Source organism: Draconibacterium mangrovi, assembly GCF_010586825.1.
Lineage (GTDB): Bacteria > Bacteroidota > Bacteroidia > Bacteroidales > Prolixibacteraceae > Draconibacterium > Draconibacterium mangrovi.
Window position 1 is genome coordinate 403,701 of the sequence record NZ_JAAAGB010000003.1, and the last position, 115,343, is coordinate 519,043.

At 38.9% G+C, this 115,343-nt stretch carries 81 protein-coding genes (2 of these 81 cut by a window edge); 10 read left to right on the forward strand and 71 right to left on the reverse strand.

Annotated features, from left to right (window positions below; translation table 11 throughout):
• The 3 genes from G4420_RS11135 to G4420_RS11145 all read left to right on the forward strand — a co-directional run.
• Window positions 1–402 carry the 3' portion of a phage integrase SAM-like domain-containing protein gene (locus tag G4420_RS11135; RefSeq protein ID WP_163323716.1) on the forward strand. It extends 246 nt beyond the left edge of the window, so only the last 402 of its 648 coding nucleotides appear in the window; the start codon falls outside the window, past its left edge; the stop codon is at window positions 400–402.
• A gap of 111 nt (window positions 403–513) precedes the next feature.
• Window positions 514–1,032 carry a Crp/Fnr family transcriptional regulator gene (locus tag G4420_RS11140; RefSeq protein ID WP_163323717.1) on the forward strand — a complete coding sequence of 173 codons (519 nt, stop codon included), beginning with the start codon at window positions 514–516 and terminating at the stop codon, window positions 1,030–1,032.
• A 90-nt stretch (window positions 1,033–1,122) separates the two neighbouring features.
• Window positions 1,123–1,926 (forward strand): alpha/beta hydrolase family protein, encoded by an 804-nt coding sequence (locus tag G4420_RS11145; protein ID WP_163323718.1) that lies wholly within the window; start codon window positions 1,123–1,125, stop codon window positions 1,924–1,926.
• 87 nt (window positions 1,927–2,013) lie between these two features.
• Here G4420_RS11145 and G4420_RS23440 read toward each other — a convergent pair whose 3' ends face one another.
• From G4420_RS23440 to G4420_RS11330, 39 genes are all read right to left on the reverse strand, one after another.
• Entirely contained in the window at window positions 2,014–2,319 is a 306-nt protein-coding gene (locus G4420_RS23440; RefSeq protein WP_204273657.1) for a DJ-1/PfpI family protein, read from the reverse strand.
• A gap of 2 nt (window positions 2,320–2,321) precedes the next feature.
• Window positions 2,322–2,597 carry a DJ-1/PfpI family protein gene (locus tag G4420_RS23445; RefSeq protein ID WP_204273658.1) on the reverse strand — a complete coding sequence of 92 codons (276 nt, stop codon included), beginning with the start codon at window positions 2,595–2,597 and terminating at the stop codon, window positions 2,322–2,324.
• Window positions 2,598–2,794: 197 nt separating this feature from the next.
• The gene (locus G4420_RS11155; protein ID WP_163323719.1) at window positions 2,795–3,724 is read right to left on the reverse strand and encodes a PhzF family phenazine biosynthesis protein; all 930 of its coding nucleotides are present in this window, start codon (window positions 3,722–3,724) and stop codon (window positions 2,795–2,797) included.
• 167 nt (window positions 3,725–3,891) lie between these two features.
• Window positions 3,892–4,707, reverse strand: a complete 816-nt coding sequence (locus G4420_RS11160; RefSeq protein ID WP_163323720.1) for a hypothetical protein — start codon at window positions 4,705–4,707, stop codon at window positions 3,892–3,894.
• Window positions 4,708–4,769: 62 nt separating this feature from the next.
• Entirely contained in the window at window positions 4,770–5,447 is a 678-nt protein-coding gene (locus G4420_RS11165; protein ID WP_163323721.1) for a DUF4332 domain-containing protein, read from the reverse strand.
• 31 nt (window positions 5,448–5,478) lie between these two features.
• Window positions 5,479–5,799, reverse strand: coding sequence for a hypothetical protein (locus tag G4420_RS11170; RefSeq protein ID WP_163323722.1), 321 nt, complete (start codon window positions 5,797–5,799; stop codon window positions 5,479–5,481).
• Entirely contained in the window at window positions 5,787–6,230 is a 444-nt protein-coding gene (locus G4420_RS11175; RefSeq protein WP_163323723.1) for an alpha/beta fold hydrolase, read from the reverse strand. The genes G4420_RS11170 and G4420_RS11175 overlap by 13 nt, the downstream gene beginning before the upstream one ends.
• Before the next feature lie 121 nt (window positions 6,231–6,351).
• Window positions 6,352–7,746, reverse strand: coding sequence for an alpha/beta hydrolase family protein (locus G4420_RS11180; RefSeq protein WP_163323724.1), 1,395 nt, complete (start codon window positions 7,744–7,746; stop codon window positions 6,352–6,354).
• A 272-nt stretch (window positions 7,747–8,018) separates the two neighbouring features.
• Entirely contained in the window at window positions 8,019–8,789 is a 771-nt protein-coding gene (locus tag G4420_RS11185; RefSeq protein ID WP_163323725.1) for a class I SAM-dependent methyltransferase, read from the reverse strand.
• A gap of 35 nt (window positions 8,790–8,824) precedes the next feature.
• Window positions 8,825–9,706: an alpha/beta fold hydrolase gene (locus G4420_RS11190; RefSeq protein WP_163323726.1), complete on the reverse strand. Its 882-nt coding sequence runs from the start codon at window positions 9,704–9,706 to the stop codon at window positions 8,825–8,827.
• A gap of 23 nt (window positions 9,707–9,729) precedes the next feature.
• Window positions 9,730–10,614 (reverse strand): leucine-rich repeat domain-containing protein, encoded by an 885-nt coding sequence (locus G4420_RS11195; RefSeq protein WP_163323727.1) that lies wholly within the window; start codon window positions 10,612–10,614, stop codon window positions 9,730–9,732.
• Window positions 10,611–11,168, reverse strand: a complete 558-nt coding sequence (locus G4420_RS11200) for a GNAT family N-acetyltransferase (protein WP_163323728.1) — start codon at window positions 11,166–11,168, stop codon at window positions 10,611–10,613. The genes G4420_RS11195 and G4420_RS11200 overlap by 4 nt, the downstream gene beginning before the upstream one ends.
• A gap of 80 nt (window positions 11,169–11,248) precedes the next feature.
• Window positions 11,249–12,175 (reverse strand): alpha/beta hydrolase, encoded by a 927-nt coding sequence (locus G4420_RS11205; RefSeq protein ID WP_163323729.1) that lies wholly within the window; start codon window positions 12,173–12,175, stop codon window positions 11,249–11,251.
• A 60-nt stretch (window positions 12,176–12,235) separates the two neighbouring features.
• A complete protein-coding gene (locus G4420_RS11210) occupies window positions 12,236–12,826 on the reverse strand; it encodes a Crp/Fnr family transcriptional regulator (protein WP_163323730.1) in 591 nt (196 codons plus the stop codon).
• Between the two features lie 23 nt (window positions 12,827–12,849).
• Window positions 12,850–13,407 carry a Crp/Fnr family transcriptional regulator gene (locus tag G4420_RS11215; protein ID WP_163323731.1) on the reverse strand — a complete coding sequence of 186 codons (558 nt, stop codon included), beginning with the start codon at window positions 13,405–13,407 and terminating at the stop codon, window positions 12,850–12,852.
• Window positions 13,408–13,808: 401 nt separating this feature from the next.
• Window positions 13,809–14,126: a hypothetical protein gene (locus G4420_RS11220; RefSeq protein WP_163323732.1), complete on the reverse strand. Its 318-nt coding sequence runs from the start codon at window positions 14,124–14,126 to the stop codon at window positions 13,809–13,811.
• 251 nt (window positions 14,127–14,377) lie between these two features.
• Window positions 14,378–15,220, reverse strand: coding sequence for an alpha/beta fold hydrolase (locus G4420_RS11225; protein ID WP_163323733.1), 843 nt, complete (start codon window positions 15,218–15,220; stop codon window positions 14,378–14,380).
• 68 nt (window positions 15,221–15,288) lie between these two features.
• Window positions 15,289–15,846, reverse strand: coding sequence for a Crp/Fnr family transcriptional regulator (locus G4420_RS11230; protein WP_163323734.1), 558 nt, complete (start codon window positions 15,844–15,846; stop codon window positions 15,289–15,291).
• 4 nt (window positions 15,847–15,850) lie between these two features.
• On the reverse strand, window positions 15,851–16,354 hold the full coding sequence (locus tag G4420_RS11235; protein WP_163323735.1) for a GNAT family N-acetyltransferase: 504 nt from the start codon (window positions 16,352–16,354) through the stop codon (window positions 15,851–15,853).
• Window positions 16,355–16,771: 417 nt separating this feature from the next.
• Complete coding sequence (locus tag G4420_RS11240; protein WP_163323736.1) at window positions 16,772–18,406, reverse strand: RagB/SusD family nutrient uptake outer membrane protein; 1,635 nt, start codon at window positions 18,404–18,406, stop codon at window positions 16,772–16,774.
• 16 nt (window positions 18,407–18,422) lie between these two features.
• Window positions 18,423–20,696, reverse strand: coding sequence for a SusC/RagA family TonB-linked outer membrane protein (locus G4420_RS11245; RefSeq protein WP_394351198.1), 2,274 nt, complete (start codon window positions 20,694–20,696; stop codon window positions 18,423–18,425).
• Complete coding sequence (locus G4420_RS23260; protein WP_204273660.1) at window positions 20,697–21,506, reverse strand: TonB-dependent receptor plug domain-containing protein; 810 nt, start codon at window positions 21,504–21,506, stop codon at window positions 20,697–20,699.
• A 264-nt stretch (window positions 21,507–21,770) separates the two neighbouring features.
• Complete coding sequence (locus G4420_RS11250) at window positions 21,771–23,801, reverse strand: glycoside hydrolase family 2 protein (RefSeq protein WP_163323737.1); 2,031 nt, start codon at window positions 23,799–23,801, stop codon at window positions 21,771–21,773.
• A gap of 83 nt (window positions 23,802–23,884) precedes the next feature.
• Window positions 23,885–25,942, reverse strand: coding sequence for a glycoside hydrolase family 3 protein (locus G4420_RS11255; RefSeq protein ID WP_163323738.1), 2,058 nt, complete (start codon window positions 25,940–25,942; stop codon window positions 23,885–23,887).
• 161 nt (window positions 25,943–26,103) lie between these two features.
• Window positions 26,104–27,222 (reverse strand): helix-turn-helix domain-containing protein, encoded by a 1,119-nt coding sequence (locus G4420_RS11260; protein WP_204273661.1) that lies wholly within the window; start codon window positions 27,220–27,222, stop codon window positions 26,104–26,106.
• A gap of 385 nt (window positions 27,223–27,607) precedes the next feature.
• Complete coding sequence (locus tag G4420_RS11265) at window positions 27,608–27,874, reverse strand: HU family DNA-binding protein (protein ID WP_163323739.1); 267 nt, start codon at window positions 27,872–27,874, stop codon at window positions 27,608–27,610.
• 137 nt (window positions 27,875–28,011) lie between these two features.
• Window positions 28,012–28,821, reverse strand: coding sequence for a carboxylesterase family protein (locus tag G4420_RS11270; RefSeq protein WP_163323740.1), 810 nt, complete (start codon window positions 28,819–28,821; stop codon window positions 28,012–28,014).
• A 30-nt stretch (window positions 28,822–28,851) separates the two neighbouring features.
• A complete protein-coding gene (locus G4420_RS11275) occupies window positions 28,852–29,853 on the reverse strand; it encodes an aldose epimerase family protein (protein ID WP_163323741.1) in 1,002 nt (333 codons plus the stop codon).
• A gap of 31 nt (window positions 29,854–29,884) precedes the next feature.
• The gene (locus G4420_RS11280) at window positions 29,885–30,589 is read right to left on the reverse strand and encodes a hypothetical protein (RefSeq protein ID WP_163323742.1); all 705 of its coding nucleotides are present in this window, start codon (window positions 30,587–30,589) and stop codon (window positions 29,885–29,887) included.
• Window positions 30,590–30,638: 49 nt separating this feature from the next.
• Window positions 30,639–32,015 (reverse strand): sugar porter family MFS transporter, encoded by a 1,377-nt coding sequence (locus tag G4420_RS11285; protein WP_163323743.1) that lies wholly within the window; start codon window positions 32,013–32,015, stop codon window positions 30,639–30,641.
• Between the two features lie 18 nt (window positions 32,016–32,033).
• A complete protein-coding gene (locus tag G4420_RS11290; RefSeq protein ID WP_163323744.1) occupies window positions 32,034–33,617 on the reverse strand; it encodes a glycoside hydrolase family 53 protein in 1,584 nt (527 codons plus the stop codon).
• Window positions 33,618–33,786: 169 nt separating this feature from the next.
• A complete protein-coding gene (gene galE / locus G4420_RS11295; protein ID WP_163323745.1) occupies window positions 33,787–34,821 on the reverse strand; it encodes a UDP-glucose 4-epimerase GalE in 1,035 nt (344 codons plus the stop codon).
• Window positions 34,822–35,025: 204 nt separating this feature from the next.
• Window positions 35,026–37,623, reverse strand: a complete 2,598-nt coding sequence (locus G4420_RS11300; RefSeq protein WP_163323746.1) for a glycoside hydrolase 5 family protein — start codon at window positions 37,621–37,623, stop codon at window positions 35,026–35,028.
• A 21-nt stretch (window positions 37,624–37,644) separates the two neighbouring features.
• Window positions 37,645–40,044, reverse strand: coding sequence for a beta-galactosidase (locus G4420_RS11305; protein WP_204273662.1), 2,400 nt, complete (start codon window positions 40,042–40,044; stop codon window positions 37,645–37,647).
• 49 nt (window positions 40,045–40,093) lie between these two features.
• Window positions 40,094–40,789 (reverse strand): SGNH/GDSL hydrolase family protein, encoded by a 696-nt coding sequence (locus tag G4420_RS11310; protein ID WP_204273663.1) that lies wholly within the window; start codon window positions 40,787–40,789, stop codon window positions 40,094–40,096.
• Window positions 40,790–40,822: 33 nt separating this feature from the next.
• Complete coding sequence (locus tag G4420_RS11315) at window positions 40,823–43,654, reverse strand: sugar-binding domain-containing protein (protein ID WP_163323747.1); 2,832 nt, start codon at window positions 43,652–43,654, stop codon at window positions 40,823–40,825.
• A gap of 340 nt (window positions 43,655–43,994) precedes the next feature.
• Entirely contained in the window at window positions 43,995–45,470 is a 1,476-nt protein-coding gene (locus G4420_RS11320) for a RagB/SusD family nutrient uptake outer membrane protein (RefSeq protein WP_163323748.1), read from the reverse strand.
• Window positions 45,471–45,482: 12 nt separating this feature from the next.
• Window positions 45,483–48,629 carry a SusC/RagA family TonB-linked outer membrane protein gene (locus G4420_RS11325; protein ID WP_163323749.1) on the reverse strand — a complete coding sequence of 1,049 codons (3,147 nt, stop codon included), beginning with the start codon at window positions 48,627–48,629 and terminating at the stop codon, window positions 45,483–45,485.
• A gap of 280 nt (window positions 48,630–48,909) precedes the next feature.
• Window positions 48,910–49,806, reverse strand: coding sequence for an AraC family transcriptional regulator (locus G4420_RS11330; protein ID WP_163323750.1), 897 nt, complete (start codon window positions 49,804–49,806; stop codon window positions 48,910–48,912).
• 100 nt (window positions 49,807–49,906) lie between these two features.
• On the opposite strand from G4420_RS11330, the gene G4420_RS11335 reads away from it, so the two are divergent.
• From G4420_RS11335 to G4420_RS11360, 6 genes are all read left to right on the forward strand, one after another.
• Window positions 49,907–53,236 carry a DUF5107 domain-containing protein gene (locus G4420_RS11335; protein WP_163323751.1) on the forward strand — a complete coding sequence of 1,110 codons (3,330 nt, stop codon included), beginning with the start codon at window positions 49,907–49,909 and terminating at the stop codon, window positions 53,234–53,236.
• A gap of 215 nt (window positions 53,237–53,451) precedes the next feature.
• A complete protein-coding gene (locus tag G4420_RS23565) occupies window positions 53,452–53,769 on the forward strand; it encodes an AraC family ligand binding domain-containing protein (protein ID WP_163323752.1) in 318 nt (105 codons plus the stop codon).
• A 186-nt stretch (window positions 53,770–53,955) separates the two neighbouring features.
• Entirely contained in the window at window positions 53,956–55,479 is a 1,524-nt protein-coding gene (gene istA / locus G4420_RS11345; protein WP_204273664.1) for an IS21 family transposase, read from the forward strand.
• Between the two features lie 12 nt (window positions 55,480–55,491).
• Window positions 55,492–56,226: an IS21-like element helper ATPase IstB gene (istB, locus tag G4420_RS11350; protein WP_163323754.1), complete on the forward strand. Its 735-nt coding sequence runs from the start codon at window positions 55,492–55,494 to the stop codon at window positions 56,224–56,226.
• A gap of 178 nt (window positions 56,227–56,404) precedes the next feature.
• The gene (locus G4420_RS11355) at window positions 56,405–56,809 is read left to right on the forward strand and encodes a Rossmann-fold NAD(P)-binding domain-containing protein (RefSeq protein ID WP_163323755.1); all 405 of its coding nucleotides are present in this window, start codon (window positions 56,405–56,407) and stop codon (window positions 56,807–56,809) included.
• Window positions 56,810–56,925: 116 nt separating this feature from the next.
• A complete protein-coding gene (locus G4420_RS11360) occupies window positions 56,926–58,440 on the forward strand; it encodes a family 43 glycosylhydrolase (protein ID WP_163323756.1) in 1,515 nt (504 codons plus the stop codon).
• A 35-nt stretch (window positions 58,441–58,475) separates the two neighbouring features.
• Here the strand turns inward: G4420_RS11360 and G4420_RS11365 are convergent, their stop codons facing one another.
• From G4420_RS11365 to G4420_RS11480, 24 genes are all read right to left on the reverse strand, one after another.
• Complete coding sequence (locus G4420_RS11365; RefSeq protein ID WP_204273665.1) at window positions 58,476–60,122, reverse strand: DUF1593 domain-containing protein; 1,647 nt, start codon at window positions 60,120–60,122, stop codon at window positions 58,476–58,478.
• A 43-nt stretch (window positions 60,123–60,165) separates the two neighbouring features.
• Window positions 60,166–60,759 carry a cytochrome c3 family protein gene (locus G4420_RS11370; protein WP_163323757.1) on the reverse strand — a complete coding sequence of 198 codons (594 nt, stop codon included), beginning with the start codon at window positions 60,757–60,759 and terminating at the stop codon, window positions 60,166–60,168.
• Between the two features lie 37 nt (window positions 60,760–60,796).
• A complete protein-coding gene (locus G4420_RS11375) occupies window positions 60,797–62,467 on the reverse strand; it encodes an FAD-dependent oxidoreductase (protein ID WP_204273666.1) in 1,671 nt (556 codons plus the stop codon).
• A 239-nt stretch (window positions 62,468–62,706) separates the two neighbouring features.
• Window positions 62,707–65,058 carry an alpha-L-rhamnosidase-related protein gene (locus G4420_RS11380; protein ID WP_163323759.1) on the reverse strand — a complete coding sequence of 784 codons (2,352 nt, stop codon included), beginning with the start codon at window positions 65,056–65,058 and terminating at the stop codon, window positions 62,707–62,709.
• 38 nt (window positions 65,059–65,096) lie between these two features.
• Window positions 65,097–65,924, reverse strand: coding sequence for an MBL fold metallo-hydrolase (locus G4420_RS11385; protein WP_163323760.1), 828 nt, complete (start codon window positions 65,922–65,924; stop codon window positions 65,097–65,099).
• A 117-nt stretch (window positions 65,925–66,041) separates the two neighbouring features.
• Window positions 66,042–67,067: an alpha/beta hydrolase gene (locus G4420_RS11390; protein WP_163323761.1), complete on the reverse strand. Its 1,026-nt coding sequence runs from the start codon at window positions 67,065–67,067 to the stop codon at window positions 66,042–66,044.
• A gap of 170 nt (window positions 67,068–67,237) precedes the next feature.
• Entirely contained in the window at window positions 67,238–70,612 is a 3,375-nt protein-coding gene (locus G4420_RS11395) for a glycosyl hydrolase (RefSeq protein ID WP_163323762.1), read from the reverse strand.
• Window positions 70,613–70,776: 164 nt separating this feature from the next.
• A complete protein-coding gene (locus G4420_RS11400; RefSeq protein ID WP_163323763.1) occupies window positions 70,777–72,606 on the reverse strand; it encodes a RagB/SusD family nutrient uptake outer membrane protein in 1,830 nt (609 codons plus the stop codon).
• Window positions 72,607–72,619: 13 nt separating this feature from the next.
• The gene (locus G4420_RS11405) at window positions 72,620–75,958 is read right to left on the reverse strand and encodes a TonB-dependent receptor (RefSeq protein WP_163323764.1); all 3,339 of its coding nucleotides are present in this window, start codon (window positions 75,956–75,958) and stop codon (window positions 72,620–72,622) included.
• A 192-nt stretch (window positions 75,959–76,150) separates the two neighbouring features.
• Complete coding sequence (locus G4420_RS11410) at window positions 76,151–77,170, reverse strand: FecR family protein (protein WP_163323765.1); 1,020 nt, start codon at window positions 77,168–77,170, stop codon at window positions 76,151–76,153.
• A gap of 61 nt (window positions 77,171–77,231) precedes the next feature.
• Entirely contained in the window at window positions 77,232–77,804 is a 573-nt protein-coding gene (locus tag G4420_RS11415; RefSeq protein ID WP_163323766.1) for an RNA polymerase sigma-70 factor, read from the reverse strand.
• A 1,155-nt stretch (window positions 77,805–78,959) separates the two neighbouring features.
• Window positions 78,960–79,940, reverse strand: a complete 981-nt coding sequence (locus tag G4420_RS11420) for a glycoside hydrolase family 43 protein (RefSeq protein WP_246241600.1) — start codon at window positions 79,938–79,940, stop codon at window positions 78,960–78,962.
• Window positions 79,941–79,951: 11 nt separating this feature from the next.
• Entirely contained in the window at window positions 79,952–82,384 is a 2,433-nt protein-coding gene (locus G4420_RS11425) for a sugar-binding domain-containing protein (RefSeq protein WP_163323767.1), read from the reverse strand.
• A gap of 66 nt (window positions 82,385–82,450) precedes the next feature.
• Entirely contained in the window at window positions 82,451–83,464 is a 1,014-nt protein-coding gene (locus G4420_RS11430; RefSeq protein WP_163323768.1) for a glycoside hydrolase family 43 protein, read from the reverse strand.
• Between the two features lie 183 nt (window positions 83,465–83,647).
• Entirely contained in the window at window positions 83,648–86,416 is a 2,769-nt protein-coding gene (locus G4420_RS11435; protein ID WP_163323769.1) for a LamG-like jellyroll fold domain-containing protein, read from the reverse strand.
• Between the two features lie 39 nt (window positions 86,417–86,455).
• On the reverse strand, window positions 86,456–87,934 hold the full coding sequence (locus G4420_RS11440) for a glycoside hydrolase family 30 protein (RefSeq protein ID WP_204273667.1): 1,479 nt from the start codon (window positions 87,932–87,934) through the stop codon (window positions 86,456–86,458).
• Window positions 87,935–88,086: 152 nt separating this feature from the next.
• Window positions 88,087–89,157 (reverse strand): PKD domain-containing protein, encoded by a 1,071-nt coding sequence (locus tag G4420_RS11445; protein WP_163323771.1) that lies wholly within the window; start codon window positions 89,155–89,157, stop codon window positions 88,087–88,089.
• A 97-nt stretch (window positions 89,158–89,254) separates the two neighbouring features.
• Window positions 89,255–91,363, reverse strand: a complete 2,109-nt coding sequence (locus tag G4420_RS11450) for a beta-galactosidase (protein ID WP_163323772.1) — start codon at window positions 91,361–91,363, stop codon at window positions 89,255–89,257.
• Window positions 91,364–91,480: 117 nt separating this feature from the next.
• Window positions 91,481–93,268, reverse strand: a complete 1,788-nt coding sequence (locus tag G4420_RS11455; RefSeq protein ID WP_163323773.1) for a RagB/SusD family nutrient uptake outer membrane protein — start codon at window positions 93,266–93,268, stop codon at window positions 91,481–91,483.
• Window positions 93,269–93,279: 11 nt separating this feature from the next.
• Complete coding sequence (locus G4420_RS11460) at window positions 93,280–96,408, reverse strand: SusC/RagA family TonB-linked outer membrane protein (RefSeq protein WP_163323774.1); 3,129 nt, start codon at window positions 96,406–96,408, stop codon at window positions 93,280–93,282.
• A gap of 450 nt (window positions 96,409–96,858) precedes the next feature.
• Entirely contained in the window at window positions 96,859–97,398 is a 540-nt protein-coding gene (locus G4420_RS11465; RefSeq protein ID WP_163323775.1) for a hypothetical protein, read from the reverse strand.
• A gap of 43 nt (window positions 97,399–97,441) precedes the next feature.
• Window positions 97,442–98,569, reverse strand: coding sequence for a T9SS type A sorting domain-containing protein (locus tag G4420_RS11470; protein ID WP_163323776.1), 1,128 nt, complete (start codon window positions 98,567–98,569; stop codon window positions 97,442–97,444).
• The gene (locus G4420_RS11475; protein WP_204273668.1) at window positions 98,496–101,033 is read right to left on the reverse strand and encodes a glycoside hydrolase family 2 TIM barrel-domain containing protein; all 2,538 of its coding nucleotides are present in this window, start codon (window positions 101,031–101,033) and stop codon (window positions 98,496–98,498) included. The genes G4420_RS11470 and G4420_RS11475 overlap by 74 nt, the downstream gene beginning before the upstream one ends.
• Before the next feature lie 46 nt (window positions 101,034–101,079).
• Window positions 101,080–101,613 carry a sugar-binding domain-containing protein gene (locus tag G4420_RS11480; protein WP_163323777.1) on the reverse strand — a complete coding sequence of 178 codons (534 nt, stop codon included), beginning with the start codon at window positions 101,611–101,613 and terminating at the stop codon, window positions 101,080–101,082.
• A gap of 188 nt (window positions 101,614–101,801) precedes the next feature.
• Here G4420_RS11480 and G4420_RS11485 point away from each other — a divergent pair, with 188 nt between their 5' ends.
• A complete protein-coding gene (locus G4420_RS11485) occupies window positions 101,802–105,845 on the forward strand; it encodes a hybrid sensor histidine kinase/response regulator transcription factor (RefSeq protein WP_163323778.1) in 4,044 nt (1,347 codons plus the stop codon).
• Window positions 105,846–106,099: 254 nt separating this feature from the next.
• Here the strand turns inward: G4420_RS11485 and G4420_RS11490 are convergent, their stop codons facing one another.
• From G4420_RS11490 to G4420_RS11525, 8 genes are all read right to left on the reverse strand, one after another.
• Window positions 106,100–106,543 (reverse strand): TIGR04076 family protein, encoded by a 444-nt coding sequence (locus tag G4420_RS11490; RefSeq protein WP_204273669.1) that lies wholly within the window; start codon window positions 106,541–106,543, stop codon window positions 106,100–106,102.
• 160 nt (window positions 106,544–106,703) lie between these two features.
• A complete protein-coding gene (locus tag G4420_RS11495) occupies window positions 106,704–108,305 on the reverse strand; it encodes a carboxylesterase/lipase family protein (protein ID WP_163323779.1) in 1,602 nt (533 codons plus the stop codon).
• Between the two features lie 83 nt (window positions 108,306–108,388).
• The gene (locus G4420_RS11500) at window positions 108,389–109,423 is read right to left on the reverse strand and encodes an alpha/beta hydrolase (protein ID WP_163323780.1); all 1,035 of its coding nucleotides are present in this window, start codon (window positions 109,421–109,423) and stop codon (window positions 108,389–108,391) included.
• Window positions 109,424–109,623: 200 nt separating this feature from the next.
• Entirely contained in the window at window positions 109,624–110,796 is a 1,173-nt protein-coding gene (locus G4420_RS11505; protein WP_163323781.1) for an esterase, read from the reverse strand.
• Between the two features lie 35 nt (window positions 110,797–110,831).
• A complete protein-coding gene (locus G4420_RS11510; RefSeq protein ID WP_163323782.1) occupies window positions 110,832–111,686 on the reverse strand; it encodes an alpha/beta hydrolase in 855 nt (284 codons plus the stop codon).
• A gap of 87 nt (window positions 111,687–111,773) precedes the next feature.
• Window positions 111,774–112,970: an esterase gene (locus tag G4420_RS11515; protein ID WP_163323783.1), complete on the reverse strand. Its 1,197-nt coding sequence runs from the start codon at window positions 112,968–112,970 to the stop codon at window positions 111,774–111,776.
• A 79-nt stretch (window positions 112,971–113,049) separates the two neighbouring features.
• The gene (locus tag G4420_RS11520) at window positions 113,050–114,948 is read right to left on the reverse strand and encodes an autotransporter outer membrane beta-barrel domain-containing protein (RefSeq protein WP_163323784.1); all 1,899 of its coding nucleotides are present in this window, start codon (window positions 114,946–114,948) and stop codon (window positions 113,050–113,052) included.
• Window positions 114,949–115,075: 127 nt separating this feature from the next.
• Window positions 115,076–115,343, reverse strand: the end of a protein-coding gene (locus G4420_RS11525; protein ID WP_163323785.1) for an alpha/beta hydrolase. It continues 560 nt past the right edge of the window; the window shows 268 of its 828 coding nt (coding positions 561–828); its start codon lies beyond the right edge, outside the window; it ends in the stop codon at window positions 115,076–115,078.

Below are 115,343 nucleotides of genomic sequence, written 5' to 3' on the forward strand. Positions count from 1 at the left end.
TCTTCAGGAGAAGATTTCGATGTAATTACCATTAAAAATAGGATACGAAACATCGATGACAGCGAAGGTATTCTAAAAGTATTTGACTACTACTTGAAGAATATGCACGAGAAACTGGGGAAAAGCTATTCTCATGAAACCTATAAACATTATAAGTCGTCTAGAAAACGTCTGGGTGAATTCGTCAAGAAATTTAGCAAGAGAACGGATTATCCTGTCGAGAAAGTTGATTACAAATTTCTTGAAGCCTTTGATGTTTTCCTAAAGAAAGAGTACAAGGTCCATTTGACAAGAATGAAGCCTCCTTTGCCTATACATGCTTTTGGCATCAGTTTAATGAAGTCGGCAAAAAGAAAAAGCAGGAGCCTATTAGATACATTGTATTATTTGATTGATACCTGAAAATATTAAATATGAACCAAATTACTGAAAAAGCCATATTTTTTTTGACTTTAGTAAATGGATTAATTCTAATATTTGCATAATTTTTAATACGCCTATTGAAAAAGAATAATGTTAATTGAATCGTTACACAATACTGAGATAATAAAGAAAGGAGAATTCTTTCTAAAATATGCGGCTTCATGTAAACAAATCGGTCGATTAAAGAAAGGTGTTTTACGGGGTTTTGTAATCGATGCTGATGGAAATGAAATAACAACTCATTTTTACGGAGAAGACGATATGGTTATTGGCAGTTTTGTTCCAAATATGAATGCTGTAATTTCGATTCAAGCACTAACCAACTGCGAAATTTATAAGGCTGATTATTCAACGATAATGTCGTATGTGAATAAGGACAAGGAAATAACAGAGGTTATAACTTCCTCTTTTCAAAAATTAAATGCTCAATTACAATCACGCTTAGTAGCGCTTCTGAATTTGAACTCATTGGAAAGGTATAAACTATTCTTACAAGAATACCCTAACCTGATTAATCGTATTCCCCATTATTACATTGCAAACTTTTTGGGAATCACTCCAACACAACTTAGCAGGGCACGAAAGCAATTTATCAACAATTGTAAATGAAAAAGTAATCGCAGGTACTTTTCTTTGTCAATACAAAACAATGAATAATACTTTGCAATTATGGGACTACAATCAGGTTTAATACTTATGTTGATAGCAGCCGTTGGCTCTTCGTTTACCAACTGCTCTAAACACAAAAAAACAGTTTCAAACAATTATAAAATAGATGAGATTCCGGTACAGGTTTGCTACATTGACGACAACCACAAAAAAGGGCTATTGATCTTAAGCCACGGATTTAATGGGAACAAGGAGCAATGGTCTGACAGGATAGAGAATTTCGCTGAAATGGGATATTATGTGCTTGCTTTAGACAACAGGTATCACGGTGAAAGGAAAGGTATAACCATAGCTGAAAAAATACTTACAAACGATGGAATGATTGATATAGTAAAGCTTCGAAAGGCAATCGATGAAAATGCACAGGATATTTCAACGCTTATCGACTATTTTTCTGCAAACAGCTTAATTGATACTTCCAAAATCGGTATGATGGGTATATCAATGGGCGGTTTTATAACTTATTCAAGCCTTGTTCGAGATCCCCGGATTTCATTTGCTATTCCAATAATCAGTTCTCCGTATTGGGATGATATTCCTGAAGATGCAAGATTTTTAGATTCAGCCGAGACACGAAAAAATTTAGAAGCTTATGCTTTGAAGAATAGTCCAGCCAACCGTTTTGAACGATTTTATGACAGAAAGATTTTTGCCTTAATCGGAATGAACGACACCCATTTCAATCCAAACCGGGTTGTTGATTTTTACGACAAACTTAAATTAGAACATGGAACAAAATGTCCGGACATAAAATTAAATCGATACAATGTTGGCCATAATGTAACTGAGACTATGTGGCAAGATATCGAAAACTGGTTATCCGAAGAATTATAATAAACTTATTAAAGGTCTAAATAATTTAGGTCTCAAATCCTGAATACTAAACAAATACATTTTTGTAGTCTCATGAGCATATAAAATTCATTTATTATCAAACCCCATTAATTGGCGAATTTTGTCCGCATTGATTCTGGTTGTCAATTTCTCGAGCAATAATAATGCAACATTTATAGCTGTTGACGGATTCCATGATGTTATGATATTATCATCCACCACAATTGGCTGATGGATCACATTAACACCAAATCCTTTTAATTCCTCTCTTCGTATTGGACTATTGTAAACTGTCCCTTTTTTATCCTTTAAGATTCCACTCTTTCCAACTGGTAAAGCTCCAACACAAATAGACACAATTATTTTATTTTTTGAGTTAAAAGCTCTGATCAAATCTAAGAATATAGTGTCATATGCGTCTTTGTAAAATCCATAAATTTCAAATCCTCAGGAATTGCTAATGCATCAAACGAATCAACGTCAATCTCATCAATCAAGTAATCAACAATAAAACGTTGGTTAAAGGAACTCTTAATTTCCTTTTTTAATCCACACGTAAATAATTCAGTCGAGTTATCACCATATACAAGATTCCAGCCAATCACATCAATAAACACACTTGCCTCAAATGTCTCAAACCCGTCGGCTAACAGTAACAATACTTTTTTCATTTTAAATCAATTTATCAGTATAAGATTTTGTTTCTTTTATTGGTCTGTACAAGGGCAATTTTTCTCCACGTAGTTAATTGTATTTTAGAGTAACTGATTCCTTCCGACAAAATTACCATAACGCGTTTCTTCGTTTTACGAACCTTTAATTGTATTTTTCACTAAATATATTGCTATGCACAATAATGTTGTTTACTTTAGCTTTCGACAGGATAAATGTTCCAGGTACCCTTACTTAATTCAACAACATTTCCACCTACTTTTAAGGAAAATTTACCGTTGTGCAATTTGCCTTGTAATTTGATGTAAGATTTGCGATTCATTTGAAAACCTTGTTCAACAATAGCAGAAATACAATTTGAATTGTTTTTTAGAAGATAAGCTAAAAAGCAGCCATTGGCACTTCCTGTTGCGGAATCTTCAATTATATTTCCATTTTCAATACAGAACATACGTCCATTGTAGTTGTTAAATTTCTCGTAAGTATCTTCTGTAATAAAATATAATGAGGTGGATAATCCTGACCAACTATTAGTTTTATAGCACTTGTTTTTTATTAAAAACTCAATTACTTTATCTGGGTTTAGCTTAATTCCATTCATTTCTTTTAAACTAATAAGTGGAATAATTATATAAGGAATACCTGTACTTATCTCTTCTATAGGCATTTTTAAATCTATAGCTTTCATATCAATTCCTAACCCTACTGCAATATCTTCGTGCGTATATTTCTTAATAAATTGGGGTTGAGCTTGCTCCATTATAAAATCACAGAAATCCAGATTATCAACAGAGGATAAATCAACTCTGATATCTGTATGCTTTAGCTTTAATAATATACTTTTTTTAGGTTCCGGTAATAAATATTTAGAGATTATATAGGCTGTTCCTAAAGTAGGATGGCCGGCAAAAGGAACTTCATATTCTGGAGTAAAAATTCTAACATCAAATTCCTTATCCCCATAATTTTTCTTGACAAAAGTTATCTCTGAAAATTTTAACTCTTTTGCAATTTGAAGCATTAGTTCTTCTGAAACTTCATTTTCATAATCAATAAAAACAGCCAATTGATTTCCACCATATTTTGACAATGTAAAAACATCAACAATATAATATATTATCCCCATTCCGATTTATTTTTCTTTTTAATGGTAATCATTAACACAGCCAGTATCCAAAGGTCTATAATTTTTATTCATCTTAAATTCAATACACGGACTCTATTTCGTATTAAAATAGCATTCTTTATGCCATTAAGGGTGCATTTTCCTTTTCCTCATGGCTTTCTATGGTACTATTCACTTCTGATTGACAAATCATCAAATAACTTTTGCAACTCTTTATCAAGCTCTTTTGCATGATCAAATCCCATCATTACAAATACTCTATTGTTGGATTCAAGCGTCTCTTTTAATAGTTGAATCAAATAGATATTCCTATAAGCTGAAACGTGTTCATATATTTCATTAATCCTGTTTTTTGAAAAATACAGGTACTTTTTAGCATCAAAATCAGTCCAGTTATTGTTATTTAAATCTTCAATATTCGTATAAGGTTCTAAAAGATCAGAGAGCTGCGAAAGCTTTATTGATGATACTGAATACTTCAATGTTTTATTAATCCCATTAACAAAATCTACAGCATTTACTTCAAAATTAATGTTCGCATTTGGGCGTTGCCATTGCACCATTTGCCTGATTAAATACATAGCCAATATCTCATCTTTCGTACATGAATTCAATAAATATCGAAATATGCTGGAATCAGTAGGCTCCGTACTTTGTATCTGAATATGATTTGTTTGTGACAGATAGGCCACGAACGAACTCTCTCCGTGTCTAATTGCATCCAAGCTGTCATTTGGAGCAATTGCGTTTCCTTCAACCAAAACTACATCCGGGGCAAACTTTGCAAATTCTACACATATATCATAAAACATTGGATTTAAAGGATCTACTCCATGGATTCCTGAAAACCAGAACAATTCCTTATTACCCGATACTAAATACAAATGCCCGCCACCTACACGCTTATAAATTTTACTTTCTGTATTGCAAGCCAACATAGAAATAAGGCTTAAACACAACAGTATTTTATTGGTACGTATCATTGTTTTCTATTTCAGTTAAATAATTACTTACGAGATAGATTATTTATATTTTATCACTTCAATCACTCATAATCGATTTCTAATGAGACATCGTTCGCTGCCTCAACACAAAGTTTTATATCGTGTAATCCAATATGTGCATTGTAGAGATTCCTCTCTTCATTCAACTGTTTTATATCCTGATAAAGCTTTTCTGAATCACCATTTGCAACCTTTTCAACAGTATCGTAACCAGCTTCAAACAAAACAAAAGCAAAAGTGTGATTTACCCACCTTATTCTTGCAAGATCGGTTAATTTCGTAATTTTTAAAAGGTCGTTTTTATCAATTCCGGTTTGTTGGCATAGATCATTTCTCTTATGCTTAGTGGTTGCTCTATCAAATAATTGAACTGTATTTTTTATCTGGATTTCTTCCAATTTCATTAGATCATTTTCAGAAATCCCAGGAAAGTCTTTTAGTTTATTTGGCTTTGGCTGGTAGCTTTTAATTTCTCGCACTAAAACTGTTAGATATCCTTCTTCTAATCCGCTATTTAGTGCGAAATCGTTTATACTTTTCTTATTTTTTAAAGCCTTTAGTATTTCATCAACATTCTTTATTCCTTCGCGCTTTAATACCTCAAAATTTAAATCCAAATTCTCCTTTATGATCATTCTGCCAGGAAGTAAATCAACTGATCTCAGCATTTCTTTGTATTTATTTAAGCATATTTTTTCTAGATCAATATAATATCCCATATCCTACTCTTTTATTCCAATAGCCAAGATGTTAAAACTGAAAGATTTTCTGTTTAATAATTTCTAAGAAGGCATTTGTATTAGTAATCATTGCCGGATGGCCTCCCTGCTCAAATAAATACACTTCTAACATTTCATTCCTTTTGGTTAAATCACCATAAATTTTATCCAGATGATCGCAATATTCATCTTTCCTACTTCCTGTTATTAAAGTTGGCACCCTGAGCTCTGAAATAGATTTATGAAAAAACGATTTGCCTGTTTTATAAAATTCCATATTCACTTCAGTATCTGAATCAACAACTTTTTTCCAATCAGTGCCATGGCAGTACCACCATATCAGTTTTGCCAATAATTTCTTTTATCCGTTTCCCTATCTTGCTCAATAGTTTTAACATACGATTTTAACGGGAATTCGCCTTCAAAACTATCGGCTATTATATACTTTGTACATTCCTGATGTTCCAAACCTAAATTAAGAGATACTAATGCACCACCACTTGTTCCTACAACTGAAACCTTATCCAGCTTTAAGGTTTGAATAAGCGCATAAGTCACCTCTGAGTTATAATACCAAAAATCGGATTCAAACTTTTCCATTCTTTCCGACTTTCCGTGCCCTGGGAAATCGACAAGAATTACCTTAAAGTTTTTGGCATATTTTCTAGTTACAGTACTAAACATTTTTGATGACATGGTATTGCCATGTAACAACAGTAAGGGTTCTCCTTTTCCTATTATTTTATAGAATACCTTCTGTTTCTGAAATACAAAATAAGCCATACCTATTTAGTTTAATACGGAAATTTTACATGAAGAATAATTGTAATAGCACTGAGTAAAATCCGGTTGTTTGTTTATCAGATTTCACCGGCAAACTCTTGCAATAGCTTATAGACTAAATTTAATCCATTATGCTTTTTATCCACGTTTTTATATCATCGAGTACCGTTGGAGATATTGTTTCCTCAATAGAGGAATATTCGCTGGGACTACCCGTGTTGCATTCCTGAAATAAATGGTTAAGATTTGGATATTCTATAATTTTCACCTCTTTGTTTCCACTATCCTGAAATGCTTTTTCTATCACGGGTAAGTTATCTTCGGAATCAACCTGTAAGTCCTTTGCACCATTTAAGATTAATGATGGACATTGTACCTTTTCAAAATATTTTGCAGCATTATAATTTAAGGCATAAATCATCCAAATATTGGCATACTCCAATAAATAAGAGTTGACATATTCTTTTACGTCGGATTCCTTTTTTATAAGCTCCTTATTTTTTCTTGCTTCCTTTTTAAGGTATTTTGATAATTGTTTTTCGAGCACATCAACATCTTCAGCGGCGGCAATCATATTCAGGGCTTTCTCTGTGATGCTTCTGTCCATTGCTATTTTTTCTTCCGATTCTCCTTCAGCTCTTGAAATTAATTCATTTTGCTTTAATATAATTTCTTTAAGAGAAACTCCCGGAGCTGCCAATGTTACAATAAAACCGACATCACTGTTCTCTGAAGCTACCATTGGAGCTATCATTCCACCTTCGCTATGTCCAATAAGACCAATATTATCAATATCAATTTCGTTCCTGCTTTTTAAATATTCGATGGCCGCCTTTACATCACTGGCAAAATCGGCTGTTGTTGCGCATTCATGACAACCTGTTGATTCTCCGAAGCCCCTGTCATCGTAACGCAAGACAGCAATACCTTTTCGGGTTAAATAATCGGAAAGTACAAGAAAAGGCTTATGCCTGGCAAGCTCTTCATCGCGATTTTGAGGGCCGCTACCCGAAATTAAAATTACTACCGGATATTTGCCTTCCTTATCAGGTAAGCTCAATGTTCCAGCTAATGTGTCTCTGTCGCTATTATTGGCGAACTTAATGTCTTCAGTGTAATAGGGCAATGGAAGTACAGGTTCCTGAGCACGCTTAAAAACAGGTTTCTCAATTTCATTCCTTGTAAATACTAAAGGAAATTCCATTCCAAATTGTTTAAAAGTACCTTTTATAGAGTCTTCGCTTAAAATTCCGCTATAACCAAATAAACCAAGAAATGCTTTAGTTGTATAGGTTGAATCTTTTAATTTGGTCCTTTTCATCTCAAAACCTTCTGATGTTTGGTCAATACTGTATAAAGTAGTTTTATAACTTCTTTTTGTTTGCTCTACATCAAGCGTTATCCGAAGCGCTTCACCTTGAGGGGCAAGCAAACCATACCATTCCCCTGTAATATTTTGTCCGTTAAGCTGTAATGTAATTAGAAACATTAATAATAAAATGAAAACTGTTTTCATGATTGAGGTCTTCTTGAAATATTTAATATTAAAAACTTTATGAATTCAAAAATGCAGTGTTAACTAATGGTTTATTGACTTACTATCCTATAAACTTTTTTACAATACCTGCCTAATTAAACCATTAAGGTCGGGAAAAAGGCTTGGTAAAAAAGGTTACTTTATCCCACCTTTTAAAACCGAATTCAGAGACGATGATTGCGAATATGATTGCACTTAACATCCTATAACAAACGTGATTAGGAGAATTATCCTTTTCATCCTTTCCCGTTTTATATCTTTTTCCCAATGTAAAACACATATCCATAATAGGCTTTGTACTTGTCGTACAACGCTGCTTCATACCGTTGATATTCTATAAATTGTTCTGCTGATTTATTGCCTTTATACTTTTTAAGAAAAGAACTTTGCATTTCTTTCATGGCAGCATAATAATCTGTCCAACAACTATCGGGAACTATAAATGTGGCTATAGGAAGATACCCTGCCTTTTGCATTTGATTAATCTTGTTTGAAATAGTATCTATTTCGGGATATGCTTTTTGCCAAAATTCCTGAATTTCGGTAGGACGCTCATCAGTAAACCATGTGTTTTCTGTTATTGCAATATAGGCACCCTGTTTCAAAAACTTCCGCCATTCGGTTAATCCGCGCTCAAATCCAATATTATAAATAGAACCTTCCGACCAAATCAAGTCTAATTCTTCTTCCTGAAATGGAAGATCTTCCATATTGCCAACAACGCCTTTTACCCTGTTGTGGATAGATAATGTTTGTGCATTTTGCTTGAATTGATCTATAAAACCCGAATGCAAATCGATTCCGATAATTTCACCAATAATATCTTCAGCTAAAACCATTGTTTGGCCACCTGTACCACAACCAACATCTGCCACTTTTGAATTCTCATTAAGGCTATCGATAAAGCTCAGTGCTTTACGCGTTATTTTAGGGTTTCCCGGTCCTTGCCTTTTTGTATTAAGAAAATATTCGTGAATTACATTCAAATCGAATTCGTGAATTGAAGTGTTTTCATTACTCATGATTACCTGGTATTATTAATTTGTGATTTGTATTTTTAATAGTTAAGTGTCTCAATAGCCTGTTTTAAAGCCTGGTTAAATTCATCTGGTCGATTCAGCATAAGAAAATGGTCTGCATTTTCTATTTCAATAACCTCGTAAGATTTCATGTGTCTTCGGTTCGCCTCGTAATCGACTGGCCATAAATCTCCTTTTACTACAATAACAGGCAAATGGATATCTTCGAATATTTCGGCAGCCTCACCGGTAACACTTTGCATCAATACTTCTTCCATGGAGCTAAGTGCTATTCTTTGAGGTGCTGCTGACATATCTGCAATAATCCAATTATTTAGCAGGGTGTCTTTAGCAGGGAGAAGCATTTGTTGAACAAATTGTCTCGTTCCGGATTGAAAGTTTTCATGAAATGGAGCCATCATACCATTCAATTCTTCGCTACTTAATGGATATTCAATGTTTTCCCAGGTATCTATCCCAATAAGCCCTTTTACCCTGTGTGGCATTAACCGTGCTGCATCTGCAATAACAGGCCCTCCCGATGAGTGGCCGATAAGTATTACATTTTCGCTTTTGGTTGCTTCAACCACCGCTTGCACATCTTCTCCAAATGCCTTCATGGTATATTTTTCACGGGTCATTCCCGAGTGGCCATGTCCCGCAAGGTCTATCAAAATAATTCGATTGTTTCGGGAAAACTCAGCTACTTGTTTCTGCCAGTATCTTGCATCGCAACTCCAACCATGTACAAATACAAGTGTCGGTTCACCTGTACCGTAAACTTCATACGATATTTGTGTACCATCTTTCGATGCGACCATTTTGGGATAATTCGATTGGGCTATTAGCGTATTTGCAAGGAATATTAACCCTATAACAATTAACCCCCATCCTAAATATTTTTTTAATTTTTGCTTCATATTATACTATTTTATTATTTATATCAATTAACGACAACACAACCTTTCTTCTCCAGATTTGTCAGCTGATTCTTGGGGATCCGATTTCCAACCAAATTCACATATTCAAGATTTTCCAAATCGAAAAGTGGACTGATGTCATCGATTCCATTCCCCGACAGATCAACTATCCGGAGTTTTGAAAGATTACTCAGCGCATCGATGTATCCAATTTGATTATTGGCGAGATATAGTTCCTCCAAGTCGTGCAAATCCCATAAATTACTGATGTCGGTCAACTCATTGTTGGAAACATCCAGAATTTTGACATGGGTACAATATTCTACGCCATCAAGCGATTCAAGACCCGATTCGGCCAGTTCAAACTCCTCAAAATCTTCTAGATAATAGGTCGGAAGTTCGATGTTTGTTCTTCCGTATTCCCTGATTTTTATTAGGTTGAAAAATGAACGCTCGATCTCAACTTCATCCTGATTATCGAAGTAGGCGTCTTCATCAACTTCCGAGTCTGTGTAGTACCCATCATCGATTTCGGTGTCCCAAACATATTCGGGTCGGTAATCAATACTTTCGTCAACAACCTTAACTACCAGGTTTTCGATGTCCTGAACAAGGTGGATGTGGGCAAATTTTTGCAGGCGTTCCAGGTTGTTTTGCTCGTACAATTGCTGAATCTCTTCGCGAATTGCATGCCCTTTATCGGGATGATAAAGCACCACAAGTTTCGAGAAACATTTGGCATCCTTTTCTTCGTTTATGTCAACGTACTTCGAAATCTTATTTGCGATGGCCCGAATGGTTGCATAATTCTTTTTTTTATACAGAAGAATCAGTTTCCCGGTGATCCTGTTCAGGTTTTCCTGAGAATAGGCCTCAGTTAATTCCGTATATAGTTCTCTGCTTGTCATTCTTTCCAGTGTTCGGGTTTGTTCAGTTCATTAGCGCATACAACCGTTCCCTTTTTTACTGTAAAATCTTCCGGATCTAGTGACTGCACCATCCAGGCGTTGGCAAATTCTTCCGGAATTGGGTAAGGAGCCTGGTAGCCCAGTTTCCCGGCATCTGGAATAAAACCATGTCTGCAGTAATATCCTATATGACCGAGTACAAAGACCAAAGCCGATCCTGCTTGCTTGAGTTTTTCCAGCCCTGCTTTTATCAGCATTCCACCAATTCCCTGTTTCTGGTATTCAGGAATAACAGCCAGCGGCGCCAGGATGTGAATTAAGGGTTGATCTTCCGACATTTCATTCATATAAACTCTTGTAAAAAGAATGTGCCCAACGGCTTTTTCGTTATGGAACGCCAAAAGAGATAATAGCGGCCTGGCTGTTGGATCGTTTAAAAGTGCTTCGGTTAATCGGGCTTCTTTTTCGTAACCAAAAGCGAGTTTCTCTACTTCGTAAATGGTGTGTAGATCTTTGTTTCCTGTTTCTTTGATAGTAATGTTTTCAGTTGTCATTGAGGCATTATTTGCTTTTATCTTAATTGATGCAAAGGACAGAAAAGCCTTCTGGAATATTTTTGACTTAAATCAAAAAATCACAGTTCGAGGTGAAGTTTGATAAATGCAGTAACTTCAGTCATAGCTTCCGTGGCCTCCGGGAAAAGCGGAGCCAGTAGCGGATAACAATGGATCATATTTTCGCCTTCGCGGAATGTTACATCAACCCCGGTCCGTTTGGCTTTTTCGTAAAAAGCATGAGCTTCGTCAAACAGTTCGTCGGCATTTCCTGCATTGATAAAAAGTGGTGGCAATCCTTTCAAATCTCCAAATAAAGGCGAAATGTAAGGATCAGTGACATTGCTTCCAGCAACATATAAACCACTGAAGACTGTCCAACTATTCAGCGGCGCCAGTGACACTTTGTTTTTTGTACTATACGATTCCCCTGAACAACTCAGGTCGGTCCAGGGCGAGATTACTACCGCTGCTTTTGGCAACGGGATATTGCGGTCGCGAATCGCCAGAAGACTTGCCAGACAAAGTCCGCCACCGGCCGATTCTCCCATCATGATGATGTTTTCGGGGGAATATCCTTTTTTCAATATTTCCTGATATGTCGTTATCGTGTCATTCAATGCAGCAGGGAAAGGATTTTCAGGAGCTAATCCATATTCGAAGAGCAAACATTTTAATCGTGTAGCTTTGGACACTTTCGAAACAATGCTTCGGTGATCTTTGCACGAGCCCGAAACATAACCACCGCCATGCACATAAAAAAGCAGTTTATCGGGCATTGCATTTTCCGGTATCAACCATTCCGAAATGATCATATTAATTATCCCGGGCTTTACTTCAATGCCATCCGGAATTTTGCCAAAACGCTCTGCACCTTTTTCACATTCAGCACGAAAAGCCAGTACTGCTTCCACCGAATTTCCCATCTTGGGCTTTTTCCTCCGGCCCTTAAACCAGTGGCGCTTTAGCATGATAGCAATCAGGATTTTACTTTTTAAACTTGCCATTTTGATTTTCTTTTCGGCTACAAAGTTCCCGCTTTGTTTGCAAAAGCAAATTCACCTATGTTAACTTCTGCTATTATGCAACTTATTTCTAATTCGGCTTAAAGATTGAGATGCTACTCCTAAAAATGATGCAAGATGTTTTAATGGAATTTTTTGCATCAGTTGCGCCGGATATCGATTAAGTAAAAACTCGTAATTTTGCTCGGCTGTGTATATTTTAGATTCCAGCATACGTTTTTCAGTAAACTCCTGAATCTCATTAATGAGCTTATGCATAAAACGATTCCACGTCTCTATTTCCTCCAATTTTCTGTATTGCCCGTAAGTGATTTCCCAAACCACTGTATTCTCAAGCGCCTGAATACTTTCTTCCGATGGAACCTGGTTTCTGAAACTGATCTTCGAGGTAAAACAATACGGAGGAATGGCAAATGATTTGGTTATATCATTGCCATCAATATTATAGAAAACGCGGATTATGCCTTCTTCAAAAAAATAGAAATGGCGGCAAATCTTTCCTTGTTCAACTATCAAATCGTCTTTCTTAAATAACTTCAACCTAAAGTCGCAACAAATTGTTTCCCACTCCGCTTGTGTTAACGTTACGTAGCGCTCAATAAAGCTCCTGAAATTCTCGATCGAAACAGTCATAGTCAAAAATACTGAATTTATGTTCAACCTCTGCGTATCCGGCTTAAAGTTTCCTGCGATATTCCCAGCATTGAAGCAATATGCCCCAACTTGGCACGTTTGATTATTTCGGGAGCTTGTTCTAGTAAGTATTCGAATTTTCCTCTTGCATCTTTTGTTTGAAGATTACGCAGATGCTGGTCAATGTCGAGAAACACATTTTCAATCATCAAAATACAGAATAACCACATTTCAGGATTTTGTCCGAGACTTAGATATTCAGATCGAGAAATGCTTACTACTTCAGTATCCTCGCAAGCTTGAATATAAACTCCAGAAGTCATACGGCGCGAGAAACTTTGAAATTCTGTGAAAATCTCATTTTCTGAGTACAACCACAAGGTAATTTCCTTGCCTTCATGTATATAATAGCGCCGAACCATACCCGATTTTAAATACCATATTTTATGACAGCGCTGTCCGAAATCAAGCAGGTATTGATTTTTTGTATAGATTTCAGGTGAGGCAATTCCGTTTAATCGCTCTATGATTTTGTAATTCTGTTTTTTGGTAGAATCTATTTTGCTAATCAGTTGATACATTTTCAACAATTTAAAACCACATCATCGTTTAATGCAGTTGTTTTGATGGAAAACACAAAGGCGTTTCATCAAAGGTTATTATCAAAAAAATGGAAATAATCACTGAGATATTAAAGTGTACACCATAATAGGATCTTGCTTTAACATCAAACAGAATAGAATGACAGGTATGAATAATCCGCAGCGGGTATATTCTTGGTTACCTGTCTGTTATACCGACATCAATTGTCGGGTAGATGTAGAATTAAATTGTATATTCATGCACTGCAAAAATACAACATTTTGTTGACTTGCAATGTTAATTGAAAGCTAATTGTGTGTAAATTCTGCACATATGTCTTAATGCTTAAGACACTATGTTTCAGTTTTATCAAATACTTCTATCCCGATTTCGTATAAATTTAACGCGAATATGCCTGAATTTCATCAATTAAACCTTGTTCGAAGGCATCTTTTACCGGCTTCCAAATTCCAAGTCGATTCAAATACAAGCTTGCATAATTTCGTTGTATTAAGGTTCCGTTGAACAAATAATACCGTATGCGCTCAAATCCTTTAGAGTCGGGTTCCACCAAACTTAATGCAAAATCAACATACCGTGTCATTGCAAGACTTGATTCAGTAGTTAATTGACTCATAATATAGTCAACATCCTCTATTTGTCCTGACTGTGCTTTATTAATAAGCGCTTGTAATTCTCCCGAAAATTTAAATTTCATTAAAAGCTATTTAAGTTGAATAAAGGTATTGTTGGCATTTTCGATTCCTTTTCGAATCCTGCGCATTAGAGTAATTGCTTTATATTCTTTTTCCAAATAAGTGGATTTGAGTTCGTCGTCCATGCTGTTTATTTCCAACTGGAAAGGTGTTTTTCAGTTTCGAGATGATAGTAAACTTTACCTGCACAGACAAAAGAAAGTCTTGCAGTGGTTCCCATTACAATTGTCTTAAGGTTTTCCATATCATGTATTTAATTTTTTAAAAATGGAATGATTGTATTTATTTGATTGACGACAACATGTCCCGAATTTTTAAGAACCAGAGTTTTAGCGTTTTCAATATTCTGTTCAAGTCGTTTAGCCGTTTTTTCTGAAACATAAAAACAATCGTTTTCGCCACCAATGAATAAAACCGGACACTTGATTTGTTGTAGTTGCTCATTCGAAAATCTTGGTAATGCATCGGTTCTGGGCACATAATGTTGTCTTACAAGATTTGCAAATGCCAGACTCTGTTGGTCAATTTCTAATTCGCCATAAACTATCTGGTTGAGTTTATCGAATCCTTTCTGACCGGATAGTGATGTGATGATAATCCAAAAAACCGTTTTTAAGCGGATATTCGTAATGCCCGCTGTTGCAATCAGAACCAGTTTGTTCATTCTTTCGGGAAATTTGATTGCAAAATCAAGGGCAATCCATCCACCCAATGAATTGCTGATAATAGCTGTTGATGAAATATTTAAATGATTAATAACTTCAAGCAGCCAGTCAGAATAGCTGTTGTTTTTGAACGGAAGGCGTGTTTCAGCACTTTTACCGCATTCGCCAACGATATCAACAGCAAATACATGATAGAACTCGGATAATATTTTAGCATCGACCATCCACATTGCCGAATTTGAACCGGAGCCATGCAATAAAATAATCGCCGGGGCATCAACTTTTCCACTTTCTAACACAAAGGTATCGCCAAGCTGAGTTTTTATAAACTGTTGTTTAAAAGGTTGAACCCAATCTGAAAGTAATTGGGAATAATTGTTTTGAATAAGTTGTTTTCCTTTTTCTGTTTTGTAAATTGATTTCTTTGCCATTTCTTAAAAATTTTCTGTGGCAAAGTTGAAGAGGAAAAGGAGGTTTTCTTTTGATGTAAATCACAAAATTATGCTTTCCTAATCCTGCTGACAGTTTCCCTGGAGACACCGATAATTGAAGCGATATGGCCGAGTTTTGCCCTTTTAAGGAGTTCAGGAGCAATTTCTCTCAAATATTCATATTTTCCTTTTGCATCGCGTTGATTAAGGGCTTTGGTATGTTTATCGATGTTGGCAAATTCCCTAGCCATCATTGCATTTACAAAGGCAACAATCTTTGGAAATTTGGCCAGCTTTTCACTATTATCTTTTGTAATGCTAATGAGTTCAGAATCTTCACAGGTTTGCAGATATTCTTTGGAAGGAGTATTTTGCGCATAGCTCTCCAGAGATGTGAAAGTTTGATTTTCAGTATGAATCCATACGGTTTTTTCCCGGCCGTCATTGAGGTAGAATTTTCGAACCATACCTCGTTTCAGAAACCAAATTTTATTGCAACGACGATCCGGCTCGAGGATGTATTCGCTTTTAACAAAATACTCCATTTCTGTCAGCGCGTGCAAAGCGGCTTTAGCGTCATCATCGAGTTTAACAAATTCTTCTATATAGTTGATTAGTTGTTCCATAAATTTATCGGAAAGGTTCGATTTCGGGTTCCTTTTCTAAACGTTTTTCCATCATGAAATTGGTAAGATTCACTCCTCGGGTGGGATTATCCTGTTTGCGGATGACCTCGAAGCCCATCGTTTCGAAAAAGGGACGAGTGGTAAGGCTTACATTAGTTGTAAGGGTTTCCACATTCGTTTCGATGGCCTTTCGCAATAATGCGGCATACAATTGTTTGGCAATTCCGAGCCCCTGGAAATCTTTGTGTACAAAGAGGTAATCGATATAGTTGTTTTCGAGCGAAGCAAAACCAGCTAGCTTTTCTTCTATACGTGCAACCAGAAAATATTGTGTTTCCAGTTTTTTTTCCAAACGTTCAGGGTGTTGTGCCCCTTCGGTCCATACTGCTCTTTGTTCGGGCGAATAATCTTTTGCACAAACTGTGTTTATGGTTTCAACAAAAAGCGTAATGATTTCTTTCAGGTTACTGATCTCTGCAAAAGTGATTCTTATCGAATTTAGAGTCATCGTATATATCAATATTGGGGTATAAAAATACAACTTATATTTAACAAAGAATCGATCCGAGCTTTGTCTCGGATCGATTAAACTAAACTAACTAACTCACTATCTATATGGAGTTGTAAAACGTGTACTTACAGTAACACATCCCAAACAAATGGTTGGGAATTAACGACAAGAAATTCAAACACCTGCTATATTGATCATTATGTAACGGTTATCACACAATGCACAAAACGAGTTATCGGACGGGTGGTATTGCCCCGGACTTCAAGGATGACAACGGGCAAGTTCCCTTTAAAATTAACCATCGGTGCATTGATTAGTAAACAATCTGATAGAAACAGAGGTTAGAATAAAAGAGAAAGCCAACGAATTTTCCCTGGTTTTCTCTTTTACTGGTTTATTAATGCCAATTAATCATTACCACCCCTCGTGTTGCGATATTTGCTTATTTACATTGAGTTCTTCTTGTGGTATTGGCAAAAATTCATGCTTTGTCTGAAATCCTGTGCCACTGGTTTCATACCAACTAATATTGTAACCATCAGTATCTGTAAATTTCTGATTTGAATTGTCGCTACCGTCATATAGCCCATACAACAAGGGAACCTGCTTCCCTTTATCTGCAAGAACTTGTGCAGCAATTCCCCAGCGAACAAGATCAGGATAACGGGTACATTCGAAACATAACTCAAGACGTTTTTCTTTCTGAATATCCTCAAGTGTATAATTTCCAGGTTGATTAGCAATACCGGCCCGCGCTTTAATCATGTTCACATACTCATCAACTTTTGCCTGACTACCGCCATGTTCAGGCAATTCTGCCTCAGCCGCCAATAATAAAACCTCTGCATACCTAAATAACATGTAATTTGTAGCATAAGTGTTTCTGGCTACCCGCTCTGATGCCTGAGTCATAAACTTAAGAGGAAAATATCCGGCATTTCCATATACATAATTACCATCGCCAATCTGCAAAGGCATTTCGTTCAATTGTTTGTAAGAAATCATTACCTGGTTTAAGCGATAACCGTCTTCCCCTTCCATTTCTTCAAAAGCTTTATATAACTCTCGGGTTGGATTCATAAACCCATAAGATTCGTTAGCACAAAATGTAAGTCCTGTACTTTGTGTTACTTCTAACTGATCAGGTTTGAATCTGTCTTTTCTCCATCCCAATCTTGTGAGCGACCTGTCCATTGCAAGATTTTGAGAATCAAATAAACGGTTGGTCTCAAACATACTTTCGGTGGAAAATCGTCCACCGTAATGGAAAATATCCAGATAGTCTCCTTCAAACAATTCATATTTTCCAGAAGAAATAACTGCGTTAAGCGCTTGTCTTGCTTCCGTCCATTTATCAACGTTAGTGAACGTACTCTCGTAAACATACGCTTTTCCTAAAACAGCCTGGGCTAGTTGTTTACTAACATTAACGAGTTGTGAGCTTGCATTTTCTTTTTCCAACAAAGCTCCGGATGCAATTGCATTGTTTAAATCCAGTTCAATTTGACTATATATCTCTGACAATGAAGCTGAAGGGCGGGCAAAATCTCCGGAAAGTTCTTCTGCAATTAGTGGAACCTCGCCAAAAAACGAGACTAACCGTAGATAGGTAAAAGCCCTAATGACTTGTGCTTCAGCAACACATCTTTTTTGGGTAGAACTGCCGTTTTCAATATCTGTACGGCTGATCAACATTTTGCATCGATAGATGGTTGTATAATACAACACGAATAATTCACTCACACGACCATTATTGGCGTTGTGTCTAAACTCGTTCATTTCTTCCAGATTCACGTCGTTCCCACGAGCGCCACCACCTGGATAAGCATCGTCAGCAAGCGATGCAGTAATAAAAAAGTCATTATTTCTCCAGGAGGTTTCAATCTGGTAGTAAATTGCGGCCAATCCTTCCAAACATTGTTCATCCGTTTTATAAAAATTGGATACGTCCCGAACACCATGCTGTTCTATATCAAGCTGATCTTCACAGGAATAAAATCCCATGATTATCAATACTATACTTACTATAATAATTAATTTAGATTTCATCTTCGTAAATTTTGAATTAGAATGTTACGTTAAGTCCAAATACTGCAGTTTTTGCGCTGGGATAGGAGCCAATATCAACTCCTAATCCCATAGTAGAGTCACTTGAAGTTTCAGGATCCAAACCCGGATATTTTGTAAACAGGAAGAAATTATCCAGTGAAGTGTATAATCTTACGTCGGATAGTTTAATCTTTTCTAACCAACTGTCCGGCAAATTATACCCCAGTTGTATTTGTTTGATTTTAAAGTAAGATCCATCAAAAACAACGGCACTACTTTGCCAGTAATAGCTTTCCTGATAATCCATGCGTGCATACTGTGCATTGGTATTCTGACTGGTCCAGGCATTCGTATAATAGGTTGCCAAACGGTTGGTTTGTGGTCGGTCGGTTTTTGTTAATCCTGAAAATATCTCGTTCCCTTGAGTTCCCTGTCCGAATACCGTCAGGTCAAAATTCTTATACGAAAGATTTATTGTAAGTCCATAAGTAATATCAGGTATTCCTGAACCGATCATAGTAAGATCGGCAGAAGAAGGAGCTTCTGTTAAAGAACCATCTTCAGCTACATACAATGGATTTCCTGTTGCCGGATCTATATGATCGACCTGGTATCCAATGAAATACCAAACCGGAAAACCTTTTTCAAAAGCAGTAACTGTTGAACGATTATAGTTGAATCCTGCAATTCGGTCTATACTGGGATCCAAATAGGTTACCTCATTTTTCAAAGTAGCCAGATTCGCTGAGATATCGTATTTAAAATCACCAAGCTGATCTCTCCATCCTAAGCCAAATTCAAATCCTTTGTTTTCAACATTACCAGCATTTACCGGAGATACAGTATTACCAATTGTTAAAGTAGGAGTTGTTCCTGAAACAATCAAATCCTTGGTTTTTTTGATATAATAATCAGTATTAAAAGTAAGTCGGTTATCAAAAAGGCGCAAGTCGATACCAAAGTCAGTCTGCTCCGATGTTTCCCATTTTAGGTTTGAGTTACCAGTAGAAGAAGGTACAGACCCGGAGATATATGCAGGATTGTTTGCATCAAACGAGTAGGCCCCGTCATTCATTATAACTTTTGAATAAGCAAAATTACTTAGTCCGGCAGTAGATCCATTCTGTCCCCAACTTGCACGTAATTTAAGGCTGGATATTGTCTTACTATCTTGAATAAACCAATCTTCGTTTGAAACGGTCCAGCCTAATGATAATGCGGGAAAGTAACCCCAGCGTTTAGCTTCCGGGAGAATTGACAAATCTGCAGCATCGGCACGCATACTGGCCTGAAGCATATATTTATTGCCATAATCATAAGACAAACGTCCGTAGAAGGATAATTTTTTATTTAGGATTTCATCTCCTTCGTGGATTAAGCTATTGGCATCAGTTGACAGGTAATTTGGATAGGCAAAAAGTTCATCATCAAATTGTAATCCCATACCTCCCGCAGTTACAAAGTTCGATGTTCTGGAAGAATAGGATGAACCTGCCATTAATACCAGGTTATGATCATCTATGCTTTTTGTATAATTCAGGAAATTTTCCAACTGATAATATTGGATACTTTGAACTGTTGATTCAATGGATGGACTGTCTTGATTTCGTGTGGCTGTTGCATAATAAGCAGACTGATACGCCGATGAATTTCTTGACTCTAGTCGATATCCTAATCTTGAGGTAATAACCAAATCTTTAATCGGGGTTAAATTCAAAGCCGTATTTCCCTGAATAAAATGATCCCAGCTTTTTGTTGAACCACTGTACAAAAGAATATTCGGATTTATATCGTCAGCGCCGGCCAGGTAATCAGATATTGAAAAATAATCTCCATTATCATCTTGCACTAACTTATATCCATTGTCAACAAGTCCTTGCATATGACTGGGTAAGTTATTCGCACTATAAATATTTGGCGTCAACGGATCAAGAGAAAGTACAGGCCGAATTGCTGAAACATAAGGAGAGTTCTCTGCCACCTGATTTCGGTTATTGTAAGTAACAATGTTACTTGACGATAAAGTCAACCAGTCTTTAATATCATATTCAACGTTTAGCGTTCCCGAAATACGTTTATAAATATCCTCGTCACCTCTAACAATACCATCATTTTTCATATAATTTAGCGAAGCATATATGGAGCCTCTATTCGTACCATTCTGGAAACTAATGCTGTGCTGTTGCATTGGTGAAGGTTCAAAAAGCACATCGTACCAATCTGTTTCAGTGCCGTCCCACGAGCTAAATTTCGACTGATCGATCGCATTACTGTTCACCATATAATCCATCTATTGGTGTGCATTCATGACTTCTGCTTTTTGCAGATAAGACTGAATTACATATTGCATTTTGTAGGTAATTTTTCCCTGACCTATGTTTCCCTTTTTGGTTGTAACAAGGATTACTCCATTTCCGGCTTCAGCACCGTAGATTGCTGCAGATGCTGCATCCTTTAATATTTCTATTGATTCGATCACGTTCGGATCAATGTTAGAAATACTGTTAACGCGCAATCCATCAACCACATATAATGGATTCGACGTTGTATTGGATGAGAAACCACGAATTCGAATACTTGATTCGGCTCCTGGAGCGGCCGAGGTTGAAACAAGCTGAACACCAGAAGCTTTACCCTGAATTGCCTGATTCATATCGGCAACTGTCCTATTGTCTATATCCGAAACATTTACAGATGAAATTGATCCCGTAAGATTTGACTTTTTTTGTACTCCATATCCTACTGCAACCACTTCTTCAAGTCCAATTGTTTCCTGTACCAGGGTCACATCAATAACATTCCGTTTGTTGACAGGAATTTCTTGCGTTTTCATTCCAACAAATGAAAAAACAAGTGTTCCATCACCAGGTACGTTATCTAATTGGTAGTTTCCATCAACATCTGTTATTATACCTAATGTAGAATTGCCTTTTACAGTAACAGTAACGCCAGGTATTGGTTGTCCCTCCTCTCCGACCACCTTACCTCTGACTGTTGTTTGTTGATCTTGTACTTCCGTTAAACTTCCAAACAAAGGAGTATCAGAAGCCATTACATGAGTAGTACTGCTCATAAAAAGGAACAACAGTGTACTCATCATTATCATTACGTTAGGAGACTTTGATTTACATAATATGCAAATCAACTTTCTAAAAGAATTTTTCATAAGTTTGTTTAGCTTTAAATGATTATTTCGTTTAACGTATTACACTCACTATTAATGTAGTGCTGTAAGTTCAAAACAAGAGGGTATTGTGGTGATTCCCTCTTGTTGTGTATTAGCATCGTTTATCCATAGGCACTCATATATGTTTAAATTTTATAATCAAATTTTTACTTCAATATTGGTATGAACTAGTCATTTCTATTCCACTGTCCACTCCACTGAATCGTCTCCATCTTCAGTTTTTATTTCTACCAGATTTTTACCTTTACTAAGCTTTACGTCCTTCCAAACAACGGTAGCATAATCGTCGGCATTGGCTTTGCCAATTTGTTTGCCGTTAATGTAAAGACGAGCTGTGGTAGCAGTGGTAAAAACAATAATATCTGTAATGTCTTCTTCGCGCTCAGTAAATCGTTTAGAACACAGATGAACAGTTTTCTCGTTCTTGTTCCAGTTTGCCTTGTAGAGATAAAAGGCATCTTTTCGGATTTTACGATCCATTGAAACCAAGCCTTTATCATTTTCGTGCGGAGTATCACCTTCATTTCTAAAGTTAGAACCAAAATTAAACATGTTCCAAAGGAATGAGCCCCAAATAAAATCACGTTCAGATATCATTTTTATATGTCCTATGTGATTGGCTGTTTGTTTCTCTTCCGGATGCCATGGACCTCGGGCAGAAGGCCGTGGATTATCTTCAGGGATAAACTGCGACACGTGCTGATTAAGACTACCACCGGCTCCGTATTCGCTTAAGCCGACTTTTGCATATGGAAATTCGGCATGAAAATTATCGTAAAACGGTCCGAAGTCTTCAATTTTATCATAATACCAACCAAAGTATTTATTCCATGCGATTGCATCGGTAATGTGATTAAAACTACCGGGTTGATAACTGGCAGCAACTGTTAACCTGGAAGGATCCAATTTGTGCGATAAGTCGTTTAACTCTGCCGTTATGGCATCAAAATCTCCTCTGATCTCATTAAACAATCCCCAAAAACAGATAGAAGGGTGATTATAATTCTGAATGATCATTTCTTTAAGTTGCAATTTCAAGTTGCCTTCAAACGCATCCGAATTGATATATCCGCCAACAAACGGTATTTCTTCCCACACGATATAGCCTTTTCTGTCTGCTTCCTGAAACATGAATTTTGCCTGTGGATAATGTGCTAAACGCAAGGCATTAACCCCCATTTCTTCGAAAATTTCGAAATCAGCAAGGTGATGTTCTTTAGTTAATGCCGATGCTACTTCTGCCCAGTCCTGATGACGGCAGACACCATTTAATTTCAAATGCTCTCCATTTAAAAAGAATCCGTTATCTGAATCAATAAAGAAATACCTGATTCCAATATTCTCCTCTACCCTGTCAATTTCTTCTCCATTGCGCTTTAAAACTGTTACTGATCTGTACAAATACGGATCTTTTACACCATTCCACAAATGCGGGCTATCAATTCCTATATTTATAACTACTCTGTCATTTTCAAGAATAGCATCGGTTTGTTTTGAAATTATATTATTATCAGCATCCAAAACAGAAAACTCCACTTCACAATTTTCGTAGTCCGACTTCGTAGAAAGATGTATTTCAGCACGTAATTCTGCCCTTTTATCAGATGCATACAATTGATGGATTAGTACACCGGTAGAACTGAAATACAATGGAGAGATACATGCATCATCGTCTGCGACAATCAGCCATACATCCCGATACAAACCTCCATACATATTAAAATCGCCGCCCTGTGGAGCTACATCAAATCGTTGCGAGTTATCGCAAATAACACTGATACTGTTATTCTCTCCGAATTGTACAACATCAGTAATTTCATAAGTAAATGCATTGTAAGCACCTTTGTGTTCTCCCATATGGTTTCCATTCACAAATACATTGGCAACAGTTCCCGCTCCTTCAAATTTCAAAAACAATCTTTTCCCCTTATAATCAACAGGAATATCCATGTCTTTGCGGTATGATCCGTAACCTCTGCGATAACCTTCTTCCGACATAAAGTCGGAACTGTTCCACGTATGAGGAAGATTAACCGTGTCTGAAGTTGCCGGTCCATACCCCCAGCCTAGTCCTCTGGGCAATTCAATCCCCGGGTTAAAACTCCAACTTTTATTCAAGGAAATAACTTCGCGTGCATTGATGTTTGTCGTTAATAGTAACAAAACAACACACAAGCCTAAAAAATTTAAAAATTTGAATTTGTTCATGGTTTAGTATTCTTTTAAATATTTATATAATTGATTTACAAACAATTAATCTCAATATGAGACTACCCAAGAGAATCATTCAATTAATAACTTATCCCGTCATTAAAATCAAATACAGCGTATCCTTCTGCTTCTCCTGAACCAGGCACATCGGGTAGATTGTTTAATACTGCTTCATTGGAAGCCGGAATAGAAAATGGCATTTTACCGATTGGATTAAACTGCCCGGAAATTACATCGAGAACCGCGTCGGTAGTTGTACCAAAAGTGGCCAAAACCGTGTTCAAATTTCCATTGTCAATTTCGCTGATTACCCATGGATTACTGAAATTAATTACAACTACCGTTGGGTGTTGAGTTTTAATCCGATTGACATAGTCAATGTCGATATTATTCTTTGACAGTTCGTTATGGATTTCAGCACCTGCTGATCCAAACAGTCCACCCGATCCGGGAATTAACCACAGCACCACCAGATCGGCTTTTTCCGGGGCATCTACAAATTCCACATCCCAGCTATTTGATTCCGGGACAATTACAATATGCGTATTATCACTACCACGCGAAACCATATATTTTTCGAAATACACTTTTGTTTTCGGTTTGAGAGGTAATATCTTATCATCATTTCGAAGCAACACGATGGATTTTCGTAGCGCCAGATCTGCTCTTTTCTGAAAGTCGGTGTTTCCAACAACCTGACCGGCAAGCTCCACATCGACATATGGATTTTCAAAAATCCCCAGTTCAAATTTTTCCTTTAATAAACGGGCTACTGATTCATTGATACGCTCTTCAGAAACCAGACCTTCCTTAACTGTTTCTAAAAGAAAGGTTGGATCTGCTACCCCGGAGAATAAGTCAACACCAGCATCAATAGCTTTTTGATAGCGTTCAGAAATGGAAAGATTTTCAACACCCCATGGCATCATAAAGATTGGACCCGTGTCAGAATTTATGATCCCCTGGAAACCGAGTTCTCCCCGTAACAGATCGGTAATTATTCTTTTATTAAAAGCAAAACCTACTTCATCGTATTCAGTATTCACAGGAACAGCATAATACGGCATTATTGCAGATGTACCGGCTTCAATAGCTGCTTTAAAAGGTTTCAAATGATAATCCAACATATTACCCGGATATTCCTGATCTTTTCCCCAATCGAAATGTGCATCCTGACCGTCTTTCTGAGGTCCGCCACCAGGGAAATGTTTTGTGGTGAGCGCCACTGATTTTGGCCCTAGCTTCTCGCCCTGAAATCCCAGTACAACTTCGCGAATCATATTTGCCGTCAGATCAGCATCTTCACCAAACGTACCTTCTGTTCGTCCCCATCGTGGTTCTGTTGCCAAATCGGCCATGTACATATAACCTTTGCGTATTCCTACAGCTACCCACTCCTTTGCTGCTATTTCGGCAAATTCGCGTGTAAGATCAAAATCGCGCATTGCCGCCAAACCCAATTCTCCCGGCCATTTCGAAAAACCGGTTTGTCCCAAGCTTAGTCCTGGCGAGTTATCAATTGTAATATGATTTCGTGGATTTGACGTAATCAGAACCGGTATTCCCAAGCGCGATGATTCAGCAACTGCCTGAACATTATTTGCCCATTCAGCAATTGTAGATGCATTAGTATTAGCACGTAAAATAAAATGCCGGAGATTTCTTTCCAGAATTCCTTTTGTAGTTCCCGAAACACTTAAAGTGGGAACGGGAAGTGGCTGACGTGTAAAAAAGTTGGTCTCATTAATGTTGTCTTCTTCCGACAGATCACTTGTAACGTTAGTATTTCCACCAAAACCGCCACCCGAAGCTCCACCCATATTTATGGTGCTAATAAGCATAAAACCGGCTTTCTCCTCCAGTGTCATTTGTCCAAGCAAATCGGCAACACGTTCATCAGTTGTTAATCGCCAATCTTCATATTTGTCAAGTTTATCGTTTTTGTTTAAATCTTTAAACTCGTAACCATCAGTCTGTAATAGCTGTAAGGTTTTTATACCTAGTTCAGGCTGCTCATAACTTTCCTGGTCTTTACAGGATGTAAAGAGAATTACAGACAGAAATATAATGATGGGTAACTTAGATGATCTGATCAATAGGTAATAGAATATTGATACAGCAGTAGCAAGATTTTTCATCTATCAAATAGTTTTAGTTTAGTTATTAATTTAATGTTTGATTACTGATAAATAATCAACTTCAATTGTCTCTAAAACTAATTGATATACAAATTAGAATCGTCTCAATAGATGCACTGAGACTTATTTACTTATTGAGACTTGGTTATTTTATGGGACTTTTACGTGCTTATATGTTTTTTATAAGCGGTCGGGGTTAAGTTTGTTTCTTCCTTAAAAATACGATTAAACGACGCTTTTGAATTAAATCCACATTCCATTGCTATTCCTAAAATGGAGTAGTGTTCATATTTAGGATCCAGCAATTTTTCCTTCACTTCTTCTACCCTAAATTCATTTATTAGTTTATAAAAGTTCTTTTTCTGCCCACTGTTAATAACCTGTGATAGTTTGTGTCGTGAAATATCCAGGTCGTCAACCATCATCTGCAAGTTATATTCCGGATTAAGGTATGGTTTACTGTTTTTCAGATAAGTAATCACCGTATCATTTAATTCCTTATAATTCTCACTGGCTAATACCATATCTTCCTTGACAATTTCATTTTGATTTTGCATTTCCACAGAATTTGCTAGTATCGACCAATTCTTCTCTTTGTTATAAATAACCAACTGATTTATTCCAAAATAAATCATAATGAAGGTGAACACAGTTAAGTTGAATGATAAAGTTGTCCATTTAAATACCCTAAGTTCTAAAAGCTCGATATAAGTCGTAAAAAAACTAGCAATGAATAAAAGCAAAAATAACGTTAGCACAAAAATGAGCCAATTGAGTGTATTTTTACCCGAGTAATTTGAAAAATATAAGGGAATATTCTTTCGGTGTGAAATTATAAGTTTTAACCCCAAAAACCAGTAGGTAAAGACAGAGAATATCAAAAAGGAATAATAAATTTTGTTATACAGATAATAAGGATTTTCTGTTAAATTGGGGGTACTTCCAATAGCTACAACGCTAATTGTAGACCGATGTGCTGATATCAACAAATACGGGGCTAAATGCAAAAGATGGATGGGTTTTAATTTAAAGTTCTCGACAGTGAGAGAACAGACATAAAAATAAAGTATAGGGCCGGTTAAAAACATTATTGGGAAGATACCGGGTTTAAAATAATCAACCACTTCAAACGGAAGTAAATAAGAACCTTGAAAAATAGCTATAACAACCATCCACACGGTTAAAAATACAAAACTCAAATGCCTTGGACGTTTGGTCAGAAATAATACTATTCCAAACAGAGCTTGCACAAATCCAATTATTGATATATAATTATCCACCTTGGTTTGATTAAATTATTTCGATATCAAATCTGCTTATTGATTTGACTATTTAGAACTAAAAATATTGGATTTTTTTCAATATTCAAATTATCGTTGGGATCAACCATAAAGCTGATTCTCCAAAAGCTGATAAAACAGAAAAGATTCTTGATCCAAAATTAGCTTGTAAGAAATACCGGAGCATACTCTCCATATATTCCTTCTTAATTCTTCTTAATAGAATATTCTTCATAAACCAATGATTTGCACTTGCAATCAATCCTTTAGACCAAGGCGAAATCCATCCCTCTGGCAACCCAAATTATGACACTAATAAAATGAATTACCCGATAGTCAATGCATGGAGTGACAAATGTAAGCCCCCGATTCAATTGGTATGGATCTACTTTAGCACAAATTCCTTTGATGGCTTAAAAAATGGAATATTATGAGCTGGCACAATAACACTTGTATTTTTAGAAATATTTCTGGCTACTTTCTCAGCTCTATGTTTGATTTCAAAGGTGCCAAATCCTCTTAAATAAACATTTTCACCATCAATGAGTGAGCTGCTAACAGTTTGCATAAGTGCTTCAACTGTTTTCATCACGGTTACTTTATCAATACCTGTTTGGTGGTGAATCTCATTTACTAAATCAGCTTTTGTCATTATAGTTTACTAAGTTTTAAATTAATAGTTTCTGTATTATCCTATTCAAAAGTATCAAAATGTGCTGATACACTTAAATATCAGCTCCCATATTCACCGAGGTCGAGGATACAACCACTCTAAAACCTACTTCTTAGCTAGCGTTTTAATTTATTTTGTTTGAAAACCCAGCTAACAAGTTCCGAATTTTTCCAAGCCATATCATAAGCTTCATGTCCAACATTTTCGAATATGGTCAACCGTATTTGATTATTACCCATTTGTTTTAATTTATCAATCATATCTGTGGTTCCTGATAGCGGCACTACCTCGTCCCGGTCTCCATGAAACGCCCATATTGGTATTGATGCTATTTTATAAGCCAAAGAAGGATCGCCAGCACCACAAACGGGAATAGCTGCAGCAGGAATATCGGGATAATTCAACACAAAATTCCAAGTCGCATATCCTCCCATAGAAACACCCATTACATAAATACGGTTTTTATCAATTGCGTATTCACCCAATACTTGGTCGAAAAGTTCCTTAACAAGTTTCATTGGTTGGGTCGCAGGAACCTCTGAAATTGAATAAGAGCCTTTAGACCATGGTACATTAACCCACTGCATATCCTGTGGGCATTGTGGCATTATTATAATACATGGGTTTTCTTTCTGGACTTTTCCATCTATCCATGCAGCCACCCAGGGTTCCAATTGTTTTAAGTTATCATCGCCTCTTTCACCTGCACCATGAAATGAAAGTATTAAAGGATATTTTATGTTTTGGTTGTAATTTTCAGGCAAAAATAACCGATACGGAAGTTTTTCATTATTCTCGTTCACAAAAATGTGGGATTCTGCTTTTTGAGCATAATAATCTTTCTCATATGCCTTTAACGAATCTGAACTCTGTCCATATGTGCAAAAAGATTCCAAAATTATGAAGGACAGTAATACTTTATTCAAGACTTTTAATTTCATGCTCGTAATACTCATTTAAAATCCAAATTTGTAAACAATTTTATGACAATATAACTCGCCAGGTTTTAGAATAGGGCTAGGAAAATTTTCATGGTTTATAGCATCCGGATAATTTTGTGCTTCTAATGCAATGCCTCCAAAAGCCTCTATCGGTATTCCCTTTTTACCTTTCTCCGACCCATCAAAGTGCATTGCAGTGTAAACCTGTACGCCTGGTTGTGTTGTATATAACTCAACCGATCGTCCAGATATTGGTTCGGTTAGCTTTAAAGCGGGTTTATTGTTCATATCATCCTTTGTAAGTGCCCAGTTGTGGTTAAGCCCTCCAATCTGATTTATTTGATGATCGACTTTTTTCACTACATCACTTAATAATCTCTGATTTCGAAAGTCCATCTTTGTGCCTCCAACCTTTAGGATTTCTCCTGTTGGAATTGAGGTTTCATTCAAAGGGGTTATTTTATAAGCATTAATTTGAAGAAAGTGATCCAAAACATCACCTTTCCCTGCACCTTTTAAGTTAAAATAAGGATGACACGTTAAGTTTACTATTGTGGACTTGTTTGTTTTTGCAGCAATATCGATACAAAACTCATTCTTGTTATTTAATGAGTAAATCACTTCAACCTTCAGTTCTCCGGGATAATTTTCTTCTCCTTCAGGGCTTGTTAAGTTTAATTTGTAAGTATTGTCATCAATTTTACTCACATCCCAATACCGGGTCTGGAATCCATTTGGGCCTCCATGCAAAGCATTTTCACCATCGTTTTGTACGAGTTGGTACTCAACGCCATCTAATGTAAATTTCCCTTTTGCAATACGATTGGCTACCCGTCCGCATATCGCGCCGAAATATACATCTCCCTTAATTGCTTCCTCAGGGGTGTCATAGCCAATTAAAATATCAACTAAGTCATTTTTATCTGGTACTTTGACAGAGAAAATTCTCGCACCATGTGACAGAAATTCAACAACAAGCCCATGCTTATTCTTTAATTGATAAATTCTCTTATCCATTAAAAATTGATTGCTGTCATTTAAATTGAGGTCAAAAATCTAAATCTTTTAACCTTCTCTTTTCCGCATCCTGCTTTGATGGAGAAAACTTCGCCCTCATCTGGTTTTCGCAGATAATGGCTTCTGTTAGCTCCTTTACCGCATAAACCTCAAAGAAAGATTCCTCTCTCTTTTGACAATCCGTATCATAATAATACTCGTGAACACTTGCTGCCTTTATTTCTCCGCTATCCCATTGATCAATGTATTTGACATTCAACACTGTTTCTGTTTTTCCTTCGTAGCTGCACGTTGTTGAGTCAACTTTACTTGAAGGAGTCCCATTTCCATGCACGCTGATGAACGGCGGAAGGAAGCCTTCTGGCTGATCGCTGAATAATTGAATCAGGATGCCATCTCTGAATGTCAGATACACATTCCGTAATGTAATGACATTAGCGACTACGTATTTATTAATGTAGAATACTCTGGTATCTGCGCAATAAGGTGCTCGAAATGGTCGGTTCATATCCCCATCCGTATTGCGTTCGAGTTCAAAAATCGCTCCCTCATCGCCAAGAAACAAATTCCTTGTAGTTTTAGCAAGTTTTACATTCGTGTGCAGTTCGGTAGCTACTTGGTTGGTCACATCAATCGATGCTTGCCCAACTTTAAAAATCCAAATGCCTTCAACAGGTTTCTGAGCAGCCGTTGAAAGCGAACAGATTAATAGATAAAAGAAAAATAGTTTTTGCATCGTTATTTTTTTTATTTAAAAATGGACAAATTGATTTTGGATATTTATCCTAACTCTTAGTATATATACCTTCCAACTCTTCCAAAGTCTTACCTTTCGTTTCTTTAATCTTAAAAAGAACAAAAAAGAAACCAATTACGCAGATCGCAGCATAGATATAAAATGACTTATCCTGATATTTTTCAAACAACATAGGGAAAGTAAAAACTAAAATAAAATACCCTGCCCAAAGTCCGGTTATGGCAATAGAGGTTGCTTCGCCTCTTACTCGATTCGGAAAGATCTCAGCAATTAATACCCAGGTAACTGGAGCCAGTGATAAACCATATACACCTATGGCTGCAAAAAGTAACCACGAAACATGATTTGACTGCATTCCTAATAACTGAACCACGGCAACATATACTATTGCGAGACCTCCTGCGCCAAACAACATTAACGGTTTTCGTCCAACCCTGTCAACTAATGTCATTGCCAAAATTGTAAATACCAGATTCACGATACCGATAAAAACTGTTTGGAGTAATTGGTCGTCGAGTGAAGCTCCAATGCTTGCGAAAATTCGTGGGGCATAATTAAATACTGTATTTATTCCGCACAATTGCTGGAAAACAGCAAGACCAATTCCAATAAGAACTGCAGGTAATACTGCTCTGCTAAACACATCTCTAAAAGTAGTTTTAGTTGTTTCACCACTTAGCGTCTTTTCAATATTCTGTATGGTTGAAGAAGCGAAACCATCATCACCTACTTTTCTCAATATTGCTTTTGCATCAACACTTCTACCCATTTTCATCAGCCATCTGGGGCTTTCAGGCAACCAAAGCGCTCCTAAAAAGAAAAGTCCGGATGGAACAAATCCTAATCCAAACATCCACCGCCATGCATCTTCTCCTCCGTTTCGTAAAGTGTAGTTAATAAGGTTTGTAATTAAAATACCAATAACAATTGTTAGTTGATTTAATGCTACCATTCTTCCCCTTAAATGTGCCGGAGAAATTTCAGCTATATACATTGGTGATAGCATTGAAGCCATTCCCACACCAATACCCGCACAAAATCTGGATATGATAAAAATATCTCTGGAAGGAGAGAAAGCCATTGCTAAAGAAGAGATTGCAAAAACAGCTGCTGCAATCAATAAGCCAGGCTTCCTTCCCCATTTATCGGAAACCTTTCCGGCAGCTAGACAACCAATAATCGCACCTAGAGCCAAACTGCCTGTGGCAAAACCTTCCCAGTATGCATCAAGCATAAATTGTTGCTGCAGAAAAGGCAATGCGCCTGCAATAACAGCAAAATCAAATCCAAAGAGATACCCTCCCAACGCAGAAATAAAAGATATACCAATTATATAGGTATTATTAAAACGATGTTTGGATGTATCTATATCGTTTCGGTTCGTTTCGGTAATAATTGTAGCCATTTCTAATTATTTTATTTTTTAGTTATTATACTTAAAAGCTTTCAGTGCGGGCAAACTACTGCCATTAAAATCAAACAAAGTTGTATTAGATACTACATTTGGACCTCCTAGTTCCCAACCAACTCCAGGAACACTTATCATAACCGGATCCCAATAAATATCTCCCAGGACTCTCCCGTTTGCCATTCCTTTTATGCCATTAAAACATTCGAATAAAAAGTTCTTTTGTCCTTCGCGAGAACTTGGATAAATATTATCATATGGCCCATTATCTTTTAATTGACCTTCCCATCCTCCCGGCAGTGTTGGGTTCCAATTATAGCCTGTCTCCATAATTAAAATATCCTTGTCTAATTTCTTTGATTGATAATCTGCCCATTCTGCTATTTCGTCTACTGTTTTTTTAGTCCAGAAGGGATAATATGATGCTCCGATAATATCATACTTGGCGCCATATGTATCCAGAGAACCAAAATACCAATCGTATTTGTCAGCATTGCCGGCATCATCGAGATGAATTATAACTTTTGTTTCAGGTGATACGGCTTTAACGGCATCATATCCCTGATTAAAGAGCTCCGACAATTTGGAAAAATTTGAGGACTCACCATCCGGGAATAAAATCCCTCCGGCAGTTTCATTTCCCAAAGACACAAACTCAGGTGTAGTTCCCTGCTCTTTCATTTGAGTCATTAAGTCGAAAGTAAAATCATAAACAGCTTGTTTCAACTCTTCGTAAGAAAGGTCTTTCCACTCATGAGGTTTGGTTTGCGATATTCCATTCGTCCAATAATCGCTGTAGTGAAAAGTAAGCAATATTTGCATGTTCGCGGCTTTAGCCCGAGCAGCGAGTGATAGAATGTCAGAAGGGTTCTGAATTCCTTCCGGCAAACGATTTGATGGCTCAAAATCAGGATTACCCGGATCATTATAAAGTCGTAATCGTGCCAGATTCATTCCATTGTTTTTCAAAATCTCAAAACAATCTTTCTCCACTCCATTTTCGAAGAACTTACCTCCCATTTGTTCAATGTAACTTAATTCTGATAAATCTCCGCCTTTTAGAAACTCGTATTCTTTATCATCTTTTATCAGTTCCCAATTATCAATCAAACACCAATTGTTTTCCTGAGCATCTGAAAAAAGACCGATTGTCAATTCGTTATTCTTTACCTCAATTCCTCGTATGATTACTTGCTTCCATTTGTTTTGAGTAACGGGGAGGCTTGTCATTCTATTTGTCAAACCGTTTTCAGCCATCATATAACAAGAATTTTGTCCTCCACTATTTTTAATCCATGCTGTCAGCTTGTAAAATCCGTTTTGTAAATCGGTAATTTTCTGATTTGTATAAACCTTATAAGCTGTCGGCTTTTCATGCCTTAATGCATTATCACTCATGTACCCCGGAGTTTCGACACTAATTGCATCGATATCAAAATCATTATTCCAGGATAAAAAATCAGAGGAAGCTTCAACTTTTTCGTAGCTACTATTTTTGATCAAACCTGTTTCTTCAGGTGTAATCTCTGGAATCTCTTCCTTTTTTTCACAGGAGCATAAAAGCAATATGGGTATAACTAGGACTCTTAGCAGGTTCATGTTTATTCCTTCTGATTGAGATAATATTTTATTAATGGTAAAACTATTTATCATACGCTAATAATGAATGGACAAATTCTATAATTTGTTGGATAATCTTATCAATATCGCTAGTAAGTAAATATTATAATTTCACGGAAGGCATGTCCGTCTATTTTTAGAAATCCGATCACTGTATACTTTTTCTGTAGTTCTGTTCCCATTTCCAGGCCGAAAGAGTCATTTCATCAATTGATTTTTCGGCTTTCCAACCTAATTCATTATTTCCAATGGTAGTATCGGCCCAAATTTGTTCAATATCACCTGCACGACGTGGTACAACTTTGTAATGAAGTTTAATCCCGGTTGATTTTTCGAATGATTTGATGACCTCAAAAACGGAGAACCCATTTCCGGTACCAATATTGAATATCTCATAAGCTTCTTTATTCTTGCCGTCAATCATGCGCTCAATGGCAACAATGTGTGCTTTAGCCAAATCTACCACGTGAATATAATCACGAATACAAGATCCATCAGGAGTACTGTAATCATCGCCGAAAACACTTAATTGTTCCCGTATACCGTAAGCTGTTTGAGTAATAAAAGGCATTAGGTTTGCCGGAACACCAATGGGTAATTCTCCTATTAAACCTGAATGATGTGCACCAATCGGATTAAAATAACGCAGTGCAATTCCTTTCAACTTAGCACCCGATGCAATGGTATCTTTTAAAATATTCTCATTCACCTGTTTGGTGTATCCATATGGAGATTCTGCAGTTTTTACCGGAGCATTTTCGGTAACAGGCAATTCATCCGGCTGCCCATACACGGTACAAGACGAAGAAAACACAAAGTTCTCCAGGTTGTATTTTATCATTGCTTCAAGCACATTAATCATGGTTTGAAGGTTGTTTCGATAATAATACAACGGTTTCTTAACTGATTCACCAACTGCTTTAGCCGCTGCAAAATGAATGATTCCTTTTAAATCGGTGTTTTCGGCAAAACATTGATCAAGAGATTCCGCATCTAATAAATCAAGTTTGTAGAATTTTGGACGAACACCAGTAATTTGCTCAATTCTGTCAATAACAAATTCCTGCGAGTTCGATAAATTATCAATTATAACAACCTCGTATCCTTGTTCTATTAATTCAACGGTGGTGTGTGACCCAATATATCCTGTTCCTCCGGTTACTAATATTTTTCCTTTGCTCATATTTATCCTTATTTGAGTTGTATTTTTTTAAATTATTTGCTCGGATATTAAATGGACATCCTCATCAACGATGCTTTTATTGATCCACTTTTCAGCATCATATAGACCATATGAAAGGGAAGTCTGGACAAACCGAGTAATTTCCCAAACTAATAATTCTGGAGTTGTATGTATCGATGTAAGATGCTTATGATAATCGCAAAATCAGAATGTAATTAACGCCGATGAAATGTCAATCCATGAGTTTGAATTTGCATTTTCTACCTCCTTTTCTGACTGACGTATGGATAACTGAATCCATTCAACATCCTCCATTTTTACTTGGTCGCCGACATATCCTCTACCTGACGCAGGTTCAAACCAATATTTCCATCTACCTGGATAACCAAGCGGCAGCATAGCTCCTTTAGCAAGCTCCAGCTCATTCAGTGGAATCTCAATAGTTTCCCACTCAGGATTTAACAGAATTTTCTTAGACCAACTTGTTCCATCATTTTCCACCAAAGTGATGTATGCTTGTTGCTTCTGATTTACTCCTCGCGCCTCCAGAACCAATTTGGTTGAAGAAGCGATATCCTCTTTTCGTGATTCTATTTTTTCCTTTAATGGAATGGAAATAGTATAATCTTCAAGATTTTGGTCATAACTCAGTGGCATTTCAAGGTGAAATGCAGATTCCCCTGTTTTAGAGGACGGAATCAGATTATAAATGCCATAACGAATGCCATCCCCGATCCTGGTAAACGCAAGTTTACTTGCATCTTCAATGGGATTGATTAAACGAAGAGGTGTTTTTTCTTTTACAACAACCGACTTCCACGTACCTTCATCGTTAAAATCCCAATCGGATGGACTCTTGCTACTGCCCGATGGATAATTAATAGTAGTATCACCGTGTTTCACCACAATGCAATAATATATCCAACCTTCATTTGAAATACTTGCGGGAATTTCGCCCTTGTACAAATAGCCAGACTCTCTTTTCATAGGAATTGGGATGAAATAGGTTTTCCCTCCTTCTTTCACAAATAAAGTGACACTATTTGGCTCATGATTACCATATACATTTGCAGAAATTGTAATCGGGTTACCGGCATAATAACTTGATTGGTTATTATGCACAACCTGATCGGACATAGTTTGGTCTATCGGTTCATAATATTCATCCATACCGATAAAGCCAATTTTTTCAGGTAAAGACTCTTTCTCGAAGTTTTTATCATTAGTCAGAATGTATACTCCCGGTTGAATCCCAAACTTTCCGTCACTGGCATTCGTCTCATATTCGTTATCAGGATTTAACGGTGTCACTGAGAACATCTCCCCAAGATCGGGAAGACTAACGACCATTGGCCAGTTTTTGTGAAGGGTCCTAAACACAACTTTATCGGGACTTGGCATGTTAAACGGATCATTTATTTCAACTGCGTCAGGATAAACTTCCAGTCTCCAAAAACCGTCTTTAACCTTATCGAGAAAATAAATTCCTTTGCCCTCATAATTAACCACCTGGGATGAACCATAACCTACGATTTTTTTCAAAGTAGCAGTATTCTGAGGAACAGTTGAAGTCGAATTTGTATACATAAACTCGTCTTCGGTATTCATCTCACCCAAATCATCCTTATAATTCACTCTAAATGGTCCAAAAGAAGTATTGTCCGGATAGTTCCCAAAATTTTTATACATAGGTACCTTCTTCATTACTTCTGCTGCGATAATGGCACTGATAGCTTTTTGAGGAGTATAAACCATATTGAGGCAATGTGTTTGCCAACCTAAGTTGTATGGAGCAGTTGCAATCATATCATAAGAAAACATAGTTGCCAACTGGGCTCCAACTTCCCGATAAGCCCGTGCCATTGCCGGATACATGTAACCCGTTAGTAAGTCAGGACTATCAAACTCATAAACTATCTTAGCAAGCTTTGATATCTCCGGTCGATGCATCTCGTCAGAATAGTGGTCAACAACCGGTAAATAGTTTCCATGCAGTGTTTGTCCGGCATTTAATCCACTGGGGTACCATGCAAAACTTACACCCTGTATATTTGATTTCTCCATTGATTCTGCCATGTTAAAATCCTGACTGTAATTGTGAAATACAAGTTTTTTACATCCAGTACTTCTTACGGCATCCACTAATGCATTAATATACCTGACTGAACCATCCAAATCATCACTATGATGCCATGGTTCATTAATCATTTCAACAAAGAGAATATTGGGCTCATCTTTTAAAGCGATTCCTGTGTATGGATTAACGTGATTCAATAATTGTTTTAGGTAATTCTGTTGCGCAGCGATAGCGTCAGGATTTGTTCCTAATTCCGATTTCTGAAAATAAGTCGAAAATCCTCTGGCACTTGTTGTGTCTTGCATGGCATCCGGCCACTGCGAACTGTAGGTGATAATTGGACTAAGCAGCATATAAATGCCTCTTTCCTTTGCTTTTGATATCACATAATCCATCATATTCAGATGATCGTTCTCAACTAAATTGCCAGCCGAATCACTATTTTCAAAATCTCCCCAAAAGCCGAGCCTCAATGCATCCCAACCCATTCGTGCAAAATGCTCCATATCAACATCCACTACCTTCTTTAGATCATTGGTCACATATTTTGCAGCCCTATAATCACAAGCAGAGGGCAGACAGTAGTTCGCACCAAATAAGGCAACTTCGCTTTTATCTTTCTCCCAACGGATTACGCCAGATTTATCGATATAAACCAATTCTTTGGCCGTTGAATTGATTCCAAATCCGAGCGTCAGCAACAATAACAATATTCTAACTTTCATAGCAAAACTTTTGATTACAGACTATTTAAGAGTAAAATCAATTTTATACTCCGGTATCAACTTCATACTTCTTACATTACAAACCGGGCCATTAGAAAAATCAGGGATTTTATCCTTGTCAAGGTCAACCAAAAATGAAGCATCACTCTTCATTGGTTTGAAATAGAAATACATCCCCTTGGCACTTAAGTCATCAGCGTATGATTTTAATCCAATCTGCCAGTTTTTACCATAGTAAAAATGGTCGTTTATCATTTTTCCATCAATGAAAGCGAACGCCACGTCACCCGTGTAGTCAATATCAAGGATTATATCACTCAGATTTTCCGTGAATTCCTTTTTATCCATCTTGAATGTGTAGCGCTGGTCATTCACTTTAATATAGTCACATGGAATATTTACCGAAGGAACCACAACAGTATAAGTAGTAAACTGGCCCTCCTTCTTGCTTGTCTCGCTATATTCTGTAAAATCAGGTTTTATATCTGAAGGTATTGTAACTGAGAATGTGTTAGACCTTGATTGCAACTGAATGTTTTCATCATAATCCATCAGAACAGCATCGGTAATGCATATTGTATTATTAAGCTGATTAAAACCTAAAGCCTGTTGTCTTGTCAAGGTTGTAATTACAATTTCCTCACCATTTGAATCTGTTAGCGAGAAAGACCCCGAGAATCCTACAGTCGGCGTCACATGGATTTTACCCTGCTTTTCGCTTTTCTTTCCGGATATTTTCTTCACTGTAGATTTCTCAAAAACATATTCTGGAGTAAAGCCATCTATTGCGAAAAAGAAATAGTGCTTTATACCGGCAATCTTCTCAATAGCCAATGGTTGTACTGTTGCATAGTTTAATTTGGCAAAGTTGACATCCATATTAAAAGGAAGAATGACACTTTCATCCTTTTTTAATACAAAGGCAGGGAACTGAATTAATTCATCAGCCAATTGAATAGATAATCCTTGTACGCTTTGGTCCAGACGTTCATCATGATCCTGAAAATTATTCATGAAAACAAATCCCGCATCCCCATTCGATCGTACTGAATACCTCAAAGTTTCTTTATCGTCAGGCTTTATTTCACTGTTTGTATCTGGTAAAATCAAACCCATTGGCGCTAATTTATCTCCAAAATTCTCTGTAAACAAATGAATTAAACGCAGCAGGTAATAGGAATCAAAAGTTTTACCATACTCCCCAAGTGGTGCCTGGTAGTCGTAAGAAATTTTGGGGATCCCCATTGGTTCGTCACTAAAGAAAATTCCATCGTTTGTTTGTGGAGTAAGTCCTCCATGGTACATATAATAACCAATACCATTTGCACCAGATCCTAAAGTTCGAACCATAAGTGCCTCGGCAGCCTCAGGTAAAACACCTGGACGTCGTTCGTATATAATTTGTGCTCCTACACCCATTTCTGCGCAATATGCTGGATATTTCTCACCATCATAACGAACAGGTCCATAATCCGGGTTTAACTGGACATCTTTAAATAAAAAAAAGTTGGATTTTGATGGATCTGCCCAAAATGGGTAAGGATATGCAGCACCTACAGGAATCGTTTCATTTTCTAAAATTGCAGCCATCCCCCAGCCGGTAACCGTATAAAGTGGTGCAATCATTCCTTCTTCTATAGCCATTTTCTTTAGTGTGGCCAGGTGCTCACTCCCCAGTTGTGCATAAGCTGTTCTTTTATCCTGAACACTAACTCCAATTTTTGTAATGTCTGCATCATAATTGGCAACAGTCATTTCTTTTTCCTGTCCCGGATAGCTTATTGCCCATGGAGCTGCCGAATGTTGCAGTTCATTTTCAAGTTGAATGCCGATTATTGTGCCTCCATCTTTGTAGTACAATCCTTTTAGCTGTTCAGCAATATTGTGGTATAAACGTTTTGCATAAAAAAGGTATCCTTCATCATTTGAGCGGACCTCGAAAGGTCGACCATAAATCCAGTCAGGTATTCCTCCATTTCTTATTTCACCATGACAGAATGGCCCGATTCGAACCAGCACATTCAAATTGTGTTTCTTGCATAATTCAAGAAAGTGCCTTAAGTCCCGGTCACCTGACCAATCAAAAACGCCTTCTTTCTCTTCATGTATACTCCAAAATACATACGTGGAAATAACATTGATTCCTCCCGACTTCATTTTCAAGATTGCCTCTTCCCAATATTCATGTGGTAATCGGGAAAAGTGTATCTCTCCCATGATTGGAATGTAAGGTTTCCCATCAACTGTCATGTAAAAGCTGTTGAAGCCGATGGTATGACCAGCCGGATTTGAACCTCCTAAATTAAAGTGGTCTGTATAGATGGTTTTCTCTTTGGCGGGAACTGTTAGTTTGTACTCTTGCTGCGCCATTGCAGAAGCAGTCATCATACAAAGTGTCAATAGAAATAAAAGTTTATTCATGGTTTTAAGTTTTATTGTTTCAAAATCTAATGTGCTTTAATACGTATTACTATTTCTTCTCCAACACCTTTAGCACCTGCTTAGATATAGCCGTCATACCCTTGATGTTAGGGTGACCGTTAAGCTTCTCTATGTCCTGCAGCTCAATATACTCCACTCCATAGTGGTTACATATGACCTTGGTAGACTCTGTTATTTCATTAAGCAACTCGGTGTTGATGATAAAATACAGTTTTACGTTTGGATATCTCTCCTGCGCTGATTGCAAGAGCTTTGCAAGAGCTGGGCGATAGGTGAAAAGATCGGAACGTTTGAAATCGCTGTATTGATACTCCCCAATACGGCCACCAGTCCAACTGTCGTTGGTAGCGCCGAAAATCAGTATGATGTCGGGATTTCCAAGCCTGGGAAGTCGTGTTATAAATGATCGATCTGTATAGTCCTCATCATTATATCCATAGTAAGAAATGGTTGCGCCACTGTAAGAGTCGTTCACTCCAAGCTTAAAGCCTCCATCCTTAATAGTTTTCCACCACCAGGTTTGCTTCACATCGATTACATCTGTCCGGTCTAGACTTGAAGAGGAATACCACGTTGCATACTCCTCCGGGATATAACCCCGGAATGTGGAATATGAGTCTCCCAGGATTGAAATCGTTGGTTTTACCTTAAAGGTGCTCTGTGCGCTTGAACCAAGCGTTGCAAAAACCCCAACTACTATAATGACCAATAACTTTCTCATCATCTATTATTTATTATCCTATTTCCCCAACATACATTACTGTTTCTTCAACAATGTCAGTAGCTCATCAGACTTAATCTCCGCCGTTGGTTGAAATTCACTACCATTCATGTATGTTAGCAGACTATGTTTAAGCTGAACTGCTTCTGGCCTTGATTCAAGCCCATTAACTAAATCAGCACCACTTACTAGGATTTTACCTTTACCAACTTTGGCTTCAAAAAGAAGTGCTAAACGTCTATTAGTCACCCAATCATCTATAATCCGAACAATCGGTTTAAGATCCATATTGAATGAGTCCAGTTGAATCGCATCGGTATGACTCATCGCATCCCACCACTGCCAATTCGAGTGATATTCAGTTGGAAAAAGTTGCAATGCTGGATGTTCTGGATTACACAATATTCCAAGGGTATGTGGCTTTTGCCCACCAGTCCACGCAGTATTCCAAAAAATACTTGAAAAACCAACTCCAATATTACCTCCCATTTCAGGAGCAACTTTTCCTTTTCCTAAGCTGAGTAGGACTTTACCACCATCTTTGAGGAATTGAAGTGTGGAATTATCAAGTTCTTCCACGACCTTAACCTCTGTGCTTTTCGTCTCGTTGTAAACAGGGTACACCCAAATATCCCAGGAGTTTGTATACTCACCAAGAGCAACTTCGAGAGTTAATTTTCTCGGCTTATTCTCCTTTTCAATTTGATAAATAATTTTCCCAAGTTTTGTTGCATTACCCAACGGAATAGTCGTTTGAACGAGTTCTCCTTCAGCAACAACTTTTTCAGCGTCCGATATTTTCCATTTTGGGGTAATTGCCTCCATCGGCTTCTCTCCAAAATGTGCTACTTCTACATCCGCCTCTAATATTTCACCTTCATTGAAAACTCTCTTTGCCAATCGCACCAAGGGAACTGTTGAGTTACAAAAATGTGTGTACTCCTCTGCTGTAATGTATCCCTTTTCTTCCCAAAAAGGATCAAGAACTCCTACCAAAGCAGTTCCCTGACCAGGAAAATCATGCAGGTCAAGCAATTGAAATCCTCCAAATATTGGCGTTCGTAAAGCAGCCTCTATATCGGCCTTATAACAGAGTGCCTGTAATTTACCGGAAGCTAGCAGAAAACTATCTGCCAGGTGATCCATGTGATGAGCTGTCAAGCTCTCTTGAAATATTTCAAAGTTCTTTGGTTTTAAAACACCGGTGTACTTTTTTATTTCATCAAAATTTGGATACACACACCATTGACCAATTTCATGACTAACCATTGGACTTTTCAGTCCACTGATCCCATTAGTCCAGTCATAATCGGTACTTGGAGGCTTACTATTAATGACACTGTTTAATTCTTCACCCCATCCCTGGATTCTTACTCCATTATGTGTTACGTGGTAATCATTCTCGTCAATAAGCGGCCAACCAGAAGCTGTGGTGTATAACCGACGATCATCTTTATCTTTCCAATAGTTTACAAAAGTTCTCAAATACTCAACATGATTTGGTCCACCAGGCTCATTTCCGTAGGCCATCATAATGAAAGAAGGATGATTTCCGTATGCGTTAACAATGCGATTACTTTCCTCGTAAATATAATCGTCAACAGGTAAACCACTGCCAATTTCGGTACTTTGATTAGCCCAAGATGAACATTCAACTTGCAGGTAAACGCCCATTTTATCGGCAACTTCAAAAGCGGCTTCTGGAGGACACCAGGAATGAAAGCGAACATGGTTTAGACCATATTTTTTAACTGCAGTAAAAACTTTCATCCAGCCATCTTGTGACGTTGGAGGGTAACCTGTTAAAGGAAAAATTGCACATTCAAGTGTACCCCTTAAGAAAAGAGGACGTCCGTTTATCAAAAGACCACTGCTATCAGTGCTCACATCACGAAAACCAAAGTCAACAGAACGTTCATCTTTACCTCCATTGTATGACATATCAATGGAAAGTTGATATACATTGGGATTAAATTCATCCCATGGCAATACTTCCTTGTCAAATGACAGTTCCATACTTACCTCATTCTCTCCGGGAATTATTGAGAATTTAAATTGCTTATTATCTGTTTTATCATCCAAATTCTTAAGCCCAACTCCAGTATTAATGACAATGTCAGATTTTGATGAAAACCTGTTATCAATACTTGCTACTATTCGTAATGAATTTGACGTTCTGTCAGGATAGATTTTAATGTCTTTAAAATTAATGGGGTCTAAACACTGTAATGAAATATCTCCTACAATACCATTCCAATTTGATTGTGTGTGATCCGAAATGCTATGTGAATTTTCTCCAACATCAATATTTTTTGTCCGATTATCAATACGAATTGAGACAATATTTTCACCTGGTTTAACCAATGAAGAAATATCGAACTTGTGCGCTGTAGCTAAACTGTTAGCCATACCTGCATATTGCCCGTTCACCCACACTGTAGATTCCCAATGAGGACGTTCCAAATTAAGCCAGATTGATTTATTTTTCCATGCTTCCGGCACAAGTACAGTTTTATTATACCATGCGGCTCCTGTGTATTTTTTTTCAGGTTGCAGCCAGAATGGAAAACGAACACTGTCAGGATTAAAATATGGAGCGTAATTGGGATCTTTATACCATTCGGGATCCTGCACACCACCTGTCCATTTAGTATCTAATGCAATATCTAATCCCTTGCCATTTTCGACCATTGATCCAGGTAATACAACCTTTTCATCAAAATCTTCTAAAAACCATTCTTCCGTTTCTCCAACATCAAGAGAGTCAATGGCAAAATTCCATTCTCCCGATAAATCAATTTTTCGTTCGATCTTTGTACTACAGGAATAAATAACAAAAACGAACAGCAATAATCCAAAATATTTCATAGGCTCAATATTTTCATTAGGAATAATAATGGTGTGTCGATTTTCTTCTGTAATATTTGTTTTTGTGAAAAAAGACTACTTATGCATTAATATGGAAAATTCAATATGATAGTCTGCTAATAGATATGAGTATACATTTGCACCATGCCTTACTTAGAAAAGTTGGTTGACTGAACATCTTTATATGACAATCAACCAACTATGTTCCACCTTTCTCTATTATCTCCAGTGTTTTATCAAATAATTTGTTTGTTCCATTCAATTAATAGAAAGAAATGCAGCAGAACAACACTATTCTACTGCATTCTTTTAACTATTACTTAAATCGTATGGAAATTTATTAATACCCATCATTCTGAACAAGCCCCTCAAGAACAGCATATTGCGGAAGAGGATAATAAGATGGACCAGGATTTTTCCCAGGAATACCATCCACAGCAGATGGCCATTTTCCATGTCTTATTAAGTCTGGTAGTCGATGGCCTTCAAAATATAATTCCCAACCTCGTTCACGTAAAATTGCATCATTCAATGCTTCTTTTGATCCTGTATCAGCGCTTGATAAACCATCAAGATCTGCTCGTTCTCTTACCATATCAACCAAATCAATTGCTTCCTGAGTTGGCCCACTATTTTCATTTATTGCTTCAGCCAACATTAACAGAACATCTGAATAACGTGCAACAGGAAAATCATTACCTTGATATGGACCTGGTCCTTCAGGTGGAAACTTCTCGATTACCGCACCAATCATATTTGTGCGATCGTACACAGTACCATCTGCAGATGTATATGTACCAAACAATAATTCTCTTCTAGCATCATCTGGATCAAATGAATCATAGAATTTCCATGAAGCAGCATATACATGTCCCCAACTTCTACTATCAGGATAAATATTCCACACAAATGAATTAAAGTTCCCGTCAGTACCTCTTCCCTGCGATGCCGGATCACAAGAGATTGCAAAAATGGTTTCAGAATTTCGTTCTGTTGCTTCTCTAAATAAACTGGCATAATCATCAACCAGACTATAGCCCATTGTTGTTATTTCTCGTCCAACCGCCTCTGCTTTTACAAAATCCTTCTCGTTCATGTAGAGACGCATTAAAAGTGTTTGAGCTAGTCCTTTATTAAATCGACCATAATCAGGGGCTACTTTAGCGATATTTTCGACTGCATACTCCAAATCTGAAACGATCCAACTAACAAATTGCTCCCTTCCGGGTCGTGTTAAATCTCCTTCTGCTTCAGCGTTTCCTACTTGTTCAGCATCTATGATTACCGGAACAGGACCATATAATTGCAAAAGAAATAACATAGTCCAACCACGAGCAACCTTGGCTTCACTTATTAGCTGCTTCCGGAAGTTTTCATCTGTAATAACATCTGTGGATTCCAAGTCTGCAATTGTTTTGGTAATACGGGTAACAAACCTTGTTTTCTCAAAATGTGAATGACCAGGATCCTGAGCTATCAAAGGAATAAAGTTTCCTCTACTTTTTGACTCCCAAAAAGTTGCACCGTCGCCCCACGCAGTAAATACAGATATTAAATCCGTCGGAAAATCGTAAAGCGGCACAACGCCTTCTTCAGGACTAAAAAAGGTGTAATACCAATTGCCATTTTGTCCATATCCCCATCTAAAAGTGAAAGGGATATATGCTTCCATCGTATATGCTTCGAATTCACCTTCAGTTGAAGGAAAGATAGTCGGATTCAGGGAACCGTAGAAAACAGGATCCAATCCTTCTTCACATCCACTGAAGAAAATAATGATGGCTAAAACTGAAATATATTTAATTATTCTTTTCATCTTATTTCAATATTAAAAGTTAACGTTTAAACCGAGAGAATATGTACGAGCCATTGGGTAAGGAGCAGCTGCACCTTTAACAGCCGGAGTTTCGATTTCCGGATCTGCACCTTTGTATTTCGTAATAATAAATGCATTCTGAACATCTACATATATCCGCGCATTTTTGAAATACTTCTGAAGTTTTGGAGAATTGATATTATATCCAAGTGTAATATTTCTTACACGTATAAAATTGGCCTTTGAAATGGTGTGATCTGATCCCCATCCAACAGTATTTCCAATATTTCCTAAAGTATAATCGTTGTATGTTGAACCGGGCAAAGTTCCATCAGGATTAGCAGTGCTCCACGCATCTTTTATATCTGTGGTTGCATTTTGTGCTCCCCCAGTACTTCCTGCAACAAAATCTCTTGCAATTGCCCAGTTTAAGCTGTAGTTCTGCTTATATGCTCCGAACTGACCATATAAATATACGGCTAAATCGAAATTCTTATACTTAAAGGTATTATTAAATCCGAATACCAAATCCGGCACCTGATCATAAACTTTCACATCCTCTGAATCCAACTCTCCATCACCATTACGGTCAACAAATAATGGAGAACCTGGAAGCTGCGCAGTTGCAGGCTGCCAAGCCGGAACCTCCTGATCGATTTGTAAAATACCATCAGTCTCAAACGCATACATTGCCGATACCGGATCATCTTCGTTTAGATACCAGGTTTTTAAGTCTGTTTCAAATCTCTCAACCCAGCGATGTGAATAATGAGACAGGTTTACCGACATGTTCCATAAGAAATTGTTATTCCTTAATACATCTCCTTCAACTGCTGCATCAAAACCTTTGCGTCGGGTGTGTCCTCCATTTACAGGCATTGTTGGCACCATAGACAACTGGTTGGATGGAACCTGACGCAAATAATCAGTTACATCATCCTGGAACCATTCAATACTACCCGAAACTCTGCTATTGAATAATTCAAAATCAACCCCAACGTTTTTCATTATTGTTTTTTGCCAAGTCAGGAGTGGAGCATCAACAGATACCAGTAGGTATGGTATATATATCGTTTGTCCATCATTAAATGGCACTAAGTCACCCCCGCTTGAAAACAATCCATAAGCAACTCCACTGGGTAAATTCTGACCAGTTGTTCCGTAGCTAGCTCTAAGCTTAAGCAAATCGAATGTGGTTTGATCCTTCATAAACGATTCGTTAGAAATCTTCCAACCTAAAGAAACACTCGGGAATGCCGCATATTTTTCACCTGGATAAAATTGATCCACACCATCATATCTGAATGAGGCTGTTACCAGGTATTTATCATAAATATCAAAAGTACCTCTTGAAAAATACGATCGTTGTTTGCTTTCGTACCTATACGAGAAACCATTGGTTGTTGCACCGTCAATTTTATCTGTTCCAAAAAGATCATTTATATCGTAAAACTGGTTGGTAAAACTATATCCGTCATAAAGGTATTCACCGAAACCAACAACTAAGTCCATCGTTACGATATCACTAAAGTTATGCTTGAATGTTAAATATGACTCAATGGTTTGAGATTGACGATTTGATTGCTGGATTGATCCCCTTGATCTGTAATCATCGAACCAGTTAACGTCAGAAGGAATATAATATTCTCTCAACGATTCATCATAACTATTTCCGTAAAGAACCTTACCTGTCAATACATCTGGAATAAAGTTTATCTCAAGCGAAGTTTTTGCAAAAAGCGTACTATTTGACGATTGATCCTTAATATCAAGCATTGACACTGGATTACCGATTATTCCCCACTGGGTATAATCTCCTGCTTCATCTCTAATAGGTAAATAGGTAGGATAAGCTAAAGCGGCTTGCAATGCAGTGTATGCATTTCCTCCAGCTCCTCCTGATTGCCAACCGGCAACAGAGTTTTTATAATTTGATCGATTCCCATTTACGCTGGCATTAATTGTAAAGTATTTACTTGGCCTAAAGGTGAGATCGAATGAACCACTATATTTCTTCATACCGGAATTTACGATCGTTCCAACCTGATCGAAAAATCCACCAGACACATAATAAGACACCTTTTGGCTACCACCACTAATATTAACGTTATGATTCTGAACACTTCCTGTTTGTAATATCTGGCCCACCCAGTCAGTGTTCCCGGCATTGCTTATTTCTGATTGAGAATATTTGGGTGTATAATCAGGAACCGCGCTTCCGAAAGGCTGCATTCCATTTTCTGCCAAATATTTATCCTGCTCAAACTGGTTAAAATACTGCATAAACTCAGGACCATTCAATGGCTTCAAATAAGGATAGTTTTTCAGGTAGGAAGTATTACCGTTATAATTAATATTGAGCGTTCCTTCTGTACCTTTTTTCGTTGTTATCAAAATCACACCATTACCAGCATTAACACCATAAATTGCGGCACTCGCATCTTTTAGAATCTCAATTGACTCGATGTCATTTGGATTTAATCCAGCCAAATTACCACGAGCAATTGAATTAGTTTCGCCGATAGCAGATCCTGACTCCAGATTATTCGATGGTACAACAACACCATCAACAACTAACAAGGGAGTACCTCTTCCCCGAATTGATAAATCAACCTGTCCGCCCGGCTGAGCACTGTACTGCCTTACTTGTACACCGGCAGCCTTTCCGAATAACAAATCGCCAACACCTGACGCCGCAGCAGTTGGCAATTTTTTGGGATCAACTTTTGCTACTGATGTTGTAACATTTCTTTTCAATGTTGTTCCATATCCCACAACAACAACTTCATCAATTGCTTCCAAGTCTTGTTTCAGACTAACATCTATTACATTTTCTTGACCAACAGCCACTTCCTGTTGTAAGTAGCCTAAAAATGTAAATACTAATACAGATGAAGAGTTAGCAACCTCAATTTCATATACCCCATCAATATTTGAAGTTGTACCGTTCATTGTCCCCTTTTCTACCACGGCAGCTCCAACCAGGAGTTCCCCCGATGTTGCATCTTTAATTACGCCCGAAACTCGGATAGAAGAATCCTGTGAAAACGAAGGAATCGCAGAGGATAAAATTATCAAGACAACTAAAATAGTTTGCTTGAAGGAAAAATCCATATAGCTATTCCAAAGCTTTAGTCCATTAAAAATTTGCTTTCTCATTTACCTAGTTATTTATTGGTTAGAATTACAATTATTGTTCTTAGAATAATATCTATAACATTTCGTATTAAGCCAGTTACTGGTGGTACACTGTCATTTCAACTCTGTTATATATATACAACTGTACTCCCTACAGTCGTGTAAAAACCCAAGTTTCCGTCAATTTTATAACAGAATTAGACCTGAGTCATTCTACATTACAAAAATCGATCTTTTTATAGGAATTAGGAATGGAGAAAAAATTGATTTTGATGGACAATTATCTTGCTTGAAAGAGTAATTATCGATTAGCTTTATGTCTATATTCTGTTGGCGACACTCCCATAATCTTTGTGAATAATCGAGAGAAATAATAAGGATCTTCAATCCCGAACTCAAACGCTATTTCACTGATTCTCATTTCGGTAAACTGCAGCAACTGGCATGCCCGTTGCATCTTAAGATGATTAAAATAAATCATTGGAGAGTAACCAGTTTTTGCTTTAAACTTGCTAGAAAATTGTGCAGGAGATAGACAAACTGATGATGAAACTTCACTCAACTTCAACATCCTGTTTATGTTTTGCTGCATGTACTTTATTGCCAAATCCACATCATCTTCATCTTGCACATGAGTAGAAGAAGAAAATCGGTCAGGATAACAGAAGGAAATCAGGAAATAACCTAATTTAACTGTATTATAAGTTAAGCCCTCTAAGGTGTAACCATCTTCTATCGTTGAATAGAGTTCGTCAAATATCTTAATTCGTTCATCCTGAAAACTAACATAATTGACAAAACTTTTCGATTGTTTTGAAAGAATGGATGCATAATAAGCTGCCAATGTCCCTCTGAAATGAATCCAGTAGATAGACCATGGTTTATTTTCATCAGCCCAATACTTGTGTGCCATTTCAGACGGAATTACCACATATGTGTTTGGTGTTACCTCGAATCTACCAATTGGTAATTCAATATGGCCAATACCTTCAACACAGTAAATTATTATATTCTGCGGCACTCCTCTTGATCGCGTACGGAAATGAAATTGTGCATTTGGATAATAGCCAATATCTGTAATATACAATGAGTTTATCGGTGGAGAGAACGAACATAACTCTTTAACATTCTTTGGCAACACGATGGCTCTCTGTCCTTCAAACCCATCCTTTTTCCGAATTACAGTCTCTTCACTCATGGCAGACAAAAATAATAAGATTGTCCATCAAATACAAAAATATTTCCATTAATTCTATTGTCAAATAGCAATAGATTTGCAATCATCAAATGGTAAATTTATGAGCAAGGAAATCACATATGAAGTAAAAGCATGGTATGAACAAGTTACAATACCTACTTATGGATTAGGGAAACCTGAAAAAAGTCCAATATTCCTGGAAAAGCGTGTATATCAAGGAAGCAGTGGTGCTGTATATCCTCATCCTGTAATCGAGAAAATCGAGGATGAAAAGAAGGATGTAGTTTGGGATGCAGTATTCCTGGAGAATGAGTATCTAAAAATCATGATTCTACCCCAATTAGGCGGACGTGTGCAAATGGCTTACGACAAAATGAAAAAGCGTCATTTTGTATATTATAACCAGGTAATTAAACCGGCGCTGGTTGGTTTAACCGGTCCTTGGATTTCTGGGGGAATTGAATTTAACTGGCCTCAACATCACCGTCCATCAACTTACGACCCTACCGATAGCAAAATAGAACACAACGACGATGGTAGTGTAACGGTTTGGTGTAACGAACTGGAAAGAATGTTTCGTACACGAGGAATGGCAGGTTTCACGCTACATCCCGATAAAGCCTATCTGGAAATCAAAGTAAAACTATACAACCGTACGAATCATCCGCAAACTTTCCTATGGTGGGCGAATCCCGCTGTTAAAGTAAACGATGATTATCAATCGGTATTTCCACCAGATGTAAATGCAGTATTCGATCACGGTAAGCGCGATGTTTCTGAATTTCCTATTGCAAAAGGAACCTATTACAAGGTAGATTACTCTCCGGGAACTGATATTTCTCGTTACAAAAACATACCGGTTCCAACTTCATATATGGCCATCAACTCCGACTATAATTTTGTGGGCGGATATGAGAACGACTCAAAAGGGGGATTACTGCACATCGCAAATCATCATGTTTCTCCAGGAAAGAAACAATGGACTTGGGGACATGGTGATTTCGGACAAGCATGGGACCGTAACCTGACTGATGAAGATGGACCATATATTGAATTGATGTGTGGAGTATATACCGACAATCAGCCCGACTTTTCATGGTTAATGCCAGGTGAAGAAAAAGCATTCAGTCAATACTTTATGCCTTACAGAGAACTGGGGGTGGTGAAAAATGCGACAAAAGAGGCTTTGCTCAATCTTGAGACTGAAAATGGAAGCTCAATCATTAAAGTATACACTACAGCCCCCTATCCTGCAGGGAAAGTATTACTAACTGCTGCCGACAAGGTGATAGTAGATGACACTTTCGATTTTCATCCAGGAACTTCGTACGAGAAATCAATAGAACTGCCAGCTGGTGTTAAGGAAGAAGATTTAGAAATCTCAATAAAAACTGCTGAGGGTATATCACTGGTTGATTGGTCAGCGAAACCGGGTGAAGAACGCGATATTCCTGAAGCAGCTAAAGCAGCGAAATTACCTAAAGAAATCGACAGCAACGAGCAGCTGTATCTTACAGGCTTGCATTTGGAACAATACCGTCACGCTACTTATGATCCTCGTCCTTATTACGAGGAAGCATTGAAACGAGATGCACGTGACAGTCGTTGTAATAATGCTCTTGGATTATGGTATTTACGTCGTGGCCAGTTTGCTAAAGCAGAACAGTATTTTCAAACTGCTATAGAAACTTTAACTGATCGAAATCCGAATCCAATTGAGGGTGAACATTTCTTCAATCTAGGAATTGCACAACGTTACCTGGGAAAAACACAGGAAGCCTATAATGCTTTCTACAAATCGGTGTGGAATGCTGCCTGGATGGACAGTGGCTATTTCCAGATTAGCAGAATTGAAGCGTTGAATAAAAAATGGGACGATGCACTGGAAGTAATCGATCGCTCACTCATTCGCAACTGGCACAACCACAAAGCGCGTCAACTGAAAGTGAGTATTCTTCGTCATTTAGGAAAAGCCAAAGAGGCTTCGGCGTTGATTGAAGATTCATTAAAACTTGATGGTTTCAACTACAGTCTTTTCTTCGAAAAGTATTTAATCAATAATGACGAGAAAGCTTTAACGGAAATGAAAAAGCTGATTCGTGCAAATATTCACAACTATATTGAATTTGCATTAGATTATGCTTATGCAGGTTTGTACGAAGAAGCAATTCAATTCATTGAATTGGGAATTAAGGAACAAACAGGCGATATCTATCCACTTGCCTATTATTACCTGGCTTGGTTTCAATCGGAACTAGGAAATACAGATGAAGCAAAAGCAACACTAAAAATTGCTGTTCAACAAAATCCTGATTACTGTTTTCCAAATCAACCGGAAGCCGTTGTTGCTTTGGAGAAAGCAATTGAAATACAACCTGAAGACTACAAAGCACTCTATTACCTTGGCAATTTCTGGTACGCTTTCAAAAATTATAGCGAAGCAATTAGCTGCTGGGAGGCTTCGATAAAAATCAATCCTAATTTCCCAACAACACAACGCAACCTTGCGCTTGCGTATTTCAACAAACTAAATGATGCCGACAAAGCTCTGAAGACATTGGAAAGAGCTTTTGAATTGGATTCATCGGATGCACGCATTTTAATGGAACTTGATCAATTATATAAACGATTAAACCATGATCCACAAATGCGATTGAAGAAATTGGAAGCAAACCGCGATCTATGTAAGCAACGTGATGATCTCTACCTTGAACTTGCTTCACTATATAATACAGCCGGAGAATACCAAGTTGCATACGAACTAATTATGGCACGCCAATTTCATCCATGGGAAGGTGGAGAAGGCAAGGTTACTCGTCAGTACATTTTAAGTTTAACTGAGCTTGCCAAGCAGGCAATCCAGAATAAAGACTTTATCAAGGCGATAGAACTGCTTATTAATTCAAGAACCTACCCCGAAAACCTTGGAGAAGGAAAACTTTTTGGTACCCAGGAAAATGAAACATTATATTGGCTTGGTGTTGCTCATCAAGAAATGGGAAAAGACGTGGAAGCACAGCAATTTTTTGAAGAAGCAGCCAAAGGACTCGAACAGGTTTCTGCAGCGATGTTCTATAATGATCAGCAACCTGATACTATCTTTTATCAGGGATTAGCTCTCCAAAGGCTAGATAAACAAGTCGAAGCCGAGAAAAAATTTAGCCAATTAATCGATTTTGGAACTATACATCAGAATGATAAGATCCAAATAGACTATTTTGCAGTCTCCCTTCCCGATCTTTTAATCTGGGAAGATGATTTAGATGTTCGAAATTACCAATTGTGCCAATATCTTCTAGCATTAGGCAATCTTGGAATAGGAAATAAATTTAAAGCGCAACAAGCGATTGAGGAAGTATTAAACATCGATCAAACTCATATAGGAGCAATTGTTGCTAAGTCTTTAAATGAATCGATTTTAACAGAATAAACTTAAAAGGGTGGTCATAAATAACTGATCAGTTATTTGTGACCACTTAATAAAAGATCTGTGCAGCGATAAAAGTCTCTTTTTATAACAATTGGAAGCCACAATCGAAACCTGCAATTATCAATTTACTCATTCTTCACGACCATGACAGGCTAAATTACACTTCCAAAATACGTTTATTTTATATGACTGTAATTTAATAAAACCTTGAACAAATGGGGGAAAACTCGCTAGCCCAGATCCTTGAAATATCTGACAGTTTTACGGGAGACAGAAGTGTTGTATTATCTCATAAACAATTAAACAACATACAAGATAATCCGATAATAAGTGAACTTTATATTACTGCTATAGGATTTTACCCTTATGCAAAACACCATTGCAGAGAAAGAATTAAGGGAATAAATGAATGCATATTACTCTATTGCATCGACGGAATGGGAACCATTTCAATTGAAAACGAAGAGTACGAGCTCAAACCAAACAGTTTTTTTGTGATCCCTTCTCATATCTGGAAAAACCGGCCAAACTGACCACCTGATTCCGGGCTAAAGTGACCACCGTTTCCGGAGCAAACTGACCACCTGATTCTGATTTAAAGTGACCACCCCTCTCCGGGGCAAAGTGACCACCTGAAACGTAGAGACTTTTTCATGTTTTTGAAGGCCTAATTTCGTGTGTAAATAAATGCACGAGATATGGCAAATAAACTAATAAACATGAGTAAAGTAAGAAAAGTAATCCAACTGCACTGCCAGGGAAAAAGCAAGTTATTTATCAGCAACTACCTTTCGTTGTCTCGCAATACGGTAAAAAAATACATTGCGTTGTACCAAATGCTAAACCTGTCACCCGAGGCTATAAAGCAGAAAGGCGATGTTGAACTGGAAACACTGTTTATCAGCAATAAAGAACCCGAGTTGTCACCAAAACTAAAGGACCTGTATGCGTTCTTTCCGCACATGGAACGTGAGTTGAAAAAGGTTGGGGTAACCAAGCTTACAATGTGGCAACAGTACATTGCCAAACATCCCGATGGGTATAAAAGCTCGCAGTTTTGCGAGTATTACAAACGCTGGGGTAAAAAGGTTAACCCGGTAATGCACATGACACACAAGGCAGGCGACAAGATGTTTGTGGACTATGCCGGCAAGACATTGGAAATCGTTGACCCCGAAACAGGAGAAGTGCAAGAACTACAATTTTTTGTGGCCATACTCGGAGCCAACCAATATACCTACGCCGAGGTATCGCCAAGTCAGAAAAAAGAAGATTTTATCGCATCAATAGAAAATGCGCTGCACTACTTCCGGGGAGTTCCTGCCGCCATAGTACCCGACAACCTGCGTTCGGCAGAAACCAAAAGCAGTCGTTACGAGCCCACCATAAACGAAACACTGCTGGATTTTGCCGAACATTATGAAACGACCATACTTCCGGCAAGGGCCTATAAACCCCGCGATAAATCATTGGCCGAAGGAGCTGTTAAAATACTTTATCAACGTATTTACCCCGTTATAAAACAAGAAGAGTTTACCAGCATTAAAAGCATGAACAGCCGTGTATGGGAATTGTTAAAGCAGCACAACAACAAGAAACTCACCGGGCGGCCATACTCGCGTTACCAGTCGTTTAAAGAAGATGAGCAGGAAAAACTATCATCCCTTCCCGTTACCCGTTTCGAGATAAAACAACAATCTTTTGCAACAGTAATGATGAACGGGCATGTGCTTTTGGGCAAAGACAAACTTTACTACAGTGTCCCGTTTCAGTATATCCGTAAAAAAGTAAAGCTGTTGTTTACAAGCAGCAGTGTTGAGATCTATTACAAATACAACCGGATTGCATCTCACCGAAGAAACCTGAAGCCTTATCACTACACAACTGAAAAACAGCACCTGGCAAGCACCCACCAGTTTGTTACCGACTGGACACCACAACGTTTTATCGACTGGGCAACTTCCATCGACCCAAGTGTTGAAGAACTGATTTGCAGGATACTGGAACAAAAACAACATCCCGAACAGGCTTACAAAAGCTGTATGGGCGTACTTTCCTTTGTAAAGAAAGTAGGAAAACAGCGGCTTATCAATGCCTGTAAGCGTGCACTCGAATACGATATATCAAATTACCGGATAAACCAGCGAATACTCGAAAACGGCCTGGATTCAATTGAAGAAGAGCAAAATGAGCAAATACTTCCCGAGCATCAAAACATCAGGGGAAAACATTACTACAACTAAAAACAGGTTAATATGAATGAAACTACTTTAACGAAAATGAAGCAGATAAAGCTCTATGGAATGCATGGAGCTTTTCGTACTGCTATTGAAACAGGCAAAACAAACGATTACACTTTAGATCAGTTTGTATCGATGCTGGTTGATGCCGAATGGGACGACCGCCAAAACCGCAAGATTGAAAGGGGGATTAAAAACGCCCGGTTCCATTACAAAGCATCAATCGAAAACATTATTTACGATGAAATGAGGAACATTGACCGGAACAGTATTCTACGCCTGGCCGAATGCGATTATATCGAAAAATGTGAAAATATACTGATTACAGGAAGCACCGGTGTAGGGAAAAGCTACCTGGCAACAGCTTTGGGCTACCAGGCTTGTATCGAGGGGTACAGGGTGATGTATTTTAATGCCAATAAAATGTTTGCGAAACTAAAAATGGCAAAAGCCGATGGTTCTTACCTGAAAGAACTGGCTAAGATAGAGCGCCAGCACCTGGTTATTATCGACGATTTTGGGCTGCAACCGCTTGATAACCCCAACCGGCTTGCTTTGCTTGAGATTATTGAAGACAGGCAAAATATAGGTTCTTTGATTGTAACCTCACAAATACCTATTGCTGGCTGGTATTCTGTTATCGGAGAAAAAACCATTGCCGATGCTATACTCGACCGGTTAATCCATCAATCCAACAGGATAGAACTAAGAGGTGAATCAATGAGAAGAAAACGTAAAAAAGAAGAGTAATTATTTTTGTTAAATTTGATTCAAAATAACACTGAAGATGTTCTTTTCGTTTTGGGAAAATCGGGGGTGGTCAATTTACTCCGGCGCAGGTGGTCAACTTAAATCGTAGAAGGGTGGTCAGTTTAAGCGGATTTTCCATCCTTACATATTGACAGCAATGATAAGTCGACCCGAAAGAATGATTTATCTTAGCTCCAGTATGCACCAGCAGGGCGATGCCCGTGTAGATCGTTTGAGTGCAATTCTTGAACACGGAATTATCCCAAGTTATTCAGATTCCAAATTGCACGATTTGATATTGGCATTTGCCGTTGCCCGAAAATGGCCCGAAGTAATTTCAAATGCCGTTGATCCGGGATGGGTGCCTACTAAAATGGGCGGCAGTGGGGCTCCCGACGATCTGGATAAAGGCTTTGCCACTCAAGTTTGGCTAGCCGTAGCTAACGATGAAGAGTCCAAAATTAGTGGCCGCTACCTGCATCATAAAGAGGAAATGCATTGTAGTCATCAGGCAACAGAAATTGAAATTCAGGAGAAGTTTCTGGCTGTCTGTAAAGAAATAACCGGAATTTCATTTCAATAGCTACTGTTGAAACAAATTGAACACCTATTATAAACATTTTGATCACCCTTATATTTCCGGGATTATACAATCTGAATTAGATTTGTTGACAATAGAAATTAAAGAAATTACGATTGATGGGTCACAAAAAAGTACTTCTCGGAATGCTGTTTTTTAGCTTATATTTTTTAGCTGCAGCGCAAGATAATTCAGTTCAAAATAATACAAACCAGTTTACGAATCCGCTGTTTGCAGGAGACTACCCCGACCCCAGCATTTTACGCAATGGAGAAGACTATTACCTCGTTCATTCGTCGTTCTATTATTACCCCGGTCTTTTAATCTGGCATTCAACGGATTTAATAAACTGGGCACCGGTTGCTAATGCGCTGCATACTAATGTAGGTTCAGTTTGGGCGCCGGAACTCACAAAATACGGCGATAAATACTACATCTATTTTCCGGCCGACAACAAAAACTACGTTATTACTTCCGAGAATATCGAAGGACCGTGGACAGAACCGGTTTTAATCGACATAAGTATGATCGATCCAGGACATGTAGTTGATGAAAAAGGCAATCGTTATTTGTATTTCAGCAGCGGAAGTTATGTTCCTTTAACTGACGACGGACTGACTGTTGCAGGCGATCCGGTACACAGTTACGACGGTTGGGAAATCCCTCGCGAGTGGTCGATCGAATGTTTTTGCATGGAAGGCCCAAAACTTTTCAAACGCGGTGAATATTACTATTTAACTGTTGCTGAAGGCGGAACTGCCGGACCGGCAACCGGGCACATGGTAATTTCTGCCCGCTCGAAATCGCCACTTGGCCCATGGGAAAACTCGCCTTACAATCCGATTTTAAGAGCACAGTCGAATAAAGATAAGTGGTGGTCGGTAGCGCACGGTACTGTTTTCGACGATGTGGACGGCAACTGGTTTATGATTTTTCATGGCTATGAAAATGGCTTTTACAACATGGGCCGCCAAACCATGCTTACTCCCGTTGAATGGACGGAAGACGGCTGGTACAAAATACCGGATGACATTGATATTGCTAAACCGATGACACTTCCCGGAAAAGCAAATGTAGCTCAGCAACCCATGAAATTAAGCGACGATTTTTCAGGAGACGAATTAGATCCGCAATGGAAATTCTTTGGTGGTTTTGAGGAAGGCCGCTTTGAAATAAAAGACAACAGCATTGTTATCAACGGCAAAGGACACGGAATTGCTGATTGCTCGCCAATGCTGACTATACCAGCCGATCACGCTTATACTGCCGATGTTGAAGTGGAAATTGAAGGCGACGCGATTGGAGGAATGGTAATGTTCTATAACCAGCAAGCTTCTTCCGGTATTTTGGCTGACGATGTTAACATTCTATCCAACCTCAGGGGATGGCAGTTTGCCACCGAACAAAATGTAATCAACCGCCACGTGTTTTTACGCCTAAAAAGCGTTGACAATACCGTTGATATGTATTACAGTCTGGATGGTAAAGACTGGATTAAAACGGAAAATTCGTTTGAAACAACCGGATTGAACCACAATGTTTTGAGTGGCTTTTTGAGTTTGCGGATTGGGCTTTGCTCGATTGGCGATGGGAAGGTGACTTTTAAGAACTTTCAATACAAACCTTTAAGATAACGATAGTCCGAAATAGCATATCAATCACTATTTGATTACAAAACTGTAATTACAGTTCGCAGGTATTTGGTAAGTACCGGACTGCCGTTGTCAATAGCCTGAAGCACAAAATGAATGGTTTCGTCAGGTTTGGCATTTTCAGGAACAGTGAATGTAGTTTGGGCAACAAACGGATTATCCACTGCAAGTGCATCGCGTTCATAAGTTCCAACAGGAAAATACCACCATTTTATTTCCAATTGATCACCATCCGGATCGATAGCTGTTGCATTTAACTCAATCTTTTCTCCTGGCTTTGCACTGATATTTAAAGGACCTGTTATTTCCGGATAGTGGTTTGCGTCTTCATAATTTGGAGTTACCGACCACTTCATTCGAGCTGTTTCTGAAAGATTTCTTTCGGGAAACATATTTGGAAATGTATGGTCTTCTTCTGTACCGCCCGTTCCAGCCAAACCAAAAATAGCGAATATATCAAATACTTCACCTTTTTTGGCAGCTTCCACCACCCGGTTGTGCATCATTATAATGTCGGTACCCAAATAAGTGGGATGTCCCGAACGCGGAGCTCCTGACTTTGGATTCCATCTACCGTTCCAACCTCCCCATCTTGGATCCTGCCATGCACGGAGTCCATTACCAATGAGGTTAAAAAAGCAACCACTGTCGCCATCGCCATACAGTGTACCTATAGGATCAGGATTTCGCCACATAATGTATCCCATTTCTGCGAGCTCCAAAACCGATTCTCCTTTGTACGGGCCAATCACATCCAAAACATCGCCAGGAACCATCTGTCTGCCATCGCCCCAGCATCTAACCAACGAACCAATTGGTCCTAATCGCAGATTTTCAGCCGTCCATTCCGGCGAAGTAAGGCAATCGAAAGAGCTATTGTCATAGCGTCCCATACCTCCACGCGTATTTTCTACATAAGCATCAGGCCAGTTAATAGCAATGTAGTTGTTATATGCATTGTCTTGATCTCCTGACAGGCAAAGCACAACCTTGTCACACACCTTCTTGTAAATAGTATCCCATTCAGGAGTGTTATTGTAGTCATCTTCAATAGACCGCAGTGCAGCTGCAATGGTAGATGAACCTCCCCACGCCTGAATAAAAAGCGGACCTGGTTTGTCATCAAGGATATTTTTTTTGATGAGATTAGAGCCATCTGTATCTTCAGAATAATCACCCTCAAAACTACAGTTACCATAAACGGTTACCGACTTCAAATACTCTGGAGAAGGATATTCCGGATCATGAACTTTGAGGTTGGTGTAACACGCTTCATAAGCATCTAAAATATCGTTAATAAATCGTTCGTCAGGAGACCATCTCCAGGATGTTTGAGGCCCCAATCCAAGTTGATCATATTCACTCCCCACTATAAATTGAGTAGTTCCTTTTCCATCTCCTTTCCAATGAAAACGGCTGCTGGTATATACTAAACCGTCAATCTGAAAATCGGTAGCATGAAGAAGAAAACGTATCATCGAATTGTTGTCATCCAATTCCGGATCACACGTAACTATGGTACGAGGTTTCAACTGTTCATTTGTTGTTTCCTTTTTTGTACAATTGGTAGCCAAGAGCATTAAAAACAATGCAATTGCGTAATTTACAACTACGCTAAACCATTTATTTGTAACCAATATTTGTGGTGAAAATATATTTCTCATGATACAGACTTTTTGAATTAAATATAACAGCTCTTTCTCTTACCTATTTTATTCTTGCAATCACCCCATTTGGCTGCGGCGAAATCCAGCCTTCCGGCAAGTCAAAATGATGACACTGGTTACAGGAATAAACCGACTGCCCGTGCATCGAGTGGCAGGTGTAACACTCCTGCTTTCCATGGCGCGGATCGTGCTGGCTAAAAGCAAACGACATTTCCTGCGTATTAGTTGTGGCTTTAATAATATCTTCTTCCACATGGCATCCAGCTGTCATACAAAAACTGCGGGTTCCGATTTGGCGCTTTTCCAGCGGAAAGGTATAATTCCCGGTCAGCCAGTGCGCTCCTTCCGTAAGCTGCTCATTTAATGTTTGGCTGTGACAATCAAGACATCGGAGCGATACGGTATCAGCCATAGCATGACGCGTTATCATCAGCGTTGTATCTCCACCGTAGTAATTATCTACATATGCGTTCATTGGAATATGGCAGTTGGTGCAAAAGCCCGGCTGATCGTGCCAGTGCACCCCGCCGGTTACCAACCCCGACAACACTACAACTATAACAGCAGCAAGAATCAGTATTCTCGGCATCCTAAGCTTCGATCTATTTCCGGCTGACTTGGTTTTATCGTTCATTTTATCTGTTTTAAAGTTTGTAAGTAGTAAAAATGCTTTAAGCTGAAGGTTGCAAATTAGCAACATGACGTCCGGCAAGGTAGCCGAAAGTATAGCAGCGCCCCAGCGACAAACCATATACTGTTAGCGGATAATCCACTCCGCCATAAAAACCACCACCTAGATTACCGATGGCATACAAGCCTTTAATTTTATCTCCTTCGGCATTCAAACACTGATGATTCTCGTCAACAAGCAATCCTGAACAAACTGCTGACAGTCGCAATGTTCGGTGAATACCATAAAACGGAGGTGTATCAATAGGTTTCAGGAACTCGGCAGCTTTCCCGAAATCAGAATCTTGTTTCGACGCTACCAGTTCATTGTACCTTTTCACTGTCGCTTTCAAGGTTTCCGGATCGGCTTCTATTTTAACCGCAAGCTCCTCAAGTGTATCGGCTTTATGGGTATTTATAAAGGCTTCATACACGCCATGACGATGCGGAACATCCTCATCAGGCATATAATTTTTCATATCTTCTGGCGACACCAAAACGCCCGGCCAGTTTTTGGCCTGTGTCATATAATTGGCATCGAATATCTGCGAATACTGACCGGTTTTCTCCGGTCCGCGCAAATAATTACACAGTAACGACATTTCTACGCTCTCGTTTACAAACCTTTTCCCCGAATGATCGACAGTTAGAAATGGCATATCGCACATGGTTGCCGGCCCGGCATCGAAATCGTGCAGCATTTTTGTGTGACCGATTGGTTCGATAACACCACCAGCCCAGTATCCCAATATGAATCCGTCGCCGGTTTTGCGCGATTGTTTGCGGCCAAAATTCTTGGCATCAGGAACAAAATAATCGCACATCGCTTTGTTGTTCTGGTAATCGCCGGTAGCAAGGATCACTCCTTTTTGGGCCAGAAATTTGATGTACGTGCCGTCCTGCTTTTTCCCAATAACACCGGTAATTTCACCGCTATCTTTTTGAACCAGCTGAACTGCAGGTGTGCTGTAAAAAAACTTTACGCCTAGTTTCTCGGCATAAGCAGCCAAAGCGCGCATTCCATCACCATTGGTATAGGGTTTTGATCCAAAATATGCGGTATGAAAACCCAGCTTATAACCATTCATTTTTAGGATATTTACCTGCTGTAAATTCCCCTGGTTAATCACTTTAGCGCCTGCTTTTTGGGCACGGTCGATCACCCATGAAACTGACTCTCCTGAATTATAAGCCCACTCGCGGAGCAATTTCGGATTACAACGATGAGCATTGTCCCCCATCAGTCTTGAGACCAGTGCCTCGACACCGGCTTTATCACTTGTACTGAGATCAATTCCTGCACCGGAATTCCCCTGTGAAATAGCTATATTTTCCTTTTGAAGAACTGCAACTGAAGCACCGTTTTCGAGTGCCGACAAAGCTGCAGGAACTCCCGAAGCACCTGCACCAACAATTACCACATCAAATGATTCTGTTTTAGTTATCTCGCTATCCGGTATTTCTTCCGGTTTTGGAAGAAAGGAAAGTTTTGCTGCGTCATCTGCACTTTTTCCGTAAGCTACCCCTTCCTGAAATGCATCCTGACTTGGACTGTCGGGCCTACAGCCGGCAAACCCAATCAAACCGGCTGCACAAGAAGCAACAGCAGCACACGATAAAAAGTTACGTCGTGAAATACCATTCTCGATGGTATGTTTTATAAACTTATCCATATCTATATTAAATTTGGTCAATATTGTTCGCCACAACAACTGTTTACCACTTCTATAAAATCAATGTTTTCTTGAAATACCATTAACTTAATAACCGTTCCAACACAGAACCTTAAAATCAACATATTTCTTCCGGCTGATCATATCTAACGAAAATTGAAAAAGGGTCATCCAGAGTGAGTATTCCCCTAAATGACCTGATAATTTTCAACTTAAATATATCTATTCAACTTATAAATCTACAAATCAAGATTATTCTTTCCGCTATTCAATTCGTGACTTTTACTTTCCCAAACAAATGTTCCGGTAATTCCTTCCGGCAAACTGATTTCAGCTTTTAAACCATTTGCTGAATTAACGTAAGCAACAGCAATTTTACCTGCAGGGTGAGGCATTTCTCCACTAATAGTTTCAATCGCACCAATATTTGGCTCAATTTTTACTTTATTGAAATACGGAGCAGCACTCTCGATTCCAAGGATAATGCGATAAGCTTCAATATTTGGGCTTGCCCCCCATGCATGACAATCTGAACGGGTTGTTACCACTTCTGAGGTTTCGCCCCAGGTTGTTAGACCAAGTTCGATGTTTTTTCGCCAGATATCTAACCATTTCAAATAGTCGTCTCCCATTCCGGCTTTGGCCAAAGCCAAATGCAGATAATATTTAAAATAGATTGTGGCCTGAGTAAGCGACTCCTCTTCCAACATCTGCTTCGCAATTTTAGTATTCTGCTCAGGAGTAGTAAGTCCGGCTAAAATAACCATAGAATTGGTGTGTTGCGAGTAATCTTTCTTTTCCGGAGTGTCGGCAAACAAATTACGTGAAGCATCCCAGTATTTGCTTTTAATGGTTTCCGACAATTTGTTCGCAATACTTTCATACATTTCTGCATATTCAGCACTTCCTTCGGCTTTTTCCAACTCGATCCCGGCTTGTAAAGCCAAAAGCAATTGAAGATCTAAAAGTGCTGTACTCCCATCTTCCGCAGCCGGGGCCGTTCCCATTCGCCAGTTGCTTGCCCAGTCGGTAAAGTTCCATCCGGGAAGATTTTTCAAGGAACCATCATCATCGACAAAACTGATGAAATAGTTTAAGATTTGTCGGGATCCAAGTAAATGGTCTTTCAGGAAATCAGGATCACTACCATACATCAGATAGTCATGAAGCATACAAACGTACCACATGGAATAAGTGGCAATTACCTGGTTTTGTGTGTCAGGATAACGGCTTAGCGTATAACCATCTACTTGTCTGGAATTATCCATTAAGTTCAAAGCATTTTTTGCCAGACGATCATCACCACTATTAAAATACGAAACAAAAAGCTGAATCCGTGCATCGCCAATATACTGCAAGCGTTCGTAATAAGGACAATCCATATAAGTTTCTACTGCACACGAACGGGCAGTACGCCAGCCAATTTCAAGAATCTTGTCCAGTTCGGCGTCATTAGCATTTATTTTGGCATTCATTTCAAACGGATATCCGGTAAATGTTCCATAGAAATCATCAATGGTAAGCGGACTATCTTTTGTCTCAATCTTTATTTCAAGAAAACGATAGGTTCTCCAGTTCAACGTAGTGAAAGTTTGATTTTGTGAACCATTAGAAATAATGGTATCCATGCGTCCGGAAATTGTTTTTCCTTCTATCTCGTTACGATTGTTTTTTGCACCTTCTGCATCGTACAAACCTTCAGAATAAGTGATTACAATTGTACTTTTATCGCCACCGCTAAAAATAAGGGTTGGATAAGCATTTGTGTACACTTCCTGGTCGAGCAGAATTTTAGCAGTTGTATTTGCAGGCACTTCAAAAGCTACTTTTTCGACAGGAAAGTTTTCAGGAACAGAAACACCTTCGGCTTTTCGGGTCGCCACCAAACGCTGATAAGTCATTTCCATTTGAGGAATAATTGAAGGAGTCAAAGTCCATCCTCCGGCAGTATTAAATCCCATTCCTCTTGTTGAACGTTCGAAAACTGCTTTAGCCGATTTCCAGCTGCTGTCATCAAAATCCAACACATTCCAACCTTTAATTGCATAATTCATGTCAATTTTCTCTCCGGCACCAGCGGCATAATAACCACGAACCTGCTGACGAATAGGCGTATAGCTTTTATCTTCAATGCACTTCCATGAATCGTTGGTATTCAGCACTTTCGTTGCCTCATCGGTTCCCTGGAATAAAAATCCGGTTTTCCACGAAAACTGAGAGACAGGCTTTAAATCACCTTCGTTCCAAACTTCAGCAGCAATAATATTTTCGCCTTGGTTCAGGTATGGGGCTATATCAACTGTTTCGTAGTTCCAGTGTTTCAAATCGCCCAATGCAGGTCCCATTGAAACCAGTTGTTCATTGATGTATAATTTATAACGGTTATCAGCTGTTACGCGCATTTCGAATTTAGCGGGAACAGCATCAAAATTTATTGTTTTACGGAACAGGTAAAGACCTGCGTCGGTTGCTCCGGCTTCAGGCACGCAAATCCAGCTTGCGTCCCATTCGTTATTTCGTGGTGGCCCAAACATTTGTGCTGAGCTTACAAATGCTGAAAGTATGAGTATAAATGTTATTAGCTTCTTCATTTTATTCTTGTTTTTGATTTTATACTATTGGCATCTACTTATTTTAATGCATGCGCGCTGTAATTTACACGAACCCCATCGCGATTAATTAAAAGGTTAAGCCCCATAAATCCCTGTGGATTCTCATCTCCTTCTAATTCTCCTGACAACGCTTCTTTACTTATTTTTTCAAGATCGTCGACCCGCTTTTTGGTTTCTTTATTTCCTCCGAAAAAGTGACCGGGATAAAGTTCTGCGATACCGTTATCAGCCATTACTTTGCTCATTTTCTCGCAAGTATTTTGCAGCGTAGAGAAGTTGGTTGTCAGCAATAAATTACCCGACCCGAACGAGTCGCCGCTGAAACCGTATTTGGCAGCTTTATCGATGAAAGTTGTCGATCCGGGAGTATGACCGGGTGTGAAAACCACTTCGATCTTTCTGCTTCCAAGGTCGAAGATCTCACCGTCTTTCAGGAATTTAACTTCGCCCTTGTAATTGGGCATAAATTGAGGAATTCCAACTGTATCGGCAGGATTGATGTACAATTCAGGGAAAACGTCGATAGATGGCCCGGTATGGTCGGGATGAACGTGAGTGGCAACTAATGTCACCGGCTTCTCTGAAATAGAAGCAATAATTATATCCAAATCTTTGATATTTGTGCCGGCATCAATCAGTAAAGACTTATCTTTCCCTTCAACCAGGTACAAACTTTCGTTCGACATGGCTTTCCCGGTGCCTACCCAGGTATGCTCATCAATTTTATGAAAGACGACATCTTCGTTTCCAAAAACTTCTTCTCCTTCTATTTGGTAGGTTGGCTGTGCCAACAAAGTGATTTGGGAAATAAAAATTACAACTATTATTCCTACTAAATTTTTCATAAGTATATGTTTTACTGGTTTTTGAAATTTAGTTTTTGACTATTTATACTAAAATAAGTTTATTCTCAAGCGGAATTTACCTTACCCATTTTAAAACATTATTCAGAATTTCAAATGCTATTGTTTCAGATGTTCATTTAAGAAATCCACGATAATATTAATTACCTGTGGATCAGAAAATTCAGCTGTAGCATGCCCTGCTCCGTCAAGTACGTAACGTGTTGAAGGAACACTATGCTCACGCAAGGCATTATGCAACAATAATGTCTGACTTGGAGAAACGGCCATATCCTGCGTCCCATGGAAAAGTAAAAACGGCGGATCATTCTTATCCACGTAATTTATTGGATTTGCTTTGGCAACAACTTCCGGCTTGTCGAGACTTGTTAACCCGCTGTTTTTACCGTGAACAAACTGCCCGTCGGGAGATATAACAGTAAAGTGAGCATTTGCTGCTTCTTCGTCATAGTCGGCTCCAATTTTTGTAAGATCAGATAAACCATAAACATCAATAGCAGCTTTTACATCACTACTCTGATCCAGGTTTTCCCCTTCTTCGAAATCTTTAACTCCATTGGTTGTGCCAACCATTGCGGTTAAATAGCCACCTGCTGATTCTCCCCAAACAGCAATATTTTCAGGATCAATTCCATATTCTTTTGCATTGGCGCGCATGTAACGAATTGCAGCTTTTACGTCCTTAACAGCATCGCTGTAAATACCCGTACTAATTACATGGTACTGCACACTGGCCACAACATATCCAGCTTTTGCAATTTCGTAACGATCGTAAAGATTTCGCTCTTTTGCAGCAAAAGAAAAGCCACCCCCGATAACATATACCACACATGGGCGAATCTTGTCATCTTTATAGGTAATTACATCCATCTTAAGCGACATCGGATCACCGTCGATACTTTTCGATTCGTGAAAAACAACATCCTTTAAAAGACTCATTTCACTGTCGGCAGGAAGTTCTCTGAAAAAATGCCGCTCTTTTGAAAGATCCGTTAATACTATACTGGTGCTAATATCAGCAGGTTTTATGAATTTGGGCATGAGTAGGCCATTTGAACCTCCTTGCGCATAAGTAGAAACACTTATAACTACCATAAACAAACATAGAATTGTTAATATTCTCATTATCTTGAAATTAATAATCGTTAATTCAATTTTGTATTTTTTATTTCATTCAGCGACAATACTTTATTGCCAGAACTAATGTTTACGCCGGATTGAAGAACAATATCCCGGCAGACATTGCCTGCCGGAATATTTCTAACTAAAACGTATAACCTATAACTTACTACTAACTAATAAGTCCTACTTAATATGCTTACCGGCCCCATCAATCCCGATGGTTTCAGTGGTGAGTCGGCCTTGTAAAACGGATTAGACACAAACGTTATTTTCTCCTCAACGTCTGGCTGCTGATCACCTATAAGGCGATTCACCCAAAGATTGGTCACCTCAATTTCCAATTCATTTTCTCCGGCAGTAAATCCTTCTGTGATATTCACTTTGAAGGGCTTTTTCCATACGATTCCCATCGATTTTCCATTCACCTTAACTTCTGCCATGTTTTGTGCCGCGCCTAAATCAATCCACACTTCTCCTCCATCATCCAGCCAGCTTTCAGATGCTTCAATCGTCTTTTTATAGCTTGCTGTTCCGGAAAAATATTTAATCCTCTTATCTGTGTTTTCATTCCATGGGGTAAGTGTTTCAAAAATGGCTTGTTCAGGAGCTCCACGTTCGGATTGGAATTCTACTGTCCAGGGACCAGTAACTTGAACAAGTTTGCGTTCTATTGCCTTAGGAATGTTAAAAGATTTTTTATTTGTTTTTTCACCAAACACTACAAAAACGGCATCGTTGGGTTCCAAGTACAAAGGAACGGTAGTGTGATCTTCTGAAATTGCAAAAGAAGCAGCTTCGCTTTTTCCCGTTTCAGGATACCAAACCTCAGCCGTTTTCCCTGTTACGCGAAAAGTTACATCCAGCTCAGTTGACTCATCGCTGCGGTTGTTTACCCAATAAATATCGGTACCATCTACCTGACGATGCAGGAAGAAAAGTTTACTGTCGGCTTTTGGTTTTGTGTAAACCATATCCGGTGTAATCTTTTGCTGAGTCATTACATCCTTTAGCTCAAATCCAGAGTAAACTTTGCCGCTTCCAACTTTGTTTACACCATTTTCATTCGCCCAAAGTTCGTTAACGATGGCATTGAATTCAGCAGGATCATCGCTTAAACTTGGTGTCATAATCGGTTTTGCTCCCGTAACTACACCGCCGGCTTCTACCATTGTTCTTATTTTCTTTAATACGGCAAGTGTCATGTATCTACTATTGGGATCGAGTACCAAAACCCGGAAGCTCATTCCTGTTGGTGTAAAGTACTTACCGTTTTCTACTGAAATCCAATTTTCAACGGCGTCGGCATTGATAAAATCGTAACTGAATCCTTCGGGAACAGCAGGCAAATCTCCGCCGCGCATTCTGCTGAATAGCGTTGTAATGTTATTGTCTTCGCCGTAATACCAGACAATGTCAGCAACGTATTTTCCCTGCTGCAACATAAAGCAACTGCGGGCTAAATACGATGTCCATGCTGTGGCCTGCTCGGCCCAGGTTTCGTTGCGGGTAAACCACTGACCAAACGGTCCAAGGCTCATACCCGGCACTTTATTCATTAATGGCTGATGTACCGAAGTGTGAATTACAAAACGGTTCAAACCACACGCCATCAAATGATCGGCAATTGGTTTAAGCAACTCTGGCGACCATGCCCAATCAGATCCCATAGCAGTTAACGATTCGGCAGCCACATATCTTTGTCCGTACAGGTGAGCCACTGAAGCAGATTCACGAATATCTGCCTGATAAACTGACGCAAATCCACCTTCGTTTCCGCCAAATCCTCCCGGTGTCCAGCCGGCACCCATAGGTACATCAGCCGTTTTCTTTACTTCCATTCCATCGCCAATAAAGGCACGACGCGCCTCATGCGATTCTGAGTAGCGTCCCATATTACGTTCTTTTAATAGCGTTGTAAGCAGGTCGTAATGGTTTTCTACGACCAGGTCAGCCAGTGTTTTTCTGAAATCCCACAAAAAACGGTCGCTGGCTTCGGCGCTTTCCACAATATGACCGGTTAAAACGGGCATCCACGGAAGCATATCATATCCTCTTCTGTTTTTGAACTCGGAGATCATTTCATCGGTCCAGTTTTGTGTTCCAGCCTCCCAACTGTCAGTTATCACATACTGCAAACCGTGTTCTCCCATCATACCTCCTGTAGCATCTTTATACTGATCGAGGTAATTTGTAAAGTAAGCGTTTACGTGTTTGGCACTCAATTTATCCACTTCAAGTCCCGTAGCTTCAGGCGAGGCAGGTCCATTCTGATGACCGGTTAATGAATAGCCCAAACGAACTATCATCCATTCGCCATTTTCAGGAGTCCAGTTAAGGGTTCCATTTTTCTGCATCTGTGCAGTAAGATCAATAACCTTACTTTTATCCACCACTGTTTCAGGTGCAACCTCCGGCGTCCAAACTTTGTAAAGATCAGTAGCTCCCGAAAAAGCAGCTTTATCCTCGAAACGATTCACGCGGCTTACTGTGTGAAGCACAAATTCCGCAACATCGGTGCCGTTGGAACGTGGTTGTCTGCCAAATCCCAACCCTGCTATTGCAGGATCGGTGCGAACGGGTTGTTTTTCCCAAACTACTCTGAAATATTTTGATGAAGTTGGTGCGAATGAAAGAGTTGATTCATCAACGGCACCAAACGGAAGATCTATAATTTTTTCAAATTTTTTTCCATCCGCAGATGCTTCCAGAAATCGTTTTGATCCGGCCGACATAAACATTCCTCCACCTCCGCCGCCAACAATGGTAATGGCTTGCATATTCACCGGTTCCGAAAATTCGTATTGGATCCACGCTATTTGTGCTTCCGGTAATTTTGCGGTTTTTACCAGGTCGCCATCGCTTAGCAATTCAAGCGTAAAATTTCCACCACTCGATGTAATTTTAGGATTCAATTCCTTTAACGATTTATCAGCATCCGGTATTCGATAGGCAAATACTTTCACATCTTCGTAATAATTCGGCACATCTTCGCCACCGTGTCCTCCCATTGGATTTGGTGCCAAACCAATATTCTGGAATGGTCCTGAAACAACCGGAGACTGAGGTAATTTTCCATTAAATGCTTTTCCGCCTTCAACACGAATTTCGCTCCACACATATTTTTTCATGGCCTCTTCGGGTTTTACCCAGGGGCCCCCACTCTCACTCCATCCCGGCGAACCTGCGATGGCCATTTCCAATCCTAATGAATCGGCCAGTTTTGTGGTAAAAAGGAAATGGTCTTTCCAATCAGGCGTCATATACACCAGCCTGTTTTCTACCACCTGAGGGCTGTTTAATCCGGCGTCGAAATTTTGAAACCCGCCAATTCCCACGCGGTTCATCCATTCCAGATCAGCGCGAATACCTTCTTTTGTAACATTTCCGTTCATCCAATGCCACCAAACACGAGGTTTTGCTTCATCTGGTGGATTTATAAAACCTTCTTTTAGATTAACGACATTATTTTGCTGGCCTGTTTCTTGTGTACAATGAACGAGTAGAAAAAATGTTATTAGCACAAATACGGTTAGTACTTTTTTAAGCATGAGGTGTTGATTTTCAGATTATTTATCGATCCAAACATATTGAAACATTCAGGGGTGATACATATCGTACCCTCGTGATTTTAAATTCAGGTTAAGTTCCTGTAAAAATTAATAGTTGAAAGGGACAGTATACAAGATGCATACTGTCCTCTAATTATTTCATTTTATTGCCAACCCGGATTTTGTTCCAATCCACCTTCTGTATTTGCATTAATTACAGTTTGAGGAATTGGAAATAGCGTAAAATTAATGGAACCAGTGTAGTATGGTACATCACCCATAAACCGTGAATGATTTGTAAGCTGATTAACCAATACTTCGTTTGTTCCTGACACGCTACTACCCATACGTAGCAATGTTGGGAAACGATGTTCTTCGTAGCACAATTCACGTGCACGTTCATCCAGGATAGTGTATATATCTACTTCTCCTGCTGAAATAAGCTTTGTTGCCTCAGCACGGTTACGTATTTCATTTATATCAGCAGCAGCTAAATCGGAATTACCTTTTCGGTAATATGCTTCTGCACGTAGCAATAATGTTTCGGCAGAGCGAACTGCATACCAGTCTCTACCGTACTGCGATATATGCATTGGGATTTCAGAAGGATGCCATCCCCAATCGTCCATTTTTATTTTTGAACGCATAGGAGTCATCATCATCGGTATAGAGATCATATCTTCTGTTACCGGTTGCAAATACAAGCTATGATCCTGATCAAGGCATAAAAATTCCCGCATTAGATTTACCGGATCATTACGCATATCCTCTGCATACTCGCCTGCCCAAACTTTCTTCGCCGCGTAATCAGTTTCAGCTGTTCCTCCTGTTGAAAAGCCACCTAAATATGCACTGGTGCTTCCTCCTGGAAACATGCTTTGATCAACATTTCCGCCAAACGGACAATTTGCTGCTCCATCTTCCAATAAATCTTCGCGCCATGTCATGTTCCTGAAAACCGGACCAACAAATGCAGTTAAAGAATAGTATGGATTTGCAAAGGGCCAGCCACCGATAAGCCCATTTGCCTGGGCTTCTTCAAACGTTGCTGCCTGTAACGTCCAAACTGCTTCTGTATTTCCGGCACTGAAATCGTAGTTTCCAACCTGAAACAAATCAAAGAATACGTTACCATCTTCCCTGTAAGCCGGAACTCCATTTTTCGTTGACAGGTCGGCAGAGTTTGCTCGCGTACCAAAACGCACAGTCATAAGTGGATGAGCATCTATTGTTTTTGTTGCTGCTGCAATAGCTTTATCGTAACTACCAGCATCGTTTATCTCAACGCCCAGTGCGATATAAGCTTCGGCAAGAAAATGATTTGCCACCCCTTGTGCCAAACGTCCGTCCTGTTCAGGATACATGGGAAGTAGTGCTTCGGCAGCCTCTAAATCGGCAATGGCAAATTTATAAACTGCTTCGCGCGAATCGCGCACGTAATCCAACTTTAGCGTTTCACTAATATTGTCTACAATTGGTACTCCTCCAAAACATTCCGCTAAGCGTAAATATCCATACCCGCGAAAAAACCGGGCCTGAGCTACTGCATAATTTTTATCGTCTTCAGTTGTCCACTCAACCATATCAGCACCCAATAATGCCATGTTTGAATAACTGATAAGCTGATACATATCCACCCAAAGATTGTTGAACATCCCGTTGTCGGGTGACCAGGTTGCATAATTTGAATAAGCATTAGCGGTAGGCAGACCAACACCTGTATGAACAATATCAAAAACATCTGCTCCCTGTCCGTGTAACAATTGCTGGGTAGTTAACCCGGTCCAGAACATATTAAAACCACCATACAGATTAAAAGCTTTCCGGTACGCAGTAATCAACTGAGCATCAACCTGACTACTTTTTTCAAAAGCTGTTTCAGGTGTATAAATTGTTTTTGGATCTTCTGTTAGAAAATCTTCATCACTTTCACAAGATGACAGAAAGGATGATATGGCTATAAAGCCTAATATTATGTACTTCAGATTTTTCATTGTTCAGATAAGTTTAGAGTGTTAAATTAATACCCAGCGTAAATGTTCTTGGTAATTGCGCTGCATCAAAATCTCTGATTTCAGGATCGCTGTATTCCCAGTCAGGAGCAATAAAGAATAGATTTGAACCCGATACAAAAACTTTCAAACTCGAAAATTTGATCTTATTAAGTAATTCGTTTTCAAACGTATATGACAAATTCAACTCTTGAAGTCTGATAAAAGTATATTTCTGCAATGCAGTAAACTTTTGATCGCTCCAGTTAACTGAAGGATAAATTTCACTTGGATTTTCTTCAGTCCACCAAGGATGATCTAACATATTATGATACTGGTAACCATCGGTTGACAGGTAAGCCATGTTATTTTCGGCATAACCGTATTTGCCTCCACTAAATATTCCATTAAACAAGGCGTACAATTGGAAGTTTTTCCATGATAAAGTATTCTGTAAACTCATTCTGAAACTTTCCTTACCGAAACCCAGAATTTTTCTATCGTTCACAGTTATTACGCCATCTTCACTACCATCAACGTTTGCAAACATCCCATCTCCAGGGTGTGCACTGTTTGCGTTTATATAATCAACATCGTTTGCCTGAACAACACCAGACCATTCATACCCATAAATTGCCGATAAAGATTCGCCGATAAAAAAACCGGCATTAATGTCATCTTCTTCATCACCTCCGTATAGTTCTACCAATTTGTTTCGATTCAACGAGAATGTTAAACCGGAAGTCCATCGAAAGTCACCAGACTGTACATTTACGGTGTTTATAATGGCTTCAATACCCCAGTTTTCAACTTTACCCATCGTAGCCATCTGTTCTGTAATACCAGCCCCCATAACAGGTATTGTCCTGCTGAATATTTGGTCGGTTGTAGCTGACTTATAACCATCAACTTCGATATGAATACGATTCAACATATCTATTTCGGTACCAATGTTAAAAGATGTAGTGGTTTCCCATGCCAGTTCGGAGTTACCCAGCGTTGCCAGACTTTGCCCCCATTCAACCTGGTTATCGAACCAATAAGCAATTCCGCCACCTCTACCAACATTCATAGTAGAAAGCGTTCCATAAGGTTGTAAGGTTTGGTTTCCGTTTCTACCCCACGAAGCTTTCAATTTTAAATTATTGATGAGCTTACTTGATTTTAGAAACGATTCATTCGACATGGTCCAGGCGGCACCAATAGCCGGGAAATTACCCCATTTTTTATCGGTTCCAAAAACCGAACTACCATCGCGACGGAAAGATGCGTTAAGATGATAGGTATCTTTGAACGAATAACTTGCACGAGCCAGATAACCAACATCATTATGCAGCTCGTAACCAATGGTTTGAATCTGCTGCGTTACTGCATTCGACAGTCCGTAAAATCCTAAATTGGTGTTACCAATACCAGTAAAATCAGTACCAGTCATTCCGAAAGAATCCATTTTTCGCGAATCGCGAGTATATACTAATGTCGCATTGATAAAATGGTCATCAAACTGATTGGTGTAGGTAAGAATATTATCAATTACCCAGGAAGACGTTTTGTTTTCAGCGATTGATCCATTGGCTCTGTCGAGATAAGCAGATTGTGCCTCGGGCGTGTAACCAGCTTCTCCGAGTGACAGATTTACAAAATTTGTTTCGTAGGTAAATTCACGAAGTAAGGTGGTATTCGTGGTATACGAACCGGTTATTTTGTAACTTAAACCTTCAATTCCCGGAATTTTAAAATCAATTGCACCTCCAATTATGGTTGCATTTCTGCGATTTTCATCATCCGTACCCACGTTAGTATCCCACAAGGGGTTCTGTGTTGTTTCTTCGCGGCCATCAACATACAGTCTCCATCTTCCATCGGGCAAATATGGTTCTGTCCAAGGCGAAAGTGTTACGGCAGCACCATAATTGGGCACTATTCCATCATTGTTGTTATAGGATTGATCGAAATTAGCACTTACTGAAAGGTAATCATTAATCTTTGTATTAACCCTTGCCGTAAAAGTGGCCCTTTTATACTGGTTCCCAACAATAAAGTTTTTGTTGTCCAAATACGAAGCTCCTACGAAATAATCCATGGCTTGTCCTGCACCTGAAACATTTATCGCATAGTTTTGCTGCACTCCGGTACGCGTAATCAGATCGTAATAATCGGTTGGTGTATTTGCATCAATGTTTTCTTGTTCCAATGGCGATACCCAGGTTGTTGCCCCGGTACGCGCATTCATAAGATCAATATATTCCTGTGCATCTCTCATATCAGGCCGGTAATTCGGGTTTGAAATTCCTGTTGAAGTGCTTACAGAAATGACCGGTTTACCCAATCTTCCTTTTTTACGGGTAATCATGATAACGCCATTAGCCGCCTTCGATCCGTATGCTGCCAGAGAAGTAGCATCTTTTAACACCTGTATATTTTCGATAGTGGAAGGAGCAATGTCGTTCATGCTTCCCGAGAAAATAATGCCATCTACAACTAAAAGTGGAGCTGTACTTCCTTCATTAATTGATTTCTGACCGCGTACCAAAAGCGACGTTTCCTCTCCGGCTTCTCCTGACTTTGAGAAGTTTATACCGGTAGTTAAACCATCCAGCAACGAGAAAGCATCAGTAGTACCTTTGTTCATTATCGGTGAATTGTCGATATCAACTTTAGCCACTGAGCCGGTAAAATTCTTGCGTTTTGTTACTCCGTATCCAATGGCAACCACCTCTTCCAATCCAATGGTTTCTTCTTCCATTGTAATGTCAATTGTGCTCTGGTCGCCTACTTCAATTTCCTGAGTTCTCATTCCTACAAACGAATATTGCAGTGTTGCTCCATCGGGAATTCCGGCTAAAATGTATTTCCCATCAAAATCGCTTATGGTTCCTATTGTGGTTCCTTTTACTACAACTGTTACGCCCGGCAAGGGTTGACCCGATGTGTCAGAAATATTTCCACTTACCGATTTTTGTTGCATTGCTCCGAACTTATTATCCATTTCGGATGCAGTTTTTATTAATATGTCTTTATTTACAATTTCGTAGGTAACAGATTTACCTTCAAACAATTCATCAAGAATCGCTTCAACAGTTTTACCTTCAACTTCAATGGATACGATCTGACTGTCGTCAAAACGATCGCGGTTATAGAAGAAGTAGAAATCACTTTGTTGTTCAATAGCATCAAAAACATCAGCTATTCTGCCGTTATTCATTTTAACAGTAAGTTTTGTCGTTTGCGAATAAACGCTGGCCGTACTGGCCAATACTGACACTAAAACAAGAAAAATGGTTAACCTCATAATTAACATCATTTTTTTCGCATAGGGATATAACATTCCCAATGCTTCTGATTTTTTTTTCATAAATTTGAATGTTTTTAGTTAATAAATTGATTTAGCTTTAACGAGTTAATGAAATTTTGTAGAGAGGGAGTGCTACCAACATATCCCTCTTTTCATTTCAGAGCATACCCGTTTGAAAGAAGCTAACCGAAGCGGATCTTTTCCATCATAATTTAGGTTTTTAGTTTTTATTCGTTTATTTAGTTAGCAATTTTACTTGCTTTTAGTAAGCCATACTTCCTTGTTTTCAATCCGATAATCAATCTGAGCTGTTCTTTTAATTTTTTCAAGTGCTTCAATCAGGTTGTTGTTGTAACTAAACATTCCCCTAAAACGAAACTCTCCCAACTGTTTATCTTCTATATGAAACTTAATGTCGTATACCCTTTCTAATTCAACTACTAAATCATTCAATGTAGCGTCCTTAAACAAAAGATCTCCGGTCCTCCACGATGTGAAATATTCCGGTTCAACCTGTTCTATCGAAATACTTTTTGCCCCCGCCTTATAAACTGCCCTTTCTCCCGGTACCAAACTAATCTTTTGCTGAGTAGTATTATTTAATTCCATATCGATGCTACCCTCTGCCAGTATTGTTTCAAATAAATCGCTATCGGGGTACGCTTTTATATTGAACGAAGTTCCCGTTACCAGAATATTGGCAACCGGTGTTTTTACAGTAAACGGTTTTTCTGTATTCTTAGCGACCTCAAAATAAGCTTCCCCCGATAATTCAACCTCACGACTTTTATCATTAAACGATTCGACATTGTACGCTACCGTTGACCCGGTGTTTACCCACACTTCTGAACCATCAGGCAAAACACATTTTGCAACATGCCCCTTTGGTGCCGTAACTTCGCAGAGCATTTCAGAAACGGCCTGATTATTGGCTTGATTACCTCCTGTAAAATACCAACTCAATGCAAATGTGATTGGTATGGCAAGTATTGCAGCAATTTTATAAAGTAGCAGTTGACGATGCGAACGGGCCATCTGCAAGGTGCTTTTTGCCTGAACTTTGCTAAGCACATTTAGCTTATCCTTAATGATGTCTTCAGAAGAAATGTAGCTACTGCTTTGTTCCCAAACCTTCTTGTATTTCTGAAAAGAGCTTGTGTTTTCTGAAGATGATTTCAGCCATAACATAAATTCATCTTGTTCATCAGATGACATGTTCCCGGAAAGATATTTGGCAAAAAGGCTGTCTTGATTATATAGCTTATTATTCACTTCGTCTTTTGGTTTAATTACTCATGAGACGAAATTTAATGGTTTTACCCTGTAAAACAAATTACTTTTTTTTTGAAAACACGAAGACCAGGAGGTTAAACATTTGATATTCCGACAATTTACTTCGAAGTTTTTTTAATGCAATTCCCATTTGCATTTCGACCGTTTTTATGGATATATCCAGTTTTGCTGCAATCTCGCCATACTTTAAACCTTCAAACCGACAAAGGATGAAGATATTACGGCATTTTTCGGGCAATTCCTGAATTGATTTATTAATCCTATCATTTAATTCGGCCTCTTCAACCAAATCACGAAAAGGAGTTGTTTCATAAATTTCTTTCAATTTACCCGGTTTCCCATTCCTATTTTCTTTTCTTAAATAATCAATTGTTTTGTTCTTTACAGAGTTGAAAAGATAAGACTTTGGTGTGTGCGGTATATTTAAGTTGGAATGATTGATCCATAGGTCGACAAAAAACTCTTGGACAAGTGACCTTGATTTATCCATATCGGAAAGATACTTGTTTACAAAAAAACAAAGCGATGTGTAAGTCTCGTCAAATAACTGACTAAAGGCTACATCATCCCCATTACGAATTTTTTCAAAAACAGAATTATCCGATAGTCTCATCGTCAGGTTCAATTAGAAAACTGAGACCAATGTAATATCTTTAGTCGGATTTTGAAAAAGTATTGAAAATATTGATCACAGAAAAGATGAATTTTTACTATCTCGTCTTGCTATCAATCCAATTTCCTTTTACAGGAAAAGCAGAACTAAACGTCCTGGAACGCTCACATCCTTAAATATGACTTTATAACCTATCTGACGAAATGTCTATCAACCGTAAAGAACCGTGACTGAAGTTGTAAAGTATTACCGAATTAACACAGAATGAAGCAAATTAATTTATCTCAAAAAGGTAAAAATTATATGTTTCGTTTACACAATCGTTGACAGAGGTACATTGTGTAAACCGAATTAAGCAGTAATAGCGTTCACGATTAGTAAACAAATCCCTATTTAAAACTGCCTGAAGCAACTTAAACCAATAAACAAAGCTTATTGCTTTATAAGAATCCAATTTAACAATCAAAAATTATCATTAAAAATAATCTGAATCTATAACTGTAATTATGGGCCAATAATAAACTTGCCACGATTGCGAACTAACCTCTTAATGGTACTTTATGTATGCCACTTCTGTTTTTCATGACGTCATATTTTAATATAAATATATAATCTCGCTGCCTATAAATGGGAGATTCGAACAAAATTATCCTCTTAATTAATTGAACCAAATATAGATCATTCTGGTTTTCTTTTAAATCTAGCCAATTTTCATAATTCTAAGGATAATTCACCCATTGTAAACTAAACGGTGATAATAAAATTAACCTTTTAAAATCACATGCATAAAAACAATAATTGAAATCGGCTCGAACTGTAGAGTATTAATAAATTAATTCTTAGTCAGTTTTTGTATATTTGATACAGTAAATAAAATTATTGAAGCATTAGAGAGACTTTACCGAGAACAAAAATTTTCGACCTCTGTAAAAAGCTGATTTTAAGCGCACAAGAAAATACAAAATCGTCCTTTACTGGGCACACATAAAAAAAGCAACAATCTAATATTCAGACTGTTGCTTTTTTATTTTCAATTCAATATCAATATAATATAAATATTTCTCCAATCTTAACGATAGTTATACACCTAAAATAATTAGATTTTTTGCCTGCGAACACTAAGGTTTCCTTATCGTTTTTAATTTAATTGTCTAGTTACTTTACTGCAGAACTCACTCCTTCAGAAGTCATTTGTATTCTTTTTATAGTTCCATCAGAATTGTAATACAGGCGATCGATACACACAGAACGAAGATAACTACCACCTGCTGTCGGAATAGAACCGTTGTGATATACAAAATACCAGTTGCCTTTGAATTCCACAATGGACTGATGGTTTGTATTGCTGTTGCCGGCCACCTCATTGAGAATGCCTTTGTACTCCCATGGTCCTTCAATGCTTTTACTCATGGCATAACAGGTTTTCTCCGGAAACCACGCAGCATAAGAAAGGTAGTACCAATCTCCTTTTTTATGAATCCACGGTGCTTCTGTAAAATGTGGCAGGTCAATCGTTTTGATTTCACCTTCCAGTTCAATCATATTCTCTTTTAATTTGGCATAATAGCAGCAGGTATTTCCCCACATCAGGTACGCTTGTCCGTCGTCGTCAATCCATACGGTTGGGTCAATATCATCCCAAGAAATATCTGTGCAATCGGTGGTCATGTCATTTGTTACCAGCGCTGATCCGCGAGCATCAACAAATGGTCCGGTTGGACTATCCGCCACTGCAACTCCAATAGCCTTTCCTCCGGTTTGATGTTCGGTTGAAACATACCAGTAAAATTTGCCGTTCCGCTCAATTACCTGCGCGGCCCACGAGCTGTGATCTTTCGCCCATTTAAAATCGCTTGTTTTCAGAGGAACCGGATATTCTTTCCAATTCTTAAAGTCTTCCGTTGAAAAAACCAACCAGTTGGGCATATTATACCATTTACCATCCCCGGTATCCTGTCCTGCATATACATAAAAAACATCATCATATATAAATGCTGCCGGATCGGCGGTGTATTTATGTGTGATTACTGGATTTCCTGTAGCCTGGAATTCAAAAATCTGCTCATCTTGAGCCTGCACATTAGCAAACCAAAGTATAGTTCCAATCAACATACAAATCTGAACTACTTTTTTCATTGTTATATTTCCTATTTGATTTCAAAACTTGTTTCAGCCGGTTTTAACCATTTCGCTGAGAATTTCAAATTAACTTTTCCCTCTTGTTCTCCTGCACGGATATAAGCGATCATTCGTCCGTGAAATACACGTTGTTTGTTGTCGGTATAATCCGACATATCTGAATTGTTGCTCGCCTCCAGACCAAGTAATTTTGCATCCCCAAGAATCTCGCACGTCACTTCATCATCAGACAATATCACAGGAATTCCATCTTCGTCAACCACCTGAATTACGATTTGAGCAACTTTTCCCTTTTCTATCGCTGTTTCATCTGAAATAACTTTTATTTCATTCGGACGACCTGAGGATTGGATGGCATTTTTACTAACCGTGTTGCCGTTTTCATCTATTCCGATCACTTCCAGTTTACCATCCTGGTATGGAATATCCCAGAAGATGATTCCTGTTTCTTCGTCATAAGGTTTCTTCTCTCCTACGACTTTGCCGTTAAGGTGTAATTCCGCTTGGGTAACATTGGTATAGCACACTACACGAATAGACTGCCCATCCTCGTAATTCCAGATTGGCCAGGCATCCATCGAAGGTCCCCAGTCCCTGTTTCTTTCTGATACAGGATAAGTTCCCAGATAAGCCATTGGTTTGTCCGACCACAACGACTGACGGAAGTAACCACGCGGTTTTATAGATCCACCAAAATTGAGCAGACCGGAATAAAAGCCGCGAGATGGCCAGCGACCAGACTCTCCCAGGTAATCAATCCCTGTCCACAGAAACTGACCGAAAACAAAGTCGCGTGATGTTACGGCTTTCCAGGCTGCCATATCATGACGGTTTTCACTTCCAAAAAGTACCCGATTCGGATATTTTTCATGATCATGATCGTACAAACTTTCGGTATAGTTGTAACCTGTAATATCCAATGCAAATGGATAGCCGGTTTGATTCGACATTGCCACACCGGCCAAACCAGCCGTTTTTGGACGCGACTGATCGTACTGTTTCACCACTTTAACCAATCGTTCGGCAATAGCTCCCAAACGTTCTGCATCAGGCGCATCTTTTTTATACCCGCCAAAGATCGGCTGTGTGAAACCTGTTTCTGCCCCGCCGTCCAGCACCGGGTGCGAATACGGATCATTCGGATAATCCACTTCGTTACCAATGCTCCAGGCAAATATGGATGGATGGTTGCGATCGCGTTTAACCATGTCACCCAAATCTTTCTCGCCCCATTCTTCAAAGAAATCATACGATCCTTCGAAGCCGGGCGTACCAACATTCCAGCCTTGTAGCCATTTGCGTTTGGGGAATTCCCATTCATCAAAGGCTTCATTTAATACCAGCAATCCCAACTCATCGCACAAATCGTACAAATCTGAAGCTTGCGGATTATGACTGGTACGAATGGCATTCACGCCAATTTCTTTCAAAGTCAGGAGTCGTCTCTTCCAAACTTCGCGGGGAACTGCCGATCCCAGCACGCCTGCATCGTGATGCAAACAAACGCCTTTTACTTTCATCGACTCGCCATTTAGCGCGAATCCGTTATTTGGATCGAATGTAAAATGACGGAAACCGGTGGTGGTTGTAGTTTCATCAATTAAATTATCTCCACTATATACCGAAGTTCTCAGCGTATATAAATTAGGACTGTCAAGCGACCAAAGCTCCGGTTTTGTCACTTTCATGGCCGTTTCGATCTTTCCCGACTGTTTCGAATCTACAGTTAACTTATTTGTTGATTTCGCAACCTGTTCATTATTTGCGTCATACAATTCGTTTTTAACGGTAAGTTCTGATGATCCTGGAGAACCATTTTCAATGTTCACTTCAACCTGAAGCTGGTAACCATTTTTAAGTTGTTCGGGATAAGCATAAACGCCCCACTTTTCAATGTGAACAGGATTGGCATAAACCACCCAAACATCGCGATAAATACCCGATCCGGTGTACCAGCGCGAATCAGCCGACTGGCTGTGATCAACACGAACGGCAATCACGTTTACCTCATTAAATTTGATGTAGGGTGTGGCATCGTACATAAACGAAATGTATCCGTTTGGACGTTTCCCAAGCGAAACTCCATTAACAAAAACTTCGCTGCGATTATACACCCCTTCAAAGTACAGATACACTTTTTCATCCTTTTTATCTGCCGGAATTTCCAGGTGCTTACGATACCAAGCAATACCTCCCGGCAGATAACCAGTTGCACTGGCCAACGTCGGACTTAACTGACCTTTTACACTCCAGTCGTGAGGTAGATCAACGGTTTCCCAACGACTGTCATCTAACTGAATATTTTGCCCGTTTTCAACGTCATTTAAACTAAATCTCCAATCATTATTTGTTCGCTCTGATTTCCCAAATCCTGTCTGAGCAAACAGCGAGCCTGCAAAAGCCCATCCAAACAGTAGTGTGAATACTATAATTCGTTTCATTTTTTCTATTTTATCACTAAAAAATCTCACGTTTTTATATCTGAATCATGTTACAATTTACAGAACTTATTCCAAATCTTCCGACATACCCCATTTATCAACTAATCGTTGAAACTCTTTTTGGGTAATCGGCATCACTGTACCGTGGCGCGGATGAAAATTCATCGACACCGCTTCATCGATCACCTCAAAATGCTGCAAGTCGGTGCTTTTTGTAAACTGATAGCGGCCGCTAGTGTAAACGTCGTACATCAGTATATATTCGTCAGAATTATTCAGCTTGAAAACGCCAGATCCTTCTACTCGTTCAGTTTCTTTATCTACACGATCAAAATTGGGATAAGTATATCCTCCGTTTAGTTTTTCTGAAATGGCCAGTTTTATTCCGGGAGCGCCACTTTCTGCTTTATGAAATAAATAAAACCTGCCATCTTTTTCTACGATATCTCCATCGATACAGGCATTATAGTCTGGATTGTATAACAACTGTTTAGGAGCATCCTCCAGTCCCGTAAAATCCTTATTGGCATAAGCATAATAAATTATATCAGGATGTGCACCACTGTCTTTCATCGACCAGTAAACCATGTATTTTCCTGTCGCTTTATCGTAAATGGTTTGCGGAGCCCAAACCCGGTCCACATCACCAAACTCATCCGGATAAGTCTCAGGAATATTGATTACCGTTGTTTTCCAGTTAATCAGATCTGTAGATTTCATCAGTATCATGGCAAAATTATTCCACCCTTGTTCGGGCACAAACAAATCAGTGGCTACCATGTAAAAGGTTTTGCCGTCGGCACCACGCAAAATATGTGGGTCTCGCACACCACCTGATGTACTGATATTTTTGGAATCCAACACCGGTTGATTATTATTCAGCGCACGATAGTTATATCCATCGGTACTTACCGCATAACGAATAGCCTCTTCGCCCGGCCCGTTGCCTGTGAAATAAGCAAATAAATAGGAATCGGTTTGCGGAGTTTTGTTTTGACACCCAACGATGGAAAACAGCCCGGTAAAAAACAAGAAACAGTTAAGTATTACAGCTAGTAATTTTGGCTTCGGTTTATTCATTTGTCTTTAGTATTTATTTACGGATTTTTATTGTTACAAATTTAATCTACAGAACTGCTTGGACCTGTTGCAGAATCGTCAAATTGTAAGAACAAATTCGACAGTTAGCGCAAAAACTTACAGAAGATGAGTTCGTTAAAATAACGAACCCATCTTCATTTACCTGTCTAACCAAACTAACTACTAATGTTTTATTACTATCTTTTTTGCAAGTGATCCTTCACTTGTAACCATTCTCAACATATAAATGCCGGTTGGGATGCTTGATACATCAAGTTCTTTCAAACTTTTTGATTTCATATCTACATCCATTATTACCGCACCATTCATATTGTACAACTGTAAAGAAGAATAGTCTTGCTTGGAATATTCTAAATAATTGATGTGTAAAATATCGTTTGCCGGTACCGGCCAAACTTTTATATCACCTTCCTCCATGTGGGTATCATATACTGCAGTTGACAAATCATCGTAAAGTTCAGCAACTTCTGTTCCCGACAATTGATAATTGTATATTCGGTAATCATCTATTACACCTTCAAATATTTTCTTTGTTGAGATATTGATACCAATATAATTCATTACAAGGTCGAGATCTGATGGTTTAATAACCATTGTTACAGATTCAGCAAGCAATTGTCCATCCAGATAAATATATGCGCCATTTTCACCCAATGTTACAACAAGGTGTGCCCATTTATTTGCAGGTAGTGCGGCGGCGTTCAGGGTATATTCCATCCCATTACTTTTAACTCCGAATTCCGTTTGCCCACCAATTGATGGAGACAAATAGATATATTCATCGTCTCCTGAGCTAAAACTAAAAAGGTGCTGACCTACAGCAAAACCAGCCCAGTTCACCCAGCATGCAATCGAAATAGCATCATGGTTAGCTATATTTTCCGGAAGTTGAACAAAATCGCTTGATCCGTTAAAAGATAAAGCTCCTGCACCAACTTTGCCTTCAACAAAGGTGCCTCCGTTAGCCACACCATGATTTAAGTTAATTGTATTATCGGTAATATCCTGGTTGTCAAAAGTAAAATGTTCAACCATGTCATTTTCTGCGGTAGCTGTAGCCGACACTTCTGCCGTATATTCCGAACGGTTAAGCGCTTTGTCCATAGCCCTTACTTTATAAAAGTATTGAATTCCGCCCTCTGTTGTATTATCAACAAACGACGTAGCTACAACATTCCGGGCAATGGTATTGAATTCTCCACCTGCAGATTTAGCGCGGAGAATATCATAACCTGCCACATCCGGTTCCTGACTGGCAGTCCACTCCAGTTTTATAGAGACAGCATTTGCGTTAGCAGTCAGACTTTGGGGTTCACTGGGTGCATCAAATTCAACAGGAGCATCAACAGCTAAAAAACGCCACTGTTGATTTGCCGCATCTGTTTTTTCTCCCTGCACCAGATTTCCTGATCCATCAATTTCAGCACAATACGAGCTCTCTCTGCTTCTAATGTAAAACCATCCGTCTTCTGCATAGTCGAGGTACCATTGTTGGTTACCATACGGTCCATTATCCCAAATACTGATTTTACCACCAGGTTCTAATGAATAGCCATATAAATCCAGCCGTCTGCTACTACTGGAAACGGGCTTAATTCGATAATAACTAAAATCACCTCCTACGCGTGAATCAACCGGAGAAACCTCCCATTGCTGTGTATTCGCCCCTGAGTCATCTGCCTCGTAAATACCGGCTTCGTTGTAATCACCGGCAACTTCCAAAACCTGTCCGCTTTGTCGATTAACCAACTTATACGTTCCGTTAATTTCGGGTTGAACGTCATCTCCCCAAGTGATATTAATTACACGCTCGGCATTTGTTTGTCCTGATCCGTACCCCGTACCTCCAGGCATTTCAAGGGCAAATACACGTTGAGGTCCAATACCATCAAAGTACACAGCCCTGTCTTTAGAAATATAACTAAAAGTTGTCGTTTTTGCCTGACGTTCAGAAGTACCACCAAAGGCCTGTATTTTGCCTTCAGGAGTACGATACACTGCAGCGGCCGTCCAGTTATTCCGATGCTCGGCATAACCAATCCTGTCCCCGTCAAAGGCTTTCACCATTTCTCCCCTGGCCAGTTCAGCAGCACCCCACCAAATGCCGGTTTGCATACCGTATTCATAGCCAACCAATCCTTCCACAACGTTGTGCATCTCATCGGCAGTTGCATGGTGTCCATTTGCTCTAACGGTCTGAAAAAAGTTGGCAAATCCATCAAAACTTCCTGCCAGTTGATGCGTGTTGCCTTCATCTACACCTGCAGGAACCAAATAATTATACCATCCAAGTGCCTCATCACAATTCAATGTGTTTCCTCCGGATAATCGTATATTATCAAAAAACGGATTATTATTCATCGAATCGGTAATGTTGTACATATCCTGTTCAGAACCTTGTCCCCAACCATAATCGGGCTCGTTAAAGGCACCGACTGTAACAATGTTATGTCCGGCATCCATAAAGGCCTGAGCCGTTGTTTGAATCAACTGCTCCCAACGACCTGGTTGCTCCACATACCAATCATCTACCCACGGATGATCGCTGTTTAGCGCCAGATTTGTGTTGGACCCAACATATGTATTAATTAAATAAAGACGCCATTCAAGATCTTTAAGCTGTTCTTCTGTAAGCGCAGTATCGTTAACCAATGGATAGGTAGGCTGAAAAGATGCACGTACAATATCAATTTGGTCGTGCCCCATAAAAAGAATGGCGCGACGAAAGTTTTGCTCGTTAGACCAGGCCAGATCGGGTCCAAATTCAATGGTTTTTGATATTCCCGGAGCAGTAACATCAAATACTACATTTCGATCGGAAACCGGTTGTGCAAGCAAATTGTCGGCAGCCCCGGCAGTTTGTGCATGAATTTGGAGATTTCCAAATCCAATAATCAGCAGTATTGTATATAAAAGTTTAGTCGTTTTCATAAAACTTTATTCTTTTGTTTTTTTGTCTTTAGTTCCTCGTTAATTCGACTTCGTTTGAAATGTGTTTAAGGAATGTGGACCGAGAATTACATTTAAGAAACGTTCTTCAAGCTCCACACAAACCTCCTTCGATTCGTCACTTAAATTTCCTGCAAAAACAACATAGTTCCCTTCCGTATTCTTGGCAACCAAAACAGGTAGTTTATCCTCTTTTCCATTTTTGAAAGCCAGAACCTTACTTCCGGGAGTCAGGAATTGTGTATAATGTTTTACCGCAAAATATTCAGGAGTAAAGGTTGCTGTCTTTTCTTTTGAATCCACACGGATCAAGGCATTTTGCTTCCATCCCCATCCACTTACTCCATCATCAGCCAGAATGGCATTCCAAAAAGTATATTCTTCGCAACCATTTCCCAGGTAGTGGTTGATTAGGTTGAAAGTATGTTCTGCTGCTCCCCAATCGAACGAGCCCCAACCACATTCGCTTTCAGTTTGTACATATTTATAATTTGGATATTTCTCTCGAAGACGAGGCAGAATCTGTCCGCCCTCCCACTGAAAACCAAGACCTTTAATCGATTGCTGCATTCTTGAATCGGAAAGAACCTCATCAATAATCTCAAAATGATTGGTATTAATTGTTCCCAAATACAGATCAACATCCGGGTGTTGTTCTTTCAGTATTGGTGCAAGATATTCTGCATTAAAACGGATAATTCCCTCAGGCGTCCAGGCACACCCCGGATACGGAGTATAACTCCAGGCTTCATTTTGAAACATCACTTGTGTTACCGGAATTCCTTCTTCTGCATAGGCATCAATAAACTTGCAGAAATAGTTTGCATACGTTTGGAGATATCGCGGATCCTGGATGAAATAATCGTTTACAGCCAGTTTGCCGGGAAATAAACCGTCGTATGACTTTTCACTATCTTCGAAAAGCAGGTAATCCTGTTTGGGATTCAGCTCATTAAAATCGGCATTACTCACAACCGAGTAATACTGGTTAATTTTCATCCATGAAGGTGGCGACCAGGGCGAAATCCAGAATGTTAGCTCCGGATTATACTGCTGCGCTGCCTTTATGAATGGAATTAATGTTGTTTTGTCCCGGTCGACATTAAAATATTTAAGCTCGAAATCGCCGCTTACCTCATCACAACTGTACCAGTCGCGGGCATAGTCGTTGGCGTTCATAGAAAATCGCCCCATAGTAAAACGTAAATCTCCTTCAGGAGAAAACAGATCATTTAAAATAACTTCCTGCTCTTTGTCGGGAAGCATATTCAAAGCATCCCATCCTCGTTCATTAAAACAAGTTCCCCAGGCTTTAAAAGTTATAATCTCTGTATTACCTTTTACTACCAAATCAGGTGAAGTTGATACTTTCTTTTCAAGTTTGACGGCCGACTGATTCCAGGTGTTGTTTTCTGTGCTACTTATCCAGGTTACAGATTGAGCAATGACTGTTACCCCATTAACAATAACAAAAGTCAGTATGAGTATTACTTGTCTCAATCTGTTAGATAAAATTTGTTTCATTTTGTGAATCTCGGTTTCTTGTTGGTTTAATTTCAGTTGAGATTTTTTTGCTGAAATATTTGGCAGACAATAAAAGTGAAAATATGCAGGCTAATTAGCCTGCACATTTTCTGATTAAATCTGTAAGCCTATTTCACAAATAATTGTACATCGTCAAATCCTGTCCAACCATCTCCACCATCACCAGACTGGGTTGAAATTTCGATTCCTAATTTTGCACCAACTGACTCAGCAGTTGCTGTTGCCGACAATTCAATGGCATTCCATTGAGAAGCAACGAGATTAAAGGTTTGAGTAGCGATTACATTCCTAACACCATCGCCGGAGTTATAATACAGTGTAGCTGTAAATTTCGGACCGTTCCAAATATCAAATGCATCAACATTCAACAAGATTTCTTCACCTTCAGCAATTGTATGATCCGTAAGGTTATATACCGAAGGATCGCTACTCTTCATATAGCCTCTATAATTATCAGACACAGTATCCCACCAGCCGCCGGCTTCAACACCTGAATCGCTTGCTCCTGAATCACTTGCCCATCCCGGTACTGCAGACCAATTTTGTTGTTTTCCACTTCCCGGTAATGCAAAATCTGCATTTTCAACTGTTACAGGTTCGAAAACTTTCACTTCTTCTGTTACAGAAACGGTTTTTTCTACAACAGCAGGTGTTGAACCCGCTGCGCCATTTGCTGTCAAGGTTACTGTATAATCACCATAATCAGCATACGTATACGTAGGATTCGCTTCGGTTGAGGTTCCACCATCTCCAAAATCCCATGACAAGGAAACAGTAGCAGTAGTTGTACTGGTAAACGAAACTTCCTTCTCATTTACTTCATAACTAAATGATGCGGTTGGATTTTCGACTACTGTAACAGATTTACTCACCTCTGCCGGAGAAGATCCTTCTTCCCCAAATATGGTCATTGTTACGGTATAAGTTCCACCTGCTGAATAGGTATGCTCGGGACGCATTGCGATTGACGCACCGCCATCTCCAAAATCCCAAGCCAGGGTAATGCCATCTGTTGCTGTTGCCTCAAATGCAACCAACAAAGGATTCTCAGCACTAACTTCATAGGTAAAATCTCCTGTAGGATCAATCAGGTCATCCTCTGTACAAGCGAAAACAAATAATGACACAATAAATGTCAGCGCTAATACCTTATAATTGTATTTATTAAATTGTTTCATTTTAATTCTTTTAAAAATTAGTAATCAATATTTTAAATCTTTTATTTGATGAGTTGGCAATAGTGGTGCCCCGAAGAGCATCCACTTACTTTCCAAATCAATTATTAGGTTCTTCGATAATCAATACTCCCCAAGGTTCCAATTGTAGCTTTTGTTTCTCACTAACCTTTGCACCGGTTATTAGCTCAGTACCTCCAGAATAAGCATAGTTAAATTCTTTAGGATCAGATGAATAATTGTAATAATAGCGAATTGTATTACCTTCATCGTTTGAACCGGATTTTGTTATTAATGGCCATTGGAGCTCCTGGTCCGGCGTTTTAATATTCAACTCTTCAATTTCTTTTAGGATAAGTTTCTTCTGAATCGCATCAGAAACCATACAACCTTCATAAAGCACGCTTCCTTTTCCGTAATTATTAATGGTTATTGCCGGATACTTTCCAAAATATTCATGATCGTAAAAAGCCAGAGGAGTGGCACTCTCACAGATCAAATATTCAGCCCAGGTATTCACCTTATTGTTTTCTTCTCCAACATTAAAAGGATCGTCTTTTAATGCCAGATTATTAAAGTTGGTAAATTCCTGGTAGTAAAATCCACAGGCTTCGCGCAGTGGGCCGGGTGCAAGCATTGGTCGCACCATCGAGTTCTCGTCGCTGAAACCACTCTTGAATTGCATGATAACATGACCACCATTTTTTACGTAGTCGTTAATCTGTTCCAACAGTTCGTCACTTGCGACATATAAAGCCGGAATAATTACTAAGTCATATTTCTCAAATTCAGGATTTTTAGGTAAAATAAAATCTACTCCAATATTATTTTCATACAGAACTTTATGGAATTGGTTAACCAATGTACTTCTGTAGAAGTTATTGTGATCCGGGCCCCATGGACTTCCACCTTGATTAAAAGGCATAAAATTCAATGCTGAATTTGAATCGTGACTAAACAAAATGGCTACTTTATTCTCCTTTTTCAGATTAACCAGTTTTTTCCCGATCCTCTGCAACTCGTGTGCAGTTTTCGACATTTCACCATAAGCACGATTGGGTTGCAAGTCATGCGACAATATTCCTTTCCAGTAAATCTCCTGTCCGTAATGTATGGAGTGCCAATGCCAGTACTCAACCATATTGGCTCCTGATCCTAAATGAGCGTAAACATTTTGTCGTAATTGCCCGGGATACGGAGGTTGTTGAATCCGCGAATTCCACCCCATAGTCTGGGCATTGGTTTCAGTAATCAGGTAGTTCCTGTTTTTAACAGAACGAAAGTAGTCGCCACCGAAAGCAATCTCCTGACCGGTTAGGTTATCCTGCTGGTCGTGATAAATATTCACTCCCATCACATCCATCAATTCAGCACTTGCGACCTGGTCAACATCCTCCACAAAAGTCATAAAACATTGTGTAACAAACTGGTCATCGCGTTTGTATTCCCGCACAATTGACGATTGCCATGTTAAAAAGTCAGCAACTGCTTTTCGCCTGTATCGATCCCATTCTAATTTGTAACCGGTGTTGGTTATCCCGTCTCTTGGAGCTAATTCTTCCCAACCATCAATCGTCATTCCCCAATAATTCAAACCCCATACTTTATTCAAATTTTCAGGGGTTTTAAATTTCTTTTTCAGATAGTTTACAAAACCAACCTGAAAATCATAGTTATTAACACCGCGGTCTGTTGTCTCGTTATCAACCTGAAAACCTATAATTCCGGGATGTTGTGCATAATGCTCCATCAACTTGCGAATAATCCGCTCGCTGTAAAACAGATAGGTAGGATTAGTAATGTTCATGTTTTGCCGGATTCCGTAGTAGGCCTCTCCTCCTCTTTCAAAATCCAACAGCACTTCAGGATGTTTGTGCCATAACCAGGCAGGAATTGAATAAGTAGGCGTACCGAATATCACTTTTATTCCTGCATCGTACATTTTATCTACTATCCGATCCATCCAGGCAAATTCAAATTCGCCGTCGCGAGGTTCAAACAGACTCCAGGTCGATTCGCCCAAACGAACAACAGAGATGCCAGCTTCTTTCATCATTTCAACATCTTCATCCAGTCGATCTGAAGGCATATACTCCTGGTAATATGCAACACCGTATAATATATTATCGAATTTTTCAGGTTGTGCTTTTAAAACACCTGCAAAAAGTATCAAATTCATCAATATACCAACTGTCTTAAGTTTATTCATTTTCAGCTCATTAAGTATTTTCAATGATAATTCATTATTGCAATGAAAGTATAAGAAGCAAGCTCCCTCAAAACTCTCTTTTAAAAGAGATCCGGGGAGGCTTGCCATCCCTATCTATTAGTACCCTGGATTCTGGATCAATTGATCATTTCTATTCAGCTCATCCAATAATATTGGAAGGAAATACGATTTATTATCGTTCCATCCACGTTCCTGAACATCATCAAGTAGCGTATAGGTAGGTGTTTCACTACCATAAGGATACTCGATCTTAACTCCCTGAGCTGATGTGATTACTTCAGGTGCAATCATCCATCTCCTAATGTCGAAATAGCGATGTTGCTCGTAACACAATTCAATGCGTCGTTCATTTCTGTAGCGTTCCATCAACTCATCACCGGTTTCGCTTGCCGGAACATCAGGCATACCCGCTCTCGAACGTATCATGTTTAAATATTCCTTTGCTTCAGTTTCATCACCTAATTCAATGCATGCCTCCACATAGTTTAATATTACTTCGGCATACCTCATCTGACGCCATGGATATTTTTGCATATTAGTTGGTGTATGGTCAATTGCAGGATCGATAAATTTTCGGTTGTAATACCCTGTGAATGTTCCATTCCAGTCTTGTACTGGTCCCTGGCGAGTGTCCAGTCCCGGAATAGAAGAACCGTCGGCCTGTATGTATGATCCTGTTTGAACTTTTCCTTCCGGATCATTTGAACCGGTAGAAGCAGGTCGTGGTTTCCAATATGCTCCATCGTATAAAACATTGGCGTAAAATCTTGGATCGCGATTTTCATAAGGTGCTGCAGCTTCTTCAGAATTGTTCCAGTCAAACTTAGTTCCATCTGCCATTTCATAATCATCTACAAGCTGTCCGATTGGAGTATTTCCACCCCAATTTTCCCAGCCGTTTGGTCCGTTGAAAAGACCTACGTTTGGATTGTCCCACGCACCACTGTTATTTGCATGATCGAAGAAACTTAGGAAGATGTCTTCTTCGTTTCCATAGTTCAGGAAGATATTAATATAGTTTTGAGTTGCTTCCTCAGCAGAACCGGGACTTGTTCCTCCGTATAAACTGTATGCACCAAGATCGATTACTGCTTTAGCCGCATCTTTTGCTGCCTGCCATTTTGAAGAACGATCACCACCAACATAACTCACCAATTCAGGATTTGAGTATCCATTGGTCCATGATGCGTTGGAATTAAACAAATCACTTGCAGCATAAAGAAGTACTTTTGATTTTAATGTTAAGGCGGCCCCTTTTGTCGCTCTGGCTTTGTCTCCTGAAACGGGTAACAATTCGGCTGCAGCATTGCAATTTTCGACGATATAATCTACAGTTTCTTCGAATGTATTTCTTGGAACCAGGAATTCATCAGTAGGCGCATAAGCCTTATCAATTATTATAACACCGCCGTAAAAGCTCATTAACCAGGTGTAAAAATAGCCACGAAGGAAATACACTTCACCTTTTAATTTATCAATGTCATCTCCTTCCAACCCTGATGCTTCAATATTCTCGAAGAATAAGTTACAAGCCCGAATGTTTTTATAAAGGGCTTGCCAACTCAGATTGTAGAAATCACCAGTCCAATGCCAAGGACTTAAAACCCCAAGATAACTTGGATTAATCTCACTTTTAAGTATTGGCTGGGTTTCCCACCACCATACATCCATTGATTCATCGGCTAATGAAGAAAGCATTTCTGTTTGAAAAGCATGATGCTGTCCCATGTAAATATTGTCGACAAAAGATGTGATTAACGCCGGATCCTCCCAAACTGCCGCATCCGAAAATCGGTCTAGTGGAGCTACTTCCAAAAAATCATCGTTACACCCCGTAAGCAACAGGATAAATAGTAGTATATATAAATTTTTTATTCGATTCATGATACTTAATTTTAAAAGGTTACACTCAATCCAAAATTGACTGCTTTGTTTAATGGATAACTATATCCAGCATACCCAGTCTGAACACTCTCAGGATCATAATCCTTCATATCAGGGCTATAAGTCAACAAATTGAAGCTACTTACATATACTCTGAACTTTTCAACTTTTAGTTTGTCCGTTATCGATTGAGGCAAAGAATAACCTAACTCAATATTTTTCAAACGAACATAATCCGTTTTGTGCAACCAATAGGTATTTGCCTGGTTAACCCAATATTCACCTGTTCGGTTATATGTGCGTGGATTTTCAGTGCTTGGATTCAATTCGGTCCATCTGTTATCGTAGAAACTTTGCAGGTAATTTCCAAAATCGCCTGATTCAGTACCTTGATAAAAAACGCCGCCCATTGCACCCTGGAACAAAACGTTTAAGTCAAAACCATGATATCCCATGTTTATATTTAAACCACCGGTAAATACGGGAGTCCGGCTTTTGTCGTACATAACCCTGTCCTGTCCATCAAGCACTCCATCTTCGTTATAATCTTCGAAAATGATATCTCCAGGCCGGGCACCAGCCAAATGTGGATACGCTGCAATTTCAGCCTCATCCTGGAAAATACCAATAGCATTATAATAAAGTGAAGCACCTAGAGGTCTTCCTGTAGATTGTTGATATTCAGGCGCACCGGGTGGCTCATCCCAGAAAAGAACTTTATTTTTGGCATAAACACCGTTTACCCCAACACTATATGTAAATGCAGATGAATTGTTGGAGTATTGTACATTAAAATCGAATCCTTTATTCTGGAATTCTCCAATGTTTTCATCAGGTAAACTTAATCCTGTAGAAGCTGGCACAGAGGCATTTCTACGCGCCAGAATGTTTTTTCTTTTGTTGTCAAAATAATCTGCGGTAAGCGCTAGCTTTCCATCAAAGAAGTGCAGATCCACACCATAATCGATTTGTGTAGCAGATTCCCAAGTCACATTTGTGTTAGGAACTACACCTTCATAAAGCACTTTATTCGACTGCGATCCTCCATCTGTAACAAATGATAAACCACCAAAAGAATAGGAAGATAAGTACTGATAAGGATTAATCCTGTCGTTACCTGTCTGTCCCCATGAACCTCTGAATTTCGCAAAACTGATAAAAGGAATATTTTCTTTCCAGAAATTTTCTTCCGAAATAACATAACCTAATGAAACACCCGGGAAGAATCCGTAACGACTTGATTCTTCGAAGATATAAGATGCCTGATATCTCCAAACAAACTCTGCCAAATACTTGTCTTTAAACGAATAATTAGCTCTTCCAAAATAATTTAAACGTGTTTCTTTGTAAGCAGAACCAGTATTGTTTATGTCTTCCAGTCCACCTGCAAAAAGTTGGTCAACTGCAGTAGAGATATAATATCTTCTGTATGCCCAAAAGTCATCGCCTTTACCAACTATTTTTTCTGCACCTGCCATTAACTTTATGGTATGAGCATTGGCAATGGTGGTTTGATAATTAGCCAGAGCTCGGGTAAGAATATTCTGGTAGTCTTTTGCAGATTGTGAAAGTCTTGGATCATCAATTCCCTGACTCGATCCGATTAATAAAGGTTCACCATTTTCGTCAACACTTACATTATCCCACGAATACACCGTCCACGGAGTAGCCCAGTTCTTTTGAAAATTGATTGACTTATCAAGCGATGCACTTAAGTCGACAGATAATCCTTTAACCCACGGCACCTCCATATTCAGCTGGAAGTCAGAATTTAATACGTACCATTTATCTTTAGAGTAGCCTGTCTCGTTTGTTACTAAAACTACAGGATTGTCTCCACCTTCCATACCTGGTCCGGGAAGACCATTGGGCCAATATGCAGGAATTATTGGTTTAGATCGCATCAACTTATTGAAAATTTCAGGCGCTCCACGTTGTGGATAGTTTCTATCCTCCAACCTGCCGGAAGTATTCATCACAAAATTGATATACTTGTTAATTTTTACATCAAAGTTCGATCTAAGATCATACTGCTTATACGATGTTGCACTGTTCCGGTAAAAAGCATCTTGTGTTTTATTGGAAAGACTTACATAGTAATTTACTTTCTCTGTTCCCCCTTTAACTGATACATTACCATAGGTTTGATCAGACCAGGGCTTGAGTGTTTCTTCGATATAATCACTGTTAGGGTACCTCCACGGATCAGATCCATCTCTGAATTTTTGGATCTCGTCTTGTGCATATCTTGGATCTCTTCCTGCATATAAATCGATCTCGTTCAACAAGGTTGCGTATTCCGCAGCATCAGTCATTTCCGGCATCATAGTTGGACGAGTCATACCGTAGTTATAAGAAAAATCAACAGTAGGTTTTCCTGTTTTTCCCCTTTTTGTGGTAATTAAAATTACACCATTTGCTGCCTGAGCACCATAAATAGCTGCAGAAGCATCTTTTAATACCGACATGGTTTCAATTGTACTTGGATCTATTCGATCTAAAGAACGTCCCGGAACTCCGTCCACCACAATTAAGGGAGCAGTATTACCAAATGTATTTACACCACGAATCAGAATAGACACTCCATCGTAACCGGGCTCACCTCCATTGGAAATGGCAACTACTCCGGGCAACTTTCCAGCGATTGATTGACTAACATTGGTTGTAGCAACGTTTTTCAGATCTTCTCCATCAACATTAATAACAGAACCTGTTAGCGTAGCTTTCTTTTGCGTTCCATATCCAACAGCAACAACTTCTTCCAATCCAATAGCATCTGCAAGTAAGGTTACATTAATAGTAGCTTGCGCCCCTACCTCAAACTCTTGTGATTTCATCCCAACAAATGAGAATATTATTACATCAGTTTCAGAGTCTACCGAAATCGAATAATTACCATCTATATCAGTAACAGTTCCGTTTGTAGTGCCTTTTACCACAACTGTTACACCCGGTAAAGGTTCCTCTGTGTTATCAGTAACGGTTCCTGAGATAACTTTTTGCTGAAGTCCCTCATTGCTATACTCTGATGCAAATACTCCAAAACAGGATAATAACACCAATAACATTGTCAACTTCACAACTTTAAACGTTTGTCGCACACATGGACTTAATCCATGAACACATTGATTTTTTTCCATAATCTTGTTTAGTTTTATAATACTAGATTTAATTATTAGTTCTCGTGATAATAGCAGTCTGACGAATTTGTTCCTGCCTCCATTTTTGCCTGATTAGGCCATGCAGATGTCTCATAAGCATTTTAGTTTTGATTAAATTTTAGTTTCTACGATACGAATGTAATTTCAACCTTTCATCATGGGAATCTGTAATCCGTCAAATAAGGTCTGAAATTCACCACTGCACATATCGCCCTTAAAATCAAATCTTTAACATGACACAAAAGTCAAAATAAAAGTCAATTATTACCTTTATTTTTTGGTGTAGTTTATAAGAACAGAATGTGGAATATTAAATTTCAGGTCGTCAGAAGATGAATTAACATGGATGAATGTTTGGATTAACCTTTCCTAAATGAAGTCTAACGGCAGAACCATTTCTTGAAATAGATTTTTATGGCGATTGATTGTTTACTCCGCGAATAAACGTATCTCAAAAACACACTTCGAGCTACCTCTAATTACAGACTCAAGACATTTGGCTTCAACAGCTTGTCCTAATATTGTCTCATAAGATTGCGATTGCCAGCCAACAGAACACTGGCAAATAGATTCAGAAATATTTTGACTATCAAACATTGGACAAAAACACGGTCTTTCAGCGGTTTCAACTCGAATTACTCCTCTTTCTTTATCGTAAGTAGCAGTTTCGTTCAAAGTTGTCTTTAAATGCTGAAAGAATCCTTGAAGATCGTTTTTGAACTTATCAATCCCACTCCTGTTCGAACACTCTCTTCCAAGATTTTCCAGGATCTTGTTTCGGGTTTCTTCAGTCAGGTTTTCATCCATGAGATCAATTAGTTTGGAAAACCGATGTTTTACAAATCCTTCTTTCCAGGATGATTCGCTATTTTCATTTCCGGCGAATGTATCAACAGGTAAAATTCCCGGAACGATACATGAACAAATTCCGAGACTGCATGACTTTTTTAGAAAATCTTTCCTGTCCATATTAAATAATTTTTGTTCTCAGTTCTATGCTCTTACTTTTTCCTTAATGTTTGATAACAAACTTCTTCCTTACAATTTTTTTTCCGTCTCGTAATTGTAAAATGTACATGCCGGAGTCTAAGTCAGCGACATTTAGGCCGGTTTGCAATGACGAGTTATTTTCTTTGATGAGAACCACAGTTCCGTCAAGACGAAATACGGTAAGCTCCACAGTAGCATCAATATCTTGATAAGAATAGATTATATTTAAGGCATTATTTACAGGATTTGGGAAAATGTCAACATTAGCTTGATCTGCTGCATCAAGCTCAGACAAAGATGTTGGAATATTACCGGCTCTGAGCGAAATTGTTTGGTCATCCATTACTCCTGAATAAATATTAAACTCATCGATTGAGCCAATCCAGGTACCATCGTTCGCATATCCGCTTTTACACAAATAGGCTATCGCATTATCAAGAAACTGAATTGAATTATTGCCTGACAAATTTTTACTTCCGGCAAATGCACCATTTATATACCAGGAGATAGCTTCATTTGTTAATGTACTAACCAGATGATAGAACATACCATCGTTAAGTGTTGACGCGTTCACCCTGTTTTCAGCATTCCACGGATCGGTTAAATTTCCACACGAAATGGCTGCACAGCTATTTCCTCCGTTTTCCAATGCGGTAAAAAAATAGTTTGTCCCAAACGAGCCGGAAGTACTACCGAAATAGCTTAACATGCTATACGCAGGATTATTTGCATTAGTTGTTACATAAGCTTCTAAAGTAATTGAAGGATAAGTGTTAATGGTAATTTCCCCGGCAGGAAGTTCAATATAATCTCCCTGCCTGGAAGAGGTATAAACTCCATTTCCTACTGAACCACCCATAATTTGGCCATGAGCAGTGCCGACAGTATCGTTGGCTGTTCCGTCGTTAAAAGGATAAGCATGGGTCAATGTAAAATCGGCAATTTTATAATGAATTATATAATCCTCTGAGTGAAGTCCGTCTTCTGAAGTTACGGTAAGTATAATTTCTCCATCGCCATCTACGTTAACAGTACCATTGCCTTTAACGGTAGCCTTGGGATTAGTTGGTATTCCTTCAATAGTTATAGAACTTGTTTCCCGGGGGATATATATTGTGTACTTTTTTTTTTTGATCGAAAATGGAATCAAGAGAAGATTCAACAGAAAGATTAATGCTCTTTAAAGTAGCATCAGCAACAACGGCTGAACCCACTTTAAGTTTGATTTGCCCTGCATTTTTAGAACTCTTTATAACTACCAATGCCCTGCCTTTCCATACTTTTCGTATTGTTGATACATAAGGCCCGGGATCTTTAAGGTTTGCATTATCAACTCCAATGATTTCACCATCACCTTCAAGCGTAAAAAGAAGCTCATCTTCGGCATTGAACTGCACGTTACCGGCACTATCGGTTAACTCTACAGTTACAAATACTAAATCCTGACCATCAGCAGTTATAATGGTTCTTTCGGCAGTAAGCCGGATTTTAGATGTAGCACCGGCTGTTGTCAGCGTTGTTGTTTCCACTTCGTTTCCATTATCTACACCCACAGCTTTCAACGTTCCCGGCTGATAAGGCACCGAGAAAATGGCTTTGAACTCTTGGTTTTTAGTGGTATTTTTCTCCCCGATCAGAATGTCATTAAGATACAGACGAACTTTTGAATATTTCGAATAAATTTCCACATCAACATTTTCACCTTCAAAACCTTCCCAATTCCAGCTTTCCCAGGTTGGCCAAACGGCCCACGATGTCAAATAAATATTGCCTCCAATTGGACTAGGTTCTCTCACTGCCATGTAAAGTTTTCGCGAGTCGTTATATAACATTTCGCGATAATAAGAAATTGGCTTGCGGTGTCCGATCAGGTCAATATCTCCGCAATACGCACCGTGCCATGGAAAATGATTTGCGTCCCAGTGTTCTCCTGCTTGTTCTCCGTTATAATAGTATCGACCAATCCCCGATTCTCCCAGGTAGTCCATCGCAGTCCATACAAAATCACCCAGTATATAGCTGTTTTGCTGAACCATATTCCAGTTGTAAAATGCATCCTTCGGGTAAGACTCCGACTGGAATATAATCCGGGAAGGAACTCGCGCATGATCAGCTTCTGCATGATGCATTTGGTAATTGTAACCGCATACATCGTGTTCGGCCATTAACGGATCAAAAATTTCCCAATCATTGTCCCATGTTGTCATTGCTGAAGTTACCGGACGTGTTGTATCAATCTCTTTTACTGCCGTCGATAACATCCGGGCCGTTTCAACAGCCTCAGGCGATTTACGCTCAATGATCTCATTTCCTATACTCCACATGATAATGGAAGGATGGTTCCGGTCCCGACGAACCATATCCTGAACATCTTTAACGGCCCATTCATCAAAATACATGGCATAATCATAGGGCGTTTTGCTCACCCGCCATCCATCAAAAGTCTCATCAATAACCAGCAGGCCTAAACGGTCGCATGCTTCAAGAAAAGCTTCTGAAGGGATGTTGTGGGAAGTTCGGACGGCATTAAAACCGGCTTCTTTTAATAATTCTACTTTTCGTTCTTCGGCCCTGCTGTAGGCTGCCGCTCCCAAACATCCGTTATCGTGATGTACACAGCCACCACTTAGCAGCAAAGGTTTACCATTTAATACAAATCCATTTTCGGTGCTGAATTCGATGGAGCGTATTCCAAAAGAATACGCTGATTCATCAACCTCTAAACCTTCCTGGATGATCTTTAAGGTCGCGTTATAGAGCGTTGGATTATCAGGACTCCACAAAGAAGGATTTTGAACTATTATTTCCTGTTCAACTATTTTTTCGGAGTTTGCTTCGAGGTATACTTCAAGGTCGTTTTTACTGCCATCTGTTATTTCAGTTGACAAGGTTACATTTTGAATGCTATCGCTTGTATTTTTAACTGTTGTCGCAATATGAACAACAGCCCTGGCGGAACTCACCTCAGGAGTGGTAATGGCAACTCCCCAATGTGCAACGTGTACCGGAGCGGTTCCCACAAGCCAAACATTTCGATAGATTCCTGAGCCACTATACCATCTGCTGTTTTTTTGTTGCGAATTATCCACCCGGACTGAAATCGTATTTTCCTCATTTAAATTTAGATAAGGGGTTAAATCGTAACTAAAAGAGGAATAACCATAAGGGCGTTTCCCCCGTAAAACTCCATTGATATACACTTCGGAATTCATATAAACACCTTCAAAATAAACAGAAATTTGTTTGTCGTGCCAATCCGTTGGAACCTGAAAATGTTTTTGATACCATCCCGTGCCTGCAGGAAAATATCCTCCATCATTTCCTGATGGATTTTCTTCATCAATTTCGCATTCTATACTCCAATCATGTGGCAGATCAACATTCCTCCAACCTTCGTCACTAACAGGATTTTGTTCATCAATTTGAAAATCACCCAATTGAAATCTCCAGCCAAAATTTAAAAGTTGCTTTCTATCGGAAACAGGATATTCAGCTGGTGTTGTATTGATAATCACCTCAGCGTATGGGAAGTTGGTAGAATCACCTTCCTGTGCATACGAGTGAGCAGTTAAGAACAGAATAAAAAATGTTAGAGAGATTAATTTTTGCATCATCTAATTCAATTAATAACGCTACATTTTAGCGTCATGGTTATTATAACTATTGCTTTAAATTCGAATTATCCTTTACTACCAGCCACACATGTTTAAATATTCCCGATTCAGGCTGCGAGGGATTATTTTGTTGATGAGGCTTGGTTATTCGAACTGCAATTACATTATTCTTCTTCGAAATAATATAAGAATCCAGATCTACATGAATAGCCATTTCTTCTTTCTTAATATCTTCAATTAACACCCCGTTTATATAGAGGTCGTGTGGATAAGAAATTCCCTCAAAAAATATTGAGATACTTTTGTTCGACCAGCTTTGTGGTATTTCAAAGTGTTTCCTATACCAGATTATACTATTTGAATCCAAATCCTTGTTCCAGGAATGAGGTAAATCAGTACTTTCCCAGTCCTGATCATTAAAGTCGATATGATAAGCAGAAGCATTTTCTCCTTGATTATACTTCCAGTTTAAATCAAACAGTTGTTTGCGGCCAACCTCATTATTCTCAACATCGCACCCCGAAAGAATACCTAAGATCATTAAAAATGCCAGTATATATATTCGTTTCTTGCTCCCCATATGAGTAGTTCTATTGATCTGAATTAGCACCGGTAAAACTAGTTTCATTAAAAATGAGCAGGCGTCAAATATTCGTCATTTGCCAAATGTAAATTCGTCAAACTGCAATTACAATGGTTGCAATGGAAAGGGCTTAACAAGTTTTCATTAAATTTACGAGTAATTCAAATGGATTAACTGCAGCAACTATGAAATCATTCGGACAGATAATACTGACATTATTTTGTGTAATCGCCTTTTTTATAAAAACCAATGGCATTGAAATAGAGAAATTGGGTATTGAAAAAGGATTGTCAAATATTAATGTAGTAAGTATTACTCAGGACAATGATGGTTTTATGTGGATTTGCACCAAAGACGGATTAAACAGGTTTGATGCGAATACATTTAAAGTTTATAAAACATCTGATTCTGATTCCAATTCTGTGTGTAGCAATGTGCTTAACTATGTTTACGCCGATAAGTTTGATGATGTAGTTTGGATCGGTTCAGAAAAGAATGGTTTAGATGCTTACAATTATCGCACACAAGTATTTACGCATTACGAGCACGATTATAATAATCCGTCGAAGAATGCTCCGAGCGCCAATGGAATAACACATATTGTAAATGACGAAAACGGAAATATTTGGTTTACCACTTACGATGAAGGGGTTAACTTCTTTGACAAAAAAAATCAACGTTTCACCAATTACACTACCGACAACATCAAGGGACTGGGTTCAAATTACAATTGGTGCTTACTTTATGATACAAATGAAAGAATATATGTTGGTCATGTAAATGATGGTTTCAGCATCATCAATTTAAAAACAAAAACAGCGTTTAACTACAGGCATGATCCTGATAATCCTTCATCGCTGCCCGACAACTCCGTGTCAAGTATTTTTAAGGACTCGAGAGGGAATATTTGGATTGGTACCCGAAACGGACTCTCTTTGTTTAATCCGGACACGGAACGAATGATCAACTTCAAAAATAATCCTGAAAACAGCTCTTCCTTATCCAGTAATTTTATCCAGGAAACTATTGAAACCACTGACCATAAATTATATATAGCAACCGAAGGTGGCGGATTAAACATACTTGATTTAAAGGATTTAGCTTTCGACTCCAATCTTTCCGACATAAAATTCGAGCGAATTCTGGCATCAGAAACTCCTGAAGGTTTATCAAGTACATCGGTTCAAACGGTTATTCAGGATTCCTACGGAAACATCTGGCTTGGAGGCCTGGGAGCAGGTGTAAACTTTATTTCAGGTAAGGAAAGTACATTTAAAAAAATTACTTACCTGCCCTACATTGGTAACACCAATAGTTTGAATAATAAAGATGTGCACAGTATGTGCGTTGATAATGATAACCATGTATGGGTAGCAAATGGTCCGGGAGGAATAGGCATTTACAACGAAGGCGAAAAAATAAACCAGTTAAACAATATTGGCAACAATAATCAAGCTCAAAGCATAATAAGTTTATTTAAAGCTGAAAATAATAACATCTGGATCGGGACTTCGTCGGGCAAGGTCTACAGTTACAATTCAAAACTGAACAGCTTTGTTGCTTTTAACCATTTTAAAGACATCGAAAACATTCCCATTTATTCATTCTTTGAAGATTCGAAACAGAACTTATGGATGGCAACCGATATAGGTTTATTCATGTATAACCTTAATTCTGAAAAGAAAATGGTTTATACAACCAGTAATTCAGGATTATCAGATAATGTAATCAGAACGGTTGCAGAGGATGGAGATGGAAACATTTGGGTTGGTACATTAATAGGTGGTCTGTATGTGTTCGATGAGAATTTCAATTTTATCCGAAACTATGGCGAGACTTATGATTTTTATGCCGTGAATTACATCTATAGAGATTCGAAAAACCGTATGTGGATAGGGAGCCAGAACGATCTTTTTTTAATGAAAAGTCACTTACCCGATTCAGTTATGCGTATTGGCAAAATATCGGGTTTGGCAGAAGCAAATATTCGGGCAATAATTGAAGGTAAGACTGAAAACGAAATGTGGCTTAGCACAACCAATGGAATAAGCCATATCGACCTAAATACGATGAATGTTGAAAATTTTAATACAAATGATAATATCATCCCTGGTGATTACCTTATTGGCTCGGTTACAAAAACCAACGATGGTAATATTTATTTTGGATCACAAAATGGAATAACCTGGTTCGACCAGGTATTGGAACACTCAACTATTCAGAATCCAACAGCTGCACTAACCTCTTTTGCAGTCACTGACAATAAAAATTACCTAAATCTATTTACTGAGATTCCATTTGAAAATAAAATAGAATTAAAGCACAATCAGAATTCATTTCAAATTGATTTTAATGTATTGGATTATTCGCTGTCTGATAAAGTAGAATTTATTTACCAAATGGAGGGTTTAGACGATGGTTGGTTCCTTGTCAATACAGGGAAAGAGGTTACTTTCCGTAATTTAAAACCCGGGTATTACACGTTCAATCTAAAAACGAGAATACAAAACAAAGAGTGGCCTGAAGAGGTCACTACTTTGTCGATCAGAATTATACCACCAATCTGGTTAAGGTGGTGGATGAAACTGATCTATTTTGCATTAATCGCGACCGCGATAGTATATGCACTAAGATTTTATACGAACAAAATAAAAATTGAAAACGACCTGCTTTTTGAAAAAAACAGTCGCCAGCAGGAAAAAAACCTGAACGAGGAAAAACTCCGGTTTTTCACCAATATTACCCATGAATTACGTAGCCCGATGACTTTGATACTTGGCCCTCTGGAAGATCTTCTTTCCGACGATTCAATTACACCGGGTCAGGCAAAAAAACTACAGATCATTCAACGGGTTGCCACCCGCCTGTTACAAGCAGTCAATCAGATTTTAGAATTCAGAAAATCGGAAAACAAAAGCCGAAGATTAAGTGTGATAAAGGACGATCTGGCCAAATACATTTATGAAATTGGCGAAAAGTACAAAGACCTGAATCAGAATAAGGCTCTTGATGTGCAAATTGAAGTCCCCGACCAAAAAATTGAAATGTTTTTTGATCCGGATATTATTACGATAATTATGGATAACCTGTTAACTAATGCCTTAAAATATACCAATGATGGAACTGTCGAATTGGTTCTAAAGCAAGAACAGGTTGGTCAATTGGATTACACAAAAATAATTGTTACTGATACCGGTTATGGAATCTCCGATGAGGATTTACCTTATATTTTCGACCGGTATTACCAGGCTAAAAATGCCGCACATCATATTAAAGGAACAGGTATTGGCTTGGCACTGGTAAAAAATATGGTGGAGTTGCACGAAGCTGAAATTGAAGTAAGTAGCACTCTTAACGAAGGAACGACATTTACGGTTAAATTTTTAACCAACAACAGTTACCCCGATGCCATCCATTATTTCCCGGAGGAGACACAGGATGAAGAAACAGAAGAAAATTCGAAGAATGTAATTCTGGTTGTTGACGATGATGCTGAAATCATTGAATACATAAAAGACTCTTTAAGTGATACCTATACGGTTCTTTCTGCTGAAAATGGAAAAGTTGGTTTTGATACGGCTTGCGAAGAAATACCCGATATTGTAATCAGCGATATTATGATGCCAATTATGGACGGTATTGAAATGTGTAAATTGATGAAAGAAGATGTGCGTACCAGTCACATTCCAGTGGTCCTATTAACAGCGAAAGGATCGTTACACGATCAGAAACTGGGATACGATGCCGGAGCGGATTCATATCTGACCAAGCCATTCAGCAGTAACTTATTAAAAAGCCGACTCAAAAATATAATAGATGCCAGAAGCAAGTACTCGCTCTCAACTTCATCAAAATTCAAGCAAAAACAGGAAATTTTAAATGAATCCATTGGTGAATTGGATAGGGAATTTTTGAAAAAACTCACTTCGGTTATCGAGGAAAACCTGGAAGATGAAGAACTGAGTATCTCCTATGTGGCAGCTCAAATGAATATGAGCCACTCAACTTTGTACCGAAAAATAAAAGCGCTTACCAACCTTACTGCCAATGAATTCATCCGGAAAGTTCGCATTAATTTTGCCGAGCAGCTTTTACTGACTAACCAGTACAATATTTCAGAAATTATGTACCAGGTAGGAATTAACAGCAGCAGCTATTTCCGCCAGTGTTTCAAGGAAGAATTTGGAATGAATCCGAGTGAATACCTGCAGAAACTGAAAGATTCGTAAGCATTGATATTTTTAAACTGATCTTTGAATTGATTATTTATTCAATACCCACTAATTCATCGGGAAGTTGATTGAGCCATTCGTAGCGTTTCGCAATTGGATCGATCTCTGCTTTTGACTCCACATCAATATGCATTTGAACATTCATATCGTGTTCTGTTGATGGCCAGTAAGGTTTGCATTAACCAGGTGGATTTCCAAGTGGACAATGGATTCATGGTTGATATTATATACAACCAAAAGAATTATTTTAATTATTCGTCAATACGCTCTAACTTGAAAATGACCGGACGAACTCCATCATTACAACAGGTTATAATCATTTTCTCATCATTTGTCCATCCACGCATTATTGAACCACCTTGTAGCGCTGCATATACATAACGACTTATCGCATCCCAAGCTTCACTACAAAATTCTCCTTTCATCATACTAAAGAAATCCCCCTGTTCAAGTATAAATTCTTGTCCATCATGAAATATGTTGCATTTCCCAGCATTTGGATTTGCAAGATATTTCTCAGCTAAATCCGCGAAAAATTCTCGTCTCAATACGGTAATTTTACACTTATATCTTTTCATTTCATGTTGATTTTGTGAACTAACCGACTCCATTTCTATCGCACCTAATCCTAATATTGGGGCAGCCAAACTAGCTGTTCCACAAGCTGATTTCTTTATAAAGTTTTTTCTATCCATTATAATTTAGTTTTGTTGATTTTGTATAAAGTTAATTCGTTTGATGATGGAATCGGATTCAATCTTCTAATTTGGTGATACAAAGTACGGTTTATTCACTTTCTTCCTAAAATTCTTTACTCTGATCGATTTTAATCGAAACCCGCAAAGGGAAAATCCTTCATAAAATCCATGAGCTGTTTGTCGTGATGATACACCACTTTACAATCCCGTCGAAGATCATAGTAGCTCCTTTTTCCGGAGTGTAAGGATCCCACTCCGGTAATTTGCCAGGTACATTCGGATCGCCGGTACGGGCAAAGTTTATCCAGGCCTGGCTCATGTTTTCTGCCAGTTGCTGTGTTTTTTCCGAGTCGTCAATATCAACATTGAAAGGTCCCATTACCAATGAAGTATCCATATCGGTATTGTAAAACACAAAAGGCAATTCAAGACAATGAAACGCGCGTAAAGGATTATTTTTTGATTCCCAGTTAAACATGTACATGTAAACCGGCGCTCCACCTTCCTCAGCCTGTTCTGCTTTCCACAATCCTTCATCAACAGCCGCTGTTCTGAAAATCAAATCCTGCTGAATCAAGTCCATGGGTTTATAATCGGGATATGCCTTTGCAAAATCCTTGATGTACTCATCGGTTCTATCTCCGTACGACTTCACCAACACTTCGCGAACACTTTCCAAAGTAGTGTCTTTAGCCTGCGAGTAGAATGAGTTGAACTCATTTTGGGCAGTACCGATAATCATTGGAATGTTTTTGCTTATTTCCGGTGCTCTTCCATCAAAAGGCTGTTCAGGAATAATTGTTCCATCTACAGTCGGGCACCATCCAAACTGATAAATTACAAAACCTTCCTGTGCAGCAATTTTCTTGATCTTTGGAATAACCGCTTCACCGGCCATCAATAATTCTTCGAAAGGTACATTCTGAATCTCATCGATATTTTCAGGAGATATGTTCAGTCGATTTAAAACGCTGTCGGCAATCAATCCCGAATAACGCGGAGCCATCGATGTATTTAATGATCCACTTTCCACAATCGCCTTATGAAATAACGGAACTGCATCGGGCATGGCCATTAAATTGGTAACTTTTCCTCCTCCGCCTGACTGACCGAAAATGGTAACATTATCAGGATCGCCACCAAAATTTTGAATGTTACGATTCACCCATCTCAAAGCTTCAACAATATCGAGCAATCCAACATTTCCTGAGGCTGAATATTTATCACCATATTCTGCGAGATTTAAAAAGCCCAGAACATTCAAGCGATGAGTTACTGAAACCACCACCATATCTCCTTTTCGCGCCAAGTTTTCACCATCGTAACAAGGTTGTTCGAAGCTGGAGCCGGTGCGGTAACCGCCACCGTGCAACCATACAATTACCGGGCGTTTCCCATTACCATTGATTTCCGGTGTCCACACATTTAATGTCTGGCAATCTTCACTCTCTCCCGGAAGTATTTCCGCAGAAATCCCTGTCATCGACTGTTTCAACTGTGGACACGCCGGGCCATAATCCAGTGCCTCCTTAACTCCAATCCATTGGGCTGGCGGTGCCGGTGGCATAAAACGTTCGGCCTGGGCATAAGGAATGCCTTTGTAAGTATAAATATCGTCCGTAAAAACTCCGGATAGCTCTCCGCTGATTGTTTTTACATTTGTTTTATTCGAACCTTTATCAGCGACTTCGCACCTTGCAAAAAGTGCCGAAATCAGAACGAGATATAAGAAATTATTTATTGGCCTTTTTTGTAACATACTAATGTTATTGTCACAGATGAAACTGATCAATTGTATTCATCTCCAGTATAATTTATTTGTTTTAAAATCTTGAATAAACTCTATTCCGTAAACTCCAGATAGAAATCGAAAAATGGCAGCACCTGTTGAGGAATACGTCCGTCTTTGGTATAAATTCCACTTACGTGTGTGCCAATATATTCTTCTGAAAAATGGGTGATGCCAACATTTTCGAGTCGCTGGCTAAACATATCACACATTTGGGTAAATCTGGTGCCTGCATTTCTTCCCCAGTCCAGTTTGATAGCTTTTAGTTGCTGCAGGTTTTCAAGATTATCGTCGATCATATGAACGGGCATATTATCGTACCATTTTTGCAATACTTCCTGGTTAACCGTCAGTTCATCGCCGTTATACACAAATGGAAAATCGCAATAAAAAGGAGGGTTATCGGGGTTTGGAGACCACGAGCGGCCGAAAGCCATCATCACACTCCCGAAATACGATTTCTTCAACCCTTCGATGGTATTTATTGTAGATAATTCTCTGAAGGTAGTACTGTTTGGTCCGTACTCGGCAACAATCGTTAAAGCACCAGGACTAATGGCATAAACCGTGTTAAAAATATCGGGATGGTGCATGGCAATTTTTAAAGCACCATATCCGCCCATGCTATGTCCTGTAATTCCACGACTTTCTTTTTTAGCAAGCGTGCGGTAATTTTCATCCATATATTTTACAAGATCGAAAGCAGTAAAATCCTCCCAGTTTCCAAACACTCCCGAGTTGCTATAAAAGCTTCCCTGGTAGGTTGTTTTTTCATCGGGAATAACCATTATAAAAGGTTTTATCCTATTGGTTGTAATGGCAAAATCGAGCAAATCAGACATATAAGTCATCATTTTATTATCGCCAGTAAAACCATGCAGAAAATAGATTACCGGGTAACGCTGATCGCTGTTTTCATAGTTGGGAGGAAGATAAACCGAAACCGCACGATTTGGATTCTCGCCAAGATCATTTTCAAGGTTTTTTGAATAGATCGTATCGGTTACTACTGTCCCCTTATTGTTTTGAGCAAAAGAAGATAATGAAACACTTAGAAATGCAATGAATAATAGGATTTGGATTTTCATAGTTATAATTTAGGTTTTACGAATGATAGTAAAAACAAGAAAGAGAGTCAAAACCAACTGATGGTCATACAATTACGCACCGCCTCATCGTATGATCCGTTCATTTTCTCAGATCGCCTTCAAATAATTTGGATTCCCGACCACAAGAGCCGGGAATCCGAAAATCTATTTACTAACAAAAACTAACTTCAAAACTTATTTTATTTGAATAATAGCGGAGCAAAGGTGTTTAAGTAAACACGCCAGTTGGCCCAGGTGTGGCCTCCTTCAGTAACAAAGAAAGTGTGTTCCAACTTGTTCTCGGTTAATTTTGCATCCAGCTTTTGTGCGCTCTCGTATACAAAATCGGTATTACCACAAGCCAGCCAGTATAGTTTGTAACCTGCCTTTTTCAATCCTTGTAATTTTTCATCAATATCAGGCTGCTCGCCCCAAATTCCCATACTTAACGGGCAGATATACTGGAACTTTCCGGGATATTCGTTTGCAGTTGCAATTGTGTGACCACCGCCCATTGAAAGTCCGGCAATAGCACGATGATCAGGATCGGCAATAACACGGTAGTTCTTTTCGATGTACGGAACAATGTCGTTTACAATACTGTGCACATAGTTATTTCTATTCGCAGGATCTCTGAAATCCATTTCGCTTACCGGTAACTGTGTAGTTTGCGCCGCCATTTGATTTGGATTACCGTTTGGCATTACACAAATCATAGGTTCAGCAAGTCCTTTTTCAATTAGGTTATCCAAAATCTGACGGGTACGTCCCATCGAGCTCCATGCATCTTCGTCGCCACCGGCACCGTGAAGCAGGTATAAAACCGGATAATCTTTATTGCTGGTTTCGTATCCATACGGTGTATATACAAACATTCTTCTGTTTATCTTCAATGTTGGCGAATCGTACCAAACCTGGTGCAGATTGCCGCGTTTTTCAGCTTCAAAATAATTTTCAGTTTTTTCTCCAGGTACTAATAAAACGCTCAGATAACGAGATCCATCGCGTTGCATAAAAGTGTTAGTCGGATCGTTTACGCTGATTCCATCTACGATAAAACTGTAAGTATACAATTCAGGTTCGGGCAATGGCAATGTTATCGACCATAAACCTTTTTCATCTTTTGTTAGGTCTAAGGCACTGGGAACATCCATTTCTCCAAATGAAGTTTTCATTTTAACGGTGGGAGTGAATCCTCCGGTAATTTTTACCGTGTCGGCTTTAGGAGCCATAAAGCGAAATGTAACTTCTGTCTCCCCTATTTCAGGCGAAATAATGGGTTCCCGGTTCATGAAGTTGGTTAATTCCTGTGCATGCCCAATCGAGAAACACGCCAGAAACACAAGTGCTGTAAATAATTTTTTTAGTTGCATGATAAGTTATTTTATGATTTAGTATCTAAAGTTGTTTAACGAAAGGTTCGGGATACAAATGGCAGAGCTGTGTACAACGCCGAATGCCAGTATTCCCAATCGTGGCCACCATCACGAACGCGCAACTGATAAGGTATTTGAGCTTTGCGCATGGCCTGGCAGAAAGCAATGTTTACGTCGAAAAGAAAGTCATCGTCACCACAATCCACAAACCAGTTCACTGATTTAAGTTTTTCTTTGGTGGCCTCATCGGCATTCTCAACAAAGTTTACACAGTGATTTTCGATAACTGTTTTATTCAGTTGTGCGAATTTTGGATCCTGAGGAGAAAGACCTCCTCCTTCTTCCAATCCCATTAAAGCGCTTATGGCATAAGCCGATGCAAACAGTTCTGGGTGTTTTTGAGCGTAAACTGTAGTTCCGCCGCCACCCATTGAAAGTCCGGCAACGGCACGGTGTTTTTTATCGCCAATAATCCGGTATTTCGATTCGATGAAAGGCATAAATTCGGTAAAGAAGAACGTTTCGTACGACCATCCGTCCATATCGAAATAGCCATTCCACTCGCGACCTGCATCAGGTACAATAATTACCATCTCAACAGCTTCTCCCGAATCGATCAATTTATTGGCCACATCCTGCAAATGTCCACGTTGTATCCATCCATTGTTGTTATCAAAAACTCCGTGCAAAAGATACAGCACCGGGTATTTTTTATCGGTATCGGTGGTGTAACTTTTGGGAAGATAAACGGAATAATGACGCGACACGCCAAGAATTTCGCTTTGAATACTATCAACCGAGGCTTTGCCCTGAGCCGGCATTCCCGGAAACTGTGCGAATGAGTTAAGACTTAAAATGAGAAAAAGTACCAGTATTAAACGTTGCATAGGTTAAATTTTAATGATTAACTATTAATGTAATTAAGTCAAAGGGAGAATAATCTCCCAATGACTTAATGATCACTAACTAAACATCTACTTAAAAAGCTGTGGAACAAATTCAGAGAGATAAACTCTCCAATTAGTCCAGACATGCCCCCCTTCAGTTTCCCGATAGATATACTTCATTCCCATTCCATCCAGTTTAGCGCGGTAATCCTGTATGTTCTGGTACAGGAAATCGGTTTTTCCAATTCCAATCCAGTACAATTTGTAACCGTTATCCATTTGTGCTTTTAAAGTCTCATCAAAATTTTCGTACACTTTAGCCTTTACACCATCATTTGGCATAATAGCTGCTGAAAACAAACCTACGTAATCGAAAGTGTTCGGATAGTAACGAGAAATATGCAAAGAATGGTAACCTCCCATTGAAAGTCCGGCAATAGCACGATCTTCTTTATCGGCTTTTACACGATAACTTTTCTCAACAAATTTTATAACATCGGTGAATGTCTCTTCAAATTTACCATCCATTGTATGTGGCAGTTGCATGCTTGGTTTGTACAAACCTTTTGGCGATTCGCCGGGAGCTGCTTTCTGAGCAACATTACCGTTGGTCATTACCACAATCATTGGTTCTGATTTTCCCTGTGCAATCAGGTTATCCAAAATCTGCGAACTACGACCAAGTGCAATCCATGCTTCTTCGTCGCCACCCATTCCGTGTAACAAATACAAAACAGGGTATTTATCCTTGCTCTCTTCGTAACCCGGAGGTGTATAAATGGTAACACGACGCTTCATATCATTTCCTGGAGAATCGTACCAACGACGAGTTACCGAACCATGTGGTACATCCTGCACATTGTACAAATCGCCTTTTCCACCGCCAACAATAAATACGTCGGTAATTGAAGCCACGTCGCGAATCATGTAAACATTATTCGGATCGGTTGTAGTTACACCATCAACAATAAATGAGTAACTATACAAGTCAGATTCCAATGGTTGTGAAGTAAAACTCCAAACTCCGTTTGCATCCTTCTTCAACAGGGCTTTTCCAGGGCCGTCGAATACACCCCACTGCGTTTTAATCTTCTCTGTAGGTAAAAAATCACCGGTAATTCTTACAGTATCAGCACCCGGCGCATTAAAGCGAAATGTTACGCTGTTATCGCTGTTTATTTCCGGTGAAATAATATTCTGGCCTCCAAACAAAGCTTGCTGTGCATACATGTTCAGTCCCATCAACAAGACCAGAATCGTTGTAATTGAAATTTTTAGTTTCATCTTAATAAAATTGTTTATTCGTTTTATGAAGAGAAAGAAACTCACCCTTAAAAGGATGAGTTTCTTTCTTTAAGTTCGTTTATTGAATTGTTATTGCTCCGGTATAAGAAGCTTTTACAGCTCCCTCATCGGTAGTAATATCAACTGTAATGGTGTAAGTATCTCCATCTATCGCTACGTCAACAGTTCCACTGGCAACGGCAACATCGGCAGATGCTCCATCAGTTACAGTGCTCCAAACCGATCCCCATGTTCCTTCTCCGTATGGATTTGGGTAACCCGCAATACAGTCGCCAACTGCAGCAGTTTCGTTACTTACTACATTGTAGGTTCCTGCAGTAAGAGAAGCAGCATCGCGGCTAAAATCGAGCGAAATGTAATTTCCTGTTCCTGCGAAGTCGTATCCCCAGGTAGCGGCATTGTAAGTACCGGTAACACCTTCGGTAGCCAGTTTTAATGTTACGTTATACCCAGTTCCGCCATAAGCGCTTAAATCCATAGCTGAGGCAGCAATTACGTTAGTCAAAGCAATCGCATTACTGCTACTTCCTGCAGCTATTTCAGAGAAAGAGAAACTTCCTGTTGCATCCAGGTTTTGCCAGGTTGCACCACTTGAACTGATCAGTGTTTCCACATCCAAAAGTGCCAGTCCGTTTCCTGAGATAGAAAGCACACCACCGTTATCAACCACGTGAATTGTACTTCCGGCACGAACATAATTTTTTGTGCCGTTTGTTACATACCAACATCCGGTATGAGCAATATCAGTACCCATGCCCCACCACGAATAATCAAGATAAGCTCCGTTGTTAGCATCGCCAATTGCCATGGCCGTAGCACTTCCGTCGAGCACGTTGTAATCACCGCTCAAATCGCTTGCTCCTTCAACTGTAATCAGTTCAAACGAACCTACTACTTCGTCGTTCTCATTGGTTACTGTAATTACGTTAAGCTGAGAACCTTCAACTGCAGTACCAGCCCAACCATAGGTAGCAGGTGCTGTAATGGTATTGGTATAGCTGTAGCTTTGTGGTCCGGCCAAAATCGATGCCTCTACAATATTCATTGTTCCGGCAGTTCCAAGAACAGTCCAGGTAGCTCCATTCGATGAAATCAATGTTTGCAGATCGAGAATAGCCAAATTATCAGCTGTAATAGAAAGTACTCCGCCATTATCGGCTATAGTAACTGTTCCGTCACCTTCGCGCAGGAACATTTTTTCATCGCCGTTCATATAGTAAGAACCACCTTCCATTACGCCGGCGCCACCCCACCAAGACCAGTCGAGATAGTAACCGTTACCGATCTGTCCAACAGCATCCGGTCCGTCTTTGATGGAATAAGTACCCGAAAGCGAGCCAGCGTTGGCATCAGCAACAATCTCCAGGTAAGCATAGAATACATCGTCGGCATAAACCGTAATTTTATGCATGGTGCTTCCTTCAATAGGTGTTGCTCCCTGTGAACCACCCATAGCAGGTGTTACCATTTCGTCGGTGTAAGTATAAGTCGGAATATATGGATCGGGCTGATAAGCGTAAGTAAAAGCTCCGCTCAATTTAAGAACAGTTGCATCGGCCAGGTAAAGAATTCCACTAATTGTGTAATTGCTGTCCTGAAGCGCAATACTCAACGTTCCGTCAATAATTTGCTGACCGTTAAAAGTTGTACCGTCGTTACCAACCAGGTAGGTTTTTTTCGAGGCTTCCGCGCTTGGAGTGTAATCCGAAGCCGGTAAAATATAATCGGTTGCAAAAAGTTTCATGCTCAGTGTATTCGCGTTCTCATCCATCAAATTAATAGAGAATGTATAAAGCGAACCATCTTTTACCCTGTCCTGCGATTCCAGAACAGTAACGTCGTACACTTCGGGAGGTGTATACATCCCGGTAAGTGGGTCAAGTGTATCTTCCTCACACGATACCAGCGCAATAGTGGCGGTAAGGAGGAACATAAATAATTTCCATGTAGTTTTCATATGATTATTATTATTTGTTTTTAAATGGTATCATATGGAATTCGCATGATTTAAAGTCATCCTCAAAAGAGTGAATTAACTTACATGCTCATTTCATATGTTTTATTTTTTAATTTTTTAGTTCTAATTAGTTGGTGTATTGTCCGATGCGTTCCAAAGCCATTTCCAGCGCTTTTTCCCAGAATACCCAGTCGTGCGTTCCTTCGCGTTCGATATACTCGTGGTCAAACCCAGCATCAAGCAATTTTGCATGTACCGATTGATTTGAACTAAAAACCAACGGGTCGGAAGTTCCGCAATCCATGGTGTAAGCCGGTAAATCGTTAAATGAATCGTATGCCGTAATTATAGCGGCAATTGAAGGAGTAGTGGCAGCACCAACACCCTCTACAGCT

Coding starts and splice junctions, on each gene's coding strand:
- galE (WP_163323745.1), bottom strand. CDS start 34,821: ATGAGCAAAGGAAAAATATTAGTAACCGGAGGAACAGGATATATTGGG.
- G4420_RS11175 (WP_163323723.1), bottom strand. CDS start 6,230: ATGGCTTATTTTGTATTTCAGAAACAGAAGGTATTCTATAAAATAATA.
- G4420_RS11430 (WP_163323768.1), bottom strand. CDS start 83,464: ATGAATAAACCGAAGCCAAAATTACTAGCTGTAATACTTAACTGTTTC.
- G4420_RS11325 (WP_163323749.1), bottom strand. CDS start 48,629: ATGAGAAAGCAAATTTTTAATGGACTAAAGCTTTGGAATAGCTATATG.
- G4420_RS11445 (WP_163323771.1), bottom strand. CDS start 89,157: ATGAAACAATTTAATAAATACAATTATAAGGTATTAGCGCTGACATTT.
- G4420_RS23445 (WP_204273658.1), bottom strand. CDS start 2,597: ATGAAAAAAGTATTGTTACTGTTAGCCGACGGGTTTGAGACATTTGAG.
- G4420_RS11255 (WP_163323738.1), bottom strand. CDS start 25,942: ATGAAAAATCTTGCTACTGCTGTATCAATATTCTATTACCTATTGATC.
- G4420_RS11435 (WP_163323769.1), bottom strand. CDS start 86,416: ATGAAAACGACTAAACTTTTATATACAATACTGCTGATTATTGGATTT.
- G4420_RS11500 (WP_163323780.1), bottom strand. CDS start 109,423: ATGAAAATCCAAATCCTATTATTCATTGCATTTCTAAGTGTTTCATTA.
- G4420_RS11520 (WP_163323784.1), bottom strand. CDS start 114,948: ATGAAAACTACATGGAAATTATTTATGTTCCTCCTTACCGCCACTATT.
- G4420_RS11405 (WP_163323764.1), bottom strand. CDS start 75,958: ATGAAAAAAAAATCAGAAGCATTGGGAATGTTATATCCCTATGCGAAA.
- G4420_RS11320 (WP_163323748.1), bottom strand. CDS start 45,470: ATGAAAAGAATAATTAAATATATTTCAGTTTTAGCCATCATTATTTTC.
- G4420_RS11245 (WP_394351198.1), bottom strand. CDS start 20,696: ATGGATTATATGGTGAACAGTAATGCGATCGATCAGTCGAAATTTAGC.
- G4420_RS11335 (WP_163323751.1), top strand. CDS start 49,907: ATGAGCAAGGAAATCACATATGAAGTAAAAGCATGGTATGAACAAGTT.
- istB (WP_163323754.1), top strand. CDS start 55,492: ATGAATGAAACTACTTTAACGAAAATGAAGCAGATAAAGCTCTATGGA.
- istA (WP_204273664.1), top strand. CDS start 53,956: ATGAGTAAAGTAAGAAAAGTAATCCAACTGCACTGCCAGGGAAAAAGC.
- G4420_RS11280 (WP_163323742.1), bottom strand. CDS start 30,589: ATGCAAAAACTATTTTTCTTTTATCTATTAATCTGTTCGCTTTCAACG.
- G4420_RS11415 (WP_163323766.1), bottom strand. CDS start 77,804: ATGAGACTATCGGATAATTCTGTTTTTGAAAAAATTCGTAATGGGGAT.
- G4420_RS11385 (WP_163323760.1), bottom strand. CDS start 65,924: ATGAAAAATTTAGTAGGAATAATAGTTGTAATTTTTATTTCCCAAATC.
- G4420_RS11370 (WP_163323757.1), bottom strand. CDS start 60,759: ATGAACGATAAAACCAAGTCAGCCGGAAATAGATCGAAGCTTAGGATG.
- G4420_RS11510 (WP_163323782.1), bottom strand. CDS start 111,686: ATGCAACGTTTAATACTGGTACTTTTTCTCATTTTAAGTCTTAACTCA.
- G4420_RS11485 (WP_163323778.1), top strand. CDS start 101,802: ATGAAATCATTCGGACAGATAATACTGACATTATTTTGTGTAATCGCC.
- G4420_RS11305 (WP_204273662.1), bottom strand. CDS start 40,044: ATGAATAAACTTTTATTTCTATTGACACTTTGTATGATGACTGCTTCT.
- G4420_RS11290 (WP_163323744.1), bottom strand. CDS start 33,617: ATGAACCTGCTAAGAGTCCTAGTTATACCCATATTGCTTTTATGCTCC.
- G4420_RS11480 (WP_163323777.1), bottom strand. CDS start 101,613: ATGGGGAGCAAGAAACGAATATATATACTGGCATTTTTAATGATCTTA.
- G4420_RS11235 (WP_163323735.1), bottom strand. CDS start 16,354: ATGACTCTAAATTCGATAAGAATCACTTTTGCAGAGATCAGTAACCTG.
- G4420_RS11450 (WP_163323772.1), bottom strand. CDS start 91,363: ATGAATAAACTTAAGACAGTTGGTATATTGATGAATTTGATACTTTTT.
- G4420_RS23565 (WP_163323752.1), top strand. CDS start 53,452: ATGGGGGAAAACTCGCTAGCCCAGATCCTTGAAATATCTGACAGTTTT.
- G4420_RS11165 (WP_163323721.1), bottom strand. CDS start 5,447: ATGGGATATTATATTGATCTAGAAAAAATATGCTTAAATAAATACAAA.
- G4420_RS11200 (WP_163323728.1), bottom strand. CDS start 11,168: ATGACAACTGAAAACATTACTATCAAAGAAACAGGAAACAAAGATCTA.
- G4420_RS11455 (WP_163323773.1), bottom strand. CDS start 93,268: ATGAATCGAATAAAAAATTTATATATACTACTATTTATCCTGTTGCTT.
- G4420_RS11275 (WP_163323741.1), bottom strand. CDS start 29,853: ATGGATAAGAGAATTTATCAATTAAAGAATAAGCATGGGCTTGTTGTT.
- G4420_RS11315 (WP_163323747.1), bottom strand. CDS start 43,654: ATGAAATATTTTGGATTATTGCTGTTCGTTTTTGTTATTTATTCCTGT.
- G4420_RS11220 (WP_163323732.1), bottom strand. CDS start 14,126: ATGAAATTTAAATTTTCGGGAGAATTACAAGCGCTTATTAATAAAGCA.
- G4420_RS11215 (WP_163323731.1), bottom strand. CDS start 13,407: ATGTATCAACTGATTAGCAAAATAGATTCTACCAAAAAACAGAATTAC.
- G4420_RS11400 (WP_163323763.1), bottom strand. CDS start 72,606: ATGAAAAATCTGAAGTACATAATATTAGGCTTTATAGCCATATCATCC.
- G4420_RS11250 (WP_163323737.1), bottom strand. CDS start 23,801: ATGAACAAATTCAAATTTTTAAATTTTTTAGGCTTGTGTGTTGTTTTG.
- G4420_RS11495 (WP_163323779.1), bottom strand. CDS start 108,305: ATGTTACAAAAAAGGCCAATAAATAATTTCTTATATCTCGTTCTGATT.
- G4420_RS11355 (WP_163323755.1), top strand. CDS start 56,405: ATGATTTATCTTAGCTCCAGTATGCACCAGCAGGGCGATGCCCGTGTA.
- G4420_RS11225 (WP_163323733.1), bottom strand. CDS start 15,220: ATGGCAAAGAAATCAATTTACAAAACAGAAAAAGGAAAACAACTTATT.
- G4420_RS11205 (WP_163323729.1), bottom strand. CDS start 12,175: ATGGCAAGTTTAAAAAGTAAAATCCTGATTGCTATCATGCTAAAGCGC.
- G4420_RS11140 (WP_163323717.1), top strand. CDS start 514: ATGTTAATTGAATCGTTACACAATACTGAGATAATAAAGAAAGGAGAA.
- G4420_RS11180 (WP_163323724.1), bottom strand. CDS start 7,746: ATGAAAACAGTTTTCATTTTATTATTAATGTTTCTAATTACATTACAG.
- G4420_RS11465 (WP_163323775.1), bottom strand. CDS start 97,398: ATGGACAGGAAAGATTTTCTAAAAAAGTCATGCAGTCTCGGAATTTGT.
- G4420_RS11155 (WP_163323719.1), bottom strand. CDS start 3,724: ATGGGGATAATATATTATATTGTTGATGTTTTTACATTGTCAAAATAT.
- G4420_RS11380 (WP_163323759.1), bottom strand. CDS start 65,058: ATGAAGAAGCTAATAACATTTATACTCATACTTTCAGCATTTGTAAGC.
- G4420_RS11195 (WP_163323727.1), bottom strand. CDS start 10,614: ATGACAAGCAGAGAACTATATACGGAATTAACTGAGGCCTATTCTCAG.
- G4420_RS11265 (WP_163323739.1), bottom strand. CDS start 27,874: ATGACAAAAGCTGATTTAGTAAATGAGATTCACCACCAAACAGGTATT.
- G4420_RS11390 (WP_163323761.1), bottom strand. CDS start 67,067: ATGAGAATATTAACAATTCTATGTTTGTTTATGGTAGTTATAAGTGTT.
- G4420_RS11190 (WP_163323726.1), bottom strand. CDS start 9,706: ATGAAGCAAAAATTAAAAAAATATTTAGGATGGGGGTTAATTGTTATA.
- G4420_RS11395 (WP_163323762.1), bottom strand. CDS start 70,612: ATGCTTAAAAAAGTACTAACCGTATTTGTGCTAATAACATTTTTTCTA.
- G4420_RS11505 (WP_163323781.1), bottom strand. CDS start 110,796: ATGCAACTAAAAAAATTATTTACAGCACTTGTGTTTCTGGCGTGTTTC.
- G4420_RS11490 (WP_204273669.1), bottom strand. CDS start 106,543: ATGGATAGAAAAAACTTTATAAAGAAATCAGCTTGTGGAACAGCTAGT.
- G4420_RS11365 (WP_204273665.1), bottom strand. CDS start 60,122: ATGAGAAATATATTTTCACCACAAATATTGGTTACAAATAAATGGTTT.
- G4420_RS11230 (WP_163323734.1), bottom strand. CDS start 15,846: ATGGAACAACTAATCAACTATATAGAAGAATTTGTTAAACTCGATGAT.
- G4420_RS11460 (WP_163323774.1), bottom strand. CDS start 96,408: ATGGAAAAAAATCAATGTGTTCATGGATTAAGTCCATGTGTGCGACAA.
- G4420_RS23260 (WP_204273660.1), bottom strand. CDS start 21,506: ATGATGAGTACACTGTTGTTCCTTTTTATGAGCAGTACTACTCATGTA.
- G4420_RS11475 (WP_204273668.1), bottom strand. CDS start 101,033: ATGATGCAAAAATTAATCTCTCTAACATTTTTTATTCTGTTCTTAACT.
- G4420_RS11330 (WP_163323750.1), bottom strand. CDS start 49,806: ATGAGTGAAGAGACTGTAATTCGGAAAAAGGATGGGTTTGAAGGACAG.
- G4420_RS11515 (WP_163323783.1), bottom strand. CDS start 112,970: ATGAAACTAAAAATTTCAATTACAACGATTCTGGTCTTGTTGATGGGA.
- G4420_RS11240 (WP_163323736.1), bottom strand. CDS start 18,406: ATGAAATCTAAATTAATTATTATAGTAAGTATAGTATTGATAATCATG.
- G4420_RS11425 (WP_163323767.1), bottom strand. CDS start 82,384: ATGAAACGAATTATAGTATTCACACTACTGTTTGGATGGGCTTTTGCA.
- G4420_RS11310 (WP_204273663.1), bottom strand. CDS start 40,789: ATGATGAGAAAGTTATTGGTCATTATAGTAGTTGGGGTTTTTGCAACG.
- G4420_RS11185 (WP_163323725.1), bottom strand. CDS start 8,789: ATGAGTAATGAAAACACTTCAATTCACGAATTCGATTTGAATGTAATT.
- G4420_RS11420 (WP_246241600.1), bottom strand. CDS start 79,940: ATGAAAAAAGTAGTTCAGATTTGTATGTTGATTGGAACTATACTTTGG.
- G4420_RS11300 (WP_163323746.1), bottom strand. CDS start 37,623: ATGAAAGTTAGAATATTGTTATTGTTGCTGACGCTCGGATTTGGAATC.
- G4420_RS11160 (WP_163323720.1), bottom strand. CDS start 4,707: ATGATACGTACCAATAAAATACTGTTGTGTTTAAGCCTTATTTCTATG.
- G4420_RS11360 (WP_163323756.1), top strand. CDS start 56,926: ATGGGTCACAAAAAAGTACTTCTCGGAATGCTGTTTTTTAGCTTATAT.
- G4420_RS11375 (WP_204273666.1), bottom strand. CDS start 62,467: ATGGATAAGTTTATAAAACATACCATCGAGAATGGTATTTCACGACGT.
- G4420_RS11285 (WP_163323743.1), bottom strand. CDS start 32,015: ATGGCTACAATTATTACCGAAACGAACCGAAACGATATAGATACATCC.
- G4420_RS11210 (WP_163323730.1), bottom strand. CDS start 12,826: ATGACTGTTTCGATCGAGAATTTCAGGAGCTTTATTGAGCGCTACGTA.